85 protein-coding genes and 1 riboswitch (2 of these 86 running past the window's edge) are annotated in these 115,343 nt (G+C 71.9%); of the genes, 52 read left to right on the top strand and 33 right to left on the bottom strand.

Annotated elements, in window-relative coordinates; all coding sequences use genetic code 11:
* Together WMF12_RS04750 and WMF12_RS04745 are read left to right on the top strand one after the other, a co-directional pair.
* Positions 1-819, top strand: partial view of a PEP/pyruvate-binding domain-containing protein gene (locus WMF12_RS04750; RefSeq protein ID WP_437866896.1) — the final stretch only. It extends 2,265 nt beyond the left edge of the window; only the last 819 of its 3,084 coding nucleotides appear in the window; its start codon lies off the left edge, out of view; its stop codon occupies positions 817-819.
* 216 nt (positions 820-1,035) lie between these two features.
* Positions 1,036-1,548 (top strand): DUF1993 domain-containing protein, encoded by a 513-nt coding sequence (locus WMF12_RS04745; RefSeq protein WP_437866886.1) that lies wholly within the window; start codon positions 1,036-1,038, stop codon positions 1,546-1,548.
* Positions 1,549-1,585: 37 nt separating this feature from the next.
* Here the strand turns inward: WMF12_RS04745 and WMF12_RS04740 are convergent, their stop codons facing one another.
* Both WMF12_RS04740 and WMF12_RS04735 read right to left on the bottom strand, forming a co-directional pair.
* Entirely contained in the window at positions 1,586-2,176 is a 591-nt protein-coding gene (locus tag WMF12_RS04740; protein WP_437866877.1) for a Uma2 family endonuclease, read from the bottom strand.
* Between the two features lie 139 nt (positions 2,177-2,315).
* Complete coding sequence (locus WMF12_RS04735) at positions 2,316-2,522, bottom strand: hypothetical protein (protein ID WP_437866866.1); 207 nt, start codon at positions 2,520-2,522, stop codon at positions 2,316-2,318.
* A gap of 324 nt (positions 2,523-2,846) precedes the next feature.
* On the opposite strand from WMF12_RS04735, the gene WMF12_RS04730 reads away from it, so the two are divergent.
* Complete coding sequence (locus WMF12_RS04730; RefSeq protein WP_437866851.1) at positions 2,847-3,950, top strand: AAA family ATPase; 1,104 nt, start codon at positions 2,847-2,849, stop codon at positions 3,948-3,950.
* A gap of 274 nt (positions 3,951-4,224) precedes the next feature.
* Here WMF12_RS04730 and WMF12_RS04725 read toward each other — a convergent pair whose 3' ends face one another.
* Together WMF12_RS04725 and WMF12_RS04720 are read right to left on the bottom strand one after the other, a co-directional pair.
* The gene (locus tag WMF12_RS04725; RefSeq protein WP_437866824.1) at positions 4,225-6,240 is read right to left on the bottom strand and encodes a sulfatase-like hydrolase/transferase; all 2,016 of its coding nucleotides are present in this window, start codon (positions 6,238-6,240) and stop codon (positions 4,225-4,227) included.
* 5 nt (positions 6,241-6,245) lie between these two features.
* On the bottom strand, positions 6,246-8,306 hold the full coding sequence (locus tag WMF12_RS04720) for a sulfatase-like hydrolase/transferase (RefSeq protein WP_437866815.1): 2,061 nt from the start codon (positions 8,304-8,306) through the stop codon (positions 6,246-6,248).
* A 153-nt stretch (positions 8,307-8,459) separates the two neighbouring features.
* On the opposite strand from WMF12_RS04720, the gene WMF12_RS04715 reads away from it, so the two are divergent.
* The 14 genes from WMF12_RS04715 (at position 8,460) to panD (ending at position 23,024) form a co-directional block, all read left to right on the top strand.
* Complete coding sequence (locus WMF12_RS04715) at positions 8,460-9,743, top strand: SprT-like domain-containing protein (protein ID WP_437866806.1); 1,284 nt, start codon at positions 8,460-8,462, stop codon at positions 9,741-9,743.
* Positions 9,744-9,916: 173 nt separating this feature from the next.
* On the top strand, positions 9,917-10,381 hold the full coding sequence (locus tag WMF12_RS04710) for an SRPBCC family protein (protein WP_012233582.1): 465 nt from the start codon (positions 9,917-9,919) through the stop codon (positions 10,379-10,381).
* A gap of 234 nt (positions 10,382-10,615) precedes the next feature.
* Complete coding sequence (locus WMF12_RS04705) at positions 10,616-11,095, top strand: hypothetical protein (protein ID WP_437866792.1); 480 nt, start codon at positions 10,616-10,618, stop codon at positions 11,093-11,095.
* Positions 11,074-11,850, top strand: a complete 777-nt coding sequence (locus tag WMF12_RS04700) for a sensor histidine kinase (protein WP_437866780.1) — start codon at positions 11,074-11,076, stop codon at positions 11,848-11,850. The genes WMF12_RS04705 and WMF12_RS04700 overlap by 22 nt, the downstream gene beginning before the upstream one ends.
* 359 nt (positions 11,851-12,209) lie before the next feature.
* Positions 12,210-12,611 (top strand): hypothetical protein, encoded by a 402-nt coding sequence (locus tag WMF12_RS04695; RefSeq protein WP_437866762.1) that lies wholly within the window; start codon positions 12,210-12,212, stop codon positions 12,609-12,611.
* 138 nt (positions 12,612-12,749) lie between these two features.
* Positions 12,750-15,341 carry a transglycosylase SLT domain-containing protein gene (locus tag WMF12_RS04690; protein ID WP_437866751.1) on the top strand — a complete coding sequence of 864 codons (2,592 nt, stop codon included), beginning with the start codon at positions 12,750-12,752 and terminating at the stop codon, positions 15,339-15,341.
* 107 nt (positions 15,342-15,448) lie between these two features.
* On the top strand, positions 15,449-16,786 hold the full coding sequence (locus tag WMF12_RS04685) for a protein kinase domain-containing protein (RefSeq protein WP_437744423.1): 1,338 nt from the start codon (positions 15,449-15,451) through the stop codon (positions 16,784-16,786).
* 4 nt (positions 16,787-16,790) lie between these two features.
* The gene (locus WMF12_RS04680; protein WP_437744422.1) at positions 16,791-17,870 is read left to right on the top strand and encodes a dipeptidase; all 1,080 of its coding nucleotides are present in this window, start codon (positions 16,791-16,793) and stop codon (positions 17,868-17,870) included.
* 47 nt (positions 17,871-17,917) lie between these two features.
* Positions 17,918-19,012 (top strand): hypothetical protein, encoded by a 1,095-nt coding sequence (locus tag WMF12_RS04675; RefSeq protein WP_437866727.1) that lies wholly within the window; start codon positions 17,918-17,920, stop codon positions 19,010-19,012.
* Between the two features lie 235 nt (positions 19,013-19,247).
* On the top strand, positions 19,248-19,793 hold the full coding sequence (locus tag WMF12_RS04670; RefSeq protein ID WP_437866722.1) for a DUF1232 domain-containing protein: 546 nt from the start codon (positions 19,248-19,250) through the stop codon (positions 19,791-19,793).
* Between the two features lie 82 nt (positions 19,794-19,875).
* A complete protein-coding gene (locus WMF12_RS04665; RefSeq protein ID WP_437866714.1) occupies positions 19,876-20,976 on the top strand; it encodes a metallophosphoesterase in 1,101 nt (366 codons plus the stop codon).
* A 202-nt stretch (positions 20,977-21,178) separates the two neighbouring features.
* Complete coding sequence (locus WMF12_RS04660) at positions 21,179-21,355, top strand: hypothetical protein (protein ID WP_437866706.1); 177 nt, start codon at positions 21,179-21,181, stop codon at positions 21,353-21,355.
* Positions 21,355-22,500: a hypothetical protein gene (locus tag WMF12_RS04655; RefSeq protein WP_437866702.1), complete on the top strand. Its 1,146-nt coding sequence runs from the start codon at positions 21,355-21,357 to the stop codon at positions 22,498-22,500. Before WMF12_RS04660 ends, WMF12_RS04655 begins: the two co-directional genes overlap by 1 nt.
* Before the next feature lie 134 nt (positions 22,501-22,634).
* Entirely contained in the window at positions 22,635-23,024 is a 390-nt protein-coding gene (gene panD / locus WMF12_RS04650; protein ID WP_437297999.1) for an aspartate 1-decarboxylase, read from the top strand.
* A gap of 45 nt (positions 23,025-23,069) precedes the next feature.
* On the opposite strand, the gene WMF12_RS04645 is transcribed toward panD, so the two are convergent.
* From WMF12_RS04645 to WMF12_RS04610, 8 genes are all read right to left on the bottom strand, one after another.
* The gene (locus WMF12_RS04645) at positions 23,070-24,722 is read right to left on the bottom strand and encodes a hypothetical protein (protein WP_437866687.1); all 1,653 of its coding nucleotides are present in this window, start codon (positions 24,720-24,722) and stop codon (positions 23,070-23,072) included.
* Positions 24,723-24,730: 8 nt separating this feature from the next.
* Positions 24,731-27,115, bottom strand: coding sequence for an alkaline phosphatase PhoX (locus WMF12_RS04640; protein WP_437866679.1), 2,385 nt, complete (start codon positions 27,113-27,115; stop codon positions 24,731-24,733).
* A gap of 227 nt (positions 27,116-27,342) precedes the next feature.
* The gene (locus WMF12_RS04635; protein ID WP_437866670.1) at positions 27,343-27,546 is read right to left on the bottom strand and encodes a hypothetical protein; all 204 of its coding nucleotides are present in this window, start codon (positions 27,544-27,546) and stop codon (positions 27,343-27,345) included.
* Positions 27,547-27,701: 155 nt separating this feature from the next.
* Positions 27,702-30,152: a sodium-translocating pyrophosphatase gene (locus tag WMF12_RS04630; protein WP_437866665.1), complete on the bottom strand. Its 2,451-nt coding sequence runs from the start codon at positions 30,150-30,152 to the stop codon at positions 27,702-27,704.
* Between the two features lie 472 nt (positions 30,153-30,624).
* Entirely contained in the window at positions 30,625-32,376 is a 1,752-nt protein-coding gene (locus tag WMF12_RS04625; protein ID WP_012233567.1) for a serine/threonine-protein kinase, read from the bottom strand.
* A gap of 57 nt (positions 32,377-32,433) precedes the next feature.
* A complete protein-coding gene (locus WMF12_RS04620; protein WP_437866643.1) occupies positions 32,434-35,097 on the bottom strand; it encodes an ATP-binding protein in 2,664 nt (887 codons plus the stop codon).
* Positions 35,098-35,175: 78 nt separating this feature from the next.
* The gene (locus WMF12_RS04615) at positions 35,176-35,871 is read right to left on the bottom strand and encodes a DNA-directed RNA polymerase (protein ID WP_437866628.1); all 696 of its coding nucleotides are present in this window, start codon (positions 35,869-35,871) and stop codon (positions 35,176-35,178) included.
* A gap of 161 nt (positions 35,872-36,032) precedes the next feature.
* Positions 36,033-37,937 carry a hybrid sensor histidine kinase/response regulator gene (locus WMF12_RS04610; protein WP_437866607.1) on the bottom strand — a complete coding sequence of 635 codons (1,905 nt, stop codon included), beginning with the start codon at positions 37,935-37,937 and terminating at the stop codon, positions 36,033-36,035.
* 456 nt (positions 37,938-38,393) lie between these two features.
* Here WMF12_RS04610 and WMF12_RS04605 point away from each other — a divergent pair, with 456 nt between their 5' ends.
* Positions 38,394-38,888 carry a hypothetical protein gene (locus WMF12_RS04605; protein WP_437866572.1) on the top strand — a complete coding sequence of 165 codons (495 nt, stop codon included), beginning with the start codon at positions 38,394-38,396 and terminating at the stop codon, positions 38,886-38,888.
* A 13-nt stretch (positions 38,889-38,901) separates the two neighbouring features.
* Here WMF12_RS04605 and WMF12_RS04600 read toward each other — a convergent pair whose 3' ends face one another.
* A complete protein-coding gene (locus tag WMF12_RS04600) occupies positions 38,902-41,103 on the bottom strand; it encodes a TonB-dependent receptor (RefSeq protein WP_437866564.1) in 2,202 nt (733 codons plus the stop codon).
* 238 nt (positions 41,104-41,341) lie between these two features.
* Positions 41,342-41,549: riboswitch (cobalamin riboswitch) on the bottom strand.
* Between the two features lie 150 nt (positions 41,550-41,699).
* Between WMF12_RS04600 and typA the strand changes: the two genes are divergently transcribed.
* Both typA and WMF12_RS04590 read left to right on the top strand, forming a co-directional pair.
* The gene (typA, locus tag WMF12_RS04595; RefSeq protein WP_437866548.1) at positions 41,700-43,586 is read left to right on the top strand and encodes a translational GTPase TypA; all 1,887 of its coding nucleotides are present in this window, start codon (positions 41,700-41,702) and stop codon (positions 43,584-43,586) included.
* A gap of 89 nt (positions 43,587-43,675) precedes the next feature.
* On the top strand, positions 43,676-44,170 hold the full coding sequence (locus tag WMF12_RS04590; protein ID WP_437866535.1) for a hypothetical protein: 495 nt from the start codon (positions 43,676-43,678) through the stop codon (positions 44,168-44,170).
* On the opposite strand, the gene WMF12_RS04585 is transcribed toward WMF12_RS04590, so the two are convergent.
* Positions 44,158-45,096 (bottom strand): LysR family transcriptional regulator, encoded by a 939-nt coding sequence (locus WMF12_RS04585; protein WP_437866526.1) that lies wholly within the window; start codon positions 45,094-45,096, stop codon positions 44,158-44,160. The genes WMF12_RS04590 and WMF12_RS04585 overlap by 13 nt on opposite strands.
* A 192-nt stretch (positions 45,097-45,288) precedes the next feature.
* On the opposite strand from WMF12_RS04585, the gene WMF12_RS04580 reads away from it, so the two are divergent.
* Positions 45,289-46,098: a haloacid dehalogenase type II gene (locus WMF12_RS04580; protein ID WP_437866512.1), complete on the top strand. Its 810-nt coding sequence runs from the start codon at positions 45,289-45,291 to the stop codon at positions 46,096-46,098.
* Positions 46,099-46,153: 55 nt separating this feature from the next.
* On the opposite strand, the gene WMF12_RS04575 is transcribed toward WMF12_RS04580, so the two are convergent.
* The gene (locus tag WMF12_RS04575; RefSeq protein WP_437866495.1) at positions 46,154-46,753 is read right to left on the bottom strand and encodes a DUF1990 family protein; all 600 of its coding nucleotides are present in this window, start codon (positions 46,751-46,753) and stop codon (positions 46,154-46,156) included.
* Between the two features lie 297 nt (positions 46,754-47,050).
* On the opposite strand from WMF12_RS04575, the gene WMF12_RS04570 reads away from it, so the two are divergent.
* The 9 genes from WMF12_RS04570 (at position 47,051) to WMF12_RS04530 (ending at position 55,107) form a co-directional block, all read left to right on the top strand.
* Positions 47,051-47,410, top strand: a complete 360-nt coding sequence (locus WMF12_RS04570) for a hypothetical protein (RefSeq protein WP_437866490.1) — start codon at positions 47,051-47,053, stop codon at positions 47,408-47,410.
* 5 nt (positions 47,411-47,415) lie between these two features.
* Positions 47,416-48,594, top strand: a complete 1,179-nt coding sequence (locus WMF12_RS04565) for a caspase, EACC1-associated type (protein ID WP_437866484.1) — start codon at positions 47,416-47,418, stop codon at positions 48,592-48,594.
* 137 nt (positions 48,595-48,731) lie between these two features.
* Positions 48,732-49,229: an HD domain-containing protein gene (locus tag WMF12_RS04560; protein ID WP_437761427.1), complete on the top strand. Its 498-nt coding sequence runs from the start codon at positions 48,732-48,734 to the stop codon at positions 49,227-49,229.
* Positions 49,201-49,653 (top strand): RNA polymerase sigma factor, encoded by a 453-nt coding sequence (locus WMF12_RS04555; protein WP_437866468.1) that lies wholly within the window; start codon positions 49,201-49,203, stop codon positions 49,651-49,653. Before WMF12_RS04560 ends, WMF12_RS04555 begins: the two co-directional genes overlap by 29 nt.
* Entirely contained in the window at positions 49,650-50,486 is an 837-nt protein-coding gene (locus WMF12_RS04550; protein ID WP_437866461.1) for a nucleotide-binding enzyme, read from the top strand. The genes WMF12_RS04555 and WMF12_RS04550 overlap by 4 nt, the downstream gene beginning before the upstream one ends.
* A 280-nt stretch (positions 50,487-50,766) precedes the next feature.
* Positions 50,767-51,816: a DUF2169 domain-containing protein gene (locus WMF12_RS04545; RefSeq protein WP_437866455.1), complete on the top strand. Its 1,050-nt coding sequence runs from the start codon at positions 50,767-50,769 to the stop codon at positions 51,814-51,816.
* Positions 51,817-52,040: 224 nt separating this feature from the next.
* Complete coding sequence (locus tag WMF12_RS04540; protein ID WP_437866445.1) at positions 52,041-52,883, top strand: helix-turn-helix transcriptional regulator; 843 nt, start codon at positions 52,041-52,043, stop codon at positions 52,881-52,883.
* Positions 52,884-52,927: 44 nt separating this feature from the next.
* Entirely contained in the window at positions 52,928-54,115 is a 1,188-nt protein-coding gene (locus WMF12_RS04535; protein WP_437866433.1) for a methylated-DNA--[protein]-cysteine S-methyltransferase, read from the top strand.
* Positions 54,116-54,384: 269 nt separating this feature from the next.
* Positions 54,385-55,107: a glutathione peroxidase gene (locus tag WMF12_RS04530; protein ID WP_437866427.1), complete on the top strand. Its 723-nt coding sequence runs from the start codon at positions 54,385-54,387 to the stop codon at positions 55,105-55,107.
* A gap of 42 nt (positions 55,108-55,149) precedes the next feature.
* Here WMF12_RS04530 and WMF12_RS04525 read toward each other — a convergent pair whose 3' ends face one another.
* Positions 55,150-56,652 (bottom strand): hypothetical protein, encoded by a 1,503-nt coding sequence (locus WMF12_RS04525; RefSeq protein WP_437866420.1) that lies wholly within the window; start codon positions 56,650-56,652, stop codon positions 55,150-55,152.
* A gap of 173 nt (positions 56,653-56,825) precedes the next feature.
* Positions 56,826-58,622, bottom strand: coding sequence for an AMP-dependent synthetase/ligase (locus WMF12_RS04520; RefSeq protein WP_437866415.1), 1,797 nt, complete (start codon positions 58,620-58,622; stop codon positions 56,826-56,828).
* 261 nt (positions 58,623-58,883) lie between these two features.
* On the opposite strand from WMF12_RS04520, the gene WMF12_RS04515 reads away from it, so the two are divergent.
* Positions 58,884-60,611 (top strand): protein kinase domain-containing protein, encoded by a 1,728-nt coding sequence (locus WMF12_RS04515; protein ID WP_437866406.1) that lies wholly within the window; start codon positions 58,884-58,886, stop codon positions 60,609-60,611.
* On the opposite strand, the gene WMF12_RS04510 is transcribed toward WMF12_RS04515, so the two are convergent.
* Positions 60,562-64,413 carry a serine/threonine-protein kinase gene (locus WMF12_RS04510; RefSeq protein ID WP_437866377.1) on the bottom strand — a complete coding sequence of 1,284 codons (3,852 nt, stop codon included), beginning with the start codon at positions 64,411-64,413 and terminating at the stop codon, positions 60,562-60,564. The genes WMF12_RS04515 and WMF12_RS04510 overlap by 50 nt on opposite strands.
* 145 nt (positions 64,414-64,558) lie before the next feature.
* Between WMF12_RS04510 and WMF12_RS04505 the strand changes: the two genes are divergently transcribed.
* Positions 64,559-66,358 (top strand): sigma 54-interacting transcriptional regulator, encoded by a 1,800-nt coding sequence (locus WMF12_RS04505; RefSeq protein ID WP_437866331.1) that lies wholly within the window; start codon positions 64,559-64,561, stop codon positions 66,356-66,358.
* Positions 66,359-66,430: 72 nt separating this feature from the next.
* Here WMF12_RS04505 and WMF12_RS04500 read toward each other — a convergent pair whose 3' ends face one another.
* Both WMF12_RS04500 and WMF12_RS04495 read right to left on the bottom strand, forming a co-directional pair.
* Positions 66,431-68,287: a hypothetical protein gene (locus tag WMF12_RS04500; RefSeq protein ID WP_437866319.1), complete on the bottom strand. Its 1,857-nt coding sequence runs from the start codon at positions 68,285-68,287 to the stop codon at positions 66,431-66,433.
* 168 nt (positions 68,288-68,455) lie between these two features.
* Positions 68,456-69,760: a glycoside hydrolase family 5 protein gene (locus WMF12_RS04495; protein ID WP_437866312.1), complete on the bottom strand. Its 1,305-nt coding sequence runs from the start codon at positions 69,758-69,760 to the stop codon at positions 68,456-68,458.
* A gap of 503 nt (positions 69,761-70,263) precedes the next feature.
* On the opposite strand from WMF12_RS04495, the gene WMF12_RS04490 reads away from it, so the two are divergent.
* Both WMF12_RS04490 and WMF12_RS04485 read left to right on the top strand, forming a co-directional pair.
* On the top strand, positions 70,264-70,980 hold the full coding sequence (locus tag WMF12_RS04490; protein ID WP_437866298.1) for an RNA polymerase sigma factor: 717 nt from the start codon (positions 70,264-70,266) through the stop codon (positions 70,978-70,980).
* 354 nt (positions 70,981-71,334) lie between these two features.
* Entirely contained in the window at positions 71,335-71,793 is a 459-nt protein-coding gene (locus WMF12_RS04485) for a hypothetical protein (RefSeq protein ID WP_437866288.1), read from the top strand.
* A 212-nt stretch (positions 71,794-72,005) separates the two neighbouring features.
* On the opposite strand, the gene WMF12_RS04480 is transcribed toward WMF12_RS04485, so the two are convergent.
* Positions 72,006-72,392, bottom strand: a complete 387-nt coding sequence (locus WMF12_RS04480; RefSeq protein WP_437744383.1) for an NFACT RNA binding domain-containing protein — start codon at positions 72,390-72,392, stop codon at positions 72,006-72,008.
* Positions 72,393-72,406: 14 nt separating this feature from the next.
* Positions 72,407-73,402 (bottom strand): lysophospholipase, encoded by a 996-nt coding sequence (locus WMF12_RS04475; protein ID WP_437866274.1) that lies wholly within the window; start codon positions 73,400-73,402, stop codon positions 72,407-72,409.
* Between the two features lie 117 nt (positions 73,403-73,519).
* Here WMF12_RS04475 and lon point away from each other — a divergent pair, with 117 nt between their 5' ends.
* Positions 73,520-75,931, top strand: a complete 2,412-nt coding sequence (gene lon / locus WMF12_RS04470) for an endopeptidase La (protein WP_437866269.1) — start codon at positions 73,520-73,522, stop codon at positions 75,929-75,931.
* A 6-nt stretch (positions 75,932-75,937) separates the two neighbouring features.
* Here lon and WMF12_RS04465 read toward each other — a convergent pair whose 3' ends face one another.
* The 3 genes from WMF12_RS04465 to WMF12_RS04455 all read right to left on the bottom strand — a co-directional run bounded on the left by WMF12_RS04465 (position 75,938) and on the right by WMF12_RS04455 (position 80,175).
* A complete protein-coding gene (locus WMF12_RS04465; RefSeq protein WP_437866261.1) occupies positions 75,938-76,891 on the bottom strand; it encodes an N-acetylmuramoyl-L-alanine amidase family protein in 954 nt (317 codons plus the stop codon).
* A 162-nt stretch (positions 76,892-77,053) separates the two neighbouring features.
* Entirely contained in the window at positions 77,054-78,304 is a 1,251-nt protein-coding gene (locus WMF12_RS04460; protein WP_437866249.1) for a DNRLRE domain-containing protein, read from the bottom strand.
* Positions 78,305-78,951: 647 nt separating this feature from the next.
* Complete coding sequence (locus WMF12_RS04455) at positions 78,952-80,175, bottom strand: MFS transporter (RefSeq protein WP_437866237.1); 1,224 nt, start codon at positions 80,173-80,175, stop codon at positions 78,952-78,954.
* A gap of 132 nt (positions 80,176-80,307) precedes the next feature.
* Here WMF12_RS04455 and WMF12_RS04450 point away from each other — a divergent pair, with 132 nt between their 5' ends.
* Positions 80,308-81,168 carry an MBL fold metallo-hydrolase gene (locus WMF12_RS04450; protein ID WP_437866231.1) on the top strand — a complete coding sequence of 287 codons (861 nt, stop codon included), beginning with the start codon at positions 80,308-80,310 and terminating at the stop codon, positions 81,166-81,168.
* Between the two features lie 400 nt (positions 81,169-81,568).
* Complete coding sequence (locus tag WMF12_RS04445) at positions 81,569-83,431, top strand: hypothetical protein (RefSeq protein ID WP_437866221.1); 1,863 nt, start codon at positions 81,569-81,571, stop codon at positions 83,429-83,431.
* Positions 83,432-83,534: 103 nt separating this feature from the next.
* Here the strand turns inward: WMF12_RS04445 and WMF12_RS04440 are convergent, their stop codons facing one another.
* Positions 83,535-85,997 carry an ATP-dependent helicase gene (locus tag WMF12_RS04440; RefSeq protein WP_437866215.1) on the bottom strand — a complete coding sequence of 821 codons (2,463 nt, stop codon included), beginning with the start codon at positions 85,995-85,997 and terminating at the stop codon, positions 83,535-83,537.
* A gap of 180 nt (positions 85,998-86,177) precedes the next feature.
* Here WMF12_RS04440 and WMF12_RS04435 point away from each other — a divergent pair, with 180 nt between their 5' ends.
* Positions 86,178-88,475, top strand: a complete 2,298-nt coding sequence (locus tag WMF12_RS04435; RefSeq protein ID WP_437866205.1) for a D-alanine--D-alanine ligase family protein — start codon at positions 86,178-86,180, stop codon at positions 88,473-88,475.
* Complete coding sequence (locus WMF12_RS04430; RefSeq protein ID WP_437866198.1) at positions 88,472-89,674, top strand: P1 family peptidase; 1,203 nt, start codon at positions 88,472-88,474, stop codon at positions 89,672-89,674. The genes WMF12_RS04435 and WMF12_RS04430 overlap by 4 nt, the downstream gene beginning before the upstream one ends.
* 24 nt (positions 89,675-89,698) lie before the next feature.
* Here WMF12_RS04430 and WMF12_RS04425 read toward each other — a convergent pair whose 3' ends face one another.
* Entirely contained in the window at positions 89,699-90,076 is a 378-nt protein-coding gene (locus WMF12_RS04425; RefSeq protein WP_272100194.1) for an STAS/SEC14 domain-containing protein, read from the bottom strand.
* 153 nt (positions 90,077-90,229) lie between these two features.
* Positions 90,230-91,471, bottom strand: a complete 1,242-nt coding sequence (locus WMF12_RS04420) for a glycosyltransferase (protein ID WP_437744371.1) — start codon at positions 91,469-91,471, stop codon at positions 90,230-90,232.
* 177 nt (positions 91,472-91,648) lie between these two features.
* On the opposite strand from WMF12_RS04420, the gene WMF12_RS04415 reads away from it, so the two are divergent.
* The 5 genes from WMF12_RS04415 (at position 91,649) to WMF12_RS04395 (ending at position 98,779) form a co-directional block, all read left to right on the top strand.
* Positions 91,649-92,737, top strand: coding sequence for a Gfo/Idh/MocA family protein (locus tag WMF12_RS04415; RefSeq protein WP_437744370.1), 1,089 nt, complete (start codon positions 91,649-91,651; stop codon positions 92,735-92,737).
* A complete protein-coding gene (locus WMF12_RS04410; RefSeq protein ID WP_437744369.1) occupies positions 92,734-93,744 on the top strand; it encodes an NAD-dependent epimerase/dehydratase family protein in 1,011 nt (336 codons plus the stop codon). Before WMF12_RS04415 ends, WMF12_RS04410 begins: the two co-directional genes overlap by 4 nt.
* Entirely contained in the window at positions 93,741-96,206 is a 2,466-nt protein-coding gene (locus tag WMF12_RS04405) for a hypothetical protein (RefSeq protein WP_437866180.1), read from the top strand. Before WMF12_RS04410 ends, WMF12_RS04405 begins: the two co-directional genes overlap by 4 nt.
* 114 nt (positions 96,207-96,320) lie before the next feature.
* Entirely contained in the window at positions 96,321-97,286 is a 966-nt protein-coding gene (locus tag WMF12_RS04400) for a hypothetical protein (protein ID WP_437866179.1), read from the top strand.
* Between the two features lie 116 nt (positions 97,287-97,402).
* A complete protein-coding gene (locus WMF12_RS04395) occupies positions 97,403-98,779 on the top strand; it encodes an O-antigen ligase family protein (RefSeq protein WP_437866178.1) in 1,377 nt (458 codons plus the stop codon).
* Between the two features lie 219 nt (positions 98,780-98,998).
* On the opposite strand, the gene WMF12_RS04390 is transcribed toward WMF12_RS04395, so the two are convergent.
* The gene (locus WMF12_RS04390; RefSeq protein WP_012233516.1) at positions 98,999-99,730 is read right to left on the bottom strand and encodes a sugar transferase; all 732 of its coding nucleotides are present in this window, start codon (positions 99,728-99,730) and stop codon (positions 98,999-99,001) included.
* 65 nt (positions 99,731-99,795) lie between these two features.
* Here WMF12_RS04390 and WMF12_RS04385 point away from each other — a divergent pair, with 65 nt between their 5' ends.
* From WMF12_RS04385 to WMF12_RS04365, 5 genes are all read left to right on the top strand, one after another.
* On the top strand, positions 99,796-100,383 hold the full coding sequence (locus WMF12_RS04385) for an ATP-binding protein (protein ID WP_437327675.1): 588 nt from the start codon (positions 99,796-99,798) through the stop codon (positions 100,381-100,383).
* Positions 100,380-100,679, top strand: coding sequence for an STAS domain-containing protein (locus tag WMF12_RS04380; protein WP_012233514.1), 300 nt, complete (start codon positions 100,380-100,382; stop codon positions 100,677-100,679). Before WMF12_RS04385 ends, WMF12_RS04380 begins: the two co-directional genes overlap by 4 nt.
* A gap of 337 nt (positions 100,680-101,016) precedes the next feature.
* A complete protein-coding gene (locus WMF12_RS04375) occupies positions 101,017-102,573 on the top strand; it encodes a GumC family protein (protein ID WP_437744365.1) in 1,557 nt (518 codons plus the stop codon).
* Positions 102,566-104,431 carry a hypothetical protein gene (locus WMF12_RS04370; RefSeq protein WP_437866177.1) on the top strand — a complete coding sequence of 622 codons (1,866 nt, stop codon included), beginning with the start codon at positions 102,566-102,568 and terminating at the stop codon, positions 104,429-104,431. The genes WMF12_RS04375 and WMF12_RS04370 overlap by 8 nt, the downstream gene beginning before the upstream one ends.
* Before the next feature lie 88 nt (positions 104,432-104,519).
* Positions 104,520-105,872: a hypothetical protein gene (locus tag WMF12_RS04365; protein WP_437866176.1), complete on the top strand. Its 1,353-nt coding sequence runs from the start codon at positions 104,520-104,522 to the stop codon at positions 105,870-105,872.
* A 167-nt stretch (positions 105,873-106,039) separates the two neighbouring features.
* On the opposite strand, the gene WMF12_RS04360 is transcribed toward WMF12_RS04365, so the two are convergent.
* From WMF12_RS04360 to WMF12_RS04345, 4 genes are all read right to left on the bottom strand, one after another.
* Positions 106,040-107,734 (bottom strand): SpoIIE family protein phosphatase, encoded by a 1,695-nt coding sequence (locus WMF12_RS04360; protein WP_437866175.1) that lies wholly within the window; start codon positions 107,732-107,734, stop codon positions 106,040-106,042.
* Positions 107,735-108,213: 479 nt separating this feature from the next.
* A complete protein-coding gene (locus tag WMF12_RS04355; protein ID WP_437866174.1) occupies positions 108,214-109,548 on the bottom strand; it encodes a nucleotide sugar dehydrogenase in 1,335 nt (444 codons plus the stop codon).
* Between the two features lie 252 nt (positions 109,549-109,800).
* Positions 109,801-111,282: an oligosaccharide flippase family protein gene (locus WMF12_RS04350; RefSeq protein WP_437866171.1), complete on the bottom strand. Its 1,482-nt coding sequence runs from the start codon at positions 111,280-111,282 to the stop codon at positions 109,801-109,803.
* Positions 111,283-111,284: 2 nt separating this feature from the next.
* Positions 111,285-111,896 (bottom strand): polysaccharide biosynthesis/export family protein, encoded by a 612-nt coding sequence (locus tag WMF12_RS04345; protein WP_437866167.1) that lies wholly within the window; start codon positions 111,894-111,896, stop codon positions 111,285-111,287.
* 273 nt (positions 111,897-112,169) lie between these two features.
* On the opposite strand from WMF12_RS04345, the gene WMF12_RS04340 reads away from it, so the two are divergent.
* The 3 genes in view from WMF12_RS04340 to WMF12_RS04330 are tightly spaced (each overlapping or abutting the next) and all read left to right on the top strand, a layout consistent with a single transcriptional unit that may run on beyond the window.
* Entirely contained in the window at positions 112,170-113,453 is a 1,284-nt protein-coding gene (locus tag WMF12_RS04340) for a 3-dehydroquinate synthase (RefSeq protein ID WP_437866166.1), read from the top strand.
* Complete coding sequence (gene eboE / locus WMF12_RS04335) at positions 113,450-114,958, top strand: metabolite traffic protein EboE (protein ID WP_437866165.1); 1,509 nt, start codon at positions 113,450-113,452, stop codon at positions 114,956-114,958. The genes WMF12_RS04340 and eboE overlap by 4 nt, the downstream gene beginning before the upstream one ends.
* Positions 114,955-115,343, top strand: partial view of a UbiA family prenyltransferase gene (locus tag WMF12_RS04330; protein ID WP_437866164.1) — the start only. 493 nt of this gene lie beyond the right edge of the window; 389 of the gene's 882 nt are visible here — the first part of the coding sequence; its start codon is at positions 114,955-114,957; the stop codon falls past the right edge of the window. Before eboE ends, WMF12_RS04330 begins: the two co-directional genes overlap by 4 nt.

The raw sequence follows: 115,343 nt of genomic DNA, 5'->3' as shown, positions 1-115,343 counted from the left end.
AACCACCGGCTCAAGGTGCGCGCGAGGCTCTCGGCGAAGAGCGGGTTCCTCACGCCGGCGGCGCTCGCCAGCACGCTCTTCGACGAGGACGCGCGGCTCGATTACCTCTCCGGTGGATCGGTGACGACGCTCTCGGGGAGCCCTGCGGCGTGGCCGGCCGCGTCCCACGCGTATGCCGAGGAGACGGCCACGGACTCCTTCGTGGACGGCGCCGGGGCCTCGGAGATCACCTATGCTCTCGCCGCCTCCCCGGTGCCCGAGCTCCTGCCGCCGTCGCTGGGCCCGCTGGTCGCGCTGCGCGACGTCGGGATGATGCTGAGCGCCGCCTACGCCACGCCCGTGCCGGCGCTCGAGTGGGACGGCACGCCGCTCGACGTGTCCTCGGAGGTGGTGCAGCTCGACGCCTGTCCCGCGGACGGCCCCCCGGTGGCGGGCGCGCTGCTCCAGGAGCGCTCGCTCTCGTGGGCGTCCGGCGTCACGGTGGAGACCTCGTTCTACTGGCCGCCGGCCCCCACGGGCCCCACGGCGGGGTACACGGCGCCGCTCCACAAGTGGGTGGAGACGCGCATCGAGGGGCTGACGAGCGCACCGATCGTGCTCAGGGGCTACCACGCGCAGACGTACCACCCGCAGCACCACAACTTCTCGGAGGATTTCATCTTCGAGCCTCGCCTCGAGCCCGGCCTGGATCCCGCGATCCTCGCCGAGCTGGAGCAGAAGGGCATCCGGCTGATCCACGTCCGGACGCCGGACGGCGGCGCGGACGGCGCGAAGCTGTGGACCCTCGATCCAGCGGGCGTGTTCCACCGGGTCGACTGAGCGGCGCACGGGCGGCCTGCGGAGCCCCGGCGAGCCCCGCCGCCGCCTGAGGCTCCGCCGGGCGCGTCACTTCTCCTCGAAGCGTACAACCGGGCTCGACTGCCGTTCCAGGCGACCGCGCGACGTGGACCGCGACCGGCGCGCGCGCGGAGTTGACGCGCGGAGGCTGCGGGTGGACCAGAGGCGCCGGCTGTTCCTGCTGACGAGGAGAAGATCATGAGCCTTTACGACAGCTCGTTCCCCCAGATGACTCGCATGCTCGGCCAGGTGCTGGTCTGGCTCGACAAGGCGGAGGCCTACGCACAGCAGAAGAAGTTCGATCCGGAGGTGCTCCTCACCGCGCGCCTCGCGCCCGATCAATGGAACCTCAGGCGTCAGCTCCAGAACGTCATCGCCTGGCCCCTGAGGCTGAGCGCGCTGCTCACCGGCGGGGAGCCGCCGCAGCTCGAGACGGGCGACGAGACGCTCGCGGAGCTGCGCGCGCGCATCGGCAAGGCGATCGAGCAGGTGAAGGCGCTGAAGCCGGAGCAGCTGAAGGGCGCGGAAGACCGCACGATTCCGCTCTTCTTCCTGCCGGGCAAGGGCATGAAGGCCCCGGAGTTCGTGTTCGGCTTCGCGCTCCCCAACTTCTACTTCCACGCAACCACCGCGTACTCGATCCTGCGGCACAACGGGCTCGACGTCGGCAAGTCCGACTTCATCGGGGCGCTCGACCTCCGCGACCTGTGACCGCGGCCGCCCTCCCCCGCGGGGCGGCGGGGGGCCGTCAGTCGTCCTCGCGCTCGTCCCCGACGAGCACGCCGACCTGAAGCTCGAGCGCATCGAACGGCTCGGCCCTGATGCGCTCGCCCCGCTCCGCGCGGAGCGCCACGAGGTACCCCTCCGGGATCCACCGGTGCACGGTCAGCGTCTCCTCCCGGGGATCGACGATCCAGTAATGGGGGAGCTCACAGCGCTGATAGACGCGCATCTTCTTGACCGTGTCGTTGCGCGCGTTGCTCGGGGACAGCACCTCACAGACCCAGTCGGGCCGGATCCGGACAGGGCACCCGCTGGGCCGCTCCGGCGCGCGCTCGCGACGCCAGCCGACCACATCAGGCCGGTACACCTGGTCCGGCATGAACTCGACCTCGATCTCGGTGGCGAACCACCATCCTCCGGGCCAGCGGCCTCCGGGGCGCCGCTGGAAGGGGATCTTCACGTGCGCGACGATGGCGGACTGCGCGTCGCCGTGCTCGAACGAAGGGACGGCCTTCCGCACGAGCTCGCCGTCGAGGATCTCGTGAAAGCGCTGCTCCTCGGGGATGGCCAGGAGATCCGCCACCGTGGCTGGGTGTGGCTTCTGTGCGGCGGGCACGCGTCGAGCATAGCGCCTCCGAGCGAGGTGTCGCGACGCTTCGCTCGGCCTTACCAGCTCGCTCCGCCTCCGCGACGTGGGACCGCGACGCGCCCTCTCGCCCGATCGGCGCCGGGCCTCGGTCCAGCGCGGCGCCCGCTCAGCGCGCGCTCTCCCTCGGCTCCTGCTCGGCGAGCGCCGCGAGCGTCTCCCGCGCGACCAGCGCCGAGGACGCCGGGGTCTGCCCGGTGACGAGCCGGCCATGCCGGACGGCGAACGGCTTCCACACCGGCGCTCGCTCGTAGCGCGCGCCCAGGGAGCGCAGCCGCGACTCCAGGGCGAACGGGACGACGGTCGCGAGGCCCACGGCCTGCTCCTCCTCGTCCGTCCTGCCGAACTACTTCATCGCCGAGGCGGTCGCAGCGAAGCAGGTCGTCGTGGTGGGGCCGCGGCCGGGCAGGGGGCGCCGGGGCGCCCGGAACACGATCCACCTCGCCTGACGCAAGGGCGCGGCGCAGAGCACGCGCTTTAGGGCCGTGCAGGCGGCGCTGCTGGAGGAGGGCTGAGCGCCGCGCGGGGCTCAGCCGCCCGCGTCGCGGAGCGTGCTGGGCCCGGAGCGCGCGCCGTCCGTCCGCCGCCCGTCCAGAGTCCGCACGCTTCACCGGGCGCAGGCGCGCCGTCGAGCGATTCAGTGAAACCGCTGGCGGAGATCCTGGGGGAGAAGTACGGCGAGGGCGGCGAGCTTCAGTGGAAAGGGCTCCGAGGCGGCACAAAGGAGGTCGTCTTCGGAGGAGGAGCGGAGTTCTCGATAGGAGCAGAGCTCAACGAGATTGAGAACCAATACCATATAAAGTATCGAATCTCCGTCGCGGCCGGGCTCTCGAATGCTGCTCCCAGGGTCATACGCGAGGCCCTCTACGGGAGCACAGACATGGACTTCGACTCGCACCCCGCTGAGAACGCCCCTACGCAGAAAGACAACGAACACTTGCTCGTGCGCCTCGCGCGAGGTGGTGAGGAATCCACCTTGTCAAGCTCGCCTGCGATAAGTTCGGCTGCAATCGCGCAGGTCAGGGATCCCCGTTACGTCCGGAGACAAGCAAAGCGGACGCTGCACACGCTACGCTCGATGCGCTATTTGGATCTCTCACCGGACGCTGCGCGGCTACCCTCGTTGCCAGGCCGACAGGTGCTCGGGGATCGCGGCGAAAACCTCTCGTCCGTACTGCAAGCTATCTCCCAGGATCCGAAGCGAAGAGACACGCTCCTCGAGTGGATCCGCGCCCTCACGCCGCTCGACGTGATGGATCTCGAATTTCCCCAGGATTTCGCCGGACGCGTCCTCGTGCACCTCGTGGAGCAGGGCGGGCGCAGGATCTCGGCCTACAGCGCCTCGGACGGCACGCTGCGCTTCCTCGCGATCCTCGCCGCTCTTCTCGACACCGACTCCGCTCACTTCTATTTCTTCGAGGAGATCGAGAACGGCATCCACCCGACGCGCCTTCACCTCCTCGTGCAGCTCATCGAACAGCAGTGTCGGACAAGGGATGTCCAGGTCATCGCGACGACCCACTCACCCCAGCTCCTCGGATTCCTCAGCCCTGAGTCCCGAGAGAGCGCTCTCCTCATCTACCGGCTCCGCGGCGCCGACGAGTCCAGCGTGCGCAAGGTGGTCGACCTTCCTGACCTGAACCGCGTCCTCGAGACGCAGGACCTCGCTCGGCTCCACGCCTCGGGGTGGCTGGAAGACATGGTGGAGCTCATGGCAGACGACGCGGGCGAGGCCGCCCAGTGAGCTATCGCGTGCTCGTCATCCCCGAGGACTTTCGCAAAGATCAGTACGTCCTCGAGCCCATCGTCGCGAAGATGTTCGAGGCCATCGGCCGCAAGGCCAAGGTGCTCGTGTGCCGCGATCCGCTCCTCGGCGGCGTCGAAGGAGCCGGCGGAGGGGCGCGGGATCCTGGCCCGCGAAGCGGCCTCGCGGTACGGCCGCATTCGCTCCCTGTGCCTGGAGGTCGCGGACCTCGAGCGACGCCTCGGCGCGTAGCGCCCCTGCGCCCCGTACAGGCTCACCCGCCCCAGTCGACCTTCGGCCTCCCGGGCGGCGTGACGTTCGGCATCTCGTGGAAGAGCCCCCGCGCGAGGTCGGGCAGCGGCGCGCACGCCTGCTCTCCCAGGTTGGTCAGCTCCAGCGGGTCCTCGAGCACGTTGAAGCAGTGGTACTCGCCGTCCCACTCGCGCGCCTCGATCTTCATCGGCCCCTGCATCATCCCCCAGTTGCGGAACGCGCAACCCCACACCCACGTGCAGTTCGTGAGCGGCATCGGCGCGACCGTGCGCTCCGGCCGCGTCAACGGGTGCCCGATCATCCGCCGGCGGAACGGATCGAGCCCCGGCTCGTCCCAGAGGCCCATCAGATCGAGGAACGTCGGCGCCAGGTCGAGGTGCCACACGAACGTGTCCTTCGCGCCCTCGATGCTCGCCCGCTCCTCCGGCGCGAGCGTCCCCTCCGGCGCGTCGACCCACGTCGGGACGAGGATCTCCTCGTCCCAGAGCGAGCTCGTGTGGCCGAGCTGCCAGTGCTCCCGGAACGACTCGCCATGATCCGACGTGTACACGATGACCGTGCGCTCGCCGCTCGGCGTCCCGCGGATGTGCTCGATGAGCCGGCCAACCGCCATGTCCGACAGGTAAACGACGTTCTTGTAGTAGTTCTTGAAGTGCTCGTTCTTCTCGGGCGCCTTCGTCAGCTCGCTTGGTTGAAACGGCGAGTGGAGCGGATCGCTCACGTACGGGAAATGGACGTTCGAGTAATGGACGACCGCGAAGAACGGCTCGACGAGCTCGCCCCACTCCTCGATCACCCGATCCGTGAGCTGCCGATCATAGGCGCCGTAATCGAGGTCGGCGCCCGGATCGAGCTGGGTCGCGACCGCCCGGTGCGAGACCGGGATGTCTTGCACGTAGAGCCGAGCGTTCCCGAACATGAGGTTCTGGCTCGTCCAGTACGCGGTGTCCCACCCGGCCGCGTGGGCGTAATCCCAGAGCAGCGGCGCAGCGCCGAGCACCGCGAGGCTCTCCGTCGGAGGGACGCCGGACCAGATGTTCGAGATGGAGATGGCCGTCGTCGAGTCGTGGGCCCGCATCTGCAGGAGCGGCATGCGGCGAGGCGCGGCGGCGTTGGAGAACGGCGTCGCCTTGTCGCAGGCCGGATCATACGCGACGCACGTCACGTCCGCCCGCTGGCTCTCCTGCAGGATGAGCACCACGTTCCGCGGCCGCGCAGGCCGCGCCGAGAGCCGCGGCACGCGCTCCGGGTTGCGGCGCTGCACCCGCAGATCCGGTGAGTCGTTCGTGACGCCGAGGTGCTCCTTCACCACGGCGGTGATGCCGTGGAAGTAGATCATGTCGGCCGACGACGACTGGATCACCCGGTAGCTCACCGGGATCATCGCCACGCCGGCCAGCGCGAGCGGCACGACCGCGGCGGCAAGGCGCCGCCTGAGCCGCCGGGGGCGCACGAGCCGTCGGGAGAGCCGGAGCGCCCCAAGGGCGAGCCCGAGCGCGACCGCGAAGTGGGCGATCACGCGCGGGTGCCCGAGCGGGAGGGTGCCCACGATCGACCAGGGGATCGACTGGGAGTGGATCTGGGAGTCGACCGAACAGTAGATGTTGTAGAGGGCGTGGAAGCCCCCCTGGACGCCGCACGCGAGCGTGAAGAGCGCGACGAACAGCGCGCCCACGGCGCCGCGCGCCGCGCCGCGGCGGCCCGAGGCGACGTAGAGCAAGAGGCCCCAGAACCCCAGCGACGCCGCCACGGTCGCGGCGTACCCCGCGGCGTGCGGCCGATCGAACGTGGTCATGTGGCGGGCCCGGCGCAGCACGTCAGCGACGAGGATCCAGAGCGCCGGCGAGGCCAGGAGGGCAGCGCTGATCAGGCGGCCGCGCCGGAGCGCGGCCCTCCGCGCAGCGCGCGGGCGGACGCGGTCACGGGCGGCGCGATCGTCCGCGCGCGCGGGGCGGATGGCGGGGGACGCGGGCGGCTCGGCGAGCGTGCCGCCCTGTCGGTCGATGTCCTGGGTCATCCGGATCAGTCGTGGCGAGGCCCGACCGCGAGGTCGCGGAGGTGGGCGGGGACGTCGACGCTGCCGGCGGGACCGCCGTAGAGGGCGTCCGCGAGCCGGGGCAGGTCGCCGCAGGCGGCGGGCCCGAGGTCGCGCTGCTCGCGGGGGTCGGCGAGCACGTCGTAGCAGTGCCAGACGGTGTCCCAGGCGCGGGATTCGAGCTTCATGTTGCCGCGCATCATCCCCCAGTTCTTGAACGCGCAGCCCCAGATCCCGGTGCAGTTCGTGAGCGCCAGCGCCGCCGGCCCGGGCGACGGCCGGAGCAGGCTGTGCCCGACCATCGCCGCCCGGTACCCCGCGAGCGCAGGCTCCTCCCAGAGGCCCATCAGGTCGAGCAGGGTCGGCGCCACGTCGGTGTGGAAGACGGGCTCGTCCCGGGCCGCGCGCAGCGCGCCCTCCTCCGCGGCCGTGAGGGTGCCCGGCGGAGCGTCGACCCATCCGGGCACCCGGATCTCCTCGTCGAGGATCGAGCCCGTGTGGCCGAGCTGGCCGTGCTCCCGGAACGCCTCGCCGTGGTCGGACGTGAAGACGATGACCGTGCGCTCGCCGACCGGAGAGCTGCGGACGAAGCGGATGAGCTCCGCGATGGCCGCGTCCTGACGGTAGACCGCGTTCCTGTAGAAGTTGCGGTACGCCTCGTTGTCGTCCGGCGCCTTGCTCTCGAGGGCGGGCTGGAACGGCGCGTCCTCCGGGTCGACCAGGTAGGGGACGTGGGTGTTCCCGAAGTGAGCGACCGCGAGGAACGGCTCGCGCAGCGAGAGCACCTCGGACCGGACGTGCGCCGACAGCAGCCGGTCGTCGGCCCCGAGATCGATGTCGGCGAGCGGATCGAGCTCGGTCGCGCCGCACTGGTGCGAGACCGGCAGGTCCTGCACGTAGAGGCGCGAGTTGGCGAACATCATGTGGTGGCTCGTCCAGTAAGCGCTGTCGAAGCCGGCGGCGTGCGCGTAGTCGAAGACGAGCGGCGCCGTGTGGAGCGCCTCGCGGGTCGCGACCGGCTGGAGGCCGGACCAGAGCACCGCGAGCCCGATCGCCGTCGTCGAGGCGTTCGAGCGCATCTGCGTGAGCGGCAGCCGGTCGGGGACCGCGGCGTCGATGCGCGGCGTGCCGGGGCACGCGACGGGCGCCTCGCCGGCGGCGACCCCGACGCCGACGGGCGCGCGCGCCGAGCACGTCGCGTCGGCGCGCACGCTCTCGGTCAGGATGAAGAGGACGTTGCGCCGCGGGCCCGGCCGCGGGGTGACAGGCGGCAGCGAGGGCGGCGTGCGGAGCCCGGGGCGCACCTGCGCCGTGGTCTGGACGCCGGCGAGCTCCTTGAGCAGGCCGCCGATCGCGTGGAAGTAGATGACGTCGGGCGTGGAGGCCTGCACCGTGCGGTAGGAGCACGGCAGGACGAACGCGGCCACCACGACCGCGGGCGCGGCGAGGCGGGCGGCGCGGGCCCACGCCGTGCGGCCGGGCCGCACGATCCGCCGGCCCAGCCACACGAGCGCGATCGCGAGCAGGAGCGGCGGGAGGACCGAGCGGAAGAAGTTCTCGCCGTCGGCCCGGAGCTGGCCGAAGAGGCTGGCCGAGAGTGAGGTCCCGAAGAGCGTCGCGTCGAGGTTGAGGTACGTCGCGTACTGGCGGTGGAAGTAGAGCTGGCCGCCGAGCGACAGCGTCGCGAGCGCCACGAAGAGCAGCGCCGCGAGCCACCGCGACGCGCCCCGCCGCGACGAGGCCGCGAAGAGCAGGAGCCCCCAGAGCGCGGCGCTCTCGACCATCGCGCCGAGGTAGCTCGCGATGTGCTTCCCGCCCAGATCGAGCAGGCGATCGCCGCGGAGGAGGACGTCCGCCACCACGATGAGGAGCAGCGGGAGCGCGAGGAACAGGCGGCCGTAGCGGCGGCGGGCGCGGGCGACGGCGCGCAGCCGCGCGCGCGCCGCGGCGCGATCTGCGCCCAGATCGCGGGCGAAACCGCGGGACGAGCGGCTTGCGGCGTCGGCCTCGACCGGCCGAGGATCGTTGAGCGCCTTGGAGCGGAGCACGGAGGCGCGCGAGTTTACCGAGGACGTGGCGTATCGGGAACGTTTCTGAGGCGGCTCGGTGGCATCGAGGTGACGGCGCCGGCCGGGACTGCCCGCCCGGGAGACGAGAAAACCCTTCGACCGCCGCGCGAGGCGTGCCATGGAGGCGTTCGCATGGCGGAGCAGCTCTTCCTGAACGGGATGCCCGGCGCGCAGCAGGCCTCCGGGGCCGGGGCGCCGCCGGCCGAACCCGCGTCGACCGAGGCCCCCGCGGAGCCTGAGGCGAGGCCGTCGCCGGGCGCGCCCGCGCCCGAGTCGCCGCTCGAGACGGCGGTCAGGCTCAGCGCCGAGCTGGAGGCCGCGCTCGTGCGCGAGCTCATGGCGGCCTACCAGAGCCTGAACTACACGCATTTCCGACGGAAGCTGCGCTCTGCGTCCATCGAGCTGTCCGACGCCGCGAGCCGGCTCGGGCGGTGGATCTCGGAGACGCGCGCGATCGAGATCTCGCGGCCGCTCGTCCTGACGCAGCCGTGGGGCGTCGTGATCGAGGTGCTGAAGCACGAGATGGCGCACCAGTACGTGCACGAGGTGCTGGGCGTCAGGGACGAGGCGGCGCACGGGCCGGCGTTCCGCGAGGTGTGCACGCGCCTCGGCATCGACGGGACGGCGGCCGGGATGCCGGCCGCGGGGCGCTCGCCGGCGGATCCTGGCGGGGCCGCGCGCGGCGGCGACGCGGGCGCGTCGGAGGCGAGCGTGGACGCCCGGATCCTCGATCGCATCGCGCGGCTGCTCGCGCTCGCCGACAGCCCGAACGCGAACGAGGCGCAGGCGGCGATGAGCGCCGCGCAGCGGCTGATGCTGAAGTACAACCTCGACGTCGCGAAGGCGCGCGCCGCGCGGCAGTACGGATTCCGCCACCTCGGCGCGCCGAGCGGGCGCGTGGGCGAGACCGAGCGGATCGTCGGCGGCATCCTGGGGAAGCACTTCTTCGTCGAGGCGATCTGGGTGCCCGTCTACGTGCCGCTCGAGGGCAAGCGGGGCAGCGTCCTCGAGATCTGCGGGACGCCGGCGAACCTGGAGATGGCGGCCTACGTGCACGCGTTCCTGCACCACACGGCCGAGCAGCTGTGGAACGAGCACAAGCGGACCCAAGGGGTGAAGGGCAACAAGGACCGGCGGACCTACCAGGCCGGGGTGATGCTCGGGTTCCTCGAGAAGCTGAACACGGAGCGGAAGGTGTCCGTCGAGCAGGGGCTCGTCTGGGTGAGGGACGCCGATCTGGACGGCTACTATCGAACGCGCCACCCGCACGTGCAGCACCTGCGCCACGCGGGCAACCAGCGGACGGCGGCGCACGCGCACGGGCGCGAGGCGGGGCGAAAGATCGTCCTGCACCGCCCGATGCAGGGGGCGACAGGCAACCGGGGCATGCTGCTGCCGCCGGGCAAGAAGGGCTGAGCTCGCGACTCCGGATCCGGGCCGCGCGAGGAGCTCGGACGGAAGCCGGACGATGCGAGATGGCGGAGCGCCAGCGTCTCGGCCGCGGCGCGCGCTCGACGCGCTCGTTGACGGAGAAGGATCGGTTCCGGCACGATGGCGCGGCGCGCGGAAAAGCCTAGGAGAAGAACGAGATGCCGCTCCTGTTCACCATTGAAGAGCGCTTCGATGCATCGCCCGAGGACGTCTTCCGGCTCGCGACCGACATCGACGCGTTCGGCGACTGGATGCCCAATTTCGTGCGGGTAGAGAAGCTCACGGGCGCCGTCGTCGGCAAGGGCGCGATGTGGCGTGAGACCCGCAAGATGTTCGGCAAGGAATCGACCGAGCTGTTCGAGGTCACGGCGGCGGAGCCAGGCAGGCGTCTGGACCTCTTCGTCGACGGGCAAAAGGGCACCACGGGGCGGGGGGCCTACCGCTTCCGGTATGTCTTCGAGCCCGAGGGCGCCGGCACGCTGCTCAAGATGGAGGGCGAGATCGCCGGGATGGGCTGGTTCATGGAGACGCTGGGGCGGCTGTTCATTGGCAGCTTCAAGAAGGCGGTGCACGGGGATCTCAAGGCCATGAAGACGCACCTGGAGCGGCGGCGGGCGAGCTAGCGCTGCGCCGCCCCACGAACACCATCTCCTGGGGCCTCATCGGTGTTCACCAAGCTCGTTCGATCGCGCTCAGGGCACCAAGGCCGACCAGCGCTCACCAGCGTAATCGTGGTTATCTCATCCTCCCTCGACACGAGCCTGGGGGACATCCGCTGATGCAGCGAGGGTGATCCGCCACGGCTCCGGCGTACGTCCCGCGTTGCGCTCGGGCGGACGGCGGAACAGCATCCCGGCATGGCGATGCGACGGAGGAAGGACCCGGCGAGAGCGAAGTTTTCTCTTATGCTCGAGCGGCTGCCGTCTATTCTGCTGTCGCTGTTTGCGGCCTTCTTCGTCGCCATCGCGAGCTTCGTGATCTCCGCTGGCTACGCGGAGCACCGAGCCGCCGAGATCGACGCGGCGGCCATGAGCTTGGCGGAGAACGCCACGCCGAGCATCATGCACCTGGCGGCCGCGCGCGCCGAGCTGAGGCATACCCAGGCGCTCCTGAGCGACCTCGTCAACGACGCCGCGCTGGGCCGCCCGCGCGACCGCCACGAGCTCGACGAGGCGCGTGACAATCTATCCCGGAGCATCGACGTCTACCTCGGCATGCCCGTCTATCCGGGCGAGCTCAAGCAGTGGCAGACCGTCGCGCAGGCGCTCGGCAAGCTCGATCTGGACACCGGCCGGGTGCTCTCGCTGGTGGCGCCGTGCAGGTCCGGCGCCACGTGAGGCTGCTCTGGCAGCAAGGCGTGGTCCTGGAGCGTCGAGCGGATGAGCTCGAGCAGTTCGCCGGCCGGGTCGCGCACGACGTGCTCAGCCCCCTCGGCGCGGTTGCGCTCGCGCTCGACCTCGCCCTGCGGCGGTGCGGCGAGGGAGATCCGGCACGAAAAGGGCTCGAACGGGGCCGGCAGGCCACCCTGCGCGTCAAGCGCATGACCGACGGGCTGCTGGCGTTTGCTCGCGCGGGCGCGAGTCCGGAGCCAGGCGCGCGCGCCGAGGTGCACCCCATCATCGACGATCTCATGGTCGAGCTCGCTCCTGTCGCGGTGGAGCTCGGCGCGGAGCTCCGCGTCGAGCCCTTCGCCCCGTGCGCGGTGGCCGCGAGCCCCGGCGTGCTGACCAGCATCCTCGCCAACCTGACCCGCAACGCGCTCAAGTACCTCGGCGACGCGGCGGTCTGTCGCGTCGTGATCCGGGTGATCGACGCGAGAGAGGCTGTGCGGATCGAGGTGGAGGACACGGGGCCCGGCGTCGCGCCGGCCCTGGAGCAGATGGTGTTCGAGCCTCATGTCCGAGCGCAAGGCGCTCGAGTGCCGGGTCTGGGCCTGGGCCTCGCCACCGTCAAACGCTTGACCGAGGCGCACGGCGGCCGCGTGGGGCTCCGCACGGTCGTGGGCAAGGGGAGCCTCTTTTGGTTCGAGCTGCCCAGAGCGAGCAGCGAGGCAGCGCACGCGCCCGAAATCGGCCCGAGCTCCACCGCATGACATCCGGGAGGCTGCGCTCCGCGAGCGACGTGAGGATGCGCTTGCGAAAAAAGAGAGGCGCCGAGATCGTGCTCGACACGCCGGTCCCGGACGTGCCGCAGGTGCCGCCCTATCCGAACGGGGCCGGCGGCGCCTCCCCTCGCACGAGGCTGCCGCCGAGCAGACCCACGGCGCCTCGAACTTGTACGAGGTTGCCCCCTCGGACGACCCCGGTTCCCTTCAGTCCACGCCGATCCGTCTTTGTTGACCCGGTGCGCAGCCCCAGGCACCATCGGCGCGCAGCGCCCGGCCGGCCTGCATGGCTGGAGGCTCGACTCCGGCTCGCTCCCCTTCCCTAAACAAGCTGTTGAGGTGCTTTGATGCCCGTTCGTACGATGCTCTTGCTCTGCTTCGCGCCCTTTGTCATGGGCGCTCTCCAAGGTTGCGGCGGCGATGACGGCGGCGGCGATACCTCCGGGGGGTCGCCGCTCGGTGAATGTCCGCCCGACTCGACCGCGCAGGCGGAGGCGGGCTACCAGGCGCTCCAGGACCAGTGCGTGCCCTGTCATCTGTCGACCTCGGAGGGCGCGTCGCGCATCGGCGCTCCGGAGGATGTCAACGTCGACGACCCCGCCAGCGTCACCGCCGAGGCGGCGGAGATCCTCTCGGAGATCCGGATCGGCGGCGCGAATGGCGGGGACGGGATGCCCATCGGCGCGAAGCTCTCGGACGACACGATCGAGGCCATCCGGGTCTTCCTCGCCTGCGACGCGGCCCAGTAACGCCGCGCCCCCCGCCACGCCCGCTTCTCACGTCCGAACGCCGGCGCGCCAGCTCACGAGAGGGCGCGCCGGCGGCTCGCAGGCGCGCCGCTCGCCTCGATCGCTGTGCGACCGCGCGATCCGGAGTATGGTGCAGGCATGTTCAGGCTGGATGCCCGCTCCGGGGCCGCCGCGCTCGCGCTGGCCGCCACGCTCGCGCTGACCGCGTCGCTCGGCGCCTCGTGCGCCGGCGCGCCCCCCGCGCAGCGCGGGGCGACGGCCTGCCCGCCGCTCTGCCCGCAGCCGGCGCCCCCGCCGAGCGCGGCGCCGGCGGGGCCCGTCGTCCCGGGCACGCCGGGCGAGGCGCCGGCGTTCGACCCCGAGCGCCTCACCCTCGTGCTGGACGACCCGCGGCTCGCGCAGGTGCAGAAGCTCGTCGAGCAGGAGGCGTACGCAGGCGCGGCCGCGGCGATGGCCCAGGCGCTCTCGGCGCCCCTGTCGCCCGCGGACGCAGCGGCGTTCCGCTACCAGCTCGGGCGGCTGCGCGCCCTCGCGGGCGATCCCGTGGGCGCGGCGAAGGAGTACGACGCCGCCGCGGCGGCGGGCGGGCCGCTCGCGGATCACGCGAGGTTCGCGGCGGCCGATCTCCTCGCCAGGGCGGGGCAGCCCGACGCGGCGCTCGAGCGCGCGCGCGCCGTCGCGTCGGACGTCGCGATCGCCGACGAGCTCGATCGCATCGTCGCCGGCGCGCTCGCCGACAAGGGCGACATCGAGGGCGCGGCCGCGCGCTGGCGCGCGTACCTCGCCCGCAGCTGGCCGGCGTCGACGTGGGTGCCCGAGGCGCTCCGCTTCGCGCGCGCGCTGCTCCGCCACCCGAGCGAAGACCACGCCGAGGAGGCGATCCGTGTCACCCGGCGCGTCATCGACGAGGCGCCGGGCGGCGCCGGCGCCGGGGAGGCGAAGGAGCTCCAGGACCAGGCCCTGTCGACGCTGCCGTTCGCGCGGCGCAAGCCGTTCCTCGACCTGGGCCCCGCCGATCTGCTCGCCCGCGCGCGTGCCTTGCTCGCCTCGCGCCAGGACAAGGAAGCGCTCGCCGTCACCGACGCGCTGATCGCCCTCCCCGAGGCGCAGGCGCCCTCGGCCTTCGCCTGCGACGCGTTCGCCGCGCGCGGCGAGGCGTTCGGGCGCCTCCGGCGGCGGGCCGAGGCCGCCGACCTTTTCGGCACGGCGATCGAGCGCTGCGGGCCGGCTGCGCCCGCCGCTGCAGGCGTCGCGCCCACCGCTGCAGGTGCGAGCGCGCCCGCCGCAGCCGGGGCGCCCGCCGCAGCCGGGGCGCCCGCCGCAGCCGGGGCGCCCGCCCCGCGGCGGCCCGAGACCCTCTACAACGCCGGGCGCGCGTCGCTCCGCGTCGATCGGCACGCCGAGGCGGCCGCGCGCTTCGCGCTGCTCGAGAAGGAATACCCGGATCACCGGCTCGCGGACGACGCGCGCTACCTCGGCGCGCGCGCGCTGCTCGGGCTCGGGGACCAGGCGCAGTTCGTGCAGCTGCTCACCGCCATGCCCGACGATTACCCGTCGGGCGACATGGTCGCCGACGGCCTGTTCGAGCTCGCGCTCTTCGAGATGGAGCGCGGCGACTGGGCGGGCGCGGTCAGGCCGCTCGAGCGCGCGCTCGAGCGGTTCCCGCACGAACGCGCGTACCACGCCGCCGGCAGGCTCCCCTATTACCTCGGGCGCGCCCGCATCGAGACGGGCTCGCCCGACAAGGGGAAGGCGCTGCTCGAGCAGGTGATCCGCGATTACCCGCTCTCTTTCTACATGGCGCTCTCCCACGCGCGGCTCGCCGACGTGGACCCCGCCGCCGCCCAGCGCGCCCTGTCCGCGGCCCTGGAGCGCGACGCGAGCGCGCCGTACACCGAGCTCAGGAGCCCGCTCTTCGCGCAACCCGCGTTCACGCGCGCGGTCGAGCTCGCGCGCCAGGGGGAAGCGAAGCTCGCGCGGCGCGAGCTCGACCTGCTCGGCGTCGGGGGCAAGACGGCGCCGCGCGAGGTGATGTGGGCCTCGGCGTTCCTGCTCGCGCGCTCGGGCGCGCTGCCGCAGTCGTACAGCATCCTGCGCACCGCCATGGCGGCGCCGGCGGCCGTCGAGCTCGCGGGCGAGTGGGTCGATCACTACCCGGTCGGGCGCTGGCGCGGCGCCTGGGAGCTCGCCTACCCGCGCCCCTTCTCCGGCCTCGTCGCCGCGGAGACCAAGCGGAGCGGGATCCCCGAGGCCCTCGCCTACGCGATCATGCGCGAGGAGTCGGCCTTCGACCCGAGGGTGGCCTCGCCGGCCCAGGCGTTCGGGCTGATGCAGCTCATCGTGCCGACCGCGAAGCGGGTGGCCAAGCCGCTCGGGCTGCCGTGGAGCGCCGACGCGCTGAAGCGCCCCGAGGTGAACATCGCGCTCGGCTGCCGTTACCTCTCGCAGCTGCGCGGCCAGTTCTCGGACAACCCGCTGCTGGCGATCCCCGCCTACAACGCGGGGGGCGGCGCGCCGAAGCGATGGATCGCGGAGCGCCCCTCGCAGAGCTTCGACCTGTGGGTCGAGCGCATCCCGTACGAGGAGACGCGGCTCTACACGAAGCGCGTGATGACGAGCCTCGCCGTCTACGAGCTCCTCTACGCCGGCGCTCAGCCGGGCGAGGCCCTGCGGACGCCGCTGCCCGCGAGCCCGGCCGCGCGCTCGGCCGTGGCGAACGCCGCGCCCTGACACCCGCGCCGGCGGAGCCGCACGCCGAAGCGCCGGCGGAACCGGAAGCCAAACGCCGCCGAGGTTTCGGCGAGCGGGCCGCGGTGAAGCTTTGGTAGAGTCCGCGTGTGATCGACCCATCGAGCCCTTCCCATCAGCTCGTGGGCGCCGTGCTCAGCGGGCGCTTCCGGATCCTGCGTCTCCTCGGCGAGGGGGGCATGGGCGCGGTCTACGAGGCCGAGAGCCTTCGCGGCGAGGGCAAGCGGGCGATCAAGGTGCTCCACCCCGAGTTCACGCAGGAGGAGCAGGTCCTCCACCGCTTCTTCGCCGAGGCGGAGGCGACGAGGGGGTTCGTCCACCAGAACATCGCCTCGGTCTTCGAGGCGACCCGCGCCGAGGACGGCACGCCCTACCTCGTCATGGAGCTCCTGCAGGGCGTCCCGCTCGCCGCGTACATCGACACGGGCAACCCGATCCCCCCGCAGCAGGCCGTGCCGATCATCCACGAGGTGCTCCAGGCGCTCATGGCGGCGCACAGCCACAAGGTGATCCACCGCGATCTGAAGCCCGAGAACCTGTTCCTCATCCGCGATCCGCGCGGGGGCTTCCGCGTGAAGGTGCTCGACTTCGGCATCGCGAAGGTGATGGACGCGGCCGGCGGAATGGGCCTGAAGACCCGCGCTGGCACGCTCCTCGGGACGCCCGGCTACATGAGCCCCGAGCAGATCAAGAACGCGCAGGGCGTCGACGCGCGCGCCGATCTCTGGAGCGTCGGCGTGATCTTCTACGAGATGCTCACGGCGACGCAGCCGTTCCCAGCCGAGAACGAGTTCGCGCGGCTCACCGCCGTGCTCGCCAAGGAGGTGCGCCCGATCGAGCAGGTCGCGCCCCACCTCGCGGCCTGGGGCCTCTTCTTCCAGCGCGCCCTCTGCAAGGACGTGGCCGGGCGCTTCCAGACGGCCGAGGAGATGGCGCAGACGCTGGGCGCCATCGCGCACCGCACGGGCATCGCGACGCCCAGCGCGCGGCCCGACGCGCCGGCGTCGCCCGCGCTGACGCACCAGCTGCCCTCGCTGCCGCCGCCGCAGCCGCTTCAGAACGCGACGCAGTCGCCGCAGAACATGGCGCCACCGCCGCAGAACATCACGCAGCCGGTGCAGAGCGTGCCGCCGGTCGCGTCCAGGATCCCGACGGTGCCCCCGCCGCGCACGTCAGCGCCGCCCGTCCAGGCGTCCCCGTCGGTGGCGCCCACGGCGACCTTCTCGGCCAGGCCAACCCACATCAGCGCGCAGCAGCCCGCCGGCGTGCCGACGCTCACGGGCGGCCATTACGACGTGCGGGTCGTGGACGTCCCCCTGGCCGCCGAGGGCGGGGGCTCGGAGGGCGCTGCCTGGTGGCTCGTGGGGCTCATCGGGCTCGTGTGCCTCGGCGTCGGCTTCGCGCTGGGCGTGCTGGTGAGCGGGTGAGCGCATGAACGGAAGCGCCCGCGTCCGCGCCCTGCTCGCCGTCACCTGCGCCGCCGGCGCCCTGGGCGCGCCGCGGCCCACGCTCGGCGACCCGCCCGCGGAGCCCCCCGTGCCGGTCGTCGATCTGCACGTCGACGTGCCCTGGCAGGTCCACTTCAAGGGGCGCGACAGGCGCCTCGGCGAAGGCCACGCCCGCAGGGAGACGCTCGTCGCGGGCCACTACCTCGGCATCGTGCTGCCGATCTACCTGCCCGACCAGGCGCGCCCCGAGGGCCCGCAGATCGAGGACGCCAGCGCGGTCCTCGCGACGATCGAGGCGATCATCGCCGCGAACCCGGTGCTGCTCCCGCTCGGCGCGGCGCGGGCCGAGCCGGGGAAGATCAGCACCTTCCTCTCGATCGAGGGGGCCGGCGCGTTCGCGGCGGACATCGCGCAGATCGACCGCTTCATCGCGCGCGGCGTGCGGCTCATCAGCCCGAACCACGCGAAGAACACGCGGCTCTCGTCGTCCGCGACCGGCGAGCCGGCGGCGTACGGGCTGACCGAGCTCGGCAAGCGGTTCTGCGAGCGCGTCTACGACCAGGGCGCCCTGATCGACGTCTCGCACATCTCGGACGCCGCGTTCGCGGATCTCGTCCCGATCGCCGCGGCGCACGGCGCGCCGATCGTCGCGACGCACTCGAACGCGCGCGCGGTGGCGAACCGGCCGCGCAACCTGACGGACGAGCAGCTGCGGCTCATCGCGCGGAGCGGCGGGGTCGCGGGGCTCAACTTCCACGCCCCCTTCGTGAACGGCACGAGCGAGGCGGACGTCGACGACGTGGTCGCGCAGGTCGATCACATGGTCCGCGTGGCCGGCGTCGATCACGTCGCGATCGGCTCGGATTTCGACGGCGGCATCGTCCCGCCGAGGGGGCTCGACGACGCGTCGGCGCTGCCGGCGCTCGCCGCGCGGCTCAGGCAGCGCGGCATGTCGCGCGAGGACGTGGTGAAGATCTTCGCGCAGAACGCGCTGCGCATCCTCGGCTGGCGGCCGGCGATGGATGCGAAGAGCGCGAGCGCGGCCGGCGGCGCGCGCCCGTAGCCGAAGGCCGCGGCGCGCCGCCCGCGCGCTCGTGGTAAAGGCCACGCATGCGCAGGGGAGTCGCTCGGTCGGCGCGAGGGCTTCCCGCCCTCGCGCTCCTCGCGTCCATCGCCGGCCCGAGCTGCGCCGAGCTCCCGCACGTCGAGGGCGCCGGCGAGGCCGTCTGCCCCGAGCTGCGCGGCCCGGGCGACGTCCTCGGGGCCCAGCTCACCGCGGACGCCCGGGCGAACGCGAAGGTGAGGACGTTCGTGCAGGCCGCCAAGGACATGGCGGCCGTGTCGGCCGCAATCGAGGCGCAGGTGGCCGACGCGTGCCGCCGGATGGGCGCGGATCTCGGGATACCCCCCGCGCAGATGGCGCCGCGCGACGAGGCGGGGGGCCAGGCCAGCGGCGCCTGCGGCCCGGTCTCGGCGGCGATCGACGCCATCCTGCTCCAGGGCGCCGGGGTGGGGGTCACGCTGAGGCGGCCGGCCTGCGAGGCGAACGGCGCGCAGTGCAGCGGCTCGTGCAACGTGCAGCTGGCTCCAGGGCAGATCGTGGCGTACTGCGAGCCCGCGCGGCTCTCCGGCCACTGCCAGGGCCGCTGCGACGGGCGGTGCGACGGGCGCTGCACCGGGCAGTGCCGGGGGCAGTGCTCCGCCTACGACGCGCAGGGCCGCTGCGCGGGGCAGTGCGACGGCGAGTGCGACGGCGGCTGCGACGCCACGTGCCACGCGCGCTGCGAGGGCGCCTGGCAGGCGCCGCAGTGCTCCTGGGTGGAGTGGCCCCCGAGCGGCGACGCCGAGTGCGAGGCGTGCTGCCGCGCGCACGCGGCCGTCCACGCGGCCTGCACGCCCACGCGGGTCCAGGTGCGCGTGGTGCAGGGCGGCGAGATGGCCGCGCGGCTCGCGGCGACGCTGCAGGCCAACCTGCCGGCGTTGCTGCACGCCGAGGTGGCGCTCGGCCGCCGGCTCCTCGGCGACGCCCAGACGGTGGTCCAGGTCGGCGCCGCGCTCCCGCGGATCGTGGGCGACGCGGGAGCGCGCGCGCTCGCGTGCGTCGCCGGGGCGGCCGAGGCCTCGAAGAGCGCGTCGGTGCGCATCCAGGCGAGCGTGCGCGCGAGCGCGAGCGTCACGGGGCGCATCGGGCTGACGGACGGATAATCGGGGGGCTGCCGCGGCAGAGCGCGCGCGCTGCGCGGCGCGCCGCCCGCGAGCCCCGATCGACGCGCGCCCGCGCCGGCGACGCGCGCTCGCGCCGGCCGCGCTCGCGCCGGCAACGATGTCCTGGTCGCAGCGCCCGGCGCCCGAAGCGGCGCCGAGCGCCTTCGCCTGCATGGATGGCATGGACGGCGCCGCGCCCCTCGGACTACCCTCGCGCTCCCGCCGGGAGGATCCCATGACCGATCTCGACGACCGCTGTCTCGACACGTTCCCCGAGTGGCTGCGCAGCCTCGCCTCGGACGCCACGGATCTGGCGGGCCTGCTCGCCTCGCCGGAAAGCCCGGAGGCCACGCGCCGCTCGCTCGCGGGGGGCCTCAACTACCTCTTCAAGTCGCTCGACCTCATCCCGGACGGCATCGAGGATCTCGGCTTCCTCGACGACGCCTTCGTGCTGCGCGTCGCCGCGTCCTTCGCCGCGGCGGAGAGCCCTGAGCTGCGCGATCAGGCGCCGGCCCTCGCGCGGCTCGCCCGCGACGCGGAGCTCATCGCCGAGCTGCTCGGCGGCGACTACGCCCGGCTCAAGAGCTACGTGCGCTCGCTGGAGAAGGGCGCCGCGCGCGGCCGCACCGTCGACGACATCCTGAGCGACGAGCAGGTCCGCACCTCGTTCATGCACGAGATCACCGGCTGGGCGTCGAGCTACACGGCACCGAGCTTCAGCCGTGACGCGAAGAATCTGATCAAGCTGAAATCATTCCTCTCCGCCAAGCTCCCGGCCTGATCGCGCGCGTCGAGGCGCCGCCGCGGCGCGTCCACCGCTCGCCATGGTACACCCCCGATCATCCCCCGGAGGATCGCGTCCGATGTCAGCCGCTCCCCGCCTCACCGCGCTGCTCGCCGCACTGCTCGCCGCGGGCTGCGACGCCGACCGACCCGCCTCGACGGCGCACAGCCCGGCCGCCGCCGCCTCCTCTCCGCCTTCGCGCTCGACCGGAGCCCCGGCCGCGCCGCCGCCCGACGCGGATCGCTCCTACGCCTACCCGGCCGCCGACCGCGTGGTCGCCATCGGCGACGTCCACGGCGACCTCGCGGCAACGCGCGCGGCCCTGCGGATCGCGGGCGCGATCGACGGCGCGGATCGCTGGATCGGCGGCAAGCTCGTGCTCGTGCAGACGGGCGACGAGCTCGACCGCGGCGACGGCGAGCAGGAGATCGTCGACCTCTTCGATCGCCTCGCCGTCGAGGCGCGCGCCGCCGGCGGCGTCGTGTACGCGCTGAACGGCAACCACGAGGTCATGAACGTCCAGCTCGATTTCCGCTACGTCACCGAGGGCGGCTTCAAGGACTTCGAGGACGTGCCCGGGCTCGACGCGTCGGGCCCCCGCCTCGCGCCCGTGCCGCCCCCCGCGCGAGCCCGCGCCGCCGCGTTCGCCCCCGGCGGTCTCTACGCCAGGAGGCTCGCGGCGCGCGACGTGATCATCGCGGTCGGCGACACCGTCTTCGCGCACGGCGGCGTGCTCCCGGCCCACACGCGCTACGGCATCGCGCGGATCAACCGCGAGGTGCGCGCGTGGATGGAGGGGAAGAGCCCCTCCGCGCCGGCCGTGATCGCGGCCGAGGACAGCCCGGTGTGGGCGCGCCTCTACTCGAGCGAGCCGCCGCCGGCCCCGGGGTCGCCCCCCTGCGCGGCGCTGGACCAGACCCTCGCGGCGATGTCCGCGAAGCGCATGGTCGTGGGCCACACGGTCCAGAAGCACGGCGTCACGTCGGCCTGCGGCGACAAGATCTGGCGGATCGACGTCGGCATGGCGTCGCATTACGGCGGAAAACCAGCAGCGCTGGAGATTGTCGGTGACACCGTGCGCGTCTTGACGGCCGACGCAACCAAGGCGACCGAGGCGGCCGACGCGTCTGGCGCACCCAACGCGACCAGCGCACCCAACGCGACCAAACCGAAAAAATAGACGCAATTGTGAGAAAATATCGGCGCCGTCCGCAACGCGATCGCGTGTCGTCAACGACCACGTTCACGTTCACGGCCACGCCGACAGGTGCCAGGGGGAGAAGCCCCCGGGCGCGCCCACCAGCGCATTGACGCGCGCCGCGAAGACCGGATAACGTGAACAGCAAACTGGGGTTCTTCGATCCCCAGGGGAAGGGAATCAGATGCCCGAGCGACCGCTCGCGCTGATCCACGAGGCGAATCTGAGCGACGGGGTGCCTACCCTGACGCTCGGCGAGCGGCGCCCCCCCCTTCCGGTCCCCCGTGCTGCGCCCGCGCTCCTGAGCCGGTGCCGGCAGGTCGAGCGCTGTACCGCGTGGCTCGACGCGGGGAGCGGCTGATGGACGACGACGAGCTGCTGCGCGCCCTGACGCGCATCGCACAGCGGGATCCGACGACCGATCCGCGCTGGCGCAGGCTCGCCGAAGAGACGCGCCCGGAGGACGCGCAAAACGCTCCGGGAGACGCAGCGAACACCGCGGCGCGCTCGAGCGCCGAGCGGGAGGAGCGCGAAGTCCGGCCGCCCCTCGACGACGAGACCCGCGCCCGGCTCGCCGACCAGCTCCTCGCCCAGCTCCGGGAGCCGCGCGGCGGTGCGCCCGCGCCGTCTCCGCTGGCGCGTCCAGCGGTCGATCGGAAGTCGGGGATCCGCTTCCGGTGCCCCGAGGAGTGGGACTGCGACGCGGAGGAGGCGAGCGACGTCGCCGATGCCGCGCCGCTGGGCGCGGACGCCGACTCGCTCAGCGGGACGAGCGCGCCGTCCACCACGGACGCGCCGGTCTGTCGCGCGATCGACGGCGAATCGGTGCCGCCCGGGACATCGGAGCCGCCGCGCGATGCGCGCTCGAGCGCGGCGCCCGGGCAGCCTGCCCAGCGCGCGCAGGACGGCGCGGACGCTCTCGCCAGGCCGCCGCGCAAGGGCCTGCCGCACCCCGAGCTGGTCGTCGAGCGGCGGAGCGCGCGGCGGACGACTCCGGCGGCGCGGGCCCGGGCGGCCGTGGGTGTGGTCGGCTGGGTCGTGTCGGCGGCGCTCGTGTCGCTGCTCGCGCTGCGGCCCGCGCCGTTCGCGCCGGGCGCCGCCCCGCTCCCCGACTACACGCTCGCGACGACGATCCTCGGCGACGGCCCGCAGCAGGGCGATCGCGGGCCGGGCATCCCGCGCCACGTCGGCAGGGGCAAAAGGCTCACGATCGCGCTCTCGCCCGGCACGCGCGTGCCGGCGCCGGTCGCGGTAAGGGCCTTCCTGGTGCAGGGCGGGAGCGCGCGCCCGTGGTCCGTGGAGCTGGCGCTGGACGGCGTCGGCGGCGCGAGCATCTCGGGCACGCGCGAGGAGCTGTTCCGGGACGTCGCGGTGGGTCCCTGCGAGGTCGTCCTGGTGGTCGGCCCCCCCGACGCGCTGCCAGGCCCGGACGACCCGCTGCCCGACGAGGACGCCATCCACCTGGCGGGCGGCCGGCTCCTGCGGCAGCGATTGTTCCTTGACTGACCGCCGCCTGCACGCATGAGGTAGCCCGTCCCTCCCCTGGCGAGGGAGGCCCGCCTCGCTCGCGGGCCTGCGGGCGCGCTCGACCCGGCGCGCGCGCCGCCGTCCCTGGCCGGGAAGGGCAGAGGGCATCACGCATGAACCGACGGATGTTCAAGAGCAAGATCCACCGCGCGACCGTGACCCACGCGGATCTGCACTACGAGGGCAGCGTCACGATCGACGCCGACCTCCTGGAGGCCGCGGACATCTTGCCGTACGAGGCGGTCGACATCTGGAACGTGACGCGCGGCTCCCGGCTGACCACGTACGCGCTCGCGGGGGCGCGCGGCTCGGGCGTCGTGTGCATCAACGGCGCGGCGGCGCACCTCAATCAGCCGGGCGACCTCGTGATCATCGCGACGTTCGCGGACATGGACGACGCCGAGGCGCGGCGGCACACGCCGCGCGTGCTCCGCGTCGACGGGCGCAACCGGCCGCTCGCCGACCAGCCGCCCGAGACGCCGGGCCCGCTCGCGCCCAACTGAGCGCGCCCCCAGGCGCCGAGGCCCCTCCGGGCCGCCGCCTGGGCCTCACCAGGCGAGGTGGACCCGCCCGTCGAGGTACACGCGCTGCGCCTCACCGAGGCCCGTCGACTCGCCCTCCACGACGCGCAGGATCCCGGTCGCGGGCCCGAGCGCCACATCCCGCCCCGCCTCGAAGCGCTGCATCCGGACCAGGGCGCGGTAGGCCTTGTCCAGCAGGAGGGCCCGCTCGCGCGACGGCGCGACGAGGTACGCGAGATCGCGGTCGCCGCCGGGCGCGCCGCGCCGCACCTCGGCTTCATCGAGCGCGCCGCCCGGGAAGAAGCGGGCGAGCATCTCCGCGTTCCCGCGGTAGTCGTCGGCCCCGCGGGCGCGGCGCAGGTAGGTCAGCACCTCCGGCTCCGCGTGGCCGGCCTGCGGCACGTCGGGCATGCCGCGCAGGTCCTGGTGCCGCCATCCGGCGGCGCCAGGCACCTTGCGCGCCAGCGAGAAGGTGTGATCCACCGTCACCCCGACCGCGCCGTGGCAGCCCATGCACGCCCGGTGCTCCTCCGCGGTCTGCAGCCGCAGCCGGCCCTGCTCGTCCTCGATGAACGCCTGGATCTGCCAGCCGAACGCGTTGCGCAGGCCGACCTCGGGCCCGCCCGGGTGGAACGGCGGCTGCCCCTCGTCCTTCTCCTCCGCCTCGCGCTCGTACGCGCGCGCGATCGCCCAGTCGTCCGGCTCGTCGACCTTGCGCGCGTAGCGCAGCTCCTTCATCCGCGCGGCGAGCAGCGCCGGGCGATCCGGGTCGAGGTACCGCACCGAGTGCAGGAGCTCCACCCCGCGCGGATAGAGCCACGCCCGCACCGGGACGCCGGCCGCCCCGCCGGCGTACCGCGCGGGCAGGCGGACGACGCGCGTCACCGCGGGCTCGAGCGCGCCGTCGCCGTCGAGATCGAAGCCGGCGAGGAGCTCGCTCACCGGCTCCACCTCCCGCCCGGCGGCCGCGTCAGCGGGCCCGGCCGCGCCCTCCCTCGGCAGGGGCGACGGCGACGCGATCGCCGCCTCGAGCAGCGCGAGGTTCAGCTTGTACACCTCGCGCGACGGCGCGCCCGAGGCGTCCTCGCGGAACGCGGCCGGAAGCCGGAGGAACACGTCGCCGGCGCTTCCGTTCGTGGGCCAGAAGCTCCCGGGGAACGGCTTGTAGCGGACCGCGCGGAAGCCGCTCCCGTCGCGCGCGAAGCCCTCCTCGTCGAGCCCGGCGCCGAGGTCGAGATCCGGCACGTAGCCCGGGTAATCCCGGCGCGCGGCGAGCGCCTCGCGCAGCGGCGCGTAGTTGTCCTCCCGGATGTACCCGAGGATCTCCGCGTCGCTCGTCCGGGCGGCGGCGGCCGAGAGGTCCTCGAGCAGGTTCGTCCAGGGGTTCTTCCGGGCCGCGTCCGAGAAGCTGGTTTCGCGCTGGAGCTCGTGATCGGCGAGCGTGTTCGGGCCGATCCCGATCGTGTGACACGTCCAGCAGCCGTTCGCGCCGCTGGCCGTGGTCGCGTAACACATCGGCGGGATCGACGCCTCGGGGTTGCCCGCGCGCCCGGCGCGCGCGGCCGCGGTGGCGAGCGGGTCGTAGCCGCCCCCGCCGCAGCGCGCGCCCGCGGCGAGGACGGCGGACACCGCCGCGAAGGCCAGGGGCGCGGACAGCAGGCGCGCGCGGCGGGCGGGCATCGAGGGGATCACTCGGGCAGGAAGGTGACCGCGATCACGCTCGACAGGGAGGCGTCGCCCTTCGGCCAGGTGCTGTAGGCGTTCTCGCCGGGGTGCTGCACCGACATGAAGATCGTGCCCATGTCGGGCGTGAACGACGGGCCGGTCGCCTCCGCGTCGCTCGGCAGCCCCACGACGCGGAACGCCTTGCCGAAGCTCGGCTGGGTCACGCCCGGCTGGCCCGCGCGGTGGGCAGGGTCGAGATCGAGGTAGTAGAAGGCGTCCGCGTGCGAGGCCACGCCGAAGTTGCCGTCGGTGCCGAACCACACGCCGCCGTCGCGGTCGAGGAGCAGGTTGTCCGGGCAGGAGGCGTCGAAGTCGCCCTGCCCCTTCGAGCCGTGCCACACCTCGAAGTACAGGAACTCGGCCGACGCGCCCGGGTTCGCGGGGTCGGACTCTTCCAGCGCGAAGATCGAGCCCACGGCGTCCGCGCGCTTCGGGGACTGGGTCGCGTGCGTCGCCGGATCGAAGACCGCGCCGTCCTGATCGAGCGACGTCTGCCCCGTGTGGTTGGTGAACGCCACGTAGAGGCGCGGCGTGCCGCTCGGGTCGCGCGGGTTCCACTCGATGTCCTCGGGCCGGTTCAGCTCCATGATCCCGACCTTGTTGCTCGCCGTGAACAGCGCGCGCCAGACGTCGTAATCCGTCGGGAAGCCGCCGATCCGGTTCCAGCTCACGTCGCGCAGCGCGTCGCCGACCGTCCTGGCCGGGTCGCCGAGCGCTGCCGCGTTCGGCGCGATGGCGGCGCTGTCGACGGAGAGCTCGATCCACTGCCCCGTGCCCGGGGACGCCTCGGTCGGGGCCGCGTGGGTCGCGACCAGGGTGTTGCCTGTCGTGTTGTCGAGCCCGGCCATGTGCGCCGCGTAGAGCTTGCCCTCGTCGAGCAGCGCGCGGATCGCCGCCCGCGTCATCCCGGCCGTGTAGTTGCCGCTGGTGACGTACTTGTAGATGCGGCCGCCGCGGCGATCGTCGGTCCCGTAGACCACGATCGGCCGGCCGGGCACGAGCCTCCACGCGTCGTCGACAGCGAACGTCGCGGCCTCCCAGCGGGCGCGGCCCATGAAGCCGAACTTCTTGTGGCCCGTGCCCGCCTGGGTCTTGCCGTCGTACTCGCCAGCGGGCTGCCCCGGGTCGATCTCGGTGAGATACCCGTAATGGTCGCGCGGCTGCCGGCCGTTCGGATCGGAGATGCGCCCGAACTCCGCGCTGGTGCTCGCCTCGAAGACAGGGCTCACCGGCGCGCCCGGGTCGAAGCCCCGGCCGGTGAGGAACCGCTGATCGCCCGACCAGCTCGCCTCGAGATCACCGTAGTAGTCCTGCACGTTCTCCTCGGCGGTGATCACCGTGCCCCACGGCGTCTGCCCGCCGGCGCAGTCGCCCATGATGCCGGCCACGAGCCCGCCCGCGAGCGCCGCGCCGGTCGTGTCGTCGTGGCCCGGACTCGAGAGCTCGTGCCCCGCGACGCGGCTCAGCGTCTTGCTCGTCGCGTCGTAGCGGACGGCGGTCGCGCTCCGGTCGACCGACCATGCGCCCGTCGCCGGGTCCTGCACGGTCCGGAGCCAGGAGCCGCCGACCTCCTTCTTTTCCCAGCGGATATAGGTGTCGACGTCCGCCTGCGACCAGACGTTCGACTCGACATCATTCGTGAGGACGCCGAGCTTGCGCAGGTGCCGGGCCAGCGTGAGGTGCTGCCCGGTCGGCGCGGAGCTGACCGTCGGGCTTCGCCCGGAGACGTACTCGTGGTTGACCCAGAGCCACCCGGCGGTGGCGGAGCCGTTCCACTGCGGCGCGTCGCCCGCGGTGGCGGCCCACCGTTCGCCGAAGAACGCGGTGTAGTCGTTGTTGGCGCCGAAGCGAGGCGCTTCCGGCGTGGTGCTGAAGGTCAGCGGATCGAGCCAGGTCACCACGATGTCGGAGCGCACGCCGGCGAGCGCACGGATGGTGTCGGTCGCGGCCGCGCGGAGCGGGAACTGCTCGCCCTCGGGCAAGGTGCCGGTGGCGAACAGCGCGACGCGCTCCCTCACGTAATCCCCGAGGTTCGCGGCGCTGCTCCACACCGGCACGTCCTCGCCGGGCGCCCCGGGCGCCCCGGGCTCCCCTGGCGCCCCGGGCTCACCGGGCGCTCCGGGCTCACCGGGCTCACCGGGCGCCCCGGGCTCCCCCGGCGCACCGGGCTCCCCCTGCTCACCGGGCTCTCCCTGCTCACCATTCGCGCCGTCCTTGCCCGGTGCGCCCTGTTCACCGGGCGCGCCGGGCGCGCCCTTCGCGCCATCCTCGCCGCAACCGCTCCCGATCGCGGCAAGGCCGCCTGCGAGCACCAGAAGCAACGCCGTCCTCAGGGTCCGCCTCGTCATCATGTCCTCGTCTCCGCCGGGTAATGGCCGCAGACGATGCCTGGCGACGGTGGCGCCCCAATGCCCCTCACGCGACGAGTTGTTGTCAGAGATCGCCTGACCCTCGATCGGGCGTGTCATGAGCACCGCACGACCGGCGGCCACGCGCCGGGGCCACGGCGAAGGTGCCCTCAGATGACCAGCGGAGCCGCGTTGCTCGTCATGACCGCGCGGCCGTCGTCGCTGCGCTACTCGTCATCCTCGTCGGGGACGACGACGTCTTGACCGAAGCGCGCGCGCGCCTCGAGCAGCTCCCTGTCCGAGATCCAGGTGCGCTCGCAGCCGAGGAGCGGCTCTACCTGATAGACGTCCTTGCGCTGCTCGCCGTGTCCGTCTTCGAGGATCCGGACTACCTCGTGATGGAGGCCGCAGGTGGGGCAGAGCGCTCGCATGAAGGGTCACTATAGTGCGGGCACGCTGGGCGCAAGGCCCCTCCCCCCGCGCGCCGTCGACCGCGGAGCGGCGTCGGGCGGCGGGGGAGGTCAGCGCGTGAACGAGGGGAGCGCCAGGGCGCGGGGAGCGCCGAGCGCGAGAGGAGACGCCTGGCTCAGGCCGTGGCGCGGGCGCCGGCAGCGGCGGTCGCCTTCTCGTCCGACTTGATCCGCATCCCGTAGAAGGAGCGGTACACGAACACCGTCGAGAGCACGAAGAAGATGCCCGCGAGCACGAGGCTCGTCCCGCGGTCGATCTCGATCGCCAGCTCGACCGCGAGGAGGCCGAACAGCGTCGTGAACTTGATGATGGGGTTCATCGCGACGGACGAGGTGTCCTTGAAGGGGTCGCCCACGGTGTCGCCGACGACCGTCGCCGCGTGGAGCGGCGTGCCCTTCTCCTTCAGCTCCACCTCGACGAGCTTCTTCGCGTTGTCCCAGGCGCCGCCGGCGTTCGCCATGAAGATCGCCTGATAGAGCCCGAAGAGCGCGATGCTGATGAGGTAGCCGATGAAGAAGAACGGCTCGAGGCAGGCGAACGCGAGCGTCGAGAAGAAGACGCCGAGGAAGATGTTGAACATCCCCCGCTGCGCGTACTGCGTGCAGATCTCGACCACCTTCTTGCTGTCGGTGATCGAGGCCTTCTCCACGCCCTCGAGGCGGATGTTCGCCTTGATGAACTCGACCGCACGGTAGGCGCCGGTCGAGACCGCCTGGGTCGACGCGCCCGTGAACCAGTAAATGATCGCGCCGCCCGTCACGAGGCCGAGCAGGAACGGCGGGTGGAGCAGCGAGAGCTTGTCCACGTTCGTCGTCAGCTTGTTCGTGAGCACGACGATGATCGAGAAGATGAGCGTCGTCGATCCGACGACCGCCGTCCCGATGAGCACCGGCTTGGCCGTCGCCTTGAAGGTGTTGCCGGCGCCGTCGTTCTCCTCGAGGTAGTGCTTCGCCTTGTCGAAGTTCGGGGTGAAGCCGAAATCCTTCTTCAGCTCGGCCTCGACGTTCGGGACGTTCTCGATGAGCGAGAGCTCGTAGACCGACTGCGCGTTGTCGGTCACCGGGCCGTAGGAGTCGACCGCGATGGTCACCGGGCCCATGCCGAGGAAGCCGAACGCCACGAGGCCGAAGGCGAAGACGCTCTCGGCGATCATGAGCTGCGCGAGACCCTGGGCGGAGAAGAAGTACGAGATGGCCATCAGCACGACGAGGACGAGGCCCATCCAGTACGCGCTGAAGTTGCCGGCCGTCAGGCCCGAGAGCACGTTCAGCGAGGCGCCGCCCTCGCGCGACGCGGTCACGACCTCGCGGACGTGGCCCGACTCGGTCGAGGTGAAGATCTTGGTCATCTCCGGGATGATGGCGCCCGCCAGGGTGCCGCAGGTGATGATCGACGAGAGCTTCCACCAGAGCGTCGTGTCGCCCCCGATGTTCGGGATCATGAACGCCGAGACGGCGTAGGTGAGCGCGACCGACACGATCGAGGTCAGCCAGACGAGGCGCGTCAGGGGAGCCTCGAAGTTCATCTTGTCGGCGTCGGCGTAGGACGCCTTCGCGATCGCCTCGTTGAGGAGGTACGAGCCGATGCTCGCGAGGACCATCACGATGCGCATCACGAAGATCCAGACGAGCAGCTGGACCTGGACGGCGGCGTCGGGGACGGCGAGGAGGATGAACGAGATGAGCGCGACGCCGGTGACGCCGTAGGTCTCGAAGCCGTCGGCGCTCGGGCCGACCGAGTCGCCGGCGTTGTCGCCGGTGCAGTCGGCGATGACGCCCGGGTTGCGCGCGTCGTCTTCCTTGATGTTGAAGACGATCTTCATGAGGTCCGAGCCGATGTCGGCGATCTTCGTGAAGATGCCGCCCGCGATGCGGAGCGCGGAGGCGCCGAGCGACTCGCCGATGGCGAAGCCGATGAAGCACGGGCCGGCGTAATCGCCCGGGATGAAGAGCAGGATCACCAGCATGAGCATGAGCTCGGTGCTGATGAGGACCGCGCCGATGCTCATCCCGGCCTTGAGCGGGATCGCGTACGTCGGGAACGGCTTGCCCTTGAGGCTCGCGAACGCGGCGCGCGAGTTCGCGAACGTGTTGATGCGCATGCCGAACCACGCGACGCCGCAGCTGCCCGCGATGCCGACGAGGCTGCTCAGCAGGATGACCACGACCTTCGCGGCATCCATGTGACGCAGCACGCCGAAGTAGAGAACCATGACCGCGCCGATCAGGATCTCCAGGACCAGGATGAACTTGAACTGCGTGACCAGGTACGTCTTGCAGGTCTCGTAGATGAGCTCCGAGATCTCCCGCATCGCGCGGTGGACCGGGAGCTTGTTCAGCTGCGAGTAAATGACGAGCCCGAACACGAACCCGAGCGCGCAGACGCCGATGCCGCCCATGAGGAGCGTGCGGCCGTCGATGCCACCGAAGGACTGGGTGCCTAGGTCGGGGAGGACAAGATCGGATTCACTGGCGCTGGCGAGCCCGCCGCTGAGCAGCAGGGCGAGCGCGGCGAGCCCGGCCAGCATCGGTGCGAGCCAGGCCTTTTGGGACCGGAGAACGTTCATGGACGGTGTGCCTCCATCGCAAAATCCGAGGCAGAGGACGGCGCCATCGCCGCTCGCTGCTTCGTGGTTCCGAGGGGTTGGCCGCCTGCGTAAAGGGGAAGGGGACCGGCGCGCTGCCGGATGGGCTCTTGCTCTAACGCCGACGCTTCAGCACAGCCTCGTCCCTCGACGACCGGAGGGTGTCGGAGTGCCCAGAGCTGCCAGGCATGCCTCCACCGTGACCGGACCCCCGAGGCGCGCGCTAGCTACCATGCACCCGAGACGCCGTCGAGAGGGCGCGATGCGCGCCCTCGACGAGAAGGCCTGTCAGCGGCGCGACGTCAGGAGATGACGTAGGGAGATTACGTACGATGGTGAAAGAAAGAAGCGCGCACGACCGAACGCTGTCACACGCTGTCGCGTCCGGTCGCATTCAGCTGCGCTCGGACGCTTTCAGCTGCGCTCGATCGTGTTCAGCTGTCTCCGTCCGTGTTCAGTTGCGCTCGGTCGCGTTGTTCAGCCGGCGATCCGAGCCGGAGAGTCGCTGATCCGAGCCCGAGTCCGCGCCAGGGCTGGCGTGGGACGTGAGGAGCTCCGCCACGAGATCCCGACACTCCGGCTTGTTGCGGAGGTGGCTCAGCAGCAGGTTGGAGGCTTCGCTGAACGACTTCTCGTAGGCGAGCCCCTCGCGCGTGCGCGCCGCGACGCGCTCGCGCCCCTGCGCCAGGTCCTCCTCCAGGGCCTCGGCGTAGCGGGCGAGCTGGGCGCGGAGCTCGTCGATCTGGCGGCGCAGGTCGCGCGCGTTCGCCTCGCGCGTGTTCTTCTTGTGCTCGTAACGCCCGAGCTGCTCGCGCTTCGCCTGCGCGGTCGCGCCGGCCGCGCCCGCGCGCTCGTAGATGAGCGGATCGTGGTTGCCCTGGCGGGCCGCCCCGTCCGCCAGCTGGCGCGCGGACAGCGCGAGCTTCTCGGCGGCGGCGAGCTCGACGCGGACCTTCTCGACGTCCTCGCCGTCGGCCATCGCCTCGCGCATCACGCGCGACTCCTCGTGCGCGAGCTCCTCGACCTTGCGGCCGATCTCGGCGCGCAGCGCGCGGCCGCGGCGCTCGAGCGCCTCGAGCTTGCGGGTGAGGCTCGCGACCTCGCCCTCGAGCTTGTTGGCGCGCGCGGCGAGGTCCCAGGCCTGCGCAAGGCCGTTCTGGACCTCCTGCGGCACCTGCCCGGACGGGTAGGCGCGGGAGACCATGCGCGAGAACAGGGCCGCCCGGCTCGCCCACTCGATGACGCCGGCGCTCTGCGGCGGCGGCGGCGGCGGCGGCACCGGCACGCCGTCGCTCCCCTCGACCTCCCACGCGTGGGCCGGGAGCCCGCGCTGGAGCGCCTTCAGCTCCTCCTGGAGGTGGTGGGCGTCGCGGTAGCGCTTGCGGATGTCCTTCTCGAGCAGGCGCAGCACGATCGCCTCGCCCTGCGCGTGCGCGTCGGGGCGGATCGAGCGGGGCCGCGGCGGCGCGTGGGTCCGCTGCATCTCGAGGAGCGTGTCGCGGTCGTTCGCGCGGAAGGGGAGCTGCCCGGTCAGCATCTCGAAGAAGAGCACGCCGAGCGCGTAGAGGTCGGACTGCGCCGTCGCCTCCTCGCCGCGCGCCTGCTCGGGCGACATGTACTCGGGCGTCCCGAAGACCGCGCCCTTCGGGGCGAGGCGCGGGTCGCGCGCGATGGCGGCGAGGCCGAAGTCGAGGATCTTGACGAAATCCTTCCGGCCGCCGCGGTGGGTGAGCAGGATGTTGTCGCTCTTCAGGTCGCGGTGCACGACGCCGAGGTCGTGGGCGCGCGCGAGCGCAGCGCACATCTGCTCGAGGATGTCCACCGATCGCGCGATCGGCATCGGGCCGCGCGCGAGCTCCGCCGAGAGCGGCGTGCCGACGAGGTACTCCATGACGAGATAGAGCTCGCCCTCCTCGGTCTCGCCGATGTCGTGGATATCGATGATGTGGGCGTGATCAACGCGGTTTGCGGCGCGCGCCTCGCGCAGCATCCACGCGCGGAGGTGGGTCTCTCCGCGGAGATCGGGCCGGATGAGCTTCAGGGCGACGACCCGGTCGATCAGCACGTGGCGAGCGCGATAAACGACGCCCATGCCGCCTTCGCCAAGCCGTGCCTCGAGCCGGTACCTGCCGGCCACGACCTTCCCGATCAACGGATCGGTGCTCGAAGCCTTGGGACCTGCCGGTCGCTGAATCGCGCGCTCCATGGTGCCTTCGTTTCTCCTCAGCGCTCCCCAGAAGAGCCGTTCTCGTCTCTCAGGGCCCTATTGCGCTGTGCGGTGAGTCGGATCGCTCGCTGAACGTATCCGGTTTGAAACAGCCGGTCTACGGGCCCGCGGTCGGGTTGCGATGAATATCGTGCGAGCTCCGTGTGGAGGTGGGGTGGGAGACCGGCGCCGATGGCGCGCTCGTCTCGTCGAGCCAAGCCGCGCGTTAGGCCGAGCGGGCGGGCTCGCCTCCGCGGACGGCCGTTCGGGCGGGCTCGCCTCCGTGGAAGGCCGTGCGGGAGGAGGGGTATCGCCTTGCGGACGGGCGCTCGCCGGGCGAGGATCGAGGGGCAGGCGACAGACGAAGCGCGCGCCGTGGACCGAGGCCGGCGCTCCGCGGCACGGGTGTCCGCCGTGGCCGCCGTCGCCATCTTCTTCTTCTGGTTCTGGTTCTGGCGCGAGGGCCAGCGTGCCGCCGTGCCGCCGGACGATCTCGGTCGAGATCGACAGCCCGAGGCCGGTCCCCTGCCCTCGCGGCTTCGTGGTGAAGAACGGATCGAAGATGCGCTGGGCGAGGTCCGCCGGAACGCCGGGCCCGCTGTCCGAGATCGCGACGGCCGCCATGTCCTCGTCGACCCAGGTCTCGATGCAGATCGCCGGCTCGCCGGGCGCACGCGGCGCCGCGCCCCCGCCGGAGGTCCCCTCCTCTGCCGGCGCGGCGGGCGCCGGCGGCGCCTCGAGCGCCTGGATGGCGTTGACGAGGAGGTTCATGAACACCTGGTTGATCTCGCCGCCCCTGCAGGTGACGGGCGGCAGCTCGCCGTAGCGCCGGATCACCTCGATGCGCGCCTGCCGGAGCCGCGGGCCGAGCAGGAGCAGCGTCTCCTCGAGCCCGGCGTGCAGATCGACCGGCAGCGGCTCGCCCGAGACGCGCGAGAAGCTCTTCAGGTTGGTGACGATGCGGACGCTGCGCTCGACCGCGCGGTGGACGAGGGTCGAGATGCCGGCGAGATCGTCGAGCGCCGCCTCGGTCTGGAGCCGCTCGCGGAGCGCCTCGAGCGCGCGGCGGCGCTCGCCCGGGAGATCACGCTCCGCCTCGCGGTACGCGTCGAGGACGGCGCGGAGCTCCGCGGCGCGCTCCTCGATCGGCTGGGCGGCGCCGGCGATGGCGTTCAGCGGGTTGTAGATCTCGTGCGCCACGCCGGCCACGAGCTCGCCGATGGAGGCGAGCCGCTCGCCCTGGATGAGCGCGGCCTGCGTCCGCTTCAGCTCGGACAGGGCGCGCGTGAGCTCGGCGGTGCGCGCGGCGACGTTCTCCTCGAGGCCGGCGCGCTCGGCCTCGAGCTCGGCGATCGTCCGGGACAGCGCCTGCCGCATGCGCTCGACGCTCTCGCCGAGGCCCACGACCTCCTTCGGCCCTGACAGCCGCGGCACGGCGGCGTCGAGCTCGCCGCGCGCGACCTCGTCGGCGGCGCGGGCGAGCTGTGCCATCGGCCGGGAGAGCTCGCGCGCCGCCCGCGCGACGACGCCGAGGGCGGCGAGGACGAGGAGGGACAGCGAGGCGAAGAGCGCGGTGATCGCGTTGAAGTCCTCGTCGAACGACGAGCCGGTGGCGAGCGCGCGGTAGAGGCCGATCGACGAGAAGAGCGAGAGGAGCCCCGTGAACAGGAGGGGCAGCCCGAAGTCGCGCAGCATGCGCCGCCGGAGGGGCGTCGGGGGCGCGCCGCCGTGCTCGGGCGCGCCCGTCCAGGCGCGCAGGAGGTCCACCGCGCGGGCGACCGAGTCCTTGTGCCAGGCGCGCTGGTAGAACGAGACGCCGAAGGCGAAGAGCGCGCCGAAGCCGAGCTGCATGAGCGCGTCGGCGACGCTGGAGGTGGCGCCGACGCGCACGTAGGCCATGCCGATCGCGGTGCACCCGAGCCACAGCGCGAAGTTCAAGGAGGCGAGCACGTCGGGGAGCCGCTCGGCGCGGGCGAGGCCACGGCCGAGCAGGGCGCGGGCGCCGGAAGGGCCGGCCGCGAGGGCGGCCAGGATCGGGCGCGTGGCGGGGCGCACGGCGAGCGTGAAGCCGAGGGTGCCCGAGAGGGCGAGGAGGGGGACGACCTCGAACCACGCCTGGAACACGACCTGGCTCTGGGTGCGGAGGAACGCGACGCAGAAGAGCAGCATGACGTGCCCGCCGACGATGCCCGCGGTCGCCGCCGACTCCGCGAGCCTCGGCCGGAGCGCCGCGGCGAGGGCGCGCGCCGAGGCGGCGTCTCCGGCGCCGCCCTCGACGGCGCCTTCGCGGAGCAGGGCGCGGTAGATCGCGCGGCGCATGCCGCCCGCCATGACGCCGAAGGCGACCGCGGTCACCAGGAGGCCGAGCCACGACGGCGGCGTCGCGCGGCCGATCCCGAGCGGCCCTGGCCAGGAGGGGGGCACGGTCGGGGCGCCTCGGAACGCGAGCGGCAAGACCGCGAGCGGCCACGAGAGGGTGCGGATCGCCGCCGCGACGGCGAAGCCGCGGTCGCCGCGGCGGGTGAGCGCGCCCGAGAACGCGGCCGAGGCGGCCAGGGAGGCGAGCAGGAGGATCGCCGGCCACGGCGTGGTGAGGGCGGCAGGGACGACGGCGGAGAGGAACAGGAGCGCCGAGAACAGCTCCCATCCGGTCGCGACGAGCTCTGCGCGGACGCGCGGGGCGCGGAGCGCGGCGGGCGGGGGCGGCGGCGGCGTGGTCACGAGGCGGGCGGCATGGAAGCGCAGGGCGCGCGCCCTCGCAATGGCGCCCCGGCCCGCGGCGGGGCGCGCCTCCGCGCGTCAGCGGGCGGGGAGGCGCACGCCCGGGAGGACGGTGCGCCGCTCGACGACCTCCTCGAGCGCGTCGGCGTCGATCAGGAGGTGCGCTCGCAGGCTGTCCTCGATCGCCGAGAACACCTTGCCCTGGTAACGGATCTCGCGGCCGGACCCGGCCGCGAGCCAGTAGTTGCCGCCGGGGCCGCTGCCGTCGCCGGCCGCGCTCGGGCTGGCCAGGAGCGGCTCCGCGTTGCCGGGGAACGGATCGGGCGGGGTCGCGAAGCCCGGGAACGACGGCGCGGGCGGCGCGGGCCCGAAGAGCTCGGGGCCTGCGGAGAACGTGAGCGACGCGCCGGGCTCGAAGCTCACCGACAGGGCGCCGCCGCGAGCGGCGACCACCACGCCGGGCGTGCGCTCCTCGACGACGACCTCCTCGATGACCTTCCCGGAGACGAGCAGGAGCTTGTGGCTGCTCGTCACCTGCGAGCTCTCGGCCGTGAGCTCGCGGCGCAGCGCGATCGGGTGCGAAACGTAAAATTGCAGGTTCTTCACGTCGCTGTCGCTCAGGTCGCGCTGCACCCGGAGCTCGTGCGTGAACGGGACGAGGCGGGGGCCGCAGCCCAGGAGGAGGAGCGAAAGGAGCGCCAGGAAGAGCGGGGCGGACGCCGTGGACAGGCGCCAGCGCGCCGCGGCGTGGGTCGTGTGGACGGAGAACGGCATGGAAGCCCTCGTTGAGGAGGCCCCGGCGAGATCGCCGCGGCGCACCTCTTCGCAACGGGGCGGCCGGGCGCAGCTTACAGCGAGCCGCCCGCCGCGAGGGTGCCTGGCGACGCAACGGCGGAGTCGCCGCCGCCTCCGGGGCGCGCGACGGGATGAGGCGCTCAGCCGGCTCCAGGACGATTGGCGATGTCCGCCAGGTGCTGTTTCAGCACCTCCGCGCGGATCGGCTTGACCAGGTGCACGTCGAACCCGGCCTCCCGGGTCATGCGGCGGTCCGATTCCTGGCCGTAACCGGTCATCGCGAACAGCGATAGGCCCGCGAGGCCGGGAGTGCGACGCAGCGCGCGCGCGACGTCAACCCCTGTCATGCCCGGCATGCCGATATCGAGCAGCACGACGTCGGGCTGGAGCTGCGCCGCGAGCTCGAGCGCTGAAGGGCCGTCGAACACGGCGTGCACATCGTTACCCATGCGCTTGAGCAGCAGCGCCATGCTCTCGGCCGAGTCGTGGTTGTCGTCGACGACGAGGATGCGCAGCTTGCGCCCGGCTTTCGTTGCGGGCGCGCCCACCGTCGGCGGCGCGAGGGGGCGCGTCAGCCGCGGCAATCGCACGATGAACTCGCTGCCGCGGCCGGGCCCCTCGCTGAGCGCCTGGACCGTCCCGCCGTGCAGCTCGACCAGCCGGCGCACGATCGTCAATCCGAGGCCCAGCCCGCCCTCGACGCGATCGAGGCCGCGATCCCCCTGCGTGAACAGATCGAACACCTGCGGCAGCAGCGCGGGCGATATCCCCACGCCGTTGTCGCGGATACGGAGGATCGCGTGCGCGTCGTCCGCCTCCACGGTGACCCGGATCGAGCCGCGCGGCGGCGTGAACTTCGCCGCGTTGTGCAGCAGGTTGCTCACCACCTGCGTGAGCCGCGCCAGGTCGCCCGGGACGATGGCGAGCGGCTCGGCGGGTAGCTGCAGCTCCAGGGTCTGCTCGCGCGCGTCGATCCAGGTCCGGGACGCTTCCGCCGCGCGCGTCACCACGTCGGCGAGGTCGATCCGCTTGGACTCCAGGGCGATCTTGCCGCGCGTGATGCGGCTCACGTCGAGCAGGTCGTCGACGAGCCGCACGAGCTGACCGAGCTGCCGTTCCATCAGGCCGGCTGCCCAGACGACCTGGGCGTTGTCCTGGCCTTCGAGCTTGAGGACGCTTGTCGCGTTGGCGATCGGCGCCAGCGGATTGCGCAGCTCGTGCGCCAGCATCGCCACGAATTCCTCCATCTGGCGCGCGTTGGACTCCATCTGCTCCAGGCGCTTGCGCTCGCTCAGGTCGCGCGTGATCTTGGAGAAGCCGCGCAGCTCACCGCCCGGGCCACGGATGGCCGTGACGAGGACGCTCGCCCAGAACATCGAGCCGTCCTTGCGCACGCGCCAGCCTTCGTCCTCGAAGCTGCCTTCGCGCCGCGCGGCGGCCAGCACCGTCTCTGGCCGGCCGCGCTCGATCGCCTCGGCCGGATAGAAGCGCGAGAAATGCGTGCCGATCACCTCTCGCGCGGAGTATCCCTTGATCCGCTCCGCGCCGGCGTTCCACGTGGCCACCCTGCCCTCCGGGTCGAGCATGAAGATGGCGTAATCCTTCACGCCTTCGACCAGCGCGCGGAAGCGCTCCTCGCTCTGCCGCAGCGACTCTTCCTGGCGCTTGCGCTCGGTCAGATCGCGCGTGATCTTGGAGAAGCCGCGCAGCTCGCCGTCGGGGCCGTGGAGGGCCGTGATGATGACGTTCGCCCAGAACATCGAGCCGTCCTTGCGAACGCGCCAGCCTTCGTCCTCGAAGCGGCCAACGCGCCGTGCTTCGGCGAGCTCTGTCTGTGGCCACTTCCGCTCGATCGCCTCGGCCGGATAGAAGCGCGAGAAGTGCGAGCCGATCACCTCTCGCGCGGAGTATCCTTTGATCTGCTCGGCGCCGGCGTTCCACGTGATCACGCGCCCCTCGGTGTCCAGCATGAAGATGGCGTAGTCCTTCACCCCTTCGACCAGCATGCGGAATTGCAGATCGGCGCCGAGCCCCGTCGGATCCATGCGGCACAGCCTACAGCATGGGTACACGTTTGCCACGCGGCGAGGCTCTCCGTTCCCGTCCTGCTCTCCGCGTCTGCGAGCGGTCATCGTGGCGGCCGGCAGCGGCGAGTGACGAGCACAGCAATTGCCGCGTGGGCCGGCGTCGAGAGCGCCCGCCGGCGGCCGCGCAGGGCCACCGCTACCGCTGGAGCGGTTCGAGAGTGCCAAGACGGACTCATCGATTGTGGAGCCATCGAACGTGTCAGTGCGAGCCACCCGACCTCGAGGGCACCGGGGTTGTCTTGCCCATCAGCGCCGAGAGCGCGCGGCGCCGATCCGTTGCCGACGCCCGGTGGCTCACGCTCGAGTTGGTGTGCGGCCGTGTCGCGGGCGAAGAAACGCCGGTGTACCCTGGCCGGTGTACCCTGAGGCAACCGCGAGCATCTCCGCTGCGACCGCTCCAGAACGAGCACGATCATGCATCCTGACCCCTGGCACCTGGTCACCAGACAACCGGACTACGTCCTGGCTTCCTGGCACCAGATCTTCTGTGTCATCTGGCGCCGCGAGACGACCGAGGACGGCGCGCGCCACTTGCGGGACGCGTGCGCGGAGTTCGCGAAGAAGCACCCGCGCGGCATAGGGCTGCTCACCCTCGTCGAGAGCGGGGCGTCGTTGCCGCCGGCGCCCGCGCGCAGGGCGATCGCGAGCTTCCTCGCGGAGGCGAGCGCAACCATCAGGTGCTCAGCGGTCGTCTTCGAGGGCTCGGGGTTCCAGGCGGCGATGGTTCGCAGCGTCGTGACAGGGCTCACGCTCATTGCCCGTCAGCGTTATCCGCACAGGGTATGTGACATCCGGGAAGCCTGGCAGATGTTCGCAGAGCTCCTGCCCCTGGCGACGGGCGCCGCCGTGAGCGAAGCCGCGTTCCGGGCATCGCTCGACGCGCTGCGCGAGGACCTCCGCCGGACATGAGCCGGCGCTGCGCCTACTCCCAGTACAGCGTCGCCCGCCCGATCGCGGTGAACGGCCACCCCGGCGAGTAGTGGATCCCGGTGACCGCGGCCGGCTCGTACTGCAGCCGCGACTCGCTCGCGAACTGGACCTCTCGCCACGTCGTGTCGAAGAGGTTCTGGATGTCCACGGCCACCTCGACGTTCTTCCACCGCAGCCCGGCGTTGGCGTCGACGACCGTGAACCCCTCGGCGGTGAGCGACTCGTCCTCGGTCGCGGGCCGAGCGCCGATCGCCTTGACCCGCAGCGCCGCGAACGGCGTGAACGCGCCGAGCGTCGGGCGGACGCCGACGCCCGCGGTCAGCGTCTGGGTCGGCGCGAGGGCGACCGCGCTCGCGTTGCCGGCGTTCTCGCGGAAGCGCGCGCGGGTGAAGGTCGCGTCCACGTCCGCGAAGAGCCAGCTCCGGAGCCGGTAGCGCCCGCCGATCTCGATCCCGTAGCGCCGCGTCTGCCCCGACGCCTCGGTCGCGCCCGCGTCGCCGCTCCAGACCAGCTCCGAGTCCAGGTCGAGCAGGAACGCGGCCCCGCTCAGCGACAGCCCGCGCAAGGGCGCGACCCGCAGGCCGACCTCGTAGCCCGTCGCGGGCGTGATCAGCGTCGCCGCCCCCTGCCCCAGCACCACGCCCTGCGCGTCGTTCGAGTGGAAGCCCCGCCCGAAGTGGGCGAAGAGATCGACCCCCTCGACGGGCGACACGATCGCCGTGAGCTTCGGGAGCAGCTGCATCTGTCCCCGGGCGCCGCTCGACCTGTTCCCCGCCGCCTCGAGGTCCTCGCCCGGATCGTCCACGTTGACGTCGATCCACTGCGCGCGCGCCCCGAGCACGACGCGGAGCCAGCGCCGGAGCCGGGCGTCCTGCTCGACGTAGACGCCGATCTGGCTCTCATCGACGTGGGTCCTGCTCTTCTCCTCGATCCGTTCGCGCGCCTCGTCGTGGTGGAGGGACTTGTCGATCGCGTCCGCGCGGATCTGCGCGCCGAGCGAGGTCGTGAACCTCGCCCCGCCGATCTCGTATTGCCTGCGGAAGCGGAGATCGGCGCCGCCGACCGTGCGGTCGTCGTTCTGCTCGATCTGGTCGCCGTGGACGGGGTCCTCGCTGAAGAAGGTGAAGTTCGAGTACAGCGTGAAGCGGTAGCGGACGAGGTAGGCCAGCGCGCTCAGATCGGCGTCCCGCCACGCGGTCGAGTACGCGACGGACGCCATGTGCCGCTCGGTCGCCCCGCCCTCGGTCGGATCCACGGCGCCGAAATGGTCGATGCACGGCTGTCCGAACGCCGACGGCGGCGGGTTCAACCCGCCCTGCTCGCCCTCGCCGCACACGGCGCGCGCGGGGATCTGGCCGGAGCCGTGCCAGGTCGATCCATACGACATCCAGGTCATCTGGATCTTCCCGGTGTTGTCGAGATCGTGCGTGGCCCGCAGGTACACGTTGAAGCGCTCGAGCCGCTCCGGGCTCAGGAACGGCCCGTCGTTCCGGTAGATCTCCGCCGCGGCCACCGCGCGCCACGCGTCGCCGAGATCCGGCGAGGCGAGGACGAGGCCGCGCTGGATACCGTACTGCCCCAGGCTGACCTGCGCGTAGCTCTCCTCGAGCTTCTCGGCGAAGCGCAGGTTGACGGCGCCCGCCGTACCGAAGTCGCCGATGCTCGCGTAATAAGGCCCCTTGTACCCGTCGAGCCCTGTCACGAGCTCCGGGATCATGAAGTAGAGATCGGTGAAGCCGTGGCCGTGGCCGTGGCTGACCATGTTGACGGGCACGCCGTCGACGAAGAAGGCGACGTCGGTCCCATGATCCGCGTCGAATCCGCGGAGGAAGTACTGGTTCGCCTTGCCGCCGCCCGCGTGCTGCACGGCGAAGAGCCCGGGGACCGACTCGAGGATGTCGCCCGGCCGGAGCCTCGGCCTGAGCTCGAGCTCCCGGTGTCCGACGGAGACGCGCGACGCGGCCTCGCTGCCCGGCTTCTCCGCCTGGATCGTGACCTCGATCGCGGCGTCGCCCGCGGGCGCGCCCTCGCCGGTGGGCTCTGCAGCGGCGGCCTCCGGCGGGGCAGCGGGCGACTCGGGGGTGTCGCCCTCGGCGCGCGCGGGCCGCGCGGCGGCCAGCACCATGGATAACGCGGCGAGCAGGTGAAATGGATGGCGGCGCCCGTGGCTCGTCGTGACCGTCTCGCGCAGCATTCGTGTCCTCCTTCGCCGCAATCGCGCGGAGCGGCGTCGGGCCGCTCGCGTCGAGCTCCGCGAGGACGAAATGGCTGGCCAGCGCACGGTGCGCTGGACCGACCTCTCGCCCCCGCGGGCGACCGGAAGGCGACGCGGGGGGCGGTTCGGTATCCGGGACGTGGCAGAGGCAGAGCTGCACCGGCTCGGACCTCACCGCCTCCCTCGAGGCTCCCAGGTCGAACCGGCGCCGGATGTCTCCCGCCGCCGGGCGCTGGCAGGTCTTCGGGCTCGCGAGCGCTCCGGTCTGACCGGCTCCCTACTGTCCACCGCTTCCCAGCCCTCGTCGGGCCAGTGCTTGGGGTGGAGGTCGTTCTCGCTTACCGCTGCGGGGCAGCCCCGGAGTTTCACCGGGTTCCCTCTTCGGCCCAGGCGAACGCCCGGGCACCAGCACGGCGCGCACCCTATGGCCGTGCGCCTTCGGCTGTCAATCGCTACCGCTCCGCTCGCCCGCTCGACGCGCGCCGCTCTCGCGCCATGCGCGCGCCTCGCGCTCTCCATCCGAGCGCCTCGACGCGGGCCTGCCGTGCAGGCCGAACGTTCGGGCTCTAGCGAGGATGGGCTCGCTCCTCCGTGGGTCGCGTGCTACACGGCCGCCGCCGTATATGCCCCGTAACGATCTCCGCAACATCGCCATCGTCGCCCACGTCGACCACGGGAAGACGACCCTCGTCGATCACATGCTCCGCCAGTCGGGCGCCTTCCGAGAGAACGAGGTCGTGGCCGAGCGCGTCATGGACTCGAACGACCTCGAGCGGGAGCGCGGCATCACCATCCTCGCGAAGAACACGAGCATCCGGTACCGCGGGGTCAAGATCAACATCGTCGACACGCCCGGCCACTCCGACTTCGGCGGCGAGGTCGAGCGCACGCTCATGATGGCCGACGGGGCGCTCCTCCTCGTCGACGCCGCCGAGGGCCCGCTGCCGCAGACGCGCTTCGTGCTCTCGAAGTGCCTCCAGCGCGGCTTCCCGGTCATCGTGGTCATCAACAAGATCGACCGGAGCGACGCGCGCGCCCACGAGGTGCTCTCCGAGGTGTTCGACCTCTTCTGTGACCTCGAGGCGAGCGACGCGCAGATGGACTTCTCGACGCTCTACGCCGTGGCGAAGCTCGGCCAGGCGAAGCGCGAGCTCGAGCACGAGGCGAAGGACCTCGAGCCGCTCTTCGAGACCATCCTCGAGCGGGTCCCCGGCCCCTCCGGCGACCCCGACGGTCCGCTCCAGGTCATCGTCTGCAACACGACCCACGACGAGTACGTGGGCCGGCTCGCGGTCGGCCGCGTGGTCCGCGGCACCGCCCGGTCCGGCGCCGACGTCGCGCTCCTCGGCGAGGGCGGCCAGTCGCGCGGCTACGTGAAGATGCTCTACGCCTACGAGGGGCTGAAGCGCGTCGCGGTCGAGAGCGCCGTCGCGGGCGAGGTGATCGCGATCGCCGGGCTCGACACGGTCACGATCGGCGACACGATCACGGATCCGGCGCACCCCGAGGCGCTGCCGCGCATCGTCGTCGAGGAGCCGACGATCAAGATGAAGATCGGCGTCAACACGTCGACCTTCGCCGGCAAGTGCAAGCAGTCGAAGTACCTCACGAGCCGTCACCTGAAGGAGCGGCTCGAGCGCGAGGCGATGAAGAACCTCGCGATCCGGGTGGAGCCGACGGAGGTGCCCGACACGTTCGTGGTGCTCGGCCGCGGCGAGCTCCAGCTGGCGATCCTCGTGGAGACGATGCGGCGCGAGGGGTACGAGATGCAGCTCTCGAACCCCGAGGTCGTGACGCGCGAGATCGACGGCGAGGTGATGGAGCCGCTCGAGCTCGTGGTCGTGGACGTGCCGGACACCTACGTCGGCATCGTGACCGAGCGCCTCAGCTCCCGGCGCGGCCGGATGGTGAAGATGACGAACCCCGGCTTCGGCCGCGCCCGCCTCGAGTTCCGGGTGCCGTCGCGCGGGCTCATCGGCTTCCGCGGCGAGTTCCTGACGGCGACGCGCGGGACGGGCCTGCTCAACACGATGTTCGACGGCTGGGCGCCCTGGGGCGGCCCGATGATGCGCCGCCCGACCGGCGCCATCGTCGCCGATCGCGTCGGCGTGGCGACCCCGTACGCGCTGCACCACCTGCAGCCGCGTGGCATGTTCTTCATCGTCCCCGGCGTCGAGGTCTACGAGGGGATGATCATCGGCGAGCACAACCGGCCGAACGACACCGACGTCAACGTCATCAAGGAGAAGAAGCTGTCGAACGTGCGCAACCACGGCAAGGACGAGAACGTCCTCCTGGCCAGCCCGCGGCTGCTCACGATCGAGACGGCGATGGAGTGGATCGACGGCGACGAGCTCGTCGAGGTCACGCCCGACGCGGTGCGCGTCCGCAAGAAGGTGCTCGCGTGCAACCGCCGGGAGCGCCGCGAGGACGCGATCGAGCAATCGCAGGCGGTGGAGTGAGCGGCATCGGACGCCCGACGCGCGCCCGACGCGCGCCCGACGCGCCCGACGCGCGCCCTGCCGTGCCTGCCGCGCGATAGGATGCCCTGATGAGAACGCCGCTGCTCTTCGCTTTCCTGGCTTCGCTCGTCGCGCTCTCGGGGGCGGGCGCTTGCGGCGGGGCCGTCGTCGTCGACGGGCTCCCCGGGAGCTCCGACGGCGCCGGGGGCGCCGGCGCGGCCCAAAGCTCTCCGTCGGCGAGCTCCGGCGGGCCCTCCATCGAAGAGCAGAGGGCCTCATGCGATTTCTTCTGCTCGCTCTTCGTCGAGGTCACGTGCCCGGAGCTCCGGTGTCGCGAGCAATGCGCGGACCTGCTCTCCGAGCAGCGCCCCTGCAACGCGCTGACCGCCCCTTTCTTCGACTGCGCGGGCGAGACCGTCGCCTCCGCGGACCGGATCCCCTGCGCGTTCCTCGCGCCGTCGGTCGCGTCGCTCTTCGATTGCCTGAGCGGGCGCGTTCGGGAGTGCACGACCGATTTCCTGCCCCCGACGTGCGACGCGCAGTTCGAGGAGCTCAGGGCGTGCCAGCGCGATCAGGGCCGGTAGCGGGGGCGCTCGTCGCCTGACGCGCGCGGCCGCGCGCCGGGGTCGAGGGCGCTCCGGAGCGGCCCGAGGGCGTCGGCGACGAACGTGACGAGCGCCTTCACGCGCGGCACACCGCGCGTATCGCGGTGCACCCCGAGCCATAGCTTGCGCCCTGGCGGCGGCGAGGGCGGCGAGAGCAGGCAAAGGCCGGCGGTCGCGTCGCCGAGGTAGCGGGGCAGGCAGACGAGCCCGACGCCGGCGGCCCCCATCGTCGCCTGGGGCTCGCGGCCGTTGGTGCGCGCGGCGACGCGGGCCTTCGCGGCGACGGCGCGCACCCACGACAGGTCGGCGATCGCCGGAGGATCGTCGTTCATGGTGACGAGGGTGTGGCCCTCGCACTGCCGGCCCCAGTCCGGCGGGCCGCGCTCGGCGAGGTAGGCCTCCGATGCATAGAGCCCGAACCCGATCCGCGCGACCTCGCGCTGGAAGACCTCGTGGTGCTCGAACGCGGCGGGGCGAAGGGCGATGTCCGCTTCCCGCCGCGGCAGGCTCAGCCACCGCGCGTCCGCGATGAGATCGACGGAGATGGCGGGGTGGCGCGCGAGGAACGGGACGAGCAGCGGCCCGAGGACGCGCGTGGCGAGCCACTCGGACGCGGTGATACGGAGGTGGCCTCTCAGGCCTGCGTCGCGTCCGGCGGCGGCGCGCTCGGCCGCGAGCGCGTCCTGCTCCATGCGCTCGGCGTGGCCGAGCACGCTCTCGCCCGCGGCCGAGAGCGCGAACCCCGACGGCGAGCGCTGGAAGAGCCTCGCCCCGAGGCGCCGCTCGAACGCCGCGACGCGCCGCCCCACGGTCGGCTGGGTGACCTTCAGGACGCGCGCGGCGGCGGAGAGGTTGCCGTGCCGCGCGACGGCGAGGAAGTAGCGCAGATCGTCCCAGTCGAGCATGGCTCCGGGGCGCGGGGCGCTGCTGCCGGAGAGCGCTCCGCGCCATGCAAAGGTGCATGGCGAGTCTACGTCGATGGCGGATCCCCGGGCAACGACGGACCGCGCATGCTCTCCCGCGTGCGTTCCCGCACCCGCGCACTCGCGCTCTCGCAGGTCGCGTGTTCCACGTCGGATGATCCGATGGAGGCCGGCATGTTGACGAATCGTCGTGAGTTTCTCCACCGCGTGACCGGCACGGCCGCGGCGGGCTTCCTGGGCTCGGCTCCGGCCGGGACCGCCTCCTGTGCCGCCCAGCACGGGCCGGCGCCGCCGCGGCCGGCGCCGGGACCGAAGATCAAGGCGGTCGCCTTCGACGCCTTTCCGATCTTCGATCCGCGGCCGATCGCGGCGCTCGCGGAGGAGCTCTGTCCGGGCAAGGGAGCATCGCTGAGCGAGGCGTGGCGCACCCGGCAATTCGAGTACACGTGGCTCCGGGTCGCGTCCCACGAGTATGCCGACTTCTGGCAGGTGACGGCGGATGCGCTGGTGTTCGCCGAGCGCGCGCTGGCGCTCGATCTCGGGGAGGAGAAGCGGGCGCGGCTCCTCGGCGCCTACCTCGATCTCCGGGCGTGGCCCGACGTGCTGCCGGCGCTCCGGGCGCTGAGGGGCGCGGGGCTCCGGCTCTCGTTCCTGTCGAACTTCACGCCGAGGATGCTCGGGGCCGCCATCGAGAGCTCCGGTCTGGATGGCCTGTTCGAGCACGTGCTCAGCACGGACGGGGCGAGGACGTACAAGCCGGATCCTCGCGCGTACCGGATGGCGCTCGACGCGTTCGGCCTCACGCGCGAGGAGATCGCGTTCGTCGCGTTCGCCGGCTGGGACGCCGCGGGGGCCCGGTGGTTCGGCTATCCCACGTTCTGGGTCAACCGCCTGGGCCTGCCGGCCGAGGAGCTCGGCGTGAGCGCCGACGCGACGGGAGCGAGCCTCTCGGATCTTGTGGAGTTCGTGAAGGAGAGGGCGTGACCGGCGGGGCCATGCCGCCTGTGCGATCAGCTGGTCCCAGGGCTCCCGGCACGCCTCACGGCGGCGAGGTCGTGGCGCTGCGCATGGCGCACATGGAGTCGCGGGCGAACCGCGCCTGGACCCGGCGCGCGTAGGGAAAGCCGAGCCGGGCGAGGAGGTGGTTCGGCCGGGAGACGGCGAAGATGTCGTAGGCGACCTCGCCGGAAGGCTCGTCGTGTTCGACGAGAAAGCGCTCCTCGCCGCGCTCGCCGTGCTCCTCCAATGTCCCGTAAGCGAAGCCGAACCGGCGCACAGGGCCGCTCGTCTCGTCGACGGTGTAAACGATCCGGCAGGCGTTGAGCCAGTGAATCCCGAGCACGCGGACGAGGATCACCACGGTGACGCCGGCCTGGAGGGGAGCGTCGGGATAGCAGAGCTCGACCCAGCCGAGCCGGAACTGCGCCCAGCGCCGCATCGCCTCGACAGCGCGGTCGAAGAGCGCGGCGCCCTGGCCGAGCACCGCGCGGTGGTGGTCGACGTTGAAGCCGGCAGGCGGCCGCGGGCGGCCGTCGCCGGCGCCGGTGCAGCCGACCTCCGCGTACGAGAGCGGCCGGCCCGCCTGGCGAGCGAGGAAGGCGCGGATCGCGGCGTCGGAGGGGCGGGCGCGGGAGAGCACGAGGGGCAGGATAGCCGATCACGGAGACGCCATCTTGATGGCTTTACAGTCACGACGAAGCACGAGGAGCAACTTCGCGGCTGACCGGCCTGCACGGATCCGCCAGGGCTCTCACGGATGGATCAGCATGGACATGAGATGTGCTGGACGATCGCGAAGAGGGCTTCAGGCGCGCTTCGCAGATCGAGGATGGCGGCGCGCGCCGCGCGCGGGCTCGCCGACCCGCGCGGCTGGCACCTGCCGGCGAGCGCTGATACGCTCCTCGGCGACTCGTAACAGCGAGGAGGTGCATGGCCAATGGACATGCAGTTCAAATTTCACGACGCCGATGTCGAGGCCGACCAGCTGGACACGATGCTCGAGAGCTTGATGCGCGACATCGGCACCGCAGGCGCGACCCCGTGCCGCGCCGTTGAAGGCCACCTCCCCAAGAACGCGAAGGGAGACGCCTTCACCGTCGGTGCCATCGCGCTCGCCGCGCTCCCCGCGGTGCTTCCCCAGGTGATTCAGCTCGTCAATGAGTGGGTCGTCCGCGCGCCGAGGCGCCGCATTCGCATCCGGGGGAAGAACGGTCTGGAGGTCGAGTTCACCTCGGACAAGCCGCTCGGGGAGAAGGAAGTGCTCGACCTCGCGCGCCGCATCAGCGCAATCAAATGACAGCCTTGGACAGAGATCCTGTGCTGGGCGGACGGGACCGCATCGCGCTCATCATCGCGAACGGAATGTACGCGGACGGCAGGTTGCGCTCGCTTCAGGCGCCCGCCCTCGACGCATCGAAGCTCGCCGACACGATGGGAAACCCGGACATCGGCGATTTTCGCGTCGAGCTCTGCGTCGATGGCAGTCAGCTCGAAGTCCGGAAGGCCATCGGCGCGCTCTTCCATCGCCGCCATCCGGAGGATCTGCTCGTCCTCTACTACTCCGGTCATGGCCTGAAGGACGACTGGGGGCACCTCCACCTCGCCACACACGACACGGAGAAAGAGCTCTTCAGCGCGACCTCGGTCGACGCGGCGTGGATCAGCCGCCAGATCGATCAGTGCCCCGCGAAGCGCATCGTCCTGATCCTCGACTGCTGCTACAGCGGCGCCTACGAGAACTCCGCCAAGAGCGAGCAGGACAGCGTCGACATCGCCGGGACGTTCATGGGAGACGGCTCGGGTCGCGTCGTGATCTCCGCCACGACGTCGGTTCAGCTGGCGTGGCAGGCTGACCAGCCCGTGGGGGTGCCCCCGCAGTCGATCTTCACGCGCCACATCGTCGAGGGCCTGTCGACCGGCACAGCCGATCTGGACCGAGACGGATACGTCGATGTCCACGAGCTCTGCGAGTACGTGCAAGCGAGCATCAAGGCCGAGGGAGGCCGGCAAACCCCGCAGATGTGGACGCAGAAGTACGAGGGGCGGCTGCGCATCGCGAAGGCCCCGCTCCGGCCCACCATCCCGGCGTCGGGCGGAAACACGTCGATCGCCTACGAGCTCCTCGTGTGCAACGGGCCTCTCGCGGGTCGGCGGTTCCTGCTCCGGCCTGGAGAGTTCAGGGTAGGGCGAGAGCCCGATTGCTTCATCCGCCTCGATGATCCGAAGGTGTCGCGAAAGCACGCGACGATCGTCGTCGGAGCGGATGAGGTGCGCGTGATCGACCAGGGAAGCACGCACGGGACCATGATCGACGATCAGCGCATCACGAGCGCATTGCTCCCGCAAAACGGCCAGATCATCGTCGGGGGCACCGTGCTCAGGCTGGTCCGCCTGGAGGCCCCAGGCACACGTCAGACCGCGGAGACGGCCGCGCAACTCACGCCGCCGAGGAAGCGATCGGCCACCCTGTTCACTCCCTGACTCCTGGCGCAGGGGGCGCCCGCGCTATGCTTCGGCTCGCCCGGCGCGCGGGGCCTCCCGGTGGGTGTGACCGCGCCCCAGGGTGAAGGGGCACCGCTCGCCCGCAGCCCGCGGGCGGCCTGACCGCCCTCCCGTCGATGCACAAGGACCTCCTCGATCTCCTCCTCGCCCTCGACCGCGTGCCGCAGGATCCGCGCTGGCACCCCGAGGGCGACGCGCTCTTCCATTCCCTGCAGGTCTTCGACCTGGCCCGCCGCGAGACCGCGGATCGCTCGCTCTGGGCCGCGGCCCTGCTCCACGACGTCGGCAAGGCGTTCGCCTGCGCCGACCACGCCGAGGAGGGGGCCGACGTGCTCGCGGAGCTCGTGTGCCCGCGGATCGTCTGGCTCGTGCGGCACCACCTCCACCTGCTGCGCGCGCCCGGCGCGACCCGGCGGCGCCTGCGGCGCACGAAGGCGCTCGCGGACCTCGCGCGGCTCCGCCGCTGGGACGTCGGCGGCCGCTCGCCCGAGGCGACCGTGCTCCGCCCCGAGGCCGCCGTGGAGCTCCTGCTCGACGGCGCAGACTGGACCCTGCTCTCGATCGGCGGCGAGCCCGCCCCCTCCGATGACCTGCGAAAGGAGCCGCTCGCCTGAGCGCAAGGTCCGCCGGGAGGTCCTCTGCGACGACGTCGACCGCTGGGGCGACGATCGCCGGCTCTGGGGCGGCGAGGCCGAGCCGCCCGGGCGAGCGCGGCTCTGCGCCGCGGTGCGGGACGCGGTCGAGACCGCGCTGACGGCGAAGCAGCGGGAGGTCGTCGAGGCGTATTTCTTCGACGGCCTTTCGCAGGGCGAGATCGCGCGCCGCCTCGGCGTGGCGCAGCAGGTGGTGCAGAAGCGCCTGTTCGGGGCGCCTCGGGGCGGCCGGGTGGTCGGCGGCGCGATGCTCCGGCTGCGGCAAGCCCTCGAGCCGGCGGTCGCCGCGGCGCCGGCGCGGGCGGCGGCGCCGGCGCAAGCGACGGAAGCGCCGGCGCGGGCGGCGGAGGCGCCGGCAGCGCGCGCGGCGCGGGTGGCCCGATGAGCGCCGAGCGCTTCGGCGGGCTGCGGGCCCGCATCGCCGCGGAGGCCGCGCGCCTCATGTACGAGGAAGGCGTGGACCAGTACTTCACCGCCAAGCGGATGGCCGCGAAGCGGATCCTCGGCCAGGTGGAGGGGCGGCGAGCGCGCTACCGGCCCGCGGACCTGCCCTCGAACGGCGAGATCCGCGAGGCGCTGCTCCTCTTCGCCAAGCGCGCCGAGGGGAGCCAGCGGACGCGCCGGCTCTTCGCGCTGCGCATCGTGGCGCTGGAGGCCATGCGCGCGCTCGCGCCGTTCTCGCCGCGGCTCATCGGCTCGGTCTCCACCGGCCATATCCGCCGCGGCAGCGACGTCGATCTGCACGTGTTCCCCGCCGACGAGGAGGCGCTGGAGCGGCACGTGCGGGCGCTCGGCTGGACGTTCGACCGGGAGCGCGTGACGATCCAGAAGGGCGGAGAGCTCCGGGAGTACGTCCACTACCACGTGGCGGACGTGGCGCCCCTCGAGCTCACGGTGTACGCCCCGCGCGATCTGAGGGCGCGGCCCCGCAGCAGCACCGATGGGAAGCCGATCGTGCGCCTCGGCGTCGCCGCGCTCTCGGCGCTCTGCGCCCGGGATCACCCCGGCGCGTGGGAGCGCTACCTGGAGACCGGCGAGGTGGAGGGCATGGACGCGCTGCTCGAGGCGGACGAGGACGAGCCGCTCCCCGGGCCGTTCGATGGGCTGCTCCACGATACCGGCGAGGACGGCGACGAGCCGGCCTGCGCCGAGCCCGGCGAGGAGGACGACGCAACTCAAGACTACGAGCCGCTCCCCGGCTTCGAGGACACGGCCTGAGACCCCGCCCTCAGGCGAGGAGGGTCCGGCGCTCCTGCGCTCCCGCGACGGCACGAAGGGAACTCGTCGTTCGCCGAGCGCGAGGTTCGACACCGATGGATGGATAGGACGACTCGCCGGATTCGGATCCTGCGGTCGTCGCCGGACTCTGTCGCTTTCACCCGCGCTGCGAGGCCGATGAACCTCCTCGGCGGGCGGAGAGGCGAACGTCGGACGACGCGTCGGTGTCGCGGCGCGGCGAGGCTTGACCCTCGCGACGCCCCGGTGCTCTCATGGCGCGGTGAAGTCCGAGGCCCCGCCCATTCCCAGCGCGATTGCGGCGCCTTCCGGAACGGCGGCGGCGGCGGTGATGTGGCGCGCGCGGGGGCGGCTCCACCTCACGGTGATCGCCAAGGCGACCTTCGCCTTCGTCGACGGCGCACCGATGATTCCCGTCGAGCCGCAAAAAATCATCGATGCCGACATCCACCATCACAACCACCCGGGCCGCAGCGTCCGGTTGACGAGCGATCTCGCGCCCTACCTCGCGCGCATCGACGTGTTCTTCACGGGCCACGCGCACGCGCCGCCGGGCCCGCCTGCGGCGCCCTTCTCCGTGCGCCTCGCGCTCTTCGCCGGCGAGCGCCCGATCCTCGACAAGGCGCTCTCGATCGAGCCCGGCGGCGCGGAGAAGGCGATCCCGCTCGCCTACGAGCGCGCATTCGGGGGGATCGGCATGGCCGACAACCCGTTCGGCACCGATCGCCCGGCCGTCCTGGATCCCTCGCGGCGCGACCACCCGGCGGGCTTCGCGCCGCTCGGGAGCGTGTGGCCGTCGCGCAGGCGGCTGCTCGGGCGTACGCCCCACAAGGCGCTCGAGGGGCCCATCCTCGAGATCCCCGACGATTTCGACTGGAGCTACTTCCAGGCGGCCCCCCCCGATCAGCGCGTCGAAGCCCTGGTCGGCGACGAGTGGCTCGTGCTCACGGGGCTCCACCCGACGCTCGCAGCGCTGCGGACGCGGCTCCCCGGGGCGCGCGCCCTCGCGCGCGTCCATGGCCTCTCCGCGTTCGGCGTCACGGAGGGGCAGCCGCTCGATCTCGTGCTGGACACGCTGCACGTCGACGGCGACCGGCAATCGTGCTCGCTGGTCTGGCGGCGCAGCTTCCCGCTCGCGGAGGCAGCAGCGCTCGCGGCGGTGCGTGTCGTCGTCGGTGTCGAGGTGCCGGGCGCCCCGCCCGCATGGCTGGCTCCTGCCGAGATCGCGATAGCGGCCCAGAGCGTTATCGCGACGTCCGATCCGACAGGGGTGACGCTCAACGTGTCCGATCAAGACGCCGTCAGTACGTGAGCGAGGCCGTCGCGCAACCCATTCCGAAGGCGCTGACGGCGGTCGCTATCACGGTCTGAACGGCGTTCGGGACCTGGGAGCGGTCGCAAACGGTGTCCGGGGGGACTGTCGAGGTCGACGGCGCGCGCGGGCCCCCGAGCGGCGGGCGCGGCGCCGCGCGGCGGCGCAGCACGGGCGCGGGGCGCGTTGCTCGGCCTCGCCGCCGCAAGTACATTCGGTGACCCATGGACGTCACGACGCTGGTGCGGGGCGACGCCATCTCGGTGGTCGACTACCGGTGCCGCTCCGGGCCCGGGGACGCGCCGTTCGCCGAGCTCCACCGCGGCTTCTCCGTCTCCTACGTGCGCAAGGGCAGCTTCGGTTACCGCGTCCGGGGGGAGGCGTTCGAGCTCGTGGCCGGGTCGCTCCTGGTCGGCCACCCCGGCGACGAGTACACGTGCTCGCACGAGCACGTCGTCGGGGACGAGTGCCTGTCGTTCCAGCTCGCGCCGGCGCTCGTCGAGGCCCTCGGCGACGGCGACGGCGCGTTCCGGGCCGGCGGCCTGCCGCCGGTGCCCGAGCTGATGGTGCTCGGCGAGCTCGCGCAGGCGGCCGCCGAGGGCAGGAGCGACATCGGCGTCGACGAGGTGGGGGTGCTCCTCGCCGCCCGCTTCGTCGAGGTCGCCTCCGGCCGGAAGCGAAGGCCGCCGGACACCGGGGCGCGCGACCGCCGCCGCGCCGTCGAGGCGGCGCTCTGGCTGGACGAGCACGCGCACGAGCCGATCGACCTCGAGGGCGCGGCGCGGGAGGTCGGGCTCAGCCCGTTCCACTTCCTGCGGGTCTTCGGGAAGGTCGTCGGCGTGACCCCGCACCAGTACCTGGTCCGCGCCCGCCTGCGCCGCGCGGCGCGCCTCCTCGCCGACGGCGCCCGGTCGATCACCGACATCGCGCTCGACGTCGGGTTCGGCGACCTCTCCAACTTCGTCCGCACCTTCCACCGCGCGGCCGGCGTCTCGCCCCGCGGCTTCCGGAAGGCGGCGAGGGGGGATCGCAAGATCTTCCAAGATCGCCTCGCCGCGCGCTCCTAGGATGGCCGCCGGACGCGGGCGCCCCGCCTGCCCGCGAGGACCCCATGACAGCAACGGCACACGGCTTCCTCCTGTTCGACACGGCGATCGGCCGCTGCGGCATCGCGTGGGGCGAGCGCGGCGTCGCCGCCTTGCAGCTCCCCGAGGCGCGCGAGCCCGAGACGCGGTCGCGCCTGCTCCAGCGCCTCCCGGGCGCCCAGGCGGCGGCGCCGCCGCCCGAGGTGCAGCGCGCGGTCGACGCGATCGTCGCGCTCCTGCGCGGCGAGGCGAGCGACCTGTCCGCCGTCGCGCTCGACATGGATCGGGTGCCGCCGTTCCACCGCCGCGTCTACGAGGTCGCGCGCACCATCCCGCCGGGCGCGACGCTGACCTACGGCGAAGTCGCGGCGCGCCTCGGGGCGGTCGGCTCGGCGCGCGCCGTGGGGCAGGCGCTCGGGCGGAACCCGTTCGCGATCATCGTCCCGTGCCACCGCGTGCTCGCGGCCGGCGGCAAGGCCGGCGGCTTCTCCGCGAACGGCGGCGTCACGACGAAGCTCCGCCTCCTCGCGATCGAGGGCGGCCAGGCGCGCGGCGCTCCAAAGGCCGCGCCCGGCGGCGACTTCGGCTTCGATCCGGGCGCCGCCGTCGAGCACCTGCGCGCGTCCGACGCGGCGCTCGCGCGCGTCATCGACGCGGTCGGGCCGTTCGCCCTGCGGATCGACAGGACGTCGAGCCTCTTCCTCGCGCTCGCGGAGTCGATCGTCTACCAGCAGCTCACCGGCAAGGCCGCCGCGACCATCTTCGCGCGCGTGCGCGCGCTCTTCCCGCGAGCGCACGAGGGCCCCACGCCCGCGCAGCTCCTGCGCGCCTCCGACGAGAAGCTCCGCGGCGCCGGCCTCTCGCAGGCGAAGCTCCTCGCGCTGCGCGACCTCGCGCGGAAGACGGAGGACGGCGAGCTCCCCACGCTCGCCGAGGTCCACGGCATGGAGGACGAGGCGATCATCGAGCGCCTCACGCGGGTGCGCGGCATCGGCCGGTGGACGGTGGAGATGCTCCTCATGTTCCGCCTCGGCCGCCCGGACGTGCTGCCCGTGGACGACTACGGTATCCGCAAGGGCTTCGCGCTCGCGTTCAAGCGGCCCGAGCCGCCTGCGCGCGCGGATCTCGAGAAGCGCGGCGCGCGGTGGAAGCCGTACCGCACGGTGGCGAGCTGGTACCTCTGGCGCGCGGTGGATCTGGCGCGGAGCGGCTGACGCCTCGCCCCGCGGCGGCGCTGGAGCTGCCCAGCGGGGCGCCTCTTCTGGCGCCGTCGCCCGGGCGAGCAGCCTTCGCGGCGCGTCCATCGGTCGGGCTCGCCATCGCGGCGCGGCCCTCGGTCGGGCTCGCCGTCGCGCTGGCCGGCGTCGAAGCTCGGGGCTACGTTCTCGCCGGCCCGAGAGCGCCGCGTGGAGCGCCGCACGACGCTGGACAAGGTTGCCGTCGCGGATGGCAACGAGAAGAGCACGGGAGGAGTACGACTGTCATGCTGAAGAACCTCGAAGGGCAGCGCGTTCCGGATGTCACGTTTCGTACGCGTATCGACGGTCAGTGGAAGGACGTGACCACCAAGGACGTGTTCGCTGGCAAGAAGGTGGTGGTGTTCGCGCTGCCGGGCGCCTTCACGCCGACCTGCTCGAGCAGCCACGTGCCGCGCTACAACGAGCTCGCGGAGGAGTTCGAGCGGCGCGGGGTGGACACGATCGCGTGTGTGTCCGTGAACGACGCGTTCGTGATGGATGAGTGGTGCAAGGCGCAGGAGGCGGACAAGATCCAGTTCCTGCCCGACGGGAACGGGGAGTTCTCCGAGAAGATGGGCATGCTCGTCGACAAGGCGAACCTCGGCTTCGGCAAGCGCTCGTGGCGCTATTCGATGCTGGTCGACGACGGCGTGATCAAGAAGATGTTCATCGAGCCCGAGGTGGAGGGCGATCCCTTCGATGTGTCGGACGCGGACACGATGCTGAAGTACCTGGATCCGTCGTCGAAGTCGCCGCACGACGTGCTGCTGTTCACGAAGCCGGGCTGTGGCTACTGCACCAAGGCGAAGCGGCTCCTCGACGCGCGGAAGATTCCTTACGAGGAGGTGGCGGCCTCGCCGCGCCGCCTGCGCGCGGTGAGCGGCAAGGGCACGACCCCGCAGGTCTTCGTCGACGGCAAGCACATCGGCGGCGCCGACGAGCTCGAAGCCTACCTCGCGAAGGCCTGATTCACGAAGGCGGCCTGGGCGCCCCCCGGCGATGGGGGGCGCCTACGCGCCGCCCTCCGGGTCCGACGGCTCGGCGCGGAAATGGGTCACCGCGGGCGCCGAGGCCGGCACCACCGCGGGCGCCGAGGCCGGCGACACCGCCGGCGCCTCCACGTGGGCGGCGGCCGAGCTGCGGCGCGCCGCGGCGGCGCACCTGTCGCTGTTCATGGCGAACTGCCCGATGCTGCTCCATAACCTGTCGAACTCGGCCTGATCGAAGGTCGACCGGGACTGGAACAGGTCGTATCCGCCGTATTTCGGGTCCGCTCCGTCGCCGTCCTCCGGGGCGATGAACCGATAGTGGCCCATCACGTCGGCGTGGTCGGCGTCGACCAGGAAGCTGCGCTTCGTGTCGGGATAGACCATCGATACGCAGTTGACGATCCCGTCGTTCATCTCCGGATCGAGCGACTCGGTCTGGGTCGGGTCGTCGAACCGTGGCACGGAGCAGGACGGCCCGAGGGCCTCGACCACCTTCGGATCCTTGATGTTGGCCGTGATGCCGTGAAAGATGCCGAAGGCGCCCAGGAACGGGCCGCCGGGATCGCGCTTCGCCCGGGTGACGATCGACCGGAGCGCGATGCCCCGCTGCTCGTAGTACGCGCTCAGCTCCTCCTCGAGCTCCGCCCCGAGGAGGCTGGCTTTCCTTGCCTGCTTCGCGCTCTTGATGGAGGCCGCGAGCTCGCGCGGCCAGGCGCCGAGGCCGCGCGCGGACAGGCCATGTTTGGACCAGCGCTCCTCGCGCGACGACTGGCCTGACAGCGGCAGGGGATCGAGATCCTCGAAGGCCTCGGTGTCCTCGGCGACGTGCAGCAGCCAGCGGAGCACGTTGAAGTACTCGCCGCGCGCCTCGGCCCTGGCGAGGTCGTCGCACGGCAACGCGTGGAAGCGCTCGATCGTGTCGAGGGCGGCGCGGACGATGCCATCCGATTGGCCGAACACCTGCAGGAGCGTCTTCGCGCGGCGGGCCGCGGAGCTCGCGTCCTTCGGGCCAGCCAGGCGGAGCCACCAGTGGAGGGCCCCGGCCAGGCCTGTGAGGAGGGGCTGCCTCCGGTGGAAGACGTGGGCGAGGTTCGTCCCGCGGTGCGGCGTCGAGAGGAACTGGATCGAGCAGATGCTCTCGAGGATGCGCTCTACCGGGACGCCGTAGACCGACCCTTTCTGCTCGGTCTCGGCCAGGAGCAGGAGCATCAGCGTCTTGATGTCCCGCCCGCCGGTCGAGTGGCCCACGAGGTGGACGCAGTCCCGCTGGCCACGGCCCGCGCCCCCGTGGAACACCCCCTGCCTGAACCGATCCGCGAGCCAGCGGAGGAGCGCGTGCGCGCGGGTGTCCACGCTCGCCGTGGGCAGGTTCGGGAAGCAATGCACCGAGAGCGGGCCTTGATACGGCCCGGTATCGGTGTTTCGGAGGATCTCCGTGACACCGCTGTAATAGACGATCCCACCCAGGATATCGAAGCCCGCAAAACCCGGCACGAGCACGAGGTGGCTTCTCGGTGAACTCATGGCTTTTCCCTCCCACATGAAAGGGCCGCGCGCATCCCTTCGGGAGATGAGCGACAGCCCGACATTCTCTGATCGAGCGGGCGCCCGGCCACGGGGCGCCTCTCCCAGGGCCGGGCGAGCGCCGCGGCGCGTTCGTCGACCGACCGCCCGCCGGCGGGGCCCGTGGCCCCCGCTCACTCGGCGGGATACATCTCGTCGATGGTCCCGCGGAAGCGCTGCTCGATCACGTTGCGCTTCATCTTCAGCGTCGGCGTCATCTCGCCGTCCTGCACCGAGAACTCGCGGCCGAGGACCGTGAACCGCTTGATCTGCTCGAAGCTGGCGAGCTCCGCGTTCAGGGCGTCGACGTGCACCCTCACCTGGCCGACCACCTCGGGGCTCGTGATCGCGGCGTCGCTGCTCAGGGCGCCCCGATCCTTCAGCTCGGCGAGCTTGCCCTCGGTCAGCGTGATCAGCGCCGAGAGGTACTTGCGGCCGTCGCCCACCATGCACACCTGGCTGATGATCTCCGCCGCCTTGAGCCTCTCCTCGATCGGGAGCGGCGCGATCATCTTGCCGCCCGAGGTCTTGAGGATCTCCTTCTTGCGGCCCCGGATCTTGAGCTGTCCGCGGTCGTTCCACTCGCCGAGATCGCCCGTGTGCAGCCAGCCGTCCTCGAGCGCGGCCTCCGTCGCCGCCTTGTCCTTGTAATAACCCACGAACACGTGCCGGCCGCGGGTCAAGATCTCGCCGTCCTCGGCCAGCTTGAACTCGACGCCCGGCACGGGCTTGCCCACGGTGCCCGCGCTCTCGATGCCCGGCTCGGTCATGCAGATGACGCCGGTCGACTCCGTCTGGCCGAAGTCCTCGAGGATCTCGAGGTTCAGCGCGCGGAACCACGTCGAGATGTGCGGCGCGAGCGCCGCCGCGCCCGAGGCGAGCACCTCGGCCTTGCCCAGGCCGAGCGCCGCGCGCACCTTGCCCAGCACGAGCTTGTCGGCGAGCTTGAGCTGCAAGGCGTCGAGCGCGCTCGGCGCGCGCTGCGCGTACTTCGCCTGGGCCACGCGGGCGCCCACGGCGAGCGCCCACTCGGCCAGCTTCTTCTTGGCGCCCTTGCCGCCGCGCACCTTCGCCATCACGCCTTCCATCATCTTCTCCCAGAGCCGCGGCACGCAGAGCAGCAGCGTGGGCTGCACCTCGGGGAGCTCGATCGAGACGTTCTCGAACTTCGAGCAGAAGTTGACGGTGTAGCGCTGGGTGAGCCCCGCCCCGACGCACTGCAGCTTCTCGGCGATGTGACAGAGCGGGAGGAACGAGAACATCGTGCCGCGCGCGAACGGCAGGTTCCAGTACTTCACGGCCATGTCGGCCGTGTAAGCCAGGTTGTCGTGCGAGAGCATGGCCCCCTTGGGGTTGCCCGTCGTGCCCGAGGTGTAGATCAGGAACGCGCCGGCCCTGGGGTCGATCTTCGCCAGGTAGTCGGCGAACGTCTTCGCGCCCGGCTGCCCCGCGAGCGCGCGGCCCTCGGCCAGGGCCTGTTCGTAGGAGATCGCCTTGGGAGAGATCGATGTGTCGCCATCGAAGACGAGGATCCAACTCACGCTGTCAGGGACGGAATACTCGCCCTTCTCTCCGGAGATCTTCTGGAAGTACTCCTTGTTTTGCACCGAGAGCAGCGTCGCCTCGGTGTGGTTCAGGATGTACTGGATGTCTTTCGCGGTGGAGTTCGGGTAGAGGCCCGCCGACTTGCCCCCGACGAGCAGCGCCGCCAGGTCGACGTGGACCCACTGCGGGCAGTTGTACGAGAGGATCGCGCCGACCTGGTTCGCGTCGAAGCCCCTGGACTCCAGGAACAGCGCGAGGTGGTGAACCCGGTCACGGTACTCGCGCGCGGTCAGCGTCTTCCACTCGCCTTGAGATTTGAAGCGCTGGGCCGGCGCGTCAGGAGATTCGTTAGCCCACTGTTCCAGACGGTGGAGGACGGTGCTCATTGCATCTCCTGCGGCTCAAGGCCTCGGGGGTCGCGGGGTGGCCAGGATGCGGGAGCCGCCGGGGCATTGTCAATCAGCGTCGAGGAGCCCCTCGAAGCGCTGGGCGGCACAGGACGAGCCGCCGGTTGTCTCGTTCCGCGTTCCGCTTCCGCGCGCCGCGTACCGCCCGGTCCGGACGTCACGGTCCACGGTTCGGCATGGCCGCCCGGCGCCGCGGCCTGATACGATCCGATAAGGAACCTCACCTCACGTGGCCCGTCCATGCGGCATGTCCCCGAGCGCTTTCAGATCGTCCGGCGGCTCGGGGCAGGTGGCTTCGGGATCGTGTACGAGGCGATCGATCGCGAGCGCGGGGAGCGGGTCGCCCTGAAGGCGCTCGCGCGCGTGGGCGCCTCGGCGCTGTACCGCTTCAAGCGGGAGTTCCGGGCGCTCGCGGACGTCACACACGACAACCTCGTCCGGCTCCACGAGCTCATCGGCAGCGGGGACGAGTGGTTCTTCACCATGGAGCTCGTGCGCGGGGTCGACTGGCTCACGCACGTGCGCGGGCAGGGAGCCGCGGGCGGCGCCGCCTCGTGGCCCAGCCTGACCAGCACCGCGCCCCCGGACGAGGGGATCGATCTCGACGCCACGCTGGAGGAGCCGGTCGAGCGCCCGCCCGCGTCCTCTCCTGCCGGCGCCGCCTGCGCGGAGGCGCGCGCCGACCTCGGGCGGGTGCGGTCCTCGCTCGTCCAGGTCGCGCGGGCGCTCCAGGCGGTCCACGCGGCGCGGCTCGTCCACCGGGACGTGAAGCCCTCCAACGTGCTCGTCACGGCCGAGGGGCGCGCCGTCGTGCTCGATTTCGGCATCGCCTCGCGCCTCTCGACCAGCGGCAGCGGGCAGAGCGCGACCGACGCCGAGCAGCTCGTCGGGACGCCGCGCTACATGGCGCCGGAGCAGGTGGGCGCGAGCGCCGCCGCGCCGAGCGCCGACTGGTACGCGCTCGGCGTGATGCTCTTCGAGGCGCTGGCAGGGAGGCCGCCCTTCACGGGCACGTCGATCGAAGTCCTCGCCGAGAAGCAGCGATCCGCGCCGCCCCGGCTCCGCGACGTCGCGCCGTGGGCGCCGGACGACCTGGCCGACCTGGTCGCCGATCTCCTGTGCGCGGCGCCGGAGCGGCGCCCCTCCGGCGCGGAGGTGGTGCGGCGGCTCGGCGCGGCGGGTGATCTCGCGGCGGCACCCCCCGACCCGGCGGCGCCGGTCGGTCGCGGCGGCCGCGGCCCGTCGCGCGCGGCGGAGGAGGCGCCGGCGACGCGGCCGCGGGAGCTCGAGGCGCTCGCAGGCGCGCTCGCGCGGGCGCGGGAGGGGCGGCCGGGGCTGGTCCTCGTCCAGGGCGCCGCCGCGGCGAACGGGGGCGCGCTCGTGCGTGCGTTCCTCGACGGCGAGGCCGGTGACGCGCTCGTGCTCGAGGGCAGGTGCCACGAGCGCGAGCAGGTGCCGTTCAGGGCGCTCGACGGCGCGATCGACGCGCTCAGCCGCCACCTCGTGCGGACCCCGCCGGGGGAGGCCGCCGCGCTCATGCCCCGCGGCGCCGCCGCGCTCGCCCGCGTCTTTCCCGTGCTCGCGCGCGTCCCGGCCGTGCGCGCGTCGCCGCCGCTCGCTGCGCCGCGGAGCGCAGCGGAAGAGGGCGAGGAGCGGCTCCGGGCGCGCGCTTCGGCCGCGCTGGGCGATCTGCTCGGGCGGATCTCCGACCGGCGCGCCGTTGTCGTGTTCATCGACGACGCCCACTGGGGCGACGCGGAGAGCGCGTCGCTGCTCGCGGAGATCATGGCCTCGCCGGACCCGGCCGCGCTCCTGCTGATCGTCGCCTACCGCCCCGAGGACGCCGGAGCGAGCCCGCTGCTCTCGGCGCTCCGGACCTCCCCGGCGATGGCCGCGGTGCACACCGTGGAGATCGACCTCACGGAAACCCCGGCGCGAAGATCGCCGCCAGGCGCGCGGGGTTCCTGACGCCCTGGCCCGCCATCCAGGCGTCCGCGGCCTGGACCAGGGAGCGGCCCTCGTCCCCGCCGAGGAGCTGGCCGCGGCGGCGGCGCGCGCAGGCGGCGAAGAGGGCCATCCCGCGCTCGTCGAACGCGGCCGCGGCCGCCGCGAGGAGCGACAGCGCCGAGGCGGCCTGGCCCCGCTGCGCCGCGATGGCGGCGCGCAGGGACATCACCATCGGAGCGACCCACGGCGCGCCCTCGCGCGACAGCCGCCGGGCGTCGCGCGCCGCGCCGCGGAGGAGGGCCCGGCCGAGCCGCGCGTCGCCGGCGCCGTCGCGCGCGGCGGCCTCCAGCGCCGCGGACGCGCGCAGGTGATGGATCAAGACGCGGTAGTACTGGAACCTCGGCAGGAACGACCAGGCGATCTTGCGCCAGCGGTCCTCGATCCTCCGCAGCGCCGCGAGCGGCGCGCCGGCGTAGAGATCGATGCGCCCGAGCGCCAGGGTCTCCAGGCAGTCGAGGTGATCGAACGCGCGGCGCGGCCAGCGCGCCATGGCGCCCAGCACCTCGTCGCGCGCGGCGTCGGGCCGGTCCGCGGCGAGCGGCACGATGTACGTGAGCCCCACCCGGAAGAAGCTGGCCGCGTAGAGGTCGCCGCGCGCGTCCGCGTCCGCGCAGCGCGGCGCCGCGAGGCGGGCCAGCGCGTCGAGCTCGCCGCGGTGGTAGTGGGCCACCATCATGAACCGGCTGGTGGTGCCCAGCTCCCACGCGACGCCCGCGCACCGCGCGCGCAGGAGGTCCTCGGCCTCGCGGCAGAGCTCGAGGCCCTCGGCCCAGCGCCCGGAGAGGCTCTCGACGACGCCGAGCATGCCCTTGTTGACGGCGATGAGGTACGGGTCGCCGACCTTCTCCGCGAGCGCCGCCGCCGTGCCGTAGAGCCGGTGGGCCTGGCGGCGCCCCACGACGTGGTCCGTGCCGAGGTGCGCGATCTCGGTCGCGATGGCGCGGGCGAGGCGGTAGGGCTCGCCCGCGCGGAGCGCGAGGAGGAGGTGCCTCGCCTGGAACTCGGCGCCCTGGAGGACGTCGGCCATGGCGAGCCCGACGGAGGCCGACCAGCAGATGTCGAGGCGCGTCAGCGTCTCGGCCGGCAGATCGCGGGCGTCGCGCTCCCGGAAGCGGAAGCCGCGCACGCGCAGGAGCAGGCGGAAGAACAGGAGCGAGAGCAGCACCGCCCACCGGCGCTCGGCGAGCCGCATCCCCACGGCCGCGAGGACGCCCCGGAGCGCGCGCTTGCCCTCCTCGATGTGGCCGCTCACGAGCAGCTGCTCGGCGGCGCACCGCCGCAGATCGAGGCTCTCCCGCGGCGGCGCGCCCTCGGCCGCGGCGGCGTACGCCCGGGCCGCCTCCGCGCCGCGGCCGGCGTTGCGCAGGGCGTGCGCGAGCTTGACCCGCAGCGCGCGCGCCTCCCCCGCGCCGGCCGGCGCCGCCTCGAGCGCGGCGGCGAAGTGCTCCGCGGCGCGATCGAAGGCGAGCGCCTCGGCCGCGCGGTCGCCGGCCAGGACCGCGTAACGGGCCGCCTCGCCGGGGCGCCCGGCGCGCCGGAAGTGCACGGCGAGCACGTCCGCGTCGGCCCGCCCCGAGGCCTCCAGGACGGCGGCGAGCCGCAGGTGGACCTCGGCGAGCTCCGCCGCGCCGAGCTGCGCGAGGGCCGCCTCGCGGATGCGGTCGTGGAACGCCTCGAGCTCCTGCTCGCCGTGCTGCCCCCGCGCGCGCACGACGCTGCCGGCCCGGAGCGCCGCGAGCGCGGCCCGCTCCTGCTCGGGGGTGAGCGCCGCGGCCTGCCGCGCGTCGCGGAGATCGAGCGGCTTGCCCGACACGGCGATGACCTCGAGCAGGCGCCTCGCCTCGGCGGGCAGGCGCAGGAGGCGGTTCGCGAGGACCGATCCCAGCCGGACGCCGCCGGCGTCCGCGCCGCGCGCCGACTCCGGCGCGGCCTGGCCCTGCACGTCGCGCGAGAGCTCGATCACGAAGAAGGGGCTCCCGGCCGCCTCCGCCGCGATCGCGTCGGCCTGCGCGACGGCGCGAGGGCCGCCGCCGAGGAAGGCCAGCGCGAGGTCGCGCCCCTCCTCGGGGGTGAGCGCGCCGACGGCCAGGGAGCGCACGTCGCCCTCGTCCCCGTCGCTCGGGGCTGGCGGGAGCAGCCGCGCGAGGAGCTCGCTCCGCTCGGCGTCCTCGCTCCGGTAGCAGAGGAGCAGCAGTAGCGCGGGCGCGTCGGGCTCGCGGAGGACGTCGGTGAGGAGCGCGGCGCTGTCGGCGTCCCCCCACTGGAGGTCGTCGATGAACAGGACGAGCGGCCGTCGATCCGCGATCCGCGCGAGGATCTCGCGGAGCGCGGCGAACCCGCGCCGGCGGAGCTCCCGGGCGTCCGGGGGCTCGATCTCGCGCCGCGGCGCCCGGGCGATCGCGTCGACCCGCCCGAGCACCGGGAAGAGGCGCACGACCGCGTGGACGTCGCGCGGCATGAGCTCGGCGGCCTCCAGCCTGGGGAGGCGCGAGAGGTGGCGGCTGAGCGCGTCGATCAGGCTGTCGACGGCCTTGTAGGGGACGGATTCCCGCTCGTAACACCGGCCCTCGAGGATCACCGCGTCATCCACGCGCGCGCGGTCGTCGAGGAAGCGCCGGACGAGCGCGGTCTTGCCCGTGCCCGACGCGCCGTGGATGTGCAGGGTGGTCGCCCGCCCTCCCCTCGCCCGCTCGAACGCCCCGCGCAGCGCGTCGATGTGCCGCTGCCGCCCGACGAACGGCGCGGCGCTCCCGGCCGGCGGCCCCGGGCGCGCCTCGGCGAGCGGCGGCGCGCCGGCGCTGCCGCGGGCGTCGCCGCTCGGCGGCAGCAGCCGCCGGAGCACCTCGGGCGCCGGGGGCCGCTCGTCGGGCGCGCGGCGCAGGAGCTCCGCGCAGAGGGCGTCGAGGTCCTCCGGGATGCCCGGCGCGAGGGCGCTCGGAGGAGGCGGCTCTTCCACCTGCTTTCGCAGGATGACGTCGAGCGCCCCTCCCTCGAACGGCCGGCGCCCGGTGAGCGCCTCGTGGAGCATGACGCCCACCGCGTACCAGTCGCAGGCGGGCGACAGGGAGCCGGCCTTCGCCTGCTCCGGCGCCATGTATGCCGGCGTCCCCGCGATGTGGCTGCCGCTCTGGTCGATGGAGCCGCTCGAGAGCTCCGCCACGAGGCCGAAATCGAGGATGACGACGCGCCCCTCGCGCGTCACCAGCACGTTCGACGGCTTGAGGTCGCGATGGAGCTTGCCGGCCGCGTGGAGCGCGGCGAGGCCCTGGGCGAGCTGGAGGAGCGCGCTCCTCAGCGGCCCCCAGGGCGGCGGCGGAGCGGCGGCCGGGTCGCGCCCGGCGTCGCCGGCGGCCGGATGGGGCCGCGCCGCCGACAGGTCCGGTTCCGTCGCGTCCGGATCGTCCCGGGCGAGGCTGGGCGCGGAGGGGCTGGGCGCAGAGGCGGCGCGGGCGCCGCGGGCCAATGAGCCGCGCACGGAGGAGAGGAAATCGATGCCCTCGATGAGGTCCATCGTGAAAAACCACCGATCGTCCTCGGAGAACAGCTCGTGGAGCGCGACCAGGTTCGGGTGGACGACCTCGGACAGGGCGCGGAACTCGCGCTTGAACCGGTAGAGCGCGACCGGGTCGAGGCGGTGGAGCGATTTCAATGCGACGCGCGCCCCCCGCTCGCGATCCTGCGCCTCGTAGACGGCGCCGAACGCGCCCTCGCCGAGGCGGCGGCCGATCGAGAATCGCGCATTGCTGGGGGGCGTCCGCTGCATCGAATCGCTCTGCAGTGCCCGGCCTGCGGGCGGCGAGCCTACCACGCGGTGCGCGCGATTTTGCGCCGGATTCCGCGCCGGATTCCGCGCCGACCTGGAGCCTTGCGCGCCCTGGCGCCGCAATGAGAGAGTCGGCCGCGAGAGGATGAGCGAGGCAACGGCGTCCGGCGGCCCGACCCGAACAGACGAGGCGCCGCGCGGGGCCGACGAGGGCGGCTCGTACCTGCTCGTGGTGCAGGGGAGCTCCTCGTCGGTGCTCCGCCTGCCGCGGAGCGGCGTGGTGCTCCTGGGCCGCGGGCCCCGGGCCGACGTGCGCCTCCGCAACACCTCGGCGTCGCGGGAGCACGCGAAGATCGTGCTGCTCGACGGGCGCGCGCAGCTCGTCGATCTCGGCAGCCGGAACGGCACCCTGCTCAACGGCGTCCGCGTCGACGGCGCGAGGCCGCTCGGCTCGGGCGACGTGGTGTCGATCGGCGAGGCCGTCGTGGTGATGCGGTGCCCGCGCCCCGCGAAGAGCCGGCAGGTCCTCGAGATCGCGGAGCTGCGGCGGAGGATCGAGGGGGAGATCGACAGGGCGCTGCGCCACGATCGGCCGGCGACGGTGATCGCCGTCCAGCTCGGGGCGGCCTCGGCCCGCGAGGTCGTCGCCGGCGCGCTGGAGCGGGAGCTCGCGGTGACCGATTTCGCGGGCTTCGAGGCCGACGACCGCCTCCTCGTGCTCTTGCCCGAGGCGGACGCTACGGCGGCGGGCCACGCCGTGCAGCGGCTCGTCGACGCCGTGCACGCCGTCGCCGCGGCGCCGAAGGTCGGCGTGGCGACGGCGCCGGCGGACGGCTGCGACGCGGACACGCTCGTCGCGTCGGCCCGGGCAGCCGCGGAGGTCGCGCGCCCCGGGCAGCCGGCGACCGCGGCGGAGGCGGTGACCACGCTGGAGATCGGCGGGCAGCGCACGGTGCTCGCCGACGCGGCCATGGTGCGCGTGTTCGATCTGATCCGGCGCCTCGCGGCGACGGACCTGCCGGTGCTGGTGACCGGCGAGACGGGCTCCGGAAAGGAGAGCGCGGCGCGCGCGCTGCACGAGTGGTCTCCGAGGGCGCGGCGGCCGCTCGTGACGCTCAACTGCGCCGCGATGCCCGAGAGCCTGGTCGAGAGCGAGCTCTTCGGCTACGAGCGAGGCGCGTTCTCCGGCGCGACGGGCCCGAAGCCGGGCCTCCTGGAGCACGGGAGCGGGGGGACCGTCTTCCTCGACGAGATAGGCGATCTCTCGGCGAGCGCCCAGGCGAAGATCCTGCGCGCGATCGAGACCCGGCGGATCCTCCGGCTGGGCGACGTGCGCGAGCGCGAGGTCGACATCCGCGTCGTCGCCGCCACGCACAAGGATCTTCAGGGGGAGGTCAAGGCGGGCCGCTTCCGGCAAGATCTCTATTATCGCCTCGGCGCGGCCACGGTGATCTTGCCTCCTCTCCGGGAGCGCCCCCGGGAGATCCTCGCGCTCTCGCGGGCGTTCCTGGCCGACGCGTGCGCGCGCGCGGGGCGCGAGGAGATGGTCCTGTCGACGGAGGCGACGGAGCTCTTCACGGCCTATGCGTGGCCGGGCAACGTGCGTGAGCTGAAGAACGTCATCGACTACATCGCGGCGACGGTCAGCGCGCGCATCGTCGAGCGCGGACACCTGCCCGCTGCGCTCGCGGCGGGGCCGCCGCGCCCCGAGGGCATCCCGCCCTCGGTGGCGCCGGCCTCCCGCGCGGCGCCCTCGGCGAGGGGTGCTGGCCGGACGTTCCGGCCGCTCGCCGAGGAGGTGAGGGAGCTCGAGCGCACGCGCATCGCCGAGGCGCTCGCCGCGGTGGGCGGGGTGCAGACGAGGGCGGCGGAGGCGCTCCACATGCCGCTGCGGACCTTCGTGCTGAAGATGAACCGTTACGGCCTGGCGAAGCGCAGGCGGTGACGCCGCCGCCGGGCGCGGCTCCGAGCCGAGAGACCTCTCGCGGCGCGCCCCGATCGGGTTACCTGGCGACCTTCACTTTGAAATGACCTTCGTGCACGTCGCGCCGAAGTCGACGTAGCCGACCGGGCAGCTCCCCCAGCACACGGGGCCCGCGCCGCTGTAGCCGGAGGCGCAGGCCGGATAGCAGAGACCCGCGTCGTATTGCTGGCCCGCGCCGCAGCTCGTCGGCACGGAGCCGGCGCCGCGCCCGTAAGAGCTCTTTCCGAAGATGTGCGCGTCGATACGGCACGTGCAGCCGTCGTTGCTATACCCCGGCGGGCAGGTGGAGCAGCCCTTGGCGAAGGTCAGGCCGCAGGCGTCATACCAGGGGCACGCGGAGTTGTTGGCGTTGATGATCTGCGCGTCGCGCCGGCACGTGAGGCCGTCGTCCGTGTACCCGGCCGGGCAGCTCTGCCAGCACACCGGGCCGACCCCGTAGTAGCCCGAGGCGCAGGCCGGATAGCAGAGACCCGCGTCGTATTGCTGGCCCGCGCCGCAGAGCGTCGGCGCCGTGCCGACGCCGCGCCCGTAGCTCGGTTTGCTGACCGTGGAGGAGCACGTCGCGCCATCATCGCTGAAGCCGGGCGGGCAGGCCGGCACCGCGGCGGGGGCCGGGACGGCAGGGTTCTGCACGTGGAGGCGCGCCTGGAACTCGTAAAGGCTGTGGATCGCGCCGGGGTTTGCCTCCAGCACCTGGATCATCGCGCTGTCGCCCACGATATCGGAGAGATCGAGCAGCGCATTGGCGATGCGCTTCTCGTTCCAGTCCCGGTACTGGCTCGACGGACACGCGGCCCCGCCGCCGCAGAGGCGGCCGCGCGCGCCGGCCCGGGCTTGCTCCCAGTAGTCCGCGAAGCCCTCGTTGAAGGCGTACCCCTGGTTGGCGATCTCGGAGCCGTCGTGAGAGCGCCCATAGACATAGGCCACGTCGTCACCATTCCAGTGGTTCAGATCCCCGTCGGCGACGTGCCGCACGCTGTGCCCGAACTCGTGGGTGATGACCCGCCGGCGCTCCGCGGCCGTGCTCCCCCAGGTGCTCGTGAGGAAGTCCGTGCGAATGTTGATGTAGTCGTAGAACGTGAAGGGCGTGCCCAGGTAGACCCCGCTCCAGCGCAGCATGCGCAGCGCGTGCGCGGGCGGCTGAGCCCCGCGGGCAGCGTGGAAATCGCGCAGCGTATCGACGCCGAGCCGCCAGAGCTCGCAGTCGACGCCGCTCAGCGTGACCACGTCGACGTCGAGATCGCCGCTCGAGCGCGGGCTGCCGGCGATATCGACCCCCTGGCCGCGCGGGGCGTGCAGGTCGTCCATGATCGTGAGCGGCGTCGTCACGCCGCTCGAGCTCACGACGCCGTCGTACGTCACGTCGAGGTGCACGCTCGCGCTCGCGGTCGACGAGATGGGGATCCTGAAATCGCCGTTCGCGTCCGTCACGCCGCTCCCGAGGCCGGGAATGCTGATCGGCGCGAACGCGAGCGCGCTCGTGATGGTCCCCGCGCCGTCCGGCGCGGCGCACTGCAGGCGCCCGATGACGGCCGCGGACGGCGGTACGCAATGGAGGCTCGTCACCTCTGCGACGCAGATCGAGTCCCACTGGGTGGTACAGCAGTATGGGTCCGCCGCGCAAACGCAGCTCTGGACGGCCGCGTCGTTGCAGCCGGCGAACGGGTGCGGGTTCACGCAGTCGTTCACCTTGAGCTCACTGTCCGCCTCGGCCGTCGATTCAGCCTCGGCCTGCGGCTCACCTGGATCGCCGGAGGGCGCTGAGCCCTCATGATCGCCCGAGGGCTCAGCGCCCTCGGGGACGGCGCACGCGGCGAACGCCCCCGCGGCGAAGAACAGCACGGCGGACGCAGAAACCCTCGCCATCCCGACGTTGCGTGTCGATGACATGCCCCTCTCCTTGATGTGGTCTGGACCGATCCATGTCGTCCAGCCACCCCAGGTACGCGGGCCAGGTTTGAAGGTTTCGCGCCGCCGTCCAGTTTCGCGATGGCCGGACAAAGCGACGGCCGGGGGCGCGCCGCGCCCTCCATGCCGCCGGAGCGCCAGCGGCGCGGACTACCGGTTGACGGCGCTCACGACGGCCTGCCACTCCGTCGAGAACGAGCCGTCCGTGCGCTTGATGTCCGTCCCCGTGTCCCACAGCACGGGAACGACGCCGCGAGACCGCGCCGCCTCCACCACCGACCGCATCCACAGCGTCCGTGACGCCGCCTCACGGGGGTAGTTCGTGCCCAGCGTGACGCCGAACTCGCCGAGGATGATCGGGAGGCTCCGCTGCGCGCTGAACGCGCCGAGCGTGTCGAACTTGCTCTTCAGCTCTGCCTTCTCGGGCTCCGTGCCCCACGTCGTCTTGGGAGAGCCCCAGCTCTCCACCGTGTCGAGGCCGCAGAAGGTGTAGGGCGTATAGTAATGGATCGAGAGGAAGAGGCTCTTCGCGCCGGCCGGATCGGCCGGCACCTTGAAATCGCTCACACACGTCCTGTCGATGTCCGTCACGAAGCCGGCGATGAGCAGGGCGCGGCTCGCGTTGTAGCCGCCCTGCTCGCGCACGGTGGTGACGAAGAGCTGGTTCATCTCGTTCAGGGCGGCGTAGTCCGGCGTCCCGCCGTCGTGAACGCCGTTGACCCAGTAGTTCCCCTCCTCGTTCATCCCCTCGAGGATCAGCTTGTGGCCGACGTCGCTGAACGCCGTGGCGATCTGGGTCCAGTAGGACGCGAACTTGGTCTTGACCTCGTCGGTGAGCTTGTACTTATCGGCGTTGTCCTCGTTGTAGATCCAGCCCCCGTCCCAGTGGATGTTCACGATCGAGTACATTCCGGCGGCCTCGATCCAGCCCACCACCTCCTTGACTCGGGCCATCTTGGCGGCGTCGATCGTGCCGTTGGCGGCGTAGGTGTCCCAGGCCACGGGCACGCGCACCGTCTTGATGCCGTGGTTGGCCATGCCGTTGATGAACGTCTGCGTGATCAGCGGCTGGCCCCAGCCCGTCTCCCAGTCGGTCGTGTTCTCCAGCGTGTTGCCGATGTTGGCCCCGATACCCATGTCGGGGACCATGGCCGCGGCGTCCACCGGCGTCGCTGATCCGCCGGTCCCGCCGGAGCCCCCGACTCCCCCCGTACCGGCACCGCCCGTGCCGGCACCGCCCGTGCCGGCGTCGCCCGCACCGGCACCGCCCGTCACGGCGTCGCCCGCGCCGGCACCGCCCGTGCCGGCGTCGCCCGTGGCCGTACCTCCGCCGCTGCCTCCGGTGGCCCCTCCAGAGGCCGCGCCTGCGCCCGACGTGACATCGGGATCCGTCGAGCTGCAAGCGACCAGCAAGCCGATAATCGAGAAGGAAGCGAGTCGATACGCGTGGGTCATGGGTCCTCTGCGGGTGATGGAAAGGAGCTCGTCTCCCTCAGGTTGCGCTGCGCCCCTGCCAGCCGTCACAAATCGCACGGACGCTCCCGGACCGCCATCCGCGCCGGATCCTGGGAGCCCGAGCTCGGCCTTCGGGACCAGGCGGCGGCTCGCTACCAGGGGGCGGCTCGCCGTCGCCCTGCCGCCGCGCGCGGGCGGAGCGCCCTCCGGGTGCAGGAGTTACCGGGATCAGGCAAGAGTTACCTAGCCCGGTCGTGCAAGAGTTGCACGAGCTCGCCAGGGGGACGCGTCACGCTCGCTGGAGCGCGCTGCGCCCGCGGCGCCGGCGCGGGCACACAGGCTGCTAGGACGACAAGGCCCGTGCGCCTCGCAGGGTTCTCGAACACCGGATGACGGAGCGAGGCGCGGAGCGGGTCACGTCCGCCGCATCCGCCTCGCATCTTTCTTCTGCCGCCTCCTGTCTTCCGTGCGCGCACACCCGCGGACGCGGGCGAGGACGGCAGATGCATGGCGAGACGAGCGAGGACGCCCCCTGCTTGCAGCCCGAGGAGATCCGCTTGCCCGACGCCAACATGACGACATCCGCCCTCAACTCCGCGCTCGGCGGAGAGATTCGGTCCCTCCGATCCGTGATCGCCGCGCTCACGCCGGTGATTCACGCGCGGGTCGGCCGGGCGCTGCACCGGCGCCGCGCGCGGTTCGCGGGCGGGGCGGACGACCGCATGGACGACCTCGTGCAGGACGTGTTCGTCGAGCTGTTCCGCGACGACAGCCGGGCGCTCCGCGCCTGGGATCCAGCCCGCGGATTGAGCCTCGCCAACTGGGTCGGCCTCATCGCCGACCAGAGGGTGGCGGCGGCCTTCCGCTGCCGGAAGCGGCAGCTCGACGACGCGGCGCTGCCGCTCGACGACGCGCCGGAGGAGGGCGCCCGGTCCGACGACGATCCGGAGGCCAGGGTGCTCGCCCGCGACGCGCTGGAGCGCCCCCTCGGCCTGCTCCGGGCGGAGCTCAGCCCCCTCGGGCGTTCGCTCCTCGAGGCGCTCCTCATCGAGGAGGAGCCGATCGCCTCGGTCTGCGCGCGGACGGGCATGAGCGCCTGCGCGGTGCAAGCCTGGAGCAGCCGCCTCAGGCGGCGGTTCGCGGAGCTGGCCGCCGGGGGCGGCGAGCACGCGCGGAGCGGGCCCGGAGGACGGAGCAGGGCGGCCTCGCTCTGCGCATGAGCGCAGCGGCCTCGCAGCGCGCCGCCTCAGCCCTCGACCGCGCCACGTGCTCGCGGGGCACCACGATGGGCCGGAGCCTCACGGCCCAGAGCCGCTCGGCGCCCTCCAGGGTGAGCGTCAATCGATCCCCTTCGATGCGAAGCTGCACGGCGACAGTCTAGCTGTTCGCGAGCGCCTGGCGAGCAGCTGTCGCTGCCAGATTGCCGCCATGGTGAAACGCAGCGAAGAAGAAAAAGACATGTGATGTCAGATGTGGCGAGCGTCGCGCATACTCCTCTATCGACGACGGCGAGGCGCCCGCCCCCGGGTGGAAGCGGCGCCTCGCCCCTCAGCACAGCGATGGGAGAAGACATCATGTTTCATGACACGAACCTGCGCTCGATGAAGATGAACCTTTGCGCGCTGCTCGCGACGACCGCGGCGCTCACGACGCTCCTCTCCGCGTGCGGCGCCCCGCCCGTGGGCGATCTCGAGGGCGCCGAGGAGGAGAACCTCTCCGAGCAGGCGGATGCGCTCGCGGGGCCCGCGAGCGGCCGCCTCACCTGCGCTGTCGTCCGCTGTATGGACGGGTTCGTCTGCGAGGAACAGAAGGGGAGGGCCGCGTGCGTGCCCGCCCCGATGCGCCAGTGCGTGACCGACGCCGACTGCAGCCTCGTCGACAATTACTGTGGAGGCTGCAACTGCAACGCCGTCCCCACGGGCACGGCCGCGCCCAAGTGCCTGGAAGAAGAGGTGGCGTGTCTGGTCGCGCCGTGTTCCGGCCTCACCGCTTCCTGCCAGGCCGGAGCGTGCGTGATCGCGAACGAGCTCTGACAGAAGCCCCCACGACGACGTACCGAGCCGCCGCTCGCCCCTGCGCGGCTCGCTGTCGACCTCGCACCACGCCCCGGCGCTAGAGCGGCGGTCACCCGCACAGGAGACGGGCCCAGATCGGCGTTTTCGGCGCGCAAGCGCACTCCGGTGCGCTGAGCACCGAAAACGTCGAGGTGGGCCCGTATCCGAAGCGGGTGACCGTCGCTCTAGGCTCACCCCGGATCGCGCCCGGGGATCTCCGGCCGCACGCGCACGCTCTTCCACCGCGCGAGCTGAACGAGCCCGGCGGGCGCGCCCCGCGGCTTGCTCACGTCCCCGGCCCGGCAGACGTGGACCTCCACCTTGGCGGCGCTCCGCGCCTTCGAGTACCACGCCGCCGCCGCCGCGGCGCGCTCGACTACCTCGCGCGGGACCTCCACGCGCTCGGGGTTGCGCACGATCACGTGGCTGCCCGGCGTGCCGCCGGCCACGTGCAGCCAGAGATCGTGCGGCTCGGCGACCTCGAAGGTGAGCGCGTCGTTGTCCTCGTCGCCGCGGCCGACGAGCACCTCGAAGCCATCGATCGTGAGCGTGCGGTACGGCCGCCCCTTGCTGCCCATGCCGGCCTCCGCCGTCAGCCGGGCGCGGCGCCGGCGCCCGGCCCGACGCCCGATTGCGCGGGCCTCGCCGGCGCCCTCGCCTCGCCCGCGACCTCGGCGGCGAGCCACGCGAGCAGGTCCCGCACGACCTCCTCGCGGTTGATCTCGTTCAGCATCTCGTGGCGCCCGCCGGGGTAGAACCGCTGCGCCACCCTGCGGAGACCGGCGGCGCGGTACGCCTCGATCATCTGGGTGACGCCCCTGAGCAGCCCGCCGACCGGGTCGCGAGAGCCGGAGAAGACGTAGATGGGCAGGTCCTTCGGGATGCGCGAGAGCCGCTCGGGGCGCGCGAGTGCCGCCATCGCGTCGAGCAGGTCGACCCAGAGCGAGGTCGTCGCCGGGAAGCCGCAGCGGGGATCGGCGATGTACACGTCGACCTCGGCGCGATCGCGAGAGAGCCAGTCGAAGGGCGTGCGCGTCGGGGCGAACATCTTGTTGAAGCTGTCGAAGCTCATCGTCTGGAGGAGCTGGCTCTTGCCGCGCTCGCCCAGCCGCCTCCGCTCGGCGCGGGCCACGAGCCGGCCCGCGTCCACGAGCGCGTTCGCCTTGCCCGCGGCGCCGGAGAGCACCGCGCCGTCGATCGAGCCGCCGTGCTCGATCAGGACCTCCTGCGCGAGCGCGGCGCCCATGCTGTGGCCGAAGAGGACGACCGGCAGGCCGGGGTGCTCGCCGCGCGCGCGCGCGATGAGCTGCGCGAGATCGCGGACGACCCGCTGGAAGCCGCCCTGGCTCGCGAAGAAGCCGAGCTCGTCGCTCCCGCGCGCCGTCGCGCCGTGGCCGCGGTGGTCGTTCGCGTAGACGGCCCACCCGTCGGCGCAGAGCGCCTGCGCGAGGCGCGCGTAGCGGCCCGCGTGCTCCGACATGCCGTGCGCGACGTGGACGACGCCGCGCGCCCCGCCGTCCGGGAGCCAGCGGTACACGAAGAGCTCTCGGCCATCGTCCGCCTGAAACGTGAAGGTGTCCGCGGGCATCGCGGGCCGACCCTACCACCGCTCCGCGCGCGGCTGACCACGATTCTCGATGCTTCCGCGCCGAAAGGAGTTTTCGGTACGGTCCTCCATGGCATGAGGTTCGCACAAAGGCCGGCCATGCCCGAGCGCCGATCGTTGCCCGTGCTCTCGTTGCGCGACACCGTCCTCTTCCCTGGGATAGCGACGCCCATCACGGTCGGACGGTTGAAGACGCTCCGCGCGGTGGAGGCCGCCCTCCGGGTCGAGGGAGAAGACAAGCGCATCTTCGCGGTCGCCCAGCGCGACGCCGCCGAGGAGCCCACCGCGGGCGGCCTCTTCTCGATCGGCGTGATCGCCCGCATCACCCAGGTGCAGCGGTTCGGGTCGGGCCTTCAGCTCGTGCTCTACTGCGAGCGGCGAGCGGCCGCGCCCCGCTACACCGAGGTCGACGGCGTGATCCGCGCGCCCGTCATCGAGCTCGCCGATCTACCCCTCCGTCCAGAGGAGGACGGCGCCCTGGAGGCGCTCTCCCGCGAGGTGCGCGAGCGGGCCGTCGAGTACGGCCGCCACCGCGGCGCGCCGGAGGACGTGCTCAAGCAGTTCGTCGGCAGCATGTACGGCCCGGCCGAGCTCGTGAACCACATCGCCTTCTACCTGGACCTCCCGACCCCCGAGAAGCAGGCGCTGCTCGAGATCCTCTCGACGGAAGAGCGGATGCGCAGCCTCGCGCTGCACCTCTACCGGCAGATCGGCATCGTGGAGACCCAGGAGAAGATCAGGACGACCGTCGAGGAGGAGCTCGGCGAGCGGCAGCGGGAGATCTACCTGCGCGAGCAGCTGCGCGCGATCCAGAAGGAGCTCGGCGAGGAGGACGACGAGAACGCCGCCGCACGTCTTGAGCACAAGCTGCAGCGGGCCAACCTGCCGGCGGAGATCCTGCAGGAGGCGCGGCGCGATCTCACGCGGCTGCGGCGCATGGGGCGGGAGACGTCGCCGGAGGCGCAGGTCCTCATGACGTGGCTCGAGTGGGTGGCGGATCTGCCCTGGAACCAGCGGACCGACGACCATGTCGATCTCGATCGGGCGCGGGCGATCCTCGACGAGGATCACTACGGCCTGGGCGATGTGAAGGACCGGGTGCTCGAGTTCCTGGCCGTCCGGAAGCTGCGCCTGGAGCAGGCGAGGAGCGAGGGCGAGCGGAGCCGCGCGATCTCCCGCGGGCCGATCCTGCTCTTCCTCGGTCCGCCCGGGACCGGCAAGACGTCCATCGCGGAGTCGATCGCGCGGGCACTCGGGCGCAAGTACGTCCGCGTCTCGCTGGGCGGGGCGCGCGACGAGGCGGACATCCGCGGCCACCGGCGCACGTACGTGGGCGCGATGCCCGGCCGCATCCTCCAGGGCATCAAGCGGATCGGCTCCAAGAACCCGGTGATCGTCCTCGACGAGGTCGACAAGCTCGGCGCCTCCTACCAGGGCGATCCTGGCGCGGCGCTGCTCGAGGTGCTGGATCCGGCGCAGAACGACGGCTTCGTCGACCACTACCTCGGACTGCCGTTCGACCTGTCCGAGGTGCTGTTCATCTGCACGGCGAACTTCCGCGAGACGATCCCCGCTCCGCTGTTCGACCGGATGGAGCCCGCGCTGTTCGCCGGGTACACGGAGCAGGAGAAGCACGAGATCGCCCGGAAGTACCTGCTCCCCCGGCAGCGGAAGGAGTGCGGGCTGCGCGAGGAGCAGCTGCGCGTGACGGGCACGGCGCTCGGCGGGATCATCAGCGGATACACGCGCGAGGCGGGCGTGCGGCAGCTGGAACGGACGCTCGGCGCGCTGGCGCGGAAGGCCGCGCGCCGGATCGCGGGCGGCGAGATCGAGCGGGCTGTGGTGGGCGCCGACGACGACGTGAAGGAATTGCTCGGCCGCGCGAGGATGCGCCTTGAGCGGAGGCTCCAGTACGATCAGCCGGGGGTCGCGACCGGCATGTATTACACGCAGATGGGTGGCGACATCATGCACGTCGAGGCGAGCGTGATGCCCGGCAAGGGCGATTTCGTCCTCACGGGGCAGCTGGGCGACGTCATGAAGGAGAGCGGCCGCGCGGCGCTGAGTTATGCGCGCGCGCACGCGGCGGAGCTCGGCGTGCCGTCCGATCGGCTGCAGCGGCGGGACGTTCACATCCATGTTCCGACGGGGGCGGTGCCGAAGGACGGGCCGAGCGCGGGCGTGACGATGGCGGTGGCGCTGGTGAGCGCCCTGTCGGGCAGGCCGGTCAGGAGCGACATCGCGATGACGGGGGAGATCACGCTTCGCGGGACGGTGCTGCCGATCGGGGGGATCAAGGAGAAGGTGCTGGGGGCGCACCGCGCGGGGATCTTCGAGATCCTGCTGCCGGCGGACAACGAGGCGGATCTCGACGATCTGCCGGCCGAGGTGAGGAGCTCGCTCGAGTTCTACCTGGTGAACACGCTCGACGAGGCGCTCGCGCTCTGCCTGCGGCTCCGCTCGATCCGCCTGGAGGCGCCCGAGGAGATGCCGCACGCGCGGGCGTCCTGACGCGCCTCAGGTGGGCGGCGGGGAGACCGGCGCGCCGGCGCCGCCGAGCGTGTCGGCCGGCGCGCCGTCGCCGCCGAGCGCGCTGGCCGGCGCGCCGGCGTCGCCGAGCGTGTCGGCCAGCGCGGCGGCGGCGGCGGCGGCGAAGGCGTCGAGCGTGGCGGGCTCGGTCCAGCGGGTCGCCTCGCGGGCGTCGAGCGCGTGGTGGGTCTCGACGAGGATGGAGGGCATGGAAGGGCGGCGCAGCACGAAGATGCGCTGTCCCGGGGGGCGCCGGTCGAGGAAGACGCCGGGCTGGGCGGTGTCCGGCGCGTACAGGCCGCTGTACGCGGCGCCGTCGTAGGGCAACAGGCCTGCTTCTTCCATGCGCCTCGCGAAGCCGCGCGCGAGCGCGAGCCGGAGGGCGCAGAGGGCGGGATCACCTTCGTCTGACCACAGGACGGCGAACCCCGGCGCGGCGAGGCTGAGCGGGCACTGGCGGCCCTGGCCGGGCGACCACGTCTCGGTCCTGCCGCGCACGTCCGAGTGCAGGCTGACGAAGGCGTCGGCGCCCCACCGGGCGGCGTCCTCGACGCGCTCCGCGTAGGGCAACGGACGGTCGCCGGCCCTGCCCACGCGCGCCTCGAAGCGCCCGGTGGCGTTGAGCCGCTCGGCGAGGGCGCGCGCCGCGGCGAGGGTGAAGTCCTGCTCGTCGACGCAGAAGCAGGAGAGGTTGCCGGAGTTGCCGGGGGCGCCATGTCCGGCGTCGAGGTAGATGCGGCGGACCCCGAAATCCCGTGGAAAGACGGCGGAGGGGGCGACGACGCGGGCCCCTGGAAACGGCCACCCGCTCGGCGCGATCGGGAGCTTGAGGGCGCGCCGCGCCGCGATCTCGCGCGGGGAGCCCGGGGCGAGCGCCCGTGAGAGGGCGGCGGCGCCGGCGGCGCCGGCGAGACCGAGGACGAGCTTCCTGCGCGAGATCACCGCGGCTCCGCTTGCTATCAAAGGCGGAGCGCGGCGTCAGGTTCTCGGCAAGCGAGCGTGGCCGAGGTGACGAAGGGGGCGTGACGTGGCGACATCCCGAGATCGCCCGGGACGTCCGAGAGCTCGTGACCCGGCGTGCCCTGCACCTCGGCCGGAACCCCGCTACTGGGCCGGCGTGTAGCAGAGCTCGAGCTTCGGCCGGGGGGCGATGTTCGTTTGCTCGCTCGAGCGGATGTCGGTCCGACCGTTCACGTCGTGGAGCGCGACGCCGTGGTTCGGGGAACCATCCACCCAGGACTGGACGAGGGCCGCCACGTTGGCGGTCACGACGGCGCTCGCCTGGGCGACGGTGGTGATCGAGGCCTCGACGGCCGGGTTGTATCCGGGGAAGTTGCCGGCGTGCACGGTCGACTCCTGCCAGGGGCCGTTCACGCGGTGCAGCTCGATGGTGCTGGCGCTCGCCTTCCACGTGTGAGACAGCGAGAGGGTCGCGGATTCGACGTCGGAGCCCGCCGGGATGAACGACAGATCGAAGGCCAGCACGCCCAGCTGCACGCCCTCCGGGAACGTATTCATGACGACGTACGGGTAATCGCCGTACGGCCACGAGACGCCGGGCTGGATATGCGCATCCTGCACGCTCCCGTAGGTGCCGCGCTGCACGACCACGCACACGGGCTCGGCGGGCGCGGGGGGCTCGCAGGCGTCGCCGATGCCGTCGGCGTCCGTGTCGACCTGGGAGGGGTTGGCCAGCGCCGGGCAGTTGTCGCACGAGTCGAACACCCCGTCCTGATCCGTATCTGCGGCGACCACGGTGATGTTATCGAGCAGCGTCCCCTGGCCGTTCGAGATGCCCAGGTCGTTGAACTGGAGGCGCGTCGTCGTGCCGGAGGCCACGAGGGTATAGGTGTAATTGACCCATGCGGAGCTGGCGGTCGTCAGCGTGGCCACCTGCTGGCCGCCCCAGACGACGCCTAGCACGTTCTGGCTCGCGCTCGTGCCGGGGCGCGCGGCGAAGGCGAACCGGAGCTGGTAGGTCGCTCCCGGGACGGTCGTGAGGTTCTGATAGATGCCGCTCGAGTTCGTGGCGTCCAGCTCGACGTGCTGGTCGCCGTGCGCGGGGTTCATGCCGTTCGAGTGGTCATGGATCTGGATCTGACCATAGGCAGCCTGCCAGCCGGTGATCGAGCCGTTGTAGATCGACGACGTGCCGGGCCACACGTCCGGCGATTCGAAGCTGCCGTTCGTGACGATGTTGCCGGAGGGGAGCACCGAGCAGGAGACGAGCGCCGCCGCGCCCTCGCCGATGGCATCTTCGGTATCGTCGTGCGGCTCGGCTGTAGCCATGCAGCCGGAGATCATCGAGGCGAGCGCGAGCGCAGAGGCAGAGATCGACAGATAGGCGGTTCTCATAGGAGAGCTCCTCGTTGCGGCGCCGGCATAGCGGCGCCGCGCTGTGCGGCGAGCTGCCGCACGCTGTTGACTTAGAAAATACTTCTTCCAAACTGGGCGATGCTGATACGGTGCTCCATTTGCCCGAAGGCGGAGCGCTGAAGGAGTCATTCGTCAACCAGCGCGTGCGGCACGACGGCACAATGGGACGGCCGTTACCAGGCGCTCGCCTCCCGGATCGTGGCCGACCTCGACCTCCCTGGCCCCCAGGAGGATCTCACCCCTCTTGGGGGATGAGGGGCGTCGCCGGCCGGGCGATCGATGGATGAAGTCGGGCGAGCGCGGTCACGAGCGATTCTTGCAGCAGTCAGCCGTAGCGCTGTCTGGTTATATCATGAAATGGGCGCGCGGATCATCGTCTTTCGCACCAGCCAGCGCCGCGACGAAAAAGGCTGTCCCACTGATCTCGTGAGAAAAAGAGCCATGGTGGGCACCGCGGGCGCCGAGGGAAGAGGAGAGAGCAAAAATTCTTCATCTCTCCTCTTTCCCCCTGCGTTTCGGCGTCTCGGCGTCTTCGGCGTCTGTCTTGCTTCTACGATTCAATTTCGCCAGGTCACGGAACTGGGGCAAAATTGGTCACTGGGGCAAAATGGGACGACCGGGCCGGCTCACTCCTCTCCCGCTCTCCGCTCCCGCAGCGGCAAGAGCAGCCCGAGAAAGGCGACCGAGATCACGGTCCCCAGGGCGAACAGGCCTGCATAGCCGAGCCGCTGGGCGACGGCGCCCGAGAGCCACACAGCGGGCGATTTGCCGAGCACCTCCACGCTGGCCAGCAGCGTGTAGTGCGTCGCGCCGACCGACCGCCGGACACGCGACATCATGAAAGCGAACACCGCCGTCGTCAGGGCGCCGCCGAAGAGGTGCTCGGCCACGGTGACCGCGACGACGGCCTCCGCGGTGGGCGCCCCCGCCGCGGCGAGGTACCACTCGCCCGCCATCGCGACGGTGCGCAGCGCCGAGGTCACCCCGACGGCGGCGAGCAGCGGGATCCGCTGCGACAGGAGGCCTCCCGCGAGCGAGCCGGCGATCGACGCGACGAGGCCGTACGTGCCCACCCAGAGGCCGATCCGGTGCGGCGGGAAGCCGGCGTCGACGAGGAACGGCTTGAACATCATGTCGACCATCGCCTCGCCGAGCTTGTAGGTCCCGAGGAAGGCGACGACCCAGAGCGCGCCAGGCGCCCGCAGGGCGGCGAAGACCGCCGCGAGCACCTCGCGGAGCGACCGGCGCGCGTGCGCCTCGACCTCGCTCGCGGGAGGCTCGCGCAGCGCGAGCGAGGCCAGCGCCGAGAGGAAGACGAGCGCGGCCATCGCCCCGAACTGACCGCCCCAGCCGATCCAGGCGCTCGCCCAGACGAGCAGCCCGCCCGCGACGAGCATGCCGACCTTGTAGCCGACCACCTGCGCGGCGTTCGCCAGGCCGAGCTCACCGCGCCCGAGCAGGTCGATCGCGAGCCCGTCGACCGCGATGTCCTGGGTGGCCGCGAGCAGGTTCATCAGGAAGACCAGCGCGAGCAGGGCGCCGAGGTGGCGCGACGGCGGGACGAACGCGGCGGTCGCGCACGTGAGCGAGAGCAGCACCCCGAGCGGCAGGATCCACGAGCGGCGCCTGCCGAGCCGCTCCCAGCCGTAGCGGTCGACGAGCGGCGCCCAGAGCGCCTTCGCCGCCCACGGGACCGCGAGCGCGCCGGCGAAGCCCACGCCGGAGAGCGAGACGCCGCTCGCCCGCAGGAAGACGGGGAGCGCCGTCGCCTGGAAGCCGAACGGAATGCCCTGTGCGAAGTACAGCGCGGCGAGGGCGGCGATCGTGCCGACGCGCGTTCGGTCTGCCACGACCGACAATCGTAACCGAGCGGACGAGCGTCGGTCGCCGGAAACACGGACACTGGCGTACGTTTCGATCTCGATCTCGATGAGCACGCCGCAACGACTCACCCCGTCTGCCGGCCGGACGAGCCCGCGCCGATGATCGCCGACACCTTCTCTCCGCGATCGCTCGCGCCGGCGGGCGAGGTCCGGGTGCGGTGGCTGGGCACGGCGGGGTTCGCGATCGAGCACGCCGGCGCGGTGGTGCTCATCGATCCCTATCTCACGCGCGCTTCGCTCCGCCGTTGCGTGGTCGGCCGGCTCGTCCCCGACGTGGCCGCCATCGCGCGCCACGCGCCGCGCGCCGACGCCGTCATCGCGGGCCACACCCATTTCGATCACGCGCTCGACATCCCGGAGATCGCGCTCCGCACCGGGGCCACGGTCTTCGGCTCGCGCTCCGCGGCGGCGCTCTGCCGCGCCGCCGGCGTCCCCGCGGCGCGCGTGCGCGACGTCGAGCGCGCGCCGGGCGGCGAGCCCGTGGTCGACGAGGTCGGCCCGTTCCAGCTGCGCTTCTTCCCGAGCGCTCACGCCCGCCTGCTGCTCGGCCGGGTCCCCTTCCCCGGCGACATCTCCGATTGCGACCAGGTCCCGCTCCGGGCCGAGCGTTACCGGTGCGGCGCCGTCTTCGCGGTGGAGATCCGGGTCGCGGACCGGCGCATCGTCCACCTGGGCAGCGCGGAGCTCGTCGAGGCGGGCCTCGATTGCAGGGAGCCCGACCTGCTCCTGCTCTGCGTGGCCGGCTGGACCACCTCGAGCGCTTTCCCCGAGCGCGTCGCGCGCGCCCTGTCGCCGCGCGCGGTGCTCTTCTCTCACTGGGACAATTTCTTTCTGCCCCTCGATCGCCCTGCCGTCGCGCTCCCCGCGATGCAGGGAGAGCGCCTGGCAGAGCGCCTCGGCCGGGCGTCGCGCGATGTGAGGATGGGCGTGCTCCCGCTGCTAGGCGAGGTGTGGCTCTAGAGCGGCGGTCACCCGCTTCGGATACGGGCCCACCTCGACGTTTTCGGTGCTCAGCGCACCGGAGTGCGCTTCCGCGCCGAAAACGCCGATCTGGGCCCGTATCCGAAGCGGGTGACCGCCGCTCTGCTCTAGGTCGAGGTGCGTTGTTTCCTCGCCGCCCTGGGGACTTTGTACCAGGGTGGGGGGGAGCGGGGATGCCTTCCCCGGCCGGCGCGCTGCGTGCGAGAGGCCGCGCGGCGTCGTCTCGGCCGTCGCTTGCGGCCATGGCGGAGCTCCGGCTAGATTCGCGCGCGCATGAGCCCTTCCCGTCGCTGGCCCTCCTCGCGCGCGAAGCGCTCGTCGCGGCCGCTCGCCATCACCCGCTTTGCTGGGCGGGCATCACAGATCAGGTGAGGATACCTTGATTTCGTTCATCGCCGCCTTCAACCTGCCGGACGCGAGCGACCGCGATCCCGGCGCGTTTCTTCGCCGCGCGGCGCTCCTCGTCGGCGAGCGGATGTCCTCCATGGGCCCGGAGCCCCGGATAACGGTGGAGGTCCTGCCAGAGGTGGGCGGCGGGTGGGCGCTCCTCACGCCGGAGCCGCGGGCGCGGCTCGCCCTGCTCGATCAGGTGGTCACCGACACGCACGCTGTGCTGTTGTTCGGCGAGCTGCAGGGCGAATCCAGGGCTGCGCCCGCGAGGGCCGTCCTCCGCGCCTGGACGTCGGGCGGCGGGGACGCGGTGGCTGCGCTCGATGGCAATTTCTCCGCCATCGTCGTCGACCGCGAGGAGCGCACGGCCTCGGTGATCTCGGATCTGCTCGGCCGCCGGGCGCTGCGCACCCTGCACGCGGACGGGGTCCTCTACGTCTCTCCGCACGATGTCGCGCTCGTGGCGACCGGGGCGTGCCCTGTCGAGATCGACCACGCCTCGGCGTGCTCGATCATCACCGCGGACTGGTCCATCGGCGGGCGGCCGCTGCTCGCGCGCGTCGAGCCGGGCGATCCGGCGCACTGGCTGCGCCTGCGGGGCGGCCGCCTGGAGCGGCTCCCCGCGCCGCTCGGGCTGTTCGAGCGCCGCATCGACGCCCGTGACGCGGCCGCGGTCCGGGAGCGAATCGACCGGATCGTCGACACCATGCGCGAGAACACGCGCTTCGCCGCGGCGGGCTGCGACACGGTCCGCGCCGATCTGACCGCGGGCATCGACAGCCGCGCGGCTTTTGCGCTGGTCGCGTCGATCGTGCCGGCGGAGCGCATCGTCGCCAAGACCACCGGCGCGACCGACAGCCTCGACGTGCGCGTGGCCAGGCGCATCGCCGCCCTCGTGGGCGTACGCCACGAGCACCGCGAGCTGGATCTGCCCATCCACGACGATTTCAGCCGTCACGCGGATCTCATCGCGTTTCACATGAACGGCGATTCCAGCGCCAAGCGCGCGATTGACAGGTATCCGAGCTGGGACGACCGCCCCCTGGGCTTCGAAGGGGGTGGAGGCGAGATCTTCCGTGGCTATTACTATGCTCGCCCCGGCCAATACACGCGGGTGGCCCGCGCCAACGCGGACGACGTCACGGCCTTCTTCGTCCGGAAGTGGCGCCGCCCGACAGCGCTGAGCTTTCGCTCACCCGATCCTCTGGCCGCCGTCCGCGAGCGCACCCGCTCGGTGGTCGAGGCGATGTTCCGGCGCTCGCCCGACCTCCACGACGTGCTCGATCAATTCTACCTCTTCGAGCGGTATGGCCGCTGGGGCGCGATCACCTCGCGTTTCGCCTGGTGGAAGACCTTCTCCCCGTACGCGAGCCCATCCGTCGTGCGGCTGGCGTTCGGCCTGCCCTCCCCGATTGGCACGCACGCGGGCCTCCACGACGCCATCGTTCGCCGCTTCTTGCCGTCCGCGCGCGGCATCCTCGTGAACGACAACTCCCTGCTTCCGCTCCAGGGGCCCGGGCTCACACGCCTGCTCGCGCGCGATCTGCTCTATGTCACCGGCGAGCTCTGGCGAGCGGCGACCGCGTGGCGCGGCCGCTCCGGCAAGAAGCGCCGCTCGGCGGACGCCATGCGCGCCGACATGCTCGCGGGGCCGCTCCACGACCACGCGCGCGACGTGCTCCTCTCGCGAGACAGCATCGCCGTGGACCTGCTCGGACACGAGCCCGTCGCCCGCCTGCTGGACGAGCACAGGGCGCGCCGGCAGCACCTGGAGAGCCTGTGCAACCTCCTCAGCATCGAGCATTTTCGGCGCCTCGCCACGTCCACCGCCGCGGCCGCGTCCAGCCGCTGACACCGGGTCGCTCAGGGCCCCTCTCAGGGGCCCGGCCGCTGGGCCGCACTTCCCGCGCGGCCGGAACCGTCCCTGGTCAACGCGCTGCCAGAGCCCGCCCCTCTCACGGCCCGGCGCGCAGGAACGCCACCTTGATCCGCTTCTTCCCCCACCCGGAGAACTTCACGGTCGCGATCGGATCGGCCCCAGGATCCACGCTCTCGACCACGCCCGGCCCGAACCGCTCGTGGTACACCCGCATCCCGCGCCGCAACGCGAGCCCCTCGCCGCCCTCGGCGCCCGGGTCGACCGCCTCCCGCTCGACGTACCGCTCGCCCGGCGCCCGGTCGGGGACGTCCATGCCGCGCGCCATCGCCCCCCTCGCCGGCTCGCCCTCCCGCGAGAACCGCGCCCCTGCGAACCGCTCGTCCGCCTGCGCCCCGGGTCTCCGCTCGCGGCCCTCCCACGAGCGCTCCTGGCCGCCGAACCGGAGCCCGGGCGCGGCGTACCCGCCGCCCCCGCCGAACCCGCCCTCGACCCGGCGCTGCGCCATCATGCTGGCGGGCGTCGCGATCCCGCGCACCGAGGCCGGCGGCAGATCCGCGAGGAAGCGGCTCGGCAAGCCGTAACGCGTCTGGCCGAAGATCGCCCGCCGCGCCGCGTGTGTGATCCAGAGCCGCTCGCGCGCCCGCGTGATCGCGACGTAGGCCAGCCGGCGCTCCTCCTCGATGTCGCCCTTGCGGTTCGGATCCTGGCTCCGGAACGGGAACAGATCCTCCTCCATGCCGGTCAGGAACACCGCGTGGAACTCCAGCCCCTTCGCGGCGTGGATCGTCATCATCGCCACCTTGGGCACGTCCGCGAGCGCGTCGACGTCCGACACCAGGCTCACCCGCTCGAGGTAGCCCGCGAGCGTCGCCTCGTCGCCCGCGGCGGTCGCCTCCTGCTCGTAGTCGACGAGCGACTGCACGAGCTCGCGCAAGTTCTGGAGCCGCGCCTCCGACTCGACGCTGTCCTCCTGCTCGAGCGCCTTGGCGTAGCCCGACCGCGCGAGCACCTCCTCCGCCAGCGCGCTCGGCGAAGCGCTCTTCGCCTCGGTCATGAGCCCGTGGATCAGATCACGGAAGCCGAGCAGGCTGCGCTTCGCCGCCGACGCGAGCGGCGGCAGCTGGCCCCCCGGCATCGCCGACGGCGGCACCCGCCCCTCCAGGAGCGGATCGATCGCCTCGAACAGCGACACGCCCAGCAGGTCCGCCGCCTGGATGAGCTTGTCGACCGTGCTCTGGCCGATCTTGCGGGCGGGCACGTTGATGATGCGGTTGAGATCCACGTCGCTCTTGGGGTTCGCGATCACGCGGAGGTACGAGAGCAGGTTCTTCACCTCCGCCCGCTCGAAGAAGCGCGTGCCCCCGATGATCTGGTACGGGATGCGCGCCTCGCGCAGCACCTCCTCGAGCACGCGCGACTGCGCGTGGATCCGGTAGAACACCGCGATCTCGTTCGGCGAGACGCCCTCCGCGATGAGCTCGCGGACGCACTCGACCACCCACGCCGCCTCGTCGTGCTCGCTGTCCGCCGCCACCACGTCGATCGGCGTGCCGTCCTGGTTCGCCGTCCAGAGCTCCTTCGGCTCGCGATCCGACGCGTGGCGGATCACGCCGAGCGCGCCCCGCACGACGTGCCCGATCGAGCGGTAATTCTGCTCGAGCTTCACCACCGTCGCGTGCGGAAAATCGCGCCGGAAGCCGCGGACGATCCGGACGTCCGCGCCGCGCCAGCGATAGATGCTCTGGTCGTCGTCGCCGACCACGCAGAGGTTGTCGTGGCTCTTGCAGAACGCCCGGACGAGCCGGTACTGCACCTGGTTCACGTCCTGGAACTCGTCCACGAGCACGTGCCGGAAGCGCCCCCGGAGATCCTCGCCGGCGTAGCTCGTCGGGTCCTCCGCGATGCGCAGCACGGAGAGCAGCAGGTCGTCGAAGTCCACCGCGCTCGCCGCCTTGAGGTGCCGCTCGTACGCCTCGAAGCACCGCGCGATCGCGTCGTCGAAGTAGCCCTTCCGCTCGAACTCGGCGGGCCCCCGCCCCTCCTGCTTCTCCGCGTGGATGCGCGAGAGCACCTGGCGGGGCGGATAGCGCCGATCGTCGAGGTTGAGCTCCTTGAGCACGCGGTTCATGACCGCCCGCTGATCGTCGTCGTCGTAAATGACGAAGTTCTTGTCGAGCCCGGCCGCCTCGTGGTGCCGGCGCAACAGGCGCGCGCACACCGCGTGGAACGTGCCCACCCAGAGGTCCTTCACGATGTCGGCCCCGATGAGCCCCTCCAGCCGGCGCTTCATCTCGGTCGCCGCCTTGTTCGTGAACGTCACCGCCAGGATCCGGTAGGGCGGGACACGGTGCGTGACGATGAGGTTCGCGATCCGGTACACGATGACGCGGGTCTTGCCGCTCCCCGCGCCGGCGAAGATGAGGAGCGGCCCCGCCGCGTGGCTGGCCGCGCGCGCCTGCGGCTCGTTCAGCTCCTCGTGAGGGAGGCCAGGCTCGGGCGGCGGAGAGCGGTCGGCGTCGTGTGCGGCGAAACGATCCACACGGGGTCGCTAGCACGACCTCCGCGCGAGCGGGAGCCCGCCGAGCCCCGGAACCCCGAGCGGCGCTCTCCTGCTTTTTCCCCGGCAAATCACGCCCGCTGGCCGTAACCTCGCACGCGCGTGCGCCTCCGGCAGAGCACCGGGGGAGCCGCGGCCCGGACGACCGGCACAGGAGAGACCATGCGCATCGCGCTCACGCACAACCTGAAGATCACGGGCTCCGCCGAGGAAGCCGAGTTCGACAGCCCGGAGACGATCGCCGCCATCGCCGGCGCGCTCGAGCGAGCCGGGCACGAGGTCGAGCGGATCGAGGTCAGCGGCCCGGCCTCCCGGGTCCTCGCCCGGCTCGAGGCGCTCCAGCCGGACCTCATCTTCAACACAGCCGAAGGTCACAAGGGCAAGACGCGCGAGGCGTTCTATCCGTCACTCTTCGACGAGCTCGGCATCCCGTACACCGGCTCCGACGCCTACACGCTGAACGTCGCGCTCGACAAGTCGCTCACGAAGCGCGTCCTCGCGAGCTACGGCGTCGCCACCCCGCGCGCCCGCCTCGTCAACCGGACCACCCTGGACAGCGGCGCGCTCGACGACATGAGCTTCCCCGTCATCGTGAAGCCGAATTTCGAGGGCTCCTCCAAGGGCATCTTCCGGGAGTGGAGCGTCTGCGAGGACGCGCACCACCTCGCCGAGGTCGTCGAGCGGCAGCTCGCGCGCTTCGAGGCGGGCCTGCTCGTCGAGCACTACATCGCCGGCATCGACGTCGCGTGCGCCTTCGTCGACGGCCTCAAGGAGGCGAACGGCGCGCGCTCGAGCGGCACCGGCATCCCCGAGGGCGTCCTCACCCCGATCGAGTTCGTGATCGATCCCCAGGTGCCGGGCAGCTACAACGTGTACGACTTCAACCTGAAGCACGCGAAGCCCGAGCAGGTCACGCGCCGGCCGGCGCAGCTGCCCGCGGCCACGATCGAGCGCATCCGGGCCATCACGGCGCGCGTCGTGCGCGCCCTGGACCTCAAGGATCACGCCCGCTGCGAGTTCCGGGTCACGCCGTCCCCCTCGCGCAGCCAGGGCCACGACGTCCACTTCCTCGAGGTCGACGGGCTGCCCACCCTCCAGCCGGGCGCCAGCGTCTTCGTCGCGGCGGCGCAGCGCGGCGTCGACTTCGACGGCGTGATCCGGGCCATCGTGAGGAGCGCCTGCAAGCGGCGGGGGCTCCTGCCGCTCCTGGAGAGCAACCAGCCGCGCCGGGCGAAGCGGACCGCGCTCCGCGTCGGCTTCACCTACAACATGAAGCGGAGCGACACGGCCGCGGCCGACAAGGCGGGCCCCGGCACGATGCACGACCTGGAGGCCGAGTTCGACTCGCCGCGCACGATCCAGGCGATCGCGAGCGCCATCGAGAGCTACGGCCACACCGTGGTCCCGCTCGAGGCGACCCCGGACCTGCCGCGCGCGCTCGCGGCTTCCGGGGTCGACGTCGTCTTCAACATCGCCGAGGGGCTCCGCGGCCGCGGCCGCGAGGCGCAGGTGCCGGCGCTCTGCGAGCTGCTCGGCATCCCCTACAGCGGCTCGGACGCGACCACGCTCTCGCTCGCCCTCGACAAGGGCCTCACGAAGCAGATCCTGCGGGCGGCCGGCATCGACACGGCCGAGTGGCAGGTGGTCACGACCGGGCGCGAGAAGCTGAAGCCGTTCCGCTACCCGGTGATCGTGAAGCCCAACGCCGAGGGGACCTCGAAGGGGATCACCTCCGCGTCCGTCGTCAAGGACGAGGCCGCCGCGCGCGCCGCGGCGAAGCAGCTGGTCGATCGCTACCACCAGCCGGCCCTCATCGAGGAGTACATCACGGGCCGCGAGTTCACCGTGGGCCTGCTCGGGGAGCGGCGGCCGAAGGTGCTGCCGCCGATGGAGGTCGTCTTCGTCGACCCGCCCGCCTACCCCGTCTACGGCTACGACGAGAAGCAATCGGACACGCCGCGCGTGCGCTTCGAGTGCCCCGCGCAGCTCACGCCGTCGGAGCTCCGCCGCGTCGAGAAGGTCGTGCGCGACACGTTCGCGGCCCTCGGGTGCCGCGACGTGGCCAGGGTCGATCTGCGCATGACGAAGGACGGCAGGGTGTACGTCATCGAGATCAACCCGCTGCCCGGCCTGACGCCCGACTTCAGCGATCTCTGCGTGATCGCGAAGGTCGCGGGGATGGATTACCGGATGCTGATCGGCGAGATCCTGGCCGGCTGCCTCAAGCGCTACCGCGACGCCCGGGCCGCCACGGCGCCGCGGCCCGCGTTCACCGCGGCGCCGCCTGCGGCGGGCGCCGCCGCGCCCTCCGCGAGCGCGTCGGGCGCCTCGCCGGCCGCCGATCCGGGCCTGCTGGCCGCGCCCGGCCCTGCGCTCGCCGGGCCCGCGCCGCTCCCGGCGGAGGCCGCGCCCCTCTCCGACACGGTCTCCGTCGCGAACGGCGAGGTCGCCGGCCCATGAGCGCGCCCTCGACCGCGCTCAGGCGCCCTCGGCTGCGCGATCTCGGCCTCGCGATCGGCCGCTTTCCGACCGGTCCGGAGAACGCGATCACGGACGTCCCTGGGGTGCGGGTCCACCACGTGACCAAGATCGAGGGCGAAGGCGAGCTCGTCCCCGGCCTCGGTCCGGTGCGCACGGGCGTGACCGCGGTCGTCCCGGCCGACGGCGACGTCTTCCTCGATCGGGTGTTCACCGCGAGCTACGTGCTCAACGGCGCGGGCGAGGTGACCGGCCTCTCGCAGATCAACGAGTGGGGCCTCTGCGAGACGCCGATCCTGCTCTGCAGCACGCTCTGCGTCGGCCGCGTCCTCGACGCGACCGTCGCGTGGCTCTCGCGCAAGCACCCCAAGATCGGCAAGGACTACGACGTCGTGATCCCGGTCGTCGCCGAGTGCGACGACAGCTTCCTCAACGACGCCGTGGGGCGCCACGTGGCGCAGGCCGACGTCGACGAGGCGATCGACAACGCCCGGGGTGGCCCCGTGGCCGAGGGGTGCGTCGGCGCCGGCACGGGCATGCAGACGTTCCACTTCGCGGGCGGGATCGGCACCTCGAGCCGGTCGGTCCCTGTCGGCGGGGTCGACGCCCTCGTGGGGGCGCTCGTGCTGTCGAACTTCGGCGATCGCGAGCTGCTCCGCGTCGATGGGGTCCCGGTCGGGCGGCTCATCAGCGACCGCTTCAACCACGTCCCGCGGCGGGGCCCCGCCGGCTCGATCATCGTGCTCGTCGCCACCGACGCCCCGCTCATCCATCGTCAGCTCGCGCGCCTCGCGCGGCGCGCCGCGCTCGCGATCGGCCGGACCGGCGGGTATGCGGCCAACAACTCGGGCGAGATCGTCCTCGCCTGGAGCACCGCGAACCGGGTGCCTCGCGTCACCACCGAGCAGTGGAGCGCCCCCCGGTCGAGCCGCTCGCTCAGCGTGCACCCCCTCGCGCCGGGCCGGCACATGGCCGAGCTCGTCCTCGACACCGAGGTCGACGCGCTCTACGAGGCCACCGTCGACGTGGTGGAGGAGGCGATCCTCAACGCGATGTTCGGCGGCGTCGACATGACCGGCCACAGCGGACACCACGCGCCGGCCCTGCCGCTAGACGCCGTGGCCGAGATCCTGAAGCAGTACCGCCCCCCGCACCCCTCCGACCCGCCGCCCCTCTTCTAGTGACGGGTCGCCCGCGCCCCAGCGCTATTCCGGATCACCGTGGAGGAGCCACTCGTGGGCCGCGTCCTCGTCCCAGAAGCGCCGGAGGACCTTGTCCGTGCCGCTCTCGCGCGCCACGCGGTTCAGCTGGAGCGCGACGATGTCGCTCTCGATGATCTCGGCGACGCGCATCACCCCGAGCTCCAGGCCGAACTCCTGGACGGCGCGGATCTTCTCCGCCACATCGGGGGACATCGGCCTGAACCCGCGGACATCGGCCTTGATCTTGATCTCCCGGCCCTGGAGGCTCTCGCACGCCTTCCTCAGCTCGCTGACGAAGTTCTCCATCTCCTCGAGGCGGACACGCCCCTCGAGGACGAAATCCACCATGGCGATGATCCGGTCGACTTTGATCTCGAACACGTTGAGAGACCTCCTGCCAGTTCCCGAAGGGGCGGGATGGGGCCGCGTGATCATACCCCGGATCGCGCGAGGACGCGCCTAGGGATCGCGACGCTCACGCGGCAGCGACGCTGGCCGTCGGCCGTGGGAAGCCCGGGCTGGGGTCGCCGCCCTTCACGCCGCGCGCGGCTCGCCGACGCGCGACTTGCCCTGTCCGCGCCGCACGGCGATCGCCTGCTCGTAGATGGTCTCGTACCGCGAGAGCAGCGTGGGCCACTGCCGCTCCTTGAGGATCCACGCCCGCGCGTTCTTGCCGACCTGCTCGAGGCGCGCCGGGTCCTTGAGCGCCTCCACACACCGCCTCGTGAGGTCGGCGCTGTCGCCCGCCTTGAAGACGAACCCGGTCTCGCCATAACGGACGAGCTCCCCCATGGCCGCGACGTCGCTCACCATCACGGGCCGGGCCATGGCCATCGCCTCGAGCGGCTTCAGCGGCGTCGTCAGCTCGGTCGTCCGGGTCCGGATGCGGGGATACACGAGCAGGCTCGCCATCGCGTAGATGTTGAACACCTCGTCGTGCGGCACCCGCCCGGTGAAGGTCACCTTGGACTCCACCCCTCGCTCGCGGGCGAACGCCTTGAGCTCCATCTCCTGGCCGCCGGCCCCGGTGATCACGACGTGCGCGTCCGGGATCTCCCGCGCGATGTCGCCGATCGCCGCGATGAGCGTCTGGAGCCCCTCGTACGGCTGGAAGGTGCCGACGTAGCCGATGAGCTTCTTCCCGGCGAGCCCGAAGCGCTCCCAGGCGCCGGGCGGGGCCTCCCGCGGCGCGAACTTGTCCGAGTCGACGCCGTTGCCCACGACGTGGAGCGCGTCCGTGCTGCGCACCCGCGGCGCGACAGCGCTCTTCAGGGCCTCGCAGATCGTCACCGTCGCGTCAGCGTACTTGTAGACGATCGTCTCGAGGCCGGCCGCGATCTTGTAAGGCGCCGAGTCCTCTTTGAATTTGCCCCGGTCGACGGAGGCGTTCTCCCAGAGGTCGCGCACCTCGTAGACGAGCGGCAGCCCGAAGCGGCGCGCCGCCGCGAGCGCCGGCAGCCCGACGAGCATCGGCGAGTGCGCGTGCACGAGATCGGGCTGAAACTCCCGGATCGCGTCCTCGACGCGCGCCTCCAGCGCCCGCACGAGCTGGAGCTCCCTGACCAGCGGCAGCTTCTTGCCGGTAGGCTCGCGCGTCCGCCAGTACGAGATGCCGCCGATCTCGTCCTTCAGCGCATCCCCGGACCCCTGCTGCGCCGACGTCACCACCGCCGGCCGCATCCCGTGCTCGGCCTGGTGCTTGATGATGTAGTCGCTGCGGATCGTGTATCCCGCAATGACAGGCAGCGACGTATGAAGAACATGGAGCACGCGCACGAATCACCACCCTTCTTTATGCTGCGCCGCGCAGCCTACCCGAGGCCGCCGCGACCGTCATCAAGCTCCTCCACGCGCATGGACGCGCGTGGAGGAGCTTGGACGCGTCCGCGCTGACCGCGGGCCGGCCGAGAGCCTAGCTCTCGGCTGCCACGTTGCGGTACGCTCCGCCGCCGCATGACCCTCAAAATCGCGATCGTCGGCTGCGGCAAGATCGCCGACGGCCACATAGAAGAGATCCAGAAGATGCCGGAGCGGGCTCGGGTCGTCGCCGTATGCGACCTGGAGCTCCTGATGGCCGAGCAGATCGCGGTGCGCTACGGCATCCCGAGCCACTACGACTCGTTCGACCGGTTGCTCGACGTCGAGAAGCCCGACGTCGTCCACATCACCACCCCTCCGCAGTCGCACCTGTTCCTCGCCCGGCGCGCCATCGAGGCCGGCGCCCACGTCTACGTGGAGAAGCCGACTGCGCTGAACCTCGCGGACGTGCGGCGCCTCATCGAGCTCTGCACCGCCGCCGGGAAGAAGATGACCGTCGGCTGGGAGTACCAGTTCGATCCCCCGGCCATCGAGATGCGCAGGCTCGTCGGCGACGGCGTGATCGGTGATCCCGTCCACGTGGAGAGCTGCTTCGGCTACAACCTCGCCGGCCCCTTCGGCACGGCGCTCCTCGGCGACGGCTCGCACTGGGTCCATCGCCTCCCGGGCAAGCTGTTCCACAACAACGTCGATCACCTGCTGAACAAGATCGTCGAGTTCGTGGACGACGAGCAGCCGAAGGTCACCGCGACCGCCTACGCGCTCCGGGAGAAGCGGTTCGGCGACTCGCGCGACGACATGCTCGACGAGCTCCGCGTCACGGTGCAGGGCGCGCGCGTCAGCGCCTACGGGACCTTCTCGTCGCACGCGCGGCCGCCCGGGCACTTTCTCCGCGTCTACGGCACGAAGAACACGCTCCACGTCGACTTCACGAGCCGCACGGTCACCCTCGACGCGTCGCCGAAGCTCCCGAGCGCCATCGGGCGCGTCGTCCCGGCCTTCGATCAGGCCCTCTCGTACCTCCGCGAGGGGGGCAAGAACGTGGTGCGGTTCGCCCGCAGCGACTTCCACTTCTTCTCGGGGCTGAACCGCCTGATCGGCCTCTTCTACGACAGCATCACGCGGGGCGCGGAGCTGCCCATCTCGTACCGGGACATGATCCGGGTCGCGTCGATGATGGATGAGATCTTCCGGCAGGTCCCGCAGGAGAAGGCGCGCACATGAAAGTCCTTGTCACCGGCTCGAACGGCTTCCTCGGATCGGCCCTCGTCGACCGGCTGCTCGCCCACGGCGAGACCGACCTCCGCTGCCTCGTCCGCCCCGCGAGCAACCGCTCGCGGCTCGACGAGATCGAGAAGCGGCGGGGCGTCCCCCTCGAGGTCGCGGTGGGCTCCCTCGCCACGAAGGAGGCCGCCGAGCGCGCGGTCGAGGGCGTGGACGTCGTCTACCACGTGGCCGCGGCCATGGGCGGCGCGCCCGCGGACATGTTCCTGAGCACCGTCGTCGCCTCGAAGAACCTGCTCGAGGCGCTCGTCCACACCGGCCGATCGCCGCGCGTCGTCCTGGTCAGCTCCTTCGGCGTCTACGGCGTCGCCGATCTCCCGCGGGGGTACATCGTCGACGAGAACACGCCCCTGGAGACGCGGCCGGCGCAGCGCGATCTCTACTCGCAGGCGAAGCTCCGGCAGGAGAAGCTCTTCTGGGAGTACCAGGCGCGCTACGGCTTCCCGCTGACGGTGCTCCGCCCCGGCGTCATCTACGGCCCCGGCGGCAACGCCTTCTCCAGCCGCGTGGGGATGAGCCTCTTCGGCGTGTTCCTGCACCTCGGCGGCCGCAACGTCCTCCCGCTGTCGTACGTCGACAACTGCGCGGAGGCGATCGCCGTCGCCGGCCGGAGCGACGTCGCGCGGGGGCAGGTCTACAACGTCCACGACGACGACCTGCCCACGGCCGACGTCTACCTCGCCCGCTACAAGCGCGAGGTGAAGCCTATCCGCTCGCTCACGGTGCCCTACTTCGCCCTCGCCGGGATATCGAAGCTCGTCGAGCGCTACCACGCCTACTCGAAGGGGCAGCTGCCGGCCATCTTCACGCCCTACAAGAGCGCGACCTCGTGGAAGGGGAACCGGTTCGACAACACGAAGCTGAAGGCGCTCGGGTGGAAGCAGCTGGTCTCCACGGAGGAGGGCCTCCAGCGGACGTTCACGTACCTCAAGGAACGCGCGACATGACGGGCTCGCGGTCGCTCGCGTCGCTCGGCCTCGCGCTCGGCCTCGCGGGTCTCCTCGCCGGCTGCGACCGGCGGCAGACCCCGGGGCCCCCGGCGGTCCACAGCGGCGAGGGCACCCAGTCCGCCACCGCCGCGCTCGCGGTCGCGGCGCCGCGCTTCGACGCGCCGGCCGCGCCGCCGGCCACGCCGGCCAAGGGGCACCCCCGGCTCTGGGTGCGCGCGGCCGATCTGCCGAAGCTCCGGGCGCGCGCCACGCAGGCGAACCCCCTGTTCAAGGAGCTCGCCGCCGTGACGGCCGAGGCCGCGGCGGCGATGGACAAGGGCAACATCCCCTCGGAGGGCGACTGCACCCACGCCCGCATCTACTGCGAGGCGCACGCGGAGCTGTTCGCCTTCATGTCGCTCGTCTCGAGCGACGAGGCGGCCCGCAACGACCACGCCGCCCGAGCGCGCAAGATCCTTCTCTATATCGTCGATCGCGTGAACAAGGGGGATCCGCAGGATCCCTTCGTCCGCAGGTTCTCGACCGGCGACCGCGCCCGCTGGGCCGGCGAGTCGTTCGGCCTCACGGTCGACTGGATCTACGGGTACCTCTCGGCCCAGGACAAGGCGGCGATACGGCCCGTCTTCCTCCGCTGGGCGGAGGAGCAGCTGAAGTCGTCGACGACGAGCCACGATCACCCCGAGCCCGTGGGCAAGCTGAACGACCCGGCGATGCTGAAGGAGCCGAAGAAGCGCAGGTACGCCGTGAACAACTACTTCACGTCGCACATGCGCAACCTGACGCTCCTGTCGCTCGCGTTCGACGAGGCCGACGATCCGCCGGATCCGAAGCCGAGCGGCACCTACCCGCGGCTCAGGGACTACTTCGCCAACGTCGCCGGGGCGTGGCTCTACATGACCGACAGCGTCCTGCGGAACGACGCGCGCGGCGGCGCGCCGCCGGAGGGCTTCCAGTACGGCCCCGCGACGCTGGCCTACGTGAGCGAGACGCTGCTCGCCATCCAGACGGCCGGCGAGGCCGATCCGGCGAAGTGGGGCCCGCAGGTGCACCTCGACGGCAACCCGTTCTGGCACGAGTTCATCCCGGCCCACCTCCACAGCCTGAGCCCCGCCACGCCGGCGGGCCGGCTCGGGCCGACCCACGAGGCCGCGTGGACGGGCGACGGGGAGCGCTACGAGTACACGGATCACATCGACCCGTTCGCGGCGCTCGGCCTCCACGCCGAGAACAGCGGCAACGCCGAGCGCCTGAACGCGCTCCGCTGGATGGCCATCCACGCCGGCCCGGGCGGCGCCGCAGCCCTCGCGCGGCGCGCCCGCTCGCAGCTCGGCCAGGTCCACAAGCGCCACTCGATCATGTACTTCCTCCTGCTCGACCCGGCGGTCACCCCGACCGACCCGCGCCCCTCCACCCCGCTCACGCACTACGGCCCCGGCCTCGGCCAGGTCTTCGCGAGGACGAGCTGGGGGCCCGAGGCCACGTGGCTCCAGTTCCAGCTCGGCTGGGAGCAGATCGACCACCAGCACGGCGACGGCCTCAGCTTCGGCTTCTACCGCGGCGGCGAGTGGCTCACGAAGGAGCGCGTCGGGTACGGCGCCTTCATGGGGAGCTCCGAGCAGCACAACACCCTCGCGGTCGAGAACGACAGGAACCGCCGCCACGACGACCCGAACCGCGGCGAGCTCTGGCGGCGCGGGTCCCAGTGGCCGCTCGTGCACACGGGCGATCCCAGGGTGCTCGCGAAGAGCTTCGCGCAGGACTACGTCTACGTCCTCGGCGACGCGACCCCGCTCTACAACTCCGAGTACGAGAACATCCGCGACGTCACGCACGTCAGCCGCGCGCTCGTGTGGCTCAAGCCGGACCACCTCGTCCTCTACGACCGCGCCGCCACGGGCAAGGACGGGCGCTTCAAGCGCTTCTTCGTGCAGACGCCGAGCGCGGCGCAGGTCGCGGGGAAGCTCGCGACGGCCACGACGGCGAAGGGGCAGAAGCTCTTCGTGACCACGCTCCTGCCGGAGAGCGCCGTCATGGTGGCCGAGCCGTACAAGCCGACGGGCACCTGGGACACCAAGCCGGCCGAGAACGAGCCGATGCTCGCGACCCTGCGGGTCGAGCCGCCGGCCCCGATGCCGAAGGACACGCGCTTCCTGCACGTGCTCCAGGGCGCGGCCGGCAACGCGACGGCGGATCCGGTGACGCTCGTGCGCACGAAGCGCGGGACGCCGTTCGCTGGCGCGGCGGTGAAGGGCACGCTGGTCCTGTTCCCGGTCGAGCTGGGCGCTGTGTCCGAGGTGCAGTTCACCTCGCTCCCCGGCGTGACGAAGCACGTCGTCACGGGGCTCTCCCCCGGCGCGTCCTACGACGTGATCAGGAAGCCCGCGGGCGGCGGCGACGAGATCACGATCCGCGCCGGCTCGGCCGCCAAGGCCGACGAGGGCGGCGTCCTCACCTTCTGAGCGCCGTGTCGCAAACGGCAAATGCGACGATGATGCCCTCCGCGCCACGCTTGTCCTCGGCGTGGCGCGCTGCAATAATCCATTCTCCTTGCCCACGTCCTGTACGGAGATGCCATGAGCAAGAAGCGACTCGTCTCTGCCGGCGCATTTCTCGTCGCGCTGGGCGCCATGTTCATCCCCATCGAGGGCACGGCGCCGGCCGCGACCGGCCCCATCGCGAAGGCCGGCTCGCTCGATCTGTCCGGCTTCGCGAGCGCCCGGCCCGATACCCCGCTGGATCTCCTGTTCATCCATCACTCGTGCGGCGGCCAGCTCCTCACGGAGACGGGCGCCGAGAAGGAGAAGGCGTCGTGCGTCTACGAGGCGCACCCGAACGGAGGCGGGCTCAAGAAGAAGCTCACGGAGCAGGGCTACCGCGTCCACGAGGCCTCCTACGGCAGCGAGATCGGCGAGAAGACCGACCTCTTCGACTGGGCGCCCAAGTTCCGCGACAAGATGGACAAGGTGCTCCGGGTCGCGCTGAACGACCAGATGCACCCGGACGGCGTGGTGAACCGGATCGTCGTCTTCAAGTCCTGTTATCCCAACAACCGCTTCGTCGGCGAGGGCTCCGCCCCCGGCAACCCGGCCGGCCCGGAGCTCACCGTCTGGAACGCGAAGGCCACGCTGACGTCCATCCTGCCCGACCTCGCGAAGCGGAAGGACACGCTGTTCGTTTACGTCACCGCCCCCGCCAACGTCCTCAAACGCTCGAAGGAGCCCGCCTGGAAGTGGACCGCGAAGCGGCTCCTCGGGAAGCCCTCCGACGCCGAGATCGCGCAGCGCCAGGCGGATCTCGCCCGCTCGTTCAACAACTGGGTCAAGTCGCCCGACGGCTGGCTCAGCGGCTATCCGGAGAAGAACGTCGTCGTCTTCGACTACTACGACGTGCTCACGAACAAGGGCGAGTCCAACTTCTCCCTGCACGGCTCGGAGGGGAACACCGACAACCACCCCTCGAGCGCGGGCAACGCGAGGGCCGCGGATGAGTTCGTCCCGTTCCTGAACCAGGCCGTGCGCCGCGTGGGCCTCAGCACGTAGCGTCGAGGGCCCGGAAACCACGCCGGAGGGAGCGAGCGCAAGTCGCTTGACGCGAGCCGCGATCCTCCGGAACGTCCCCCACCACCCGAACGGCGTCTCCGCCGAGGACCCTCGACATGCTCGCGCTCCCCGGGGTCATCCTTCTCATCGTCTTCATCTACGGCAGGCCTCAGGAGTGGGACGAGCGCTTCGAGAGCCTGCCGTTCCTGTACCTCTGGCTCGGCCTCGCCTTCATGGGCATGGGCCTCGATCTCGCCATGGGCAAGGTCAGGCTGAAGGCGACCCCGCAGCTCCGGTGGGCCATCGTCGTCTACTCCTGGTGCGTGCTCACGCTGGGCTTCCGGAACCCCGCCGAGTTCACCGAGGGGTTCGTCTCGATCAGCGTGACGTTCGTCCTCTTCTTCCTGATCGGGCACAGCCCCGACGGCTTCAAAGGGTTCCAGAAGCTCGCCGCCACGGTGCTCATCATGGGCCTCTTCGTGGCGGGCGTCGCGATCCACCAGGGGTTCTCCTCGTTTCAGTGCCTGGCGATGACGCAGACCATCGGAGGCTCGCGCGGCGAGGCGGGCATCCCCGACGGCCGGTCCTGCGAGCTCCGCGTGGACTGCCGCGAGGGGCCGGGCGCCGATCCCGAGGTCGAGTACCTGTGCGAGCGCGTCGGCCTCTTCAAGACGTCGACGATCAACGGCCGCGTGCGCTGGCGCGGCGTGCTCCAGGATCCGAACGAGCTCGCGCTCACGGCGGGCATCGTGCTGCCGTTCAGCTTCGCGATGTTCGAGCAGAAGCGCTCCTTCACGCGCGCGCTCATGGTCTTCGGCTCGCTCCTCCTCATCGCGACCGCGATCATCCTCACGCAGTCCCGGGGCGGCCAGCTCGTCTTCGCGACGGTGCTGGGCGTCTACTTCGTCAAGAAGTACGGCATCCGCGGCGCGATCTTCGGCGCGATCTGCGCGGCGCCGCTCATGATGCTCGGCGGCCGCGGCGGCGGCGAGGCGGATGAGTCAGCGAACGAGCGCACGGAGATCCTGGGCGAGGGCCTGAATATCTACCGGATGTTCCCGCTGATGGGCGCGGGCTTCCGCCAGTTCACGGAGCACCACTGGCTCACCGCGCACAACGCGTACCTCCTCGCGCTCTCGGAGCTCGGTCCGCTCGGGATGTTCGCGTGGACGGCGATGATCTACCTCACCCTCAAGATCTCGCTGGTCGCGCTCAAGCGGTACGAGCACGGCGCCCAGTTCGCGGCGATCCGCGCCTGGTCCATGGCGATCATGGCCGGGTTCTGCGGGATGATGGTCGGGATCTTCTTCCTCTCGTTCACCTACCACTACGTGCTCTGGATCTACTTCGGCCTGGCGGGGGCGCTGTATTCCGCCATCAGGAGCGTCGATCCGAACTTCTCGATCCGGCTCGAGAAGCGCGACGTCTACCGGCTCATCCTGGCCGATCTCGCCCTGGTGCTCGTGATCGTCGTGCTCAGCAAGAGGGCCTAGAGCGACAAACGGGTTGAAACCCCGGAAAAGAGCAGGAATTTGAACCGCCAAACGCGCCGAGGACGCCAAGATTGTGTTTTGTTCTTGGCGTCCTTGGCGTCTTGGCGGCTCAGTTCTCGCTCGATCAACGTGATCGGTGTCCTAGCAGAGCCGCGGGAAGCGCCCCCGGTTCAGCGGAGAGAGCGCCATGGCGCCGGGGTCCGGAGGCGCGGCGCCCGCTCAGCGCCCGAGGCCGAGGACCATCACGAGCGGCGTCTTCACGATGATCGAGAGCTCCATCTGCAGGAACGTCGAGAGCTTCTCGAGCGACGCGGCGTACGCGAGATCGAAGAGCAGCTTCATCCGCATGTCGTCGGCCTCGGCCCCCTCCGCCTCCTCGAGGCCGAACGGGTTCGTCAGCGTCGCCTCGAACGCGGCGACCTCGCTCTCCGCCGGGGCGCGTCCGGTATACCCGAGCGACACCTGCGCGAGCCCCGTGATGCCCGGCTTGATGTCGCGCATCCGCTCCTCGAAGAAGGGAATGGCGAGCGCGAGGTTGACGAGCAGCTCGGGGCGCTCGGGGCGCGGCCCCACGATGCTCATGTCGCCCATGAGCACGCTCCAGAACTGCGGGATCTCATCGAGGCGCGTCTTGCGCAGGAAGCGGCCGACCCGGGTGATGCGCGGGTCGTCCTGCTGGGCGAGCACGGCCCCCGTCAACTTCTCGGCATCCACGCGCATGGAACGAAATTTGCGCATGTGGAATTCGACGAACCGCGGGTAGGCCACGCCGTCCCGCACTTCCGTGCCGATGAGCATCCCGGCACGGCGCTGCATGTAGAAGATCGGCCCGGGCGACTCGAGGTAGATAGCCGCGCCGATGAGAGGGTAGAGCGGGAGGGTCAGCGTGAGACCCACGAGCGAGCCCGCGATGTCGATCGCACGTTTCGCTACACGAACGCCAGGTGTCACTGTTTACCTTGTGGCTCCCATAGTCGAGAACGTGGTAGGGTACAAGCTCGGATGGAGGTTTGGGCGTGATCCGACTCCGCGTACCAGGTTCGTTGACCTATCGCCACCTCGCCCTCCGCGTGGTGGCGGCCGCATGCAAGATGGCCGCGCCGGGGAGGGTCGAGGGCGGGTCGCCCGGCCTCACCCAGGAGGATTTCGAGGACCAGACCGTCTCGGCGTTCGGCGAGGCGTTCAACAACATCGCGATTCACGGATACCGCGCTGGCCCGCCGGGCGACGTCGACATCGAGATCGAGTCCGACGCGGACGGCATTATCATCCGTTTGATGGACACGGGCTGCAGCTTCGATCCCGCGGCCATCGACAACCCTCCCATCGACGACCTCCCCGAGTCCGGGATGGGGCTCTTCATCATCAAGTCGTTCATGGATGAGGTCGACTACTGTCCCGGCAGTCCGAATGTCCTCCGTCTTGTGAAACGGAGGGAGGGCAGCTCGTGTATTGCCGGCGACGGGGGTGAAGGCAGCAGCGAACAAGAGCATTCCGACGCCGATTTCGCCGGGGCGACAGGGCATCGGACGAGCAGTTTTCGAATGCGGAGCGTCTCCCGTTCGGGCGCGACCCGCGCCGCAGGGGGAATCAAAATCCAATGAGTTATACGCGGACCGATAACGGCAGTGAGACGGTCGTGCAGTTCGAGGGGACCCTCGACGCAGTGACCGCACCGGAGTTCAGGACATTGGTGGACGAGCTGGTGGCCGAGAACCGGCAGAACATCACGCTCGAGCTCTCGTCCCTCCGGCTGATCGACAGCTCGGGCGTCGGCGTCATCGTCTCGCTGTTCAAGCGGGTACGGGCCAACGGCGGCCAGGTGCGCATCGTCGGGCTGAGGGATCAGCCGCGCGCGATCTTCCGCCTGCTGCGCCTCGATCGGGTGTTCCCCACGTGACGCTCGGTGGCGGCGCGCGCGCCGCCACCCCGGCCCCCCGGCCCACCCGTCGACAACGGTTGCGGTGGCAGCGCCGCGCGGCAGGTGTCGCGCGGACGGTGCAGCGCGGCTGGCGTCGCCCGGGCGGTGCCCCTTGTCGCCGTGGTGCTGGTTGCGCGTGCTGCGCGTACTGGAGGCGTGTTAGGCGTGGGGTTGCGCGCAGCGGGCACAGCCGGAGCTGGGTGCAACAAGCTGGCGCTCGGGCGTCGCACGTCTACCATAGCCAACCAGCCTGCCTGACCGGGGTGCGCGTTCTCCGGACCGGGCGGAGCAAGGCAACCTTCGAGGAGCGGGGACCATGGACAAGAAGATGAACCAGCAGCTCTCCGGGCCTACCCCGCCCCAGGAGGCGCTCGGGGCGATCCCCGCCGACGCAGCGGCGCGGCCTGCAGGTCCGCAGCCGCCCAGCGTCAGCGCGATGATCAACCGGACGCTGGCGCACTGGTACGTGGCGGTGCTGGTGGCGATCGCGGGGCTCGGGTTCACGGTGCTCGTCGTGCAGTCGAGGAAGCCCGCGTACCGCTCCGAGACCGTGATCTTCTACCGCGAGGGCGTCAAGGCGACGTACCTCGGGCCCGACGGGCCCGACCCGCTCCGCACCCTCTCCGCGCGGCTCAAGGAGACGCTGCTCGCGCGCTCCAACCTCGAGAAGGTCGTGACGGAGTTCAACCTCTTCCCCGACGTCCTCGAGAAGCGGGGCATGGTCGACGCGGTCGATCGGCTCCGCGCCAAGATCACCTTCAAGGCCCGCTCGCAGGACACCTTCGCGATCTCGGCCGAAGGAGAGACGCGCGAGCAGGCGCAGGAGGTGACGCAGCGGCTCGCGGACATCCTCGTCGAGGAGACGACCCGCATGCGCAGGTCGCAGGCGAAGCTGACGAACGAGTTCCTCGACGCCGAGCTGAAGCGCGCCGAGCAGGACGTCGAGAAGGCCGAGGCCGAGCTCGCGGCGTTCCTGGCCGAGCACCCCGAGTTCGCTACCGAGCAATCCACACCCGGCGGCTCGCAGGGCGGCGCCGCCATCCGCGAGCGGGAGCGGCGCGCCACCGGGACCGACCCGACCCTCGAGGCGCTCGAGCGGCAGGTGCCCCGCCTGCGCAGCCGGCTCACCGGCAAGCCGGAGCAGCCGGCGGCGAGCGCCGCCGGGGTGCCCTCCCCCGCGCTCACCCGGCAGCGGGATCAGGCCGAGCAAGAGCTCGCCACCGCGCGGCGGGATCTGGCCGACAAGCAGTCCCGCTTCACCGAGCAGCACCCCGACGTCCGGGCGGCGGCGGCCCGCGTGACCAACGCCGAGGCGGCGCTGCGGCGCGCCGAGCAGGCGCTCGTCCTGCCGCCGGAGCCGGTGGTGGAGGTCCCCGCGACCGACGAGGCCGAGAAGGCGAAGATCAAGTCCCAGCTCGCCGCTCTCGAGCGGGAGATCGCGGTGCGCAGGGGCGCAAAGAAGGGCAACGCGGCCGACGCGAGCGAGGCGGCGAAGCAGATCATCAACACCGAGACCGACTGGTCGCGGCTCAGCCGCGAGAAGGCGCGCGCGCAGCAGCGCCTCTCCGACCTCGAGGGCAAGTCGTTCCGCGCGGAGATCGCCGCGAGCTCGGAGCAGGGCGGCTACTCGGCGCAGATCGAGGTGCTCGACCCGGCGTACCGGCCGAGCGCGCCGTCGAGCCCGTCGCGGTTGATCATCGCCATCGGCGGGCTGTTCTTGTCCGTTGCGGCCGGCATCGCGGCCGCCGCGGCGCGTGGCATCGTGTTCGACGATCGGGTTTACGACATGGAAGATATCGATCGAATGGCGCTCGCTCCGGTGCTCGTCGTCGTTCCGCCCGCCGCGCGCGCGCCCCGAGGGCGCCGTGGCTGAGGCAGGCGGAGCTGAGCCGGGAAAGCCCCCGCCGGTCGCTTCCCTCGAGCGGGCGCTCGATCAGGTCTGCGACTTCCTGAGTCGCGCGGAGCAGACCGCGCGGGTCCGCGCCCTCGTCATCGAGGCGCGCCGGCTCCGCAACGTGGTCGGCAACTGGCGCTCGATCGCGCCGGATCCGGACGTGCGCGAGGAGATGATCGCCCGCGTCCTGCGCCTCGCGAACGACGCGGAGGACGTGGTCTCGGCGGAGCGCCCGAGCTCCAGCCAGGACGACCCGAGCGCCGCGTTCGACTCGCCGACCATCCGGCAAGATCTGCCCCCTCCGCCGCCGCAGCACCCGCAGGCGATGGGGCTGCGCCTCGGCGCCGCGCAGGCGCCGGGCGCTCACCCCGGCGCGCAGCAGCCGCTCAGGGGGCCGTCGCCAGCGACGGCGCTCTTCCTCGGGGGTCCCGCGGCGAACCACGGAGAGCACCGCGCGCACCCGGGTACCGCGACGGTGCTCGGCATGCCCGCGCCGGCGCTGCCGCCCGGCCCCGAGCGGCAAGGCTCATCCCCCGCGATCGCGCGTGTCGCCGATCTGAGCGCGACGCTGAGCAGCCCTGGGCTCGTATCGAGCGGCGGGAGGCCGGGCAGCTCGCCAGCGCTGCCGGTGCCGATCGAGCGGGTCATCGCCTCGCCGGCGCGCGACGTGGGGGTCCGGGACGCGGGGGCGCCCCCCGGGGGAGCGCCGTCCCTCGAGCGATCGTTCAGCGGCGCGTTCCCCTCGCCTCCGTCGCTCGTCTTCGATCGCGTGGTGCCGCCCGCGACGCGCGAGGTGACGGTGCGCGAGGTGCCGCAGCCGCATCAGCAGCAGCAGCCGCCGCAGCAGCCGCCGCCCGAGCGGCCGATCGAGCGCTCGCTCACCAGCACGTTCAACTCGCCGCCCTCCCTGATCTTCAACCGCGTGGTGTCGACCCCGGCGCACCAGGCCGTGGACGCGAAGCTGCAGTCGCTGGATCCGACGTTCGAGGAGCCGCCGTCGCTGCACATCGAGCAGCTGCGCTCCCTGCCCACCACACCGGAGAACGCCGGGTTGCTCCCGGAGGAGTCGCTGCGCGGCCCGGGCGAGATCACCGTGCGCCCCGTGCCGATGCCGGACGCCGTGGATCCGAACATCGTGATGCTCCGCGCGCCCTACTCGCCCCAGGCCGACGCGTACCGGACGCTCCGGCGCAAGCTGCCGACGGGCTCGGGGATCACCATCGCCGTGACGAGCGCAGGGCCCGGCGAGGGCAAGACGTCGTGCGCCATCAACCTCGCGCTCGCGCTCCGCGAGACAGTCCGCGGGAAGATCCTCCTCGTCGAGGCGAACATCCGCAAGCCCGGCATCGCGAAGGCGCTGCGGTTCGAGCCCCCGAGCTGCTTCACGGAGCAGCTCCAGCGCCACGTCAACGACCGGTTCGCGCCCTGGGTCGTCGTCGATCAGGCGGCGCCCGCCGTGACGCCCGGCGACGACGGCGGCGAGTCGTCGTCGGACAGGAACGCCGCGCCGATGGGCGGCAGGTCGCCCGACGCGAGGCTCGCCCTCCAGACGCCCGTCCACATCCTGGCCGTCGATCCGCGCACGGAGCGGCCGCCGATCTTCGACGGGGTGGCGTTCTCGACCGCGATCGAGAGCCTCAAGCGCGCGGGCTACTCGTACATCATCATCGACACGCCGCCGGTGCTCGGCAGCATGGACCTGAACGTCATCGGCGACTCGGTGGACGGCGTGATCCTGACCTCGCTGGTCAAGAAGTCGACCCGCAAGGCGATCCGCCAGGCCATCGAGCAGCTCCGGCCGGCGCCCATCCTCGGTGTCGTCCTTCTCGACGCCTGAACGGCCGGCGCGCGGCGTTCGCCTCCTTGCGCCGAAAGGTCGGGGAGGCATAGCCGAGCGCCGGCTCCATTGTTACCTTGCAGCCCTCATGCGCTCCGGACGAGGTATTGCGGTCGCGGCCTTCGGCTGCGCGATCCTCACCCACCACGACGCCCGGGCGCAGGACGCAACCCTCCAGGGCGTCTTCAACGGGTCGATCGGCGTCACCGACAACGTGCGCTCCGCGGCCGAGCCCCCGGATGGGAGCCCCAAGGCCGATGGCCTGGGGACCGCGAGCCCGGGCCTGATCTTCACGTACACGACGCCGCGGACCGCGCAGACGCTGTCCTACACGTTCTCGACGAGCTTCTTCTTCCGGGAAGCGGACGCGAGCTCGTACTCGAACATGGCCATGTGGTCCGGCCGCTTCGTCACCTCGCCGAGGACCTCGCTGACGCTCGGGGCGAGCGGGTCGCAAGGCCAGCTCAACACGTTTCAGCTCGAGCAGACGCCGGGGACCACGACGCTCCCGGCGAACGAGGGCGGGACGACGAACTTCGTGCAGGGCTCGTTCAACGAGGGGTTCTCGCTCCAGGCCTCGCCGGTGTGGTCGCTCGGGCAGGCGGCGACGTTCGCCGTCTACAACCCGCTCGAGGATCGACCGCCACGCACGTACAGCGCGACGAACACGCTGACGGCGCAGCGCGTCTTCCGCCACGACGTCGCGGCCCTCGCGCTCTCGGTCGGCTACACCCATTTCGACAACGTCGATGACTTGTATACGTCGCGCGACCAGCTCCTCAGCACGCTCGTGGCGAGCTGGCAGCACGACCTCGGACGCCGCTTCTCGAGCCAGCTCGACGTCGGCGGGGTGGTCGCGACGGACCTGAAGGACGGCGCTGGGTCGCTCGCGCGTCCCGCCGGGCTCGCGGCGCTGCGCTACACGCACGAGCGGGGCGAGGCGGCCGAGCTCGCGTACACCTATTCGGCCACGCCGAACGTCTTCCTGCAGCAGACCCAGCTCTCCCATATGCTGACGCTCCGCGCCGCCGTGCCCGTCCGCCCCGCCTGGCACCTGGCGGTCGAGGGCTCGCTCGGCGGACAGCTCGCTCAACCTCTGACGATCACGGGGGGTGAGCTCGACACGGGCCCGACGACGCTCGCGTTGCTCACCGACGTCGCGCTGCTCTGGAGCCCCGTCATTGTCGTCCCGGACTTCGCGCTCGCGCTCCGGTACCAGCACATGAACCAGCGCGCCGAGGCGGCGACGACGGTCCGTAACACGCTCCTCCTGTCCGTGTCGGGCGCGTTCCCGCGGCGGACGGTGCCCGGCTCGCGCATCCTGATGACCCAGCCCTTCGGCTCGGCAGGCCCTTCCGGCACGCCGCGCCAGCAGACGCCGAGCGACCCGGTGGAGGGCGAGGCGCCGGCGTCCGCCGGCGCGGGCGACGCCGCTCGCTGAACGCGGAGGGGCGCGCTCCCCAGCGGCGGCCGGAACGCCGCCCTTGGCGCGCTCAGGTGCGCCGCCCGGAGGCCACCCGCCCGTGGCGCGCTCAGGTGCGCCGCCCGGAGGCCACCGCCCGCGGCGCGCTCAGGTGCGCCGCCCGGAGGCCACCGCCCGCGGCGCGCTCAGGTGCGCCGCGCGAGGAGGAAGGCCCTGTCGTCCTCGGGCAGCTGGTCGCCGCGGAACTCCTCGAGCATGTGCGTGAGCTTGTCGGCGATCGACGCGACCGGGCGGCCAGCGCTGGTGGCGCAGAGCTTGGCGAAGCCCGTGCCGAGCGCGTGCAGGCCGAGCATCTGCTTCGACGAGTTGCGCAGCTCGGTGAGCCCGTCGGTGTACATCGCGAGCACCTCGCCCGGCGCGAGCACGCTCTGGTGCGCCTCCATCGGCACCAGGCCGACCCCGAGCGCCGGGTTGACGGCCGCCTGGAGGTGCCGCAGTCCGCCCTCCGCGGTCGCCGCCAGCGCCGGCGGGTGCCCTGCGTTGACGCACTCCATGCGGCCCGTCGCGGGGTCGAGGGCGACGGCCACCATCGTGACGAACGAGTGCTCCGGCAGGTACTCGCAGAGGTAGGCGTTCAGCCGGTCCATCATGCCCGTGATCCCGCGGCCGGCGTCGACCGTCGCGCGCACCATCGTGTGGACGCTCGAGCCGATGAGCGCGGCCTGGAGCCCCTTGCCGCAGACGTCCGCCACGGCGAGCATGATGCGGCCGTCCGGCATCGGGACGATGTCCACGTAGTCGCCCCCGACCCACCGGCACGGCTCGAAGCCGAGCGCCACGTCCAGCGCCTTGAACTCCAGCCGCTTCGGGACGAAGGTCCGCTGGATCTGGTGCGCCATCTCGAGCTCGCGCTCGATCGCCGCGTGCGCCTGCGCGTGGCGCCGCGCCTCCCAGGCCGACTCGGCCTGCTGATAGACCTCCGCCGCGAGCGCGATGAGCCCGAGCCACTCGACGCTGCCGAAGTCGGGCGGCAGGGTCACGTAGAGCAGGTTCATCATCTGCTCCTCGACGCGCAGCGGACAGGCCACGACCCAGAGGGCCATGACGTCGCGCGACATCGTGAGCTCGACCGTGGCGCTGTCGCTGACCAGGTTTCCGGCCAGCACCGGCTCGCGCGTGTCCTGCACCGCCGCGAGCACGCGGCGCGAGATGTACGGCGGGGCGACGGAGTCCTCGCGCCGGAGCGACTGGAACGGGCGGTGCGGCCCGGACAGGATCGTCAGCGCGCCGTTCTGCCGGAGCCGCAGCGCGAGCGCCATGCTGCCGTGGAAGTCCTCGCGGACCATCAGCTGGCAGAGCGCGTCGAACCGATCCGTCGCGTCCTCGATGCTGAGGAGCCGCCGCGACAGGTCCATCAGGGTGAACAGGTGCTTCGCCGCGATCCGCGGAGGGTCGAGCTCGCCGAGCTTGCGGATCGCGGTCGGTTTGTCCTCCTCGAAATGGAGGCCGCCCGGGTCGATCGGCACACGAGGGGCCCGCGCCGTGAGCTGGAACTCGAGGATGTAGTCGCCGATCCCGATGCGATCGCCCGGCTTCAGCACCTTCTCGTTGATCCGCTCGTCGTTGACGAGCGTTCCGTTGGTGCTGCCGAGGTCGCGGATCCACCACCGGCCGAACGGATCGCAGAAGAGCTCCGCGTGGCGCCGTGAGACCGTGTAGTGGTCGAGCGTGAGCTGCACGCCCGGCGCCCTGCCGATGACGATGTGGGACTCCGTCAGCGGCCGTCGCGTCCCCGGGAGATCGCCGAGCCGGATCTCCAGGTGGCCCTTCCAATCCGAGCTCGACGGCGCAGGGCCCAGGCTGTCATCTGCAGGCGACATCGTTCGACCTGGCCCGACCATGGGCGGCGGCGTGGACATGGACCGTCTTTGATGGGTACCGAACCGGCGCCCTGACATCAAGGGGATGCTCGCGATTTCGCGAGCTCGGCAAGAGCTGCATCGGTTACCGTCGGTTACCGGGTTACCGGGTTACGGCGTTACGGGGTTGCCGGGTCACGAGGATACGTGGTGACGAGGATACGCGGATACAAGGTGACGCGGCTACGAGGTCGCGAGGACACGCGGAGCCCCTCGCGGTTGCCGAGGAGTCACCCAGGAGCTCCGCCATGGCGCCCGCGCTGTGGCGTGGGCGCTACGGCGATGCCCGCGGCGCGCCGCCCACAGCGCGGGAATCGAGCGACACGCCACGGGGCCAGCGGCGACACGGCAAGGACGCCGCCGCTGGATGCCTGGTCACCAGGACCGCCGCGCTGGCGTGCGACGCCTGCTCGCGCCGCTCGGGGCGCCCTCGCCCTCCGTCAGGCCTTGACCACCTTGGGGTTCGCCGCGCGGTAGACGCCACGGGCGTCGACGATCAGGGCGGCGTGGTTCAGCACCAGATCGTAATCGACCACCGAATGGTCGGTGACGATCATGACCGCGTCGTGGCTCTTGAGCGTGTCCTCGTTGAGGGGGACGGACGAGAGCTCCGGCAGATGCGGCCAGGTGCGCATGCGCGGCAGCTTGGGCACGTGCGGGTCGTGGAAGCTCAGCACGGCCCCGAGCTTGCGCAGGAGCTCGATGATCTCGAACGCGGGGCTCTCGCGCGGGTCGTCGATGTCCTTCTTGTAGGCGACGCCGAGCAGCAGGACCTTCGTGCCCTTCAGCGCCTTGCCGCGCTCGTTCAGCGCGAGCTGGAGCTTGTTGACGACGTAGTGCGGCATCTCGACGTTCACCTCGCCCGCGAGCTCGATGAACTTGGTGGACACGCCGTACTCGCGCGCCTTCCACGCGAGGTAGAACGGGTCGAGCGGGATGCAGTGGCCGCCCCAGCCCGGGCCGGGGTTGAACCGCATGAAGCCGAACGGCTTGGTCGACGCGGCGTCGAGCACCTCCCAGACGTCGATGCCCATGGCGTCGTAGACGACCTTGAGCTCGTTCACGAGGGCGATGTTGATGGCCCGGAAGATGTTCTCGGTCAGCTTCGCCGCCTCGGCCGCGCGCGCCGAGGAGACGGCCACGACGCGCGCGATCGCCTGCGAGTAGAGCGCCTGCGAGAGGACCAGCGACGCGCGATCGACGCCGCCGACGACCTTCGGGATGGTCGCGGTGCTGTGATCGCGGTTCCCCGGGTCCTCGCGCTCGGGCGAGAAGGCGAGGTAGAAATCCTGCCCCATGCGCAGGCCCGATTGCTCGAGGATGCCCTTGACGAGCTCATCGGTCGTGCCGGGATACGTGGTGGACTCGAGGACGACGAGCTGCCCCTTCCGCAGCCGCTCCTTGATCTTCTGGGCGGAGCCGACGACGTAGCTCATGTCGGGCTCCCGCTGGGCCGTCAGCGGGGTCGGGACGCAGATCAGGATGGCGTCGGGCTCGCCGAGCCGCGAGAAGTCCGCCGTCGCCTCCAATCGGCCCGTCTTGGCTGCCGCCGCGATGCGCGCGGGATCGAGGTGCTTGATGTAGCCCTTCCCCTCGCTGAGCGCGGTGACCTTCTCCGGGTCCACGTCGAAGCCCAGCACGCGGAAGCCCTTCTCGATGAACGTGAGCGCCAGCGGCAGGCCGACATAACCCATGCCGATGATGCCCACCTGGGCTTCGCGGGAGTTGATCTTGGCCAGGAAGCTCTCGACCGCAGGGGGATGCGTCTCTGCCATTTCCTATTATCTCCAGTGGTGGAGGGGAGCCGCCATGCGGATCCCGACCCAGTTTCGAAGAGAGGGGCCCGACGCTACCACAGGCCCCCCCAATTTCGCTCGAGTGTCGCGTGGGGCCCCAACGATCGGCGGGGAAAGGTGCTCCTCGTCGCGGTCCGCACGCTCGTTACGCTCGTTACGCTGGCAACGCTCGTTGCGCTCGTTGCGCGCGCTTCGCTCGTCACGCCGGGTCGGTGACATTCAGGAAACGCCTTAACGACGGCGGTGGACCGCTTCGCGGGCGAGCTGGAGGAAGTCCCGTGATGCCTGCCGCGCGATGACCAGCGCGGAAGCGACGAAGGCGAGCCCGCCGACCACCACCTCAGCGCCAAGGCGGCACCCGCGGGGCAGGTCGTGGAGCGACCGCATGCCGTAGCGAACGGCGAGCACCGCGGCGACCATGGGCACGCACGCGACGAGCGGGCGGACCAGCGGGCGCAGGAGCCGCATGTACGGGACGCCATCGGCGCACTTGACCACCCAGAGGCTCGCCAGGGCGTGCACCCCGAACGCAACGCCGACGCCGGCGCAGGCCCAGAGGACGCCGCCGATCGTTCCGAGCAGCGCGATGCCGCCGACGATCGCGGCCACCTTGAGCCACTCCAGGACCATGATCGTCCGCGTCCGGCCGTAGACCTGCATGTACGAGGACAAGACCCAGCCGATCGGGCGCGTGACGCCGAGCGCGGACAGCACGGCGAGGAGCGGGCCGGCCGGCTCCCATGCCTCGTTGAAGAAGGTGTCGTTCAGGATCGTCGGGGCGACCGCGCCGAGGCCCACGGCGAGCGGGAAGATGAGGAGCGCGAGCAGCGTGAGCGCGCGGACGAGCGCCACCTTGCGCTGCTCCGGCTCGAGCTTCGCGAACGACGGGACGAGCACGTCGCCGATGCGCTCGCCGACCTGGGAGGCCGGGATGTCGGCGAGGTTCCACGCGAGGTTGTAGAGCCCGCCGACTTGCTCCCCGAACAGGCGAATCATGACGAGGTTGTCCCATTTGGAAGCCCCGAAGTTCGCCAGCGACCCGAAGTTGAGCGGGATGCCGAAGGCGAACAGCTCGCGCGCCTTCTCGCCCGACAGCGGGCTCGGCGTCAGCCACTCGGAGAGCTTCACCGCCGGGACCGTGGTCACCACGCGCACGACGGCGCGCAGGAGCGTCGCCACCACGATGGCGTTCCCCCCCCAGCCGAGCACGGCGAGGGAGACGGACGCCGCGGTGTAGGTGAGCTCGCCGGCGGCGTTCCGGAGGCTCACGCTGCGGAAGCGCATCTCGCGGATGAGCAGGCGATCGGGGACGTACCAGATCCGATCGATGATCATCGCGAGAATGAGCCCCGGCATGAACTCGAGCATCCCGGGCGCGCCCACGAGGTGCACCGCGATCGGCTCCCGGAGGAGGTACACGGCGGCGATGGCGACGAGGCCCGCCACGTGGAAATAGACGGTCGCGTTGAAGACCATCTGGCGGTCGAGGTTGGGCCTCGACGCGATGAACTGGCCGGTCCCGAGGCTCGACATGAAGTGCGCCGTCATGATCACGACGGACGCTGCCGAGACCTCGCCGTACACATCCGGCGCGATGAACCGGGTGAGCACGAGGGTGCCTATCAGGCCGAGCACGCGCGAGCCGAGCCCCGTCGCGATCGTCCAGACCGCGCCGAGGACGGCCTTTCGGGCAAGCGCGGAGGAGCCGGCCACGATCAGGGCACGAAGACGGTATCGCCGGCCTTGAGCACGAGGTCCTGCTCGGGCCGCTTGCGCGAGGCGATGTCGTCGTAGTTGATGGGGATGTGCCGGAACTTGCCCGGGCTATCCATGCGGATGAGCAGGATCTGATCCGTCGAGGCGAACTGGTTGGGACCGCCGGCGAGCGCGAGCGCCTCGGAGACGGAGACGAAGTAGTTGGAGGCGAAGATGCCGGCGCGCGCGACGTTGCCGCTGACCACGAACCGGTAGCTGTTGATCCCGGTCACGGCGACGGTGATCACGGCCGTCTCGTCCTTCACGAACTCGGCGAGCCGCTTCTTCAGCTCCTCGCGCACCTGGGTCGGGGTCCTGCCGACCACGTAGACGTCGCCGATGAGCGGCATCGTGATGACGCCATCGGCCCGGACGAGCGCCTCGCTCGACAGGTCGGCCATGCGCCAGACGTTGATCCGGATCTGGTCCCCTACCCCGATCGTGTATTCGTGCTTACGCGGGTCGTACTCCTTCGCGTAGTTCGCGGGATTGTAGACGTACGTGGGCGCGCACCCGGCGGAGAACGCGGCGAGGGCGAGCCCTGCCGCTGCCGTCAGAAGCACTCCTCGCATGAAGGACCGTTTCGTGGGACGGGCTGTGCCTTCCATGGGCGTCTGCATTGAGGAGGATGTCAGGCGGTACGGGGTTGCGATCACGCGGCGATCACGGGGCGATCCCGGGGCGATGAGGTGAACTCGGCCGTACGGCGGCGCGATTCACTGAGCGGCGCCAGCATTGCAGGAAGGCCGTCCGCCGCCAAGGGGAAGTTTTCGTACCGCGGCAAGACGCGGGATCCTCGCGAGGAACCAACTTGACGGGCCGATGACCTCTCTCGAAAGTCGGCTTTGATGCTGCTTCATCTGCAACGGATCGCGGTCCCCTTCGAGTACCCCGTCTACTTCACGGAGGGCGTCTTTTCGCCGAGCAACGCCGACCTGGCGGCCGCCATCGCCGCGAAGGAGCCGCGCCGGCGTCACCGCGTGCTGCCGGTGATCGACGGCGGCGTCGCGGCGGCGTGGCCGTCTCTGGCGGACGACATCGCGCGGTACGTGGGCGCGCGACCGGACCTGCTCACGCTCGCGGCCGAGCCGATCGTGGTGCCCGGCGGCGAGGCGGCGAAGAACGACGGCGCGGCGACGGCGGCGCTGCAGGCGAGGCTCGACGCGCTGGGGATGGATCGGCAGTCGTTCGTGATGATCGTCGGAGGCGGCGCGGTGCTCGACATGGTCGGCTACGCGGCGGCGACGGTGCACCGAGGCGTCCGGGTCGTGCGGATCCCGACCACGGTGCTCGCGCAGGCCGATTCCGGGGTCGGCGTGAAGAACGGCGTCAACGCGTTCGGGAAGAAGAACCTGCTCGGCACGTTCGCCCCGCCGTTCGCGGTGCTCATCGATCCGCGCTTCCTGGAGACGCTGCCCTTGCGCGACAAGGTGGCGGGGATGGCGGAGGCGGTGAAGGTCGCGCTGATCCGGGACGCGCGGCTGTTCTCGTGGCTGTCCGAGCACGCGCCCGCGCTCGCGTCGGGGTCGCTCGCGCCGCTCGCGCAGCTCGTGCGCCGCTCGGCGGAGATCCACCTCCAGCACATCGCGAGCGCGGGCGACCCGTTCGAGCTCGGGAGCGCGCGGCCGCTCGACTTCGGGCACTGGGCTGCGCACAAGCTGGAGTCGCTCACGAAGCACAGGCTCCGCCACGGCGAGGCGGTCGCGATCGGGATCGCGATCGACACGCTGTACGCCGAGCTGGCCGGCCTGTGCAGCCAGGCGACTGCGGCCGCGGTGGTGGCGGCGCTCGAGGCGCTCGGCTTCACGCTGTGGGACGACGCGCTCGCGCTGACGCGCACGTGCGAGAGGGGGGAGCGGGGCGAGCGGCTCTGCGTGCTCGATGGGCTGGACGAGTTCCGCGAGCACCTCGGCGGGGAGCTCACGGTGACGTTGCTCGAGGACGTGGGGCGCGCCCGCGAGGTGCACGCGATGGAGGAGCGGCACATCGTCGCGGCGATCGCGCGGCTGCGCGAGCGCGCCGGGAGGCGGGGCGCGCTCGCGGCGATCGGCGCGACGGGAGCGGCCACGGGAGCGGCGGGCGCGGCCACGGGAGCGGCGAGCGCGGTCACGGGAGCGGCGCAATCATGAGGCTCGCGTGCGCGGGCGCGCCGCACCTCACGTACTGCACGAACATCCACGCGGGCGAGACGTGGTCGGAGGTGAAGCAGAGCCTCGAGACGCACCTGCTCGCGATCTGGTCGCGCGCGGCCGGCGGGGAGCAAGGGGCGCTGCACGGAGGAGGCGACGGAGGCGGCAGCGGGGCGGAGGGCCTCGGGCCGAGCGCGCGCCGCCGGTGCGGGGTGGGGCTGCGGCTCTCGGCGAGGGCGGCGGCGGAGCTCGCCGAGCCGGCGGAGCTCGATGCGTTCCGCGATTTTCTCGAGCGGAACGGCCTCTACGTGTTCACGCTGAACGGCTTCCCTTACGGCCGGTTCCACGGCGCGCCGGTGAAGGAGCGCGTGTACCTGCCCGACTGGCTCGACGAGGAGCGGCTCGCGTACAGCGATCTCCTGGCGACGCTCCTCGCCGAGCTGCTGCCGGCGGACGAGGGCCTGATGGGCAGCGTCAGCACGGTGCCCGGCGCGTTCAGGCCGCGGGTGCGCACGCCCGGCGACGCGCCGGCGATGGCGCGGCGGTTGGTCGAGCACGCGGCGCACCTCGTCGAGATCCGCCGCCGCACGGGCAAGCACATCGCGCTGGCCCTCGAGCCGGAGCCGTGCTGCTTCCTCGAGACGACGCCCGAGGCGATCGGCTTCTTCACCGATCACGTGTTCGCGCCGGAGCGCGCGCGCGAGCTGTCGGCGCTGGCCGGAATGAGCCTGCCGGACGCCGAGGAGGCGCTCCGGAGCCACCTCGGCCTCTGCTTCGACGCGTGCCACATGGCGGTGGAGTTCGAGGACGCCCCCGCGTCGCTCGCGGCGCTCCGCGCTGCGGGCATCGGCGTGCACAAGGTGCAGCTCAGCGCCGGGCTGCGCGCCCGCGTGGCGGAGCGCGAGCCGGCGACGATGGCGAGACTGCGCGCGTATGCGGAGGACGTCGTCTACCTGCACCAGGTGGTCGAGCGGCGTGGGGGCCCAGGCGGAGGCGAGCTCGTCCGCTACCTGGATCTGCCCGAGGCGCTGGCGGCGCTCGACGGCGGGACCGCAGCGCCGCCCGGGGCGCAGCCGGAGGAGTGGCGAGTCCACTTCCATGTGCCGATCTTCCGGGAGCTCGAGGGCGCGCTCGCGACGACGCAGCCGGAGCTGGCGGCGCTGCTGTCGCACCTGCGAGACTCGCCAGCGACGCAGCACCTCGAGGTAGAGACTTACACCTGGGATGTACTGCCGGAGGACCAGCGACGCGGTGGGCTGGTCGAGGCGGTGGCAAGGGAGCTCCGCTGGGTGGAGGAGCGGATGGTGAGGGACGGAAGCGTGGGCGCCGGCGAGGGCAGAGGCGCCGGCGCGAGCCGTGGAGTCGGGGGTGGCCGCGAGGTCCGTGGTAGCCGCGAGGTCCGTGGTGGCCGCGAAGTGGGCGCGAGCTCCGCTGGGCGAGCGGACAGCGAAATCGGCGCGAGCTCCGGTGGCCGAGCGGACGACCGACTGGGGGCAGGGCGATGAGCTCGCGCGCACGGGTGTACCTACGGCTCGGCCGCGTCTCGAACCTGCCCACGGTGTGGACGAACGTGCTCTGTGGCATGGCCCTGTCGGGGTCTGCGCCACGGGCGCCCGAGGTGGCGCTGGTGGGGTTCGCGGTGTCGCTGATGTACGTGGGCGGCATGTTCCTGAACGACGCGTTCGACCGAGAGATCGACGCGCGCGAGCGCCCGGAGCGGCCGATCCCGTCCGGGCTGGTGAGCGCCCGCGAGGTGTTCGCGGTCGGCTACGGCCTGCTCGGGGCGGGGGTGCTGATCGTGGGCGGCCATGCCTATGTGGCGAACCGGGGAATGGCGCCCGCCCTGGCGAGCGCGCTGCTCGCCGGGGCGATCGTGCTTTACGATGCCTG

Origin of the sequence: Sorangium sp. So ce363 (genome assembly GCF_051520435.1) — a bacterium.
Classification (GTDB): domain Bacteria; phylum Myxococcota_A; class Polyangia; order Polyangiales; family Polyangiaceae; genus Sorangium; species Sorangium cellulosum_B.
Note: the sequence above shows the minus strand (reverse complement) of the source record. Positions and strands in the feature narration are given on the sequence as shown.

Excerpts from the sequence above, each read along its gene's own strand:
- WMF12_RS04345 (WP_437866167.1), bottom strand. The coding sequence starts at position 111,896 with ATGCGAGGAGTGCTTCTGACGGCAGCGGCAGGGCTCGCCCTCGCCGCG.
- WMF12_RS04505 (WP_437866331.1), top strand. The coding sequence starts at position 64,559 with ATGAGCGAGGCAACGGCGTCCGGCGGCCCGACCCGAACAGACGAGGCG.
- WMF12_RS04715 (WP_437866806.1), top strand. The coding sequence starts at position 8,460 with ATGGCGGAGCAGCTCTTCCTGAACGGGATGCCCGGCGCGCAGCAGGCC.
- WMF12_RS04380 (WP_012233514.1), top strand. The coding sequence starts at position 100,380 with ATGAGTTATACGCGGACCGATAACGGCAGTGAGACGGTCGTGCAGTTC.
- eboE (WP_437866165.1), top strand. The coding sequence starts at position 113,450 with ATGAGGCTCGCGTGCGCGGGCGCGCCGCACCTCACGTACTGCACGAAC.
- WMF12_RS04705 (WP_437866792.1), top strand. The coding sequence starts at position 10,616 with ATGGCGATGCGACGGAGGAAGGACCCGGCGAGAGCGAAGTTTTCTCTT.
- WMF12_RS04625 (WP_012233567.1), bottom strand. The coding sequence starts at position 32,376 with ATGGAGCGCGCGATTCAGCGACCGGCAGGTCCCAAGGCTTCGAGCACC.
- WMF12_RS04540 (WP_437866445.1), top strand. The coding sequence starts at position 52,041 with ATGGACGTCACGACGCTGGTGCGGGGCGACGCCATCTCGGTGGTCGAC.
- WMF12_RS04610 (WP_437866607.1), bottom strand. The coding sequence starts at position 37,937 with ATGGATCCGACGGGGCTCGGCGCCGATCTGCAATTCCGCATGCTGGTC.
- WMF12_RS04395 (WP_437866178.1), top strand. The coding sequence starts at position 97,403 with ATGCTCGCGCTCCCCGGGGTCATCCTTCTCATCGTCTTCATCTACGGC.
- WMF12_RS04530 (WP_437866427.1), top strand. The coding sequence starts at position 54,385 with ATGCTGAAGAACCTCGAAGGGCAGCGCGTTCCGGATGTCACGTTTCGT.
- WMF12_RS04660 (WP_437866706.1), top strand. The coding sequence starts at position 21,179 with ATGCCCGAGCGACCGCTCGCGCTGATCCACGAGGCGAATCTGAGCGAC.
- WMF12_RS04695 (WP_437866762.1), top strand. The coding sequence starts at position 12,210 with ATGCCCGTTCGTACGATGCTCTTGCTCTGCTTCGCGCCCTTTGTCATG.
- WMF12_RS04690 (WP_437866751.1), top strand. The coding sequence starts at position 12,750 with ATGTTCAGGCTGGATGCCCGCTCCGGGGCCGCCGCGCTCGCGCTGGCC.
- WMF12_RS04670 (WP_437866722.1), top strand. The coding sequence starts at position 19,248 with ATGACCGATCTCGACGACCGCTGTCTCGACACGTTCCCCGAGTGGCTG.
- WMF12_RS04555 (WP_437866468.1), top strand. The coding sequence starts at position 49,201 with ATGACCTGCGAAAGGAGCCGCTCGCCTGAGCGCAAGGTCCGCCGGGAG.
- WMF12_RS04460 (WP_437866249.1), bottom strand. The coding sequence starts at position 78,304 with ATGAGAACCGCCTATCTGTCGATCTCTGCCTCTGCGCTCGCGCTCGCC.
- WMF12_RS04635 (WP_437866670.1), bottom strand. The coding sequence starts at position 27,546 with ATGCGAGCGCTCTGCCCCACCTGCGGCCTCCATCACGAGGTAGTCCGG.
- WMF12_RS04415 (WP_437744370.1), top strand. The coding sequence starts at position 91,649 with ATGACCCTCAAAATCGCGATCGTCGGCTGCGGCAAGATCGCCGACGGC.
- WMF12_RS04550 (WP_437866461.1), top strand. The coding sequence starts at position 49,650 with ATGAGCGCCGAGCGCTTCGGCGGGCTGCGGGCCCGCATCGCCGCGGAG.
- WMF12_RS04490 (WP_437866298.1), top strand. The coding sequence starts at position 70,264 with ATGCATGGCGAGACGAGCGAGGACGCCCCCTGCTTGCAGCCCGAGGAG.
- WMF12_RS04510 (WP_437866377.1), bottom strand. The coding sequence starts at position 64,413 with ATGCAGCGGACGCCCCCCAGCAATGCGCGATTCTCGATCGGCCGCCGC.
- WMF12_RS04645 (WP_437866687.1), bottom strand. The coding sequence starts at position 24,722 with ATGCCCGCCCGCCGCGCGCGCCTGCTGTCCGCGCCCCTGGCCTTCGCG.
- WMF12_RS04525 (WP_437866420.1), bottom strand. The coding sequence starts at position 56,652 with ATGAGTTCACCGAGAAGCCACCTCGTGCTCGTGCCGGGTTTTGCGGGC.
- WMF12_RS04495 (WP_437866312.1), bottom strand. The coding sequence starts at position 69,760 with ATGACCCACGCGTATCGACTCGCTTCCTTCTCGATTATCGGCTTGCTG.
- WMF12_RS04615 (WP_437866628.1), bottom strand. The coding sequence starts at position 35,871 with ATGCCGTTCTCCGTCCACACGACCCACGCCGCGGCGCGCTGGCGCCTG.
- WMF12_RS04375 (WP_437744365.1), top strand. The coding sequence starts at position 101,017 with ATGGACAAGAAGATGAACCAGCAGCTCTCCGGGCCTACCCCGCCCCAG.
- WMF12_RS04475 (WP_437866274.1), bottom strand. The coding sequence starts at position 73,402 with ATGCCCGCGGACACCTTCACGTTTCAGGCGGACGATGGCCGAGAGCTC.
- WMF12_RS04435 (WP_437866205.1), top strand. The coding sequence starts at position 86,178 with ATGCGCATCGCGCTCACGCACAACCTGAAGATCACGGGCTCCGCCGAG.
- WMF12_RS04355 (WP_437866174.1), bottom strand. The coding sequence starts at position 109,548 with ATGGCAGAGACGCATCCCCCTGCGGTCGAGAGCTTCCTGGCCAAGATC.
- WMF12_RS04655 (WP_437866702.1), top strand. The coding sequence starts at position 21,355 with ATGGACGACGACGAGCTGCTGCGCGCCCTGACGCGCATCGCACAGCGG.
- WMF12_RS04605 (WP_437866572.1), top strand. The coding sequence starts at position 38,394 with ATGCATCCTGACCCCTGGCACCTGGTCACCAGACAACCGGACTACGTC.
- WMF12_RS04365 (WP_437866176.1), top strand. The coding sequence starts at position 104,520 with ATGCGCTCCGGACGAGGTATTGCGGTCGCGGCCTTCGGCTGCGCGATC.
- lon (WP_437866269.1), top strand. The coding sequence starts at position 73,520 with ATGCCCGAGCGCCGATCGTTGCCCGTGCTCTCGTTGCGCGACACCGTC.
- WMF12_RS04535 (WP_437866433.1), top strand. The coding sequence starts at position 52,928 with ATGACAGCAACGGCACACGGCTTCCTCCTGTTCGACACGGCGATCGGC.
- WMF12_RS04630 (WP_437866665.1), bottom strand. The coding sequence starts at position 30,152 with ATGAACGTTCTCCGGTCCCAAAAGGCCTGGCTCGCACCGATGCTGGCC.
- WMF12_RS04725 (WP_437866824.1), bottom strand. The coding sequence starts at position 6,240 with ATGACCCAGGACATCGACCGACAGGGCGGCACGCTCGCCGAGCCGCCC.
- WMF12_RS04520 (WP_437866415.1), bottom strand. The coding sequence starts at position 58,622 with ATGAGCACCGTCCTCCACCGTCTGGAACAGTGGGCTAACGAATCTCCT.
- WMF12_RS04665 (WP_437866714.1), top strand. The coding sequence starts at position 19,876 with ATGTCAGCCGCTCCCCGCCTCACCGCGCTGCTCGCCGCACTGCTCGCC.
- WMF12_RS04515 (WP_437866406.1), top strand. The coding sequence starts at position 58,884 with ATGCGGCATGTCCCCGAGCGCTTTCAGATCGTCCGGCGGCTCGGGGCA.
- WMF12_RS04480 (WP_437744383.1), bottom strand. The coding sequence starts at position 72,392 with ATGGGCAGCAAGGGGCGGCCGTACCGCACGCTCACGATCGATGGCTTC.
- WMF12_RS04360 (WP_437866175.1), bottom strand. The coding sequence starts at position 107,734 with ATGTCGCCTGCAGATGACAGCCTGGGCCCTGCGCCGTCGAGCTCGGAT.
- WMF12_RS04400 (WP_437866179.1), top strand. The coding sequence starts at position 96,321 with ATGAGCAAGAAGCGACTCGTCTCTGCCGGCGCATTTCTCGTCGCGCTG.
- WMF12_RS04580 (WP_437866512.1), top strand. The coding sequence starts at position 45,289 with ATGTTGACGAATCGTCGTGAGTTTCTCCACCGCGTGACCGGCACGGCC.
- typA (WP_437866548.1), top strand. The coding sequence starts at position 41,700 with ATGGGCTCGCTCCTCCGTGGGTCGCGTGCTACACGGCCGCCGCCGTAT.
- WMF12_RS04430 (WP_437866198.1), top strand. The coding sequence starts at position 88,472 with ATGAGCGCGCCCTCGACCGCGCTCAGGCGCCCTCGGCTGCGCGATCTC.
- WMF12_RS04710 (WP_012233582.1), top strand. The coding sequence starts at position 9,917 with ATGCCGCTCCTGTTCACCATTGAAGAGCGCTTCGATGCATCGCCCGAG.
- WMF12_RS04745 (WP_437866886.1), top strand. The coding sequence starts at position 1,036 with ATGAGCCTTTACGACAGCTCGTTCCCCCAGATGACTCGCATGCTCGGC.
- WMF12_RS04500 (WP_437866319.1), bottom strand. The coding sequence starts at position 68,287 with ATGTCATCGACACGCAACGTCGGGATGGCGAGGGTTTCTGCGTCCGCC.
- WMF12_RS04410 (WP_437744369.1), top strand. The coding sequence starts at position 92,734 with ATGAAAGTCCTTGTCACCGGCTCGAACGGCTTCCTCGGATCGGCCCTC.
- WMF12_RS04640 (WP_437866679.1), bottom strand. The coding sequence starts at position 27,115 with ATGACGAGGCGGACCCTGAGGACGGCGTTGCTTCTGGTGCTCGCAGGC.
- WMF12_RS04680 (WP_437744422.1), top strand. The coding sequence starts at position 16,791 with ATGAACGGAAGCGCCCGCGTCCGCGCCCTGCTCGCCGTCACCTGCGCC.
- WMF12_RS04450 (WP_437866231.1), top strand. The coding sequence starts at position 80,308 with ATGATCGCCGACACCTTCTCTCCGCGATCGCTCGCGCCGGCGGGCGAG.
- WMF12_RS04405 (WP_437866180.1), top strand. The coding sequence starts at position 93,741 with ATGACGGGCTCGCGGTCGCTCGCGTCGCTCGGCCTCGCGCTCGGCCTC.
- WMF12_RS04675 (WP_437866727.1), top strand. The coding sequence starts at position 17,918 with ATGCGCAGGGGAGTCGCTCGGTCGGCGCGAGGGCTTCCCGCCCTCGCG.
- WMF12_RS04485 (WP_437866288.1), top strand. The coding sequence starts at position 71,335 with ATGTTTCATGACACGAACCTGCGCTCGATGAAGATGAACCTTTGCGCG.
- WMF12_RS04570 (WP_437866490.1), top strand. The coding sequence starts at position 47,051 with ATGGACATGCAGTTCAAATTTCACGACGCCGATGTCGAGGCCGACCAG.
- panD (WP_437297999.1), top strand. The coding sequence starts at position 22,635 with ATGAACCGACGGATGTTCAAGAGCAAGATCCACCGCGCGACCGTGACC.
- WMF12_RS04560 (WP_437761427.1), top strand. The coding sequence starts at position 48,732 with ATGCACAAGGACCTCCTCGATCTCCTCCTCGCCCTCGACCGCGTGCCG.
- WMF12_RS04585 (WP_437866526.1), bottom strand. The coding sequence starts at position 45,096 with ATGCTCGACTGGGACGATCTGCGCTACTTCCTCGCCGTCGCGCGGCAC.
- WMF12_RS04600 (WP_437866564.1), bottom strand. The coding sequence starts at position 41,103 with ATGCTGCGCGAGACGGTCACGACGAGCCACGGGCGCCGCCATCCATTT.
- WMF12_RS04590 (WP_437866535.1), top strand. The coding sequence starts at position 43,676 with ATGAGAACGCCGCTGCTCTTCGCTTTCCTGGCTTCGCTCGTCGCGCTC.